This window comes from Candidatus Accumulibacter sp. ACC005, from assembly GCF_907163215.1.
Classification (GTDB): domain Bacteria; phylum Pseudomonadota; class Gammaproteobacteria; order Burkholderiales; family Rhodocyclaceae; genus Accumulibacter; species Accumulibacter regalis.
Window position 1 is genome coordinate 112,150 of record NZ_CAJQUB010000001.1, and the last position, 114,577, is coordinate 226,726.

Genomic DNA, 114,577 nt, shown 5'->3' on the forward strand with positions numbered 1-114,577 from the left:
AGCGCGATCGGCGACAGCGGCTTGAGATTGATCCCCTGGTACGCAAAGGCCCGGTTGGCGTCGGTGCTGATGTCCCGATCGACGGTCACGCCGCGATACAGGTACGACAGGCCGATCGCCCCGGAGCTCGTCGCGATCGCTGCGACATCGGCGGTGTCGAGCAGCACCAGCGCATCACCGACCGCGTGCAGCCCCATCGCCCATTCGCTGCCGAACCGCCCGCGCAGCAGGTTCTGCAGCACATAGCTCGTGCCGCTCACCAGCGTACAAGTCTGCGCCGCGATGATCTCCCAGCGCCCGTCCGCCCCGTACGCGAAGTGGTTCGCGCCGCCGAGCAGGGCGAGTTGTGTCACGCTGTCGAGCGCGCCTTGCGTCAAGGTCACATTAAGCAGGCTGGCGTTGTCGATCATCCGCGGCTCGACCTCGCCGATGCTATTCGTGCAGATCCCCAGCGCCGAGCCCGGTGGCCCGAAGTCCTGCAGAGTCGTCCAGGTGCTGCCGGCATCGGTCGACTGCATCAGCACGCCGCCTCGCCACCCCGCCAGTGTGCCGGTCATCGCCACCAGGAACGACGGGCCGGACTGTGCCGCGCTGATCATCGGCACGTCCATCAGCACATACACCGAGGCGCCAATCGGCGTGACCGTCGTCGTCCCGATGACCGCCGGCGAGGCCCCGACCGCAGTCGGCGTGTAGATCGCCGCGCGGGCGTATTTCGCCTGGCACTCAATCCGCGCGTCGCTGGTGTAATGGATCGCCGTCAGGCGCAGGCTGACGTCACCCTCGGGCGTGACCAGCGTCACCACGTCGCCCGGTTCGAGTGGGTTGTACGTCGGTGGCAGGGTGACGGAAACGTCGTAACGTTCCAGCCAGTACAGGTAGAGCAGCACTTCCGCCTTGCCGGCCGCCTCGGTCGCCGTCAGCACGATCGGCAGATCCACCACCAGGGCGTTGATCGCCGCCGTATTGAGACGTTCTGCGTACTGCGTGCCGGCGTTGTACTCCCGGTCGTAATCCAGATGCTGCACCGTGACCCGGCGCGGAAGCTGCGAATCCATCTCCCGACTGGTCGTGATCTGCACCCCCGGCTCGTCGCCTGCGCCCCGCGCGTCCAGGTCCGCCGCGGGAATCGTGACGACCGGCGCCCCTCCGCGGGCAACAAAGCGGATCACATACCCGTGCTGAACCACGTCGAACGGCCAGGCCGCCTGCAGCGGTTCAAGCGCCGCCCGGATCGCGCCGATGCTGCCCACGCGGTAACCGCGCACCGATTGAGTCAGCGACGCAACATCGATGTCGCTGCTGCTCAGCAGGGCCGATTTCAGACACTCGGCGGAAACGATGGCGCCCAACGACGTATCGGTCGGCGTGATGCCGCTGGTCGCCGAGGTGAACAGAAATGCCCCACCGACTTCGTGGCTGAAGGAGCCCCAGGCCGACCCGTTCCAGCCTTTCTGGAACGAGTCCGGCCGGTGGGTCGGCAGGCCGACGGTTGTCGTGTGCGCCTCCCAGTTCACGCCGTCCGGGCTCGTCGCCCATTGCGAGGTGCCGTGTTCGCAGAGGAAGAATTCAGCGCCGTTCCAGTTCGGATTTCGCCATCCGCCCACCCCGAGACAAGGCGGCAGATTGACCCATGCACTCCAGCTGACACCCGAGTCGGTCGATACGGCCACTTTGCCCGTATTGGTGCTCTGCTCAAATGCCGCCATCAGCAACGACGATGATCCGAAGGCACAGATCCCGTAGATGTGGGAAACGCCAGCCGGGACGGCTTGTTCCGACCAAGTACCCACGCCTGTGGTGGATATGAAGAGCCGCGGCACGGCCCCCACATTCCCTCCGACGATGAATACCGCGCCGTTATGGCACGGTTGCGAATTGGCACAATCGAAGTTCGGAACAATCCAGCCGTAGTTCACGAGCGCGAAATTGACATCCAGAAGGACTGAACGTGTTCCAGCAGCGCTGTTGCCATCCGTTCCTTGTTGACCCTCAATGAATAAAACGCCGCCGTTGCCAGGAACGATCCATTTCAAAGTCCAGCGGCCGAATGACCCACTCCAGCGAACCACCCAGTTCACCTTGTCGCTTGAGGTGGCGACGCCTGCGCCAGAGAACGAAGGTGTCGTCGGCGCGCTGGCGATGTACACCCCCTGGTGATAGAGAATCCGGGACCATGACCGCGCGGGCATGGTGGCGATTTGAGTCCACGACACCATGTCCGGCGATGTCACCATCCTCGCGGTTGAGGTGTTGAGCAAGATCACGCCGTACCAATCAACCCCATCCCACAAGGGCCCCGAGTGCGACGTCAAACTCGGCAGAGAAAAGAAGCTCACGTCGGCAGGCCCGCCGACCACGCCTTGCTCGACCAACTCGACCTTGACCTGCGCACCGGCCAGACTGTTGGCGTAGCGCTCCAAAGCCAGGTCGTAGAACACGAGGTAGGCGAGCCCGCGCCAGGCCGGCGTATTGGCCACACCGAGCGTCGCCTGCATGCGCGCATCCGCCGCCTGGTTGTCGGTGCCGAGGTAGACCTGGAAACCGCTGGCCGCCGCGTTGCTCGCCGCGAGCGTATCGGGGTCCGAAGATCCCGCGTCGTAGATCAGATCCGGTCCGACCCAGATGCGGCGCACGCCGACGATCGGCCCCTGGCACAGGCCGACAGCAAAGGTCGCCGAGTAGGTGTAGGTGCGCGTGGTCGTCTTGCCTCCGCCGCCCTTGCCACCGGACTTCTTGCGGGTGACCGTTTCCTTCAGCCGGTTGTTCTCCAGCCAGAAAACGTTGCCGTTGACCGTCACCGTGCCGTAGACGCGCGGGATGACCGCACCGTAGGTGCTGGTCTGGACTGACAGGTCGTTGAGCCGCGGGCCATTGACGGTCGGCCCTTTGGGCGGATCGAGGTAGCCGCCGAGCGTCATTCCGATTTGCGCACCGTACAGCGCGCCGCTTGGGCTGCCGCCGGCGAGGAAGAAGCCGGCCACCGCCCCGACGAGTCCGCCAACCACCTGCCCGCCGCTGCTCATTCGATCCCCCGGAAGCGATAGACCTGCACGATGCGCGCCGCCCACAGTCTCGACAGCCGGTGCTCGCAGCACTGGCCTACCGATTCGTAGGCGTGGATGAGGGTGTCGCCGGCGGTAATCGCGAGATGCTGCGGGTCGCCCGCAAAGCGCATCAAGAGCAGATCACCGGGAAGCCGGTCGTCGACCATTGCGACGCGCTCCAGACATGGCTGGCTATCGAGCGAGTGCTCCAACTGGCCGCTGGCCGGCGTGCGCCCGTAACCGGAAACGTCGAGATGCCCGACGCCGATCTGGCGTGCGACGTGGATCGCCACTCCGGCACAGTCCAGACCAGAACCGAGCAGCCGCCCCTGGTGGCGAAACGGCGTGCCGAGGCACTGCCGCGCGGCAGCGAGAATGTCGTCGGCCGTCATCAGCCGCCCTGTCCGACCTGTGCATAGGTGCTGCCGGTGGGAATCCACGGAAAGCCGCCGAAGTTCGCCACGTTCGAGACAATGCCGGAGCCGTTCCAGCGGACCTGGCAATCGGCCAGGCGCTTGCGGCAGCCGCGCACCATGCTGTAGGCGTTGCCGGCCACCGGCAGGTAGTAGAACGGCTCGAAGGTGGTGATCACCCCACCCGCGAAACTCTTGATCTCCAGCCCCTTCAGCCCGGCATTCGGCTCACTGGTGAATTGGATCGTGCCCGCGCCGAAGGTGTCGTCTGCTTCCGTTCGCGCAGCCGAAGTGAACACCGACGCACTGGTCACGCTGGTCAAGGTACCGGTTACGGTGTTGGCTGCCAGCGATACGCCACAGCCGGCGTATTCGGTCCCACAGAACAGCTTCGGGCACTGCGCGCCATAGGTCTGCCCGACGCTCTGATTGAGCGCGTCGATCAACGACACGCCGCCGATCTGGAAGCGGTGATCGAGCAGGGTCGCCTTGCCGAAGATGCCAGCGACGACGGGTTCCTGGTCCTCGACCGGCGCTGCCCAGGAGGTTGCGAAGACGTAGCAGCGCGCGCCGTCGAACAGGCCGCTGCCGACGGCCGCGCGCGACAGCCCGGAGGCTCCGGCAATGCCCTCGATGTCGACCGACGCCGGCGAGAAGCCGGCGGTCGCCGACTGGCCGGTGAACTGGTAGCCGGCCGTCGACAGGTAAGTGTGCCCGCTCATCACCAGATCGCGAGGATGGTCGGTCAGATAGATCGGGCTACCCGTGACCGGAACGATGCGCAGGCACTGGGTGCGGTAGCGGTAATCAGCAACGACGGATTTCATGGCTGCAGCAACTCGATGATGTCGATCGCACCGCAATCGCGCATGGACTTGCTCAAGGCGGTAATCTCGATCGAGGAATTGAAGCGACACGGCAGGTCGAACTCACAGCCGCCCTTGATTACCTCGGTGGTGGGCGCCGGGGTGACCGTCACCCGGCCAGTGGCGTAATCGACCGACACGCCGGAACTCAGCGTCACGTCGTTCCTGGAAACGACCACCGTGCCGGAAACCGGCTTGGTCAGCTTGCGGAACGGCAGGCCGATGGCGAGCGGGGCCGCGCCGTTACCGTAGCCCTTGATCAGCTGATACACGCCGCTGCAGATCTTCGGCAGCACCCAGTCGGTGGACGTCGGCGTGCCGATGTGGGCGTTGGTCGAGAAATCGTCGGCGCAGCGCACGCGGAAACCGGCGAACTTCCCATAAGCGCGGTGATAGAGCGCCAGCACCCGGGCGGCCAGGTCGTCCCGGAGCAAGGTGTAGTTGATCGTGAAGCGCCGCGCCGGAAAGCCGTGGATCAGCCGCCGATACTCGGCGCCACCCGCGGTGGTGGTAATCTCCACCGCGTAATCGTCGGCGTAGGAGGCCCCCATGCGCACATCGACCGGTAGGCGCTCGTCAAGAAATTCAGCCATGACGTTCTCTACGCAAAGCGCTGCGCGCGGGCGATGGCGCCAAGCACTTCACGCCCGACCTGGCCACCGGCGCGACGCACTTCGCTCGCGTTGTTGATCCCGTAGATATTGACGGTGACGTTGTTGGCGCTACCGCCGCGCACGCCGAGCTTGCCGTCGGATCCGCGCGCCAGCGGCAGGATCGCCTCCGGCCCGGCCTCGCCCATCACGCCCGCCCCAGCCGCAAAGGCAAAGAGACGCGGGCTGGAGACGATCTGCCCGGAGAAGCGCGAGAGATCCGGCGAGCGGTAGACGCCGCCATCGGCATTCGGCAGCAGGCCGCCAAGCCACTTGAAAGCGCCGCCCAGCAGCCCGTCACCGACACCGCCCTTGGCATTGGGAAACATGGACATCTCCTGTGGGGATCAGAAAGCGGAAAGCGAAGCGAGGCATCGCAGCCCCACCAGGGGCTCAGCGCGCGCCGAGCTGGATGTAGGGCGAGAGCGCGTTGGCTCCCTTGGCCGGGGCGATCGGGTTCTGGATCTTCGACTGGCCGTCCATGCGGAAAGTGGTGCGAAACGCGGTGAGATCCGCGTCGAAGTACAGATGCATCGAGGTCGCGGTCTGCATGCCGCCGGCCTTGGTGATCGTCTGGTAGTACGACAGATCGACCAGCAGCACGTCGCCCTGCGACGAGAAGGTGTTGGCATGCTGCGAGACGAACACCGGGCGACCGAGCAGCGTGCCGTAGGGCGAGCCCTGGATGCCGCCGGCGGACTGGCCGATCGGCAAATAGATCGGGTAGTTGCCCAGGCTGAGCGTGAACAGTGCGGGCAGGACGTCGTTATTGACGATCCACACAGCGTTGGTAAACGAGCCCGGCGGCAGGCGGGCGATCATCTTGGCGAGGTTCTGCGGCACCAGGGTCTGCGTTGGCTGGCCGGATTCCTTGACCACCGTGACGATGGCGCCGCCGTTCATGCAGCCGAGCGGGATGCCGTTGCCGGCGCCGAAGAGGATCGACTCGTTGGCTTTCCAGCGAATCGACACCGCCACCTTCTGCGGCAGGTAGCTGGTCAGGGCGTTGGCGTCGTCGAGCAGTTCGTCGGTGGTCGGGACCAGCGCCATCAGTTTCTTGAGGCGCAGGGTCGCCAGCCCTAGCACCGGCTTGGTGGGGACGCCCGAGGATGCTTCCCCCTGCCAGTAGGCGCGGATGCCGTTGGTGCCTCAGGGCGTCGTCTCGTCCTTCGGAAACGCCATGCTGTTGCCACTGATCTCGACGTTGTCGGTGAGGGGCAGGAGCGAGTCCTCGCCGAGGGAGAGCTTGAAGATCTCCTGCGAGAACTGCGGTGGCACGAGAAACCCGCCGTCCTGGCCGACGGCCTCGTTACCGTAGTTGCTCGGGGCGGCGGCGCCAATGCCGCCCAGCAGCAGGCGGGCGTCGATCGACTGGCCGGGTTTGTCGGCCTGGTACACCGCCTGCATGAATTCGCCGACGGAGCCGAAGCCGCGCCGGGGGTCCGCTTCGCGGTTGTCGGTGACGATCGGGCCGATGACGTGGTCGACACCGATGCGTGCTTCGTCGGCGATCAGGGCAGCTTCGCGATCGATGGCCGCGGAGGCAGCATCGATGCGGGTACGCAGGGCGTCGAAGGCGGTGACTTCGTCGTCGGTCAGATCGCGGTTCTCGGAAGCGGCGTGGTTGGTCAGGCCGCGGGCCTCCTTGACCAGGTTGGTCTTGCGAGCCTGAAGCTCGCGCAGTTGCTTGCTCATGTGGATCTCCAAAAGCAAAAACCCGCACGAGGCGGGTTCGAGGGGCGTAAAAAAACCGCCGGGAGGCGGTTGGGGTGGGGGACGAGCGGCGGGTCGGTTTATAGCGGGGGGCAGAGGGTCAGTGGAGCGTCGTCGGGAAATGTGTCAATAGTGGCCAGGGCCATTGTCGTGGGCGCCGCGCATGAAACGAGCGGCGTAGCAACACCTTCCGGAAGGACTTCCAGTGCGAAATCCTGTCGGTAATTTTTACAGCACCCCAAATATGGGTATCCAAAAATCCTGCCAACAGATTGACTTCATTCCATATTCATTTTCCGGCACGATTCGTGCTCTCCACTGGCTACGGTCGGTTATCTGGCGATTGTCCTTAGCTGCTGCATTCCTTACGCAGGCTGCTGCCAACGAACAACAGGAGGCATTGTATGAAACATCCACTATGTGTTTTCATGATGGCGGGGGCGATGCTTGCCAGTGCTCCGCTGGCGCACGCGACGATCATCACCTACCAGACCGACCTGGATGGCGCGAGTGAGGCCCCCCCAAATGCGTCGCCCGCAACTGGATTTGCGTCGGTCATTACGGACGATGTGGCCAAGACCATGGCGGTGCACGTCACGTTTTCCGGCTTGCTCGGGACGACGACTGCTGCCCACATCCATTGCTGTACGGCAGATCCCGGGACGGTCGGCGTGGCCACAACTGTTCCAAACTTCTTTGGTTTTCCACTGGGAGTTACGTCCGGAGTCTATGACGTGCTTCTCGACATGACCCTGGCTTCTTCGTACAACCCGGCTTTCATCACGGCTCATGGCGGGACGACGGCGGGAGCAGAAGCGGCGTTATTCGCTGGGATGTCCCTTGGTGAGGCGTATGTCAACATACATACAACTTTCCGCTCAGGGGGTGAAATACGCGGCTTCCTCACACAGGTTCCTGAGCCCGCCAGTCTTGCCCTGCTTAGTCTTGGGCTAGCCGGACTCGGATTCAACCGCCGCAAGAGGGCATAGTCGCAACAACCACTCTGCAGACCAAACCCCGCTTCGCCGGGGTTTTTCTTTTGTGGATACGAGTGCTCCGATACCTCCTGACAGATGCTCGTTGATCCAACGCCAGGCGGATGCCGATGGCCAACATGTGCGGCAGATTCCGTGGATATTTCTGAATGGCTTCCACAACCGGCGCCTGTCCGAACTGAAACAGCAGTTCCGCAAAAAAATACGGTCATACGCTCGACCGCACCACGCCACATCAACCAGAGCTTTCCATTATCACAGGATCTCGATTACCCGTTGCGCATAGGCGAGGCGGCTTGCCCGTGGTCTGGCGACGGACTTGGCATCCCGGCGCATCTTCCTGACAACATGGTCGAAGGTGGCCACGCCATCGATCATGCCTTGCGCCTGCGCGGCGTCGCCGCCGAGCACACGACCCTGACCCATTCCCTCGCACACCTGCGCGATCGGCACGCCCCGCCCGCGCGCCACCGCTTTGGTGAAAGTTGCGTAGTAGTCATCCACACGCGACTGCATGAAACCCTGAGCCTCCTCGTCGAGCGGCACATACGGATTGCCCTCGACCTTGTATTTGCCGGCCGAGATCAGCGTCGGCTGGATGCCCTTGGTGACAAACGCCTGCGAGTAATCGAAGTGCGCCTGCCAGACGCCGATCGAGCCGACCTCGCCGCCCGGCGTGACGTAGAACTCCGACGCCGAGCATCCGATCCAGTACGCAGCACTCGCCGCCAGGCTGTTGGCAATCGCCACGACGGGCTTCTGCGCCCGGGCACTGGCGATCTCGTCGGCGAGTTCGGACACGCCATAGACACTGCCGCCCGGACTGTCGATATCGATCAGGATCTGGCTGACCGAGTCGTCCGCCAGCGCCTGGCGCAGAGCAGAGGCAAACTGCTGCGTGCTGACACTCCCCGGCCCGGAGACATCGTCGACCATGTTGCCGCGCTGGGTGACCACGCCGTACAAGGGCAGCACTGCGATCCCGCCGCTGGAAACTGCGGTGGCCGCCTGCCGGCGCGCTTCGCGCATGCTGCGATCTACCGCGATACCCGTGAGCACGTCCTCGCCAGCCGGGATGTCCTGCGACCAGCGCGCAAGCACTGCCGCGACCGCATTCAGCCGTTCGGGCATCAAGGCCCAGGGGGTCGCCAGAAACTCGGCGATCAGCAAGTGGTGGTTCATCGTGTCAGTTCCATCAGCCATTCGTCTATCGGCTCTGCCACTTCCTGCGTCGGCGGTTCATCTTGCTTGCCATCGCCCTCCAGATCCTCGGCCGTCCCTTCCTCGACCATGTTCAACGGCCGCAGCGGCTCATCCAGTCCGTCGAGCGGATTGAGGTTCTCGGCGATGCGCGCCTCGTTGCGGGTCAGCCAGCCGTTCTGGATGCCACTCTGGTAGTACGACGATCGGCTCGCGGCATCGCCGCGCATCAGGTTCGCAAAATCGAATTCGACTTCGAGGTCGTCGCCGTCGAGCAGCAACTCGGATTCGATGCTCGCTTCCCAGCGCTCGGTCCAGGGCGTCATCGTGTGCATCACGAATTCCAGGCTCTGCTGCTCGATGTTCGAGAAGGTTGCGCGATCCAGATCCGCGATCATGTGCGGCGGTACGCGAAACAGCCGCGCGATGTCGGTGATCTGAAACTTCCGGAGTTCGAGAAACTGCGCGTCCCGGTTGGTCACGCCCACCTCGTGGAACTTCATGCCGTTTTCCAGCACCAGCACCTTGCCGCGGTTGGCCCCGGACTGCGCCGCCTGGTAGGACTCCCGAAACACTTTCTTGGCCTCGCTGTCCTTGAACGACCCCGGAAACTCGATCCAGCCACCGGTGGGCTTGGCGTCGTTGGCGAAGAAGCGTGCACCGTAGTCCTGCGCGGCCAGTGCCATGCCCAGACTCTCGCGGGCCAGATCGATCGGGCTCATCCCCATCAGACCGTCCGACGACAGACCACGCAGATGCCAGATCTCGCCGCGCGGCAGTATGGCCTCTACCCCGAGGCGGTCGGTCACCCGATAGCGGTAGTCACCGGACGGCGTCAGTTCCATCCTGATCCGGTCCGGGTGGATCGGCATCAGCTCGACGATCTCGCCGCGGCGGTTGGCCACGATCCGGTTGTAGGCGTTGCCCCTGAGCGCCAGATGACCCTGCAACATCTCGCGCCACTCATACGGGTTCTGATAAGGATTCGGGCGCTTCGCCAGCACACGGTACAGCCAGTGATCCGTCACCCGATCCTTACCGCCATCGCTGCGTTGCCTGTAGAGCACGAACGGCAATGACGCCATCGTCTCGGCCAGGATGCGCACGCTGGCGTACACCGCCGCCAGGCGCATGGCGTTATCCGCCGACACCCGCATGCCGCTGGAGGTGCGCATCGTGACCGGCTCGAACCAGAAGTCACCCCCTGGCGAACGGTCGTCACTCGAGGCCATCCAGCGCGAGAGAAAGCTGAACATCCCCATCAGAGCATCACCAGTTCGTAGTCGGCACCAAGCACCACCTGCGTGCCGGGCGTGATCGCCCGCGACAGTGCCATGATCAGCGCGACGATGCCGTCGATCTTGTTCTCGGGACGTTCCTTGCGCGGATAGATGTTGTCCTTGGCGTCGAGATGCGCGACGACGTTGCTCACCATCCACCCCAGCACCGGGTCCCCGTCGTGGATCAGCCGGCACTGCAGGACCAGCGCTTCGAGCGTCTTCATCGGTTCCGAGAAGTTGAGCACCGTCGGTCTGACTTCGATCATCGGTAGGCCCTCAGCCAGCATCCGGGTCGACAACTGCGTCGCCTGGAAGGGGTCGAACGCCACCGCCTGGATGGCGAAGCGCGAGGCGAAGTCGATCAGGTCGGCCTCGATCCAGGAGAAATCAATCACGTTGCCCGGCGTCACCGTCAACCGTCCGCTGCCCATCCAGCCGGGGTACTGGCTGTTGCCGGTGGCGTGCACCGTGTCCTCGGGCAGGTAGTAGCGACCGAACACCGCAAAGCCGCCGTCAATTTCCAAGTGTGCGAAGACCAGCAGCAAGGCGGCGATGTCGGTCTTGCTCGCCAGATCGAGGCCGATCCAACACGGCTGACCGGCATAGGATTCGATATCGAGCCCTTGGTCGGCGCAGCGATCCCAGGAGCGCATGTCCATCCATGCCGTGTCCGCGTTGACCCACTCGTTCAGGTGCTTGGTCTTGAAGTTGTTGACCGCGCTCGGCATCTGCATGGCCTTGGCCTGCAGCGGCGCCAGCACTTCCGGACGCACCGAGATGCCCCAGTTGGGATTGGCCTTGATCAGAGACTCTTCGAGCGTCCAGTCGTCGCCGTCTTCGAGCCCATAGACGATGCCGAACTGGCTGTCGTCCGCGAGTACGCCGTCGAGCAGGCGGGTGACGAAGGTCCGGATCTCGTAGCAGATCCCCGAGCGGTTGCTGCCGGCGGTGGTGATCACCCACAAGAGCGAGTTGTCGCGCTTGCCGGTGCCGGTCTCGACCACGTCGTAGACGGTGCGCGTCTTGTGCGCGTGCAACTCGTCGATGCAGCCGAGGTGGATGTTCAACCCATCGCGCGTCGAGCCTTCCGCCGACAGTGCCTCGAACTTCGAGCCGCTCGTCAGCACATGAATGTTGTGCGCCCCGACGCCGACCCCGAAGCGAGTCCGGAACCCGGCCGACTGCCGGGCCATCGCCTGCGCATCGCCGAAGACGATGCGCGCCTGGTCGCGGGTGGTGGCCAGCGAATACACCTCGGCGCCGCCTTCACCGTCGGCGGCCAGCATGTACAGGGCGACCGCCGAAGAAAGGGCCGATTTTCCCGAGCCGCGGGGCACTTCAATATAGGCCCGGCGAAAGCGCCGCTTGCCATCAGGTTTCACCCAGCCGAAGACGGTGGTCAGGATGAAAACCTGCCAGGGCTCCAGGTGGATCGGTTGCCCGGCCAGCGGTCCCTTGGCGTGCGGCAATCGCTCCACAAATGCGCACAGGTTGTCGGCGGGCTGGAAACTGCGCCCCTGCTTGTCGGTGAGCTTCGGGTTGAAGCGGTAGGGGCTATCTTTGCCCCGGAACCGTTTCAGGTCGTCGAGCTGGCGCTGGCAGGCCAGGCGCACCCACTTGCACGCGGCAATCTCTCCCCCAACCACGGCTTCGGCATATCGCCTGGCACTGGCGACATAGTTGCGGGTCGCCATCAGCCAGCGATCTCCGACCAGGGATCCGACTCGGTCGTCGATTCCGCCGGCAGCGAGATGCGCGATCGCGCGGCCGGCGTAAAGCCCATCTCGGCCTCGTAGCCCTTCATCTCCAGCGCGAGATCCCGGATCACGTCCATCAATGGCGAGCGCCGCAGGATGTCGCTGGGCGTCTTGATGATCATCCCCGAGACGCCAGCGCGATTGATCTTGGACAGTGCCTCGCGGTACAGACCCGAGCAGTTGGCCCAGCGCTCCAGCACCGCGCCGTCGAGTGCCGACAGCAAACCGGGTGGTGAATTAGCCACGGCGTAGTTCCACGCTTCCTTGGCGCTGTCCGACATGTACTCGGGCGGGGTGCAGAGCGCCGTTGTCGGCTTCGGTTCGCGCACGTTGGTCCGGCACTTCTGCAGCGTCCCCTTGATGTTCTTGACAATCACGGGCAGAGGCTTTCGTCCGGGCATGATTTAAGGGGTCTCGGGAATGGCTGAAAGCCTTGTAAACAGGGGCTTTCAGGGCCAAATCGCATAAAAAAGAGTTTTTCATTTTGCACGCACAAAAAATTGATCACGCGCACGCATATGGCATGTGCATCTGTAGAGATTGAAGGCCCCTAAGGGGTTGTAGGCCGGCGGCCGGCTGTCTCTCGGGCCGTTTTAGCGTTATGGCATCTAGTACAAATGCATTCCAGATTGCTCTCATCATATCTGGCGCCGCCGTCCTTGATCGGCAGGACGTGGTCCACGACCTTGGCGGGAACTAGCAGCCCACGTGCCGCGCACAACTGGCACACCGGGTGCGCACGCAGAAGCGCAGCACGCACCGCACGCCACTTGGCGGACTGGTAAAAGCCGAGTTCCGTGTCGAAGCCACGCCGTGCGCGACCGTAGTCCCGATGCTGGCCGGCACGGTGCGCATCGCAATAGCCGGGGCTGGTCAGCACCGCACCACAACCTGGGTGTCGGCAGGGCGTGGGCGCACGCAGCGGCATTCGCATCTTCCTTTGTGGAAACGCTTGGCTTCGTGATTGAACAGCGCGTTCATGTGCTCGTCATCAACCCCGATCAAGGAGATCGCCATGACCACGAAGATCCAACTCACCGACACCCAGCGCATCGTCCTCGAACACGCCGCCGAGCAACCCGATGGACGCCTGGCTTGGTTCCCCGACAACGTCAAGGGTGGCGCCCGCAAGAAGGTGATCGAGGGCCTGTGCAACAAGGCCTTGATTACCGGCAGCGACGCCGACTGCTTTATCTCGCCGGGTGGCTACGACGCCCTGGGGCGCACGCAGCCGGCGGCGACCACACATCCCGACCCCGACGTCGAGGCGGCCCTGGTGGCCACCGAGGCGCAATGGGTGGCAGAGAAGCACGAGACGACGACGCAGCCCCGCACCCGCGCGAACAGCAAGCAGGCGGCGGTGATCCAGATGCTGCAGCGTCCAGAGGGGGCGACGATCCCGCAGATCTGCGAGGCCACGGGATGGCAAAGCCACACCGTGCGCGGCACGTTTGCCGGCGCGTTCAAGAAGAAGCTCAAGCTCACCATCACTTCCGAGAAACCTCAGGGTGGTGAGCGCATCTACCACATCGGGTAGTCACCGAAGGGGTGATTGGAAACATCCAGCCGCCCCGCAATGATTGAGAACGCGCTTGGCTTCTGCAGCGAACAGCGCGTTCATCTGATTGCCATCCACCCACCGGGAGCCCTCTCATGAACACCAGCACCAGACCATCTGCCGCCGACTTCCATCTCAAGCGACTGCGCCCTTTGGTGGGCGGGACGATCACCAACCTGGCCAGAACGGGCGTCGACGAGTACGGCGACGAATTCTTCGGGCTGGTCATCGCCCTGCCCGACGGCCAGACGCGAACTCTCACCTTCCTCGCTGACGACGAAGGGAACGGTCCTGGCAGCTTCCAGCTTGACGGCCAAGGCTGAGGCGATCACGAGCGGGACGCCCGGGCGATCAATTGATTGTTATTGCGCTTGGCTTCTCAATCAAACAGCGCGTTACTACGGGTGTCGCAGCCAACCACCGCAAGGAGCCCGCCATGACCACCAAGCAAACCATCCAGACCACCGTGACCGACACCAACGGTCGTCTTCAGGGCGCGATGGACATCCAGGTCGAGTTCAGCGATTTCGTGCCGAACATCATCATCCACGACGGAAAGACTTTCTTCGCAACTGGCAAAGAGGGCGTCAACACGAAGACTGGCAGCGCCGTGATCGAAGCGGCAAGCGACGACGACAGGGCACGCATCTGGATTGCACGCGACGCATCGCGCATTTGGGAGGACTGAACGCCACGCAAAATGATTGAGAAAGCGCTTGGCTTGTGTTCCTGGTAGAGCAATCATGTCTTTGTCATCAACGCAAACGCAACCGGGAGAAACACCATGACCACCAACCAAACCATCCGCAAGCACACCAACTTCAACAGCAACGACTACGCCTACCTCGCCGCCAAGGTGGACAGACGACGCGATCATCGAGCGTTGGAACATCGAAGCCAAAAGCGGCAAAGGCCCCTGCTTCTGGACCGGGCCCGCGCGCAGCAAACTGGCCGCAGTGACCGGTCGCAAGTAAACAGCCAAACACAACAGGGAGAGACGCCATGACCACCGCCAACCCGATCCCCGCCACCGAGAACGAAGCCTGGGGCTTCTTTGGCGGCATGAAGGACAACGCCGAACTCGCATGGCCTTTGGCGATCAGCGCAATCTCGGACGCCACCGGCGAGCCTCTCGAATCGGTCAGGGTCTTTCTCGACAGCCGTCACGGGCGACACTTCTCTGATGATGTCCGCAACCAGATGCTGGTTGGCAAGGGCATCGAGCAGGCGATCCAGGGCGCCGTCAACAGTGGATGGGGTGGACGATTAATCTCCAGACCAGCAAACAGTACGGCATCCCGCGGGGCTTGCCCCTCCTGACCGGATTCGTGCTTCACCACGCGATCGCCGAAGAACTTGCCGCCTGATCTAACACGGCATCAAAGTCCAAGCCATCCGACTCACGGGTGGCTTGTGGACGCCCAAAAGGTTCCATTGTGGTCCATTGTGGTCTACCATGGGACCTTCTGAACCAAGGAGTCCGTCATGGCGGTGAACGTCAAACTTTCATCCGCGCTCGTTGATCAAGCCAGACGCTACGCCACCGTACAGCATCGCTCTGTCCCCAAGCAGATCGAGTACTGGTCGCAGATCGGCAAGATTGCGGAGGAGAACCCCGATCTATCGTTTGCCTTGATTCGCGACATCCTGATCGCGGACCAGGAAGAAGCCGTCGGCGAGTATGAGTTCAGTTGATGCGCGTTCTGGTCACGCCCTCGTTCGTCCGAGCCACCAAGAAGCTGCATCTTCCGCAAAAGACAGAACTCGACCAGGCCGTGCGTGCCATCAGTAATGATCCGGCCATCGGCGACGCCAAGGTCGGGGATCTTGTTGGCATCCGGGTCTACAAGTTCCGGCTCTCGAATCAGCTCTGTCTGCTGGCCTACCGTATTCTCGATGCGGAGAGCATCAAGCTCCTGACGTTCGGCCCCCACGAGAACTTCTATCGGGACCTCAAGCGCGTGGAGAATTGAGCGCCGACCGTCCGAAGTGCTCAGCAGCAAGGGCTCGGGGAACGACCGGTAGGGACTCAAACATACTGGAAGCATTCGCTTCAACGACACCACGCCAAATGCCTGACGACGTTTTCCGCTGACATTGTTGGGTGCCAGGAACGGCACTCACGTCAGCGTGGCGACCTCGTTCGCGACGCTGTATGAACGATCATCTGCAGAGTGCGGTCCGAGTGACTTATGCAGCGTTTCGGGACCACCGCTGACTTGGCTGCCGTCTTTGGTCCAAACTGCCAAGACGAGGTCGATCATGGGAACCTACATTTCACTTTTGCGTTTTACGGATCAAGGGATTCGTTCCGTTAAGGACACGACAAAACGCGCCGAGGCAGTCGCCGAAGGCGCAAAGAAGTTCGGTGCCCGCGTAACCCAACTCTACTGGACCATGGGTAGCTACGATCTGGTTTCCGTTGTCGAAGCACCGGATGACGAGTCCGCAACCGCGTTCTGCCTCGCCCTCGGTGCGCAGGGGAATGTTCACACGCAGACTCTGCGAGCTTTTTCCAAGGACGAGATGAACGCCATTCTTGCCAAGATGGCATAGCAGCCTGAGACCTGCGGCGATCAACCAGGGCGCCGTCAACCGGCGCCCGCTGCCTGCGCTCGCCCATTAGCGCCCACCGTTCAGACAGATCCCAACCCCGCAGAGAGCCGTTCGAGACCAGTATCCGGGGATGCTTGAATCATCTGGTTCTCGCCGAGGGTCATCCCGTCAGACTCACGGGTGCCTTTTTCGCCTGAGTAGTCCTGCCAGCGGCGAACAATCACGTCGCAGTATTTCGGATCGAGTTCCATCAGTCGCGCGCACCGGCCTGCCTTTTCCGCGGCGATCAAGGTGGTGCCCGGACCGCCGAAGGCATCCAGTACCAGGTCGCCCGGGCGGCTGGAATTGCGGATCGCGCGCTCGACCAGTTCCACCGGCTTCATCGTTGGATGCAGATCGTTTTTGACCGGCTTCTTGATCTGCCACACGTCGCCCTGGTCACGGTCACCGCACCAGTGGCGTTTGCCGCCCTCGGGCCAGCCGTAGAGCATCGGTTCGTACTGCCGCTGGTAGTCGGCGCGACCCAGGGTGAACGTGTTCTTCGCCCAGATGATGAACGTCGGCCAGTGGCCACCGGCGGCGCGAAACGCAGACTGCAGCACGTCGAGTTCGCTGGACGACATCGCGATGTAGACCGCGCCATCGCACCGTGCCAGTGCCGGGGTGAGGGCGGCGATCAGGAAGTCGTAGAACCCGTCGCCCAGGTTGTCATTCAGGATCGCGCGGTTCTTGCCGCGCAGTTTGCCCTTCGGCGTGTTGGCGTAATTCACGTTGTACGGCGGGTCTTGCCAGAGCATCGACACGCGATCGGTACCGAGCAGTCGCTCGTAGCTCTCGGCAACGGTGGCGTCACCGCAGAGCAAGCGGTGTTTCCCGAGTACCCAGACATCGCCCGTTCGTGATACCGGCGTCTCCGGTAGGTCCGGAACAGCGTCGTCGTCGGTTTCGCCTGCCGTCGTCGTTTCCTCGCCGGCCATGATTTCCAGCAACTGTTCGGCATCGAAGCCGGTCAGCGCGAGATCGAAGTCGTCGAGCTTCAACTCATCGAGTTCGAGGCGGAGAAGATCATCATCCCATTCGGCCCAGGTCGCCGAGCGGTTGGCCAGCAGGCGAAAGGCCTTGATCTGCGTCGGCGTCAGGTCGTCGGCGAGGATCACCGGCACGGTCGCGAGGCCCAGCTTACGGGCCGCCTTCAAACGCAAATGGCCATCCACGAGACGCCCATCGGACTGCGCGATGCAGGGAATCCGAAAGCCGAACTCCTGGATCGCGGCGGCCATCTGATCGACGGCATGATCGTTCTTGCGCGGGTTGCGCGCGTACTCGATCAGCCGGTCAATCGGCCACTGCTCAAAGGTCAGCATCGTCGCTCTCCAGTCGCTCGCCGGCGACCTCGGCAAAGGTCTGGCCGGTCGCTGCGAGCGTTACCGGCACGGCAGGGAAGTTCTGCTGAAAACGCTTGATCGCCACATCCACGTACTCGGGGGCAATCTCAACGGACCGTGAAATGCGGCCAGTACGCTGTGCGGCGAGCATCGTTGTGCCTGAACCGCAGAAGGGTTCGAAGACAATGTCGCCTGCGTCCGAGTAGGCCTCGAGGAGAAACTCTGGTAGCGCGATGGGAAAGACGGCCGGATGGTCGATGCCTTCGCCGATCTTGCCCTTGTGGCGCATCACCCGGATCACCGAGTCGGGGATCCGGTTGTCCTGCGCGGGTTGGCCCGCTGCCGTCCAGCCGCCGACCTCGCCATTCTTACCGCGCATCGCTGTGGAGGACCCGTCTGCGCGCAGGTGCGATTCCTGACCGGCGTGCTTGCACGGCACGATCTTGTTCGGCTTGCGGCTCTGCCGGTTGAAGTGGAAGACGAACTCGAAGCTCGGGGCGAAACGTCCGGCCCAGTCGCCAGGCATCCCCGGTCCCTGGTCCCAGACGTACCACGCGAACCGCCGCCAGCCCTGGGTGCGCATCCACGCCAGCCAGCCGTCCCAGTACGGGATCACTTCGTTGTCGCGGTGGATCAAGCCGAGGTTGACCAGCAACTGGCCATCCTCGGTCATTGGCAGGCCCGTGAATACGCCGCGCATCAGGCCGTCCCAATCGGTGATGCCACCGCTGGTGTAGTCGCGCTGGTTGCCGTAGGGCGGCGAGGTGAAGCAGAGCCGCGCCTGCTCGCCGAGCATCAGGGCGGCGATCGCGGTAGCGTCGGCGGCGTCACCGCAGATCAGGCGGTGCGGCCCCAAGGCCCACACGTCGCCGGGACGCGAGACTGGATTGGCCGGAACCTCGGGCACATCGTCGGCGGCATCGGGCGGGTTGCCATCGCCCGGCTGCTCCGCGTCGGTGTGACTATCAGCCAGCAAGGCGTCGATCTCGTCGGCGTCGAATCCGGTCAACGACAGATCAAAGTCGGCCAGCTTCAGGTCTTCGAGTTCCAGCGTCAGCAGGGCGTCGTCCCAGCCGGCATCCAGCGCCATGCGGTTGTCCGCGATGAGATAGGCACGCTTCTGGGTCGGCGTGAGGTGGGCCAGTTCAATGACCGGCACATCGTCCAGATTCAGCTTGCGCGCCGCGGCGAGCCGGCCGTGACCGGCGACGATGCCGTTGTCGCCATCGACCAGGATCGGATTGGTCCACCCGTACTCGACGATGCTGGCGGCGATCTTGGCCACCTGCTCGACGGTGTGGGTGCGCGGATTCCGGGCGCAAGGAATCAGCGCCTCGACCTTGCGGTACTCGACGTTGAGCATGGTGTTCCGATGTTCCGAAAAAGGGGGGGCGGGGCGATTACGTCGCCGGCCGCAATGCTGCGCATTGGCGAGGCTGATAGCACCCCAAGCGTGTCAGTCCGAGCGTCTGCAGGCGAAGTCGTTGCTCACGGGCTTGACGCCCGGAGCGTTTCAAAAAGCGAAACGGAAAAGGCTATAATTCGCACGTGCGGCTCGTGATCGACCGCGTGTAGGGCCATGCCGGAGCGGTTCGGCTGGTACCCGTTTTGTGCGGCTGATGCAGCTAACGGGGTTCACTTTGATTCTTAAAGGAGCCTTCTATGCCATCCACGCCACTAGTCCGCAATCGAAAAACCGCTTACCTTGCTCAATTGGGCCGCTGCTATTACTGCGGCTTGCCGATGTGGGAAGATGATCTCGCTGCGTTTTGCCGAGCCCACAAGATAAAGCCCACCCAGGCGCAACGCCTTAAGTGCACCGCAGAGCACCTTGAAGCTCGGCAGGACGGCGGTCTGGATACGGCACAAAATATCGTCGCCGCTTGCGTGACCTGCAATCAACGAAGGCACAAACGGAAGCAGGCTCCTGTACCTGACGCCTACCTACATCTGGTGCAGAAACGCGTCCGCGCTGGCCGTTGGCATTGTGCCACCCTGCTGTCGGCGTTCGGGGCGCTACTCGCTGGCCACGACAGCCCGGCTCAGTCTTCGACGTGACCTAGGGTGTTCTCGATCCTGTGCAGGCCTGACTGCAAAAACCCGCCACAGGGGCGGGGCGATGGTGACGTCAATTTGCTTTCTACAGAAAACTATATGGTCTATAATTTCTGTAGAAAGGAGAGCGAGATGCCAGGAACAACTGTTCAAGCAGCGAGCACCGCACAGCCTGCCGCAGTGCTCACCAAGGCGGTGACTCGCGCGGCTGATCACCTGGATATCCAGCGGTCGATACTTGCCAAGGTGCTGGGTGTAAGTGCGGCAACGGTCACCCGACTGTACGCCGGCGCGTATCAACTGGACCAAAAGCGCAAGGAATGGGAGTTGGCCCTGTTGTTCGTCCGCGCCTTCCGATCGCTGGACTCTCTCGTCGGTGAGCAGGGGACCGCTCGTAAATGGCTCGCCAGCAACAACCGAGCGCTCAACGGTCGTCCCGTTGATCTCATCAGCACTACCGAAGGACTCGTTCGTGTCGTCCACTACCTGGACGCCTCTCGCGGTCTCGTCTGAGGCCCGGGCCTGGCGCGGTTCAACCTGGCGTATCGTTGAAGCCCAGCACGTGGCTTCAACGATGAAGATCGTCGACAGCGCCGCCGAGCAGGAAGCCCTGGAGTCGCTGCTCGAAGCCGGCAAGCCGGCATTGCCTGACGCTACGAGCGGGCTCGATTACCTGCTTGCGACGCCGTTTCGATATCCTCCTGCCGGTCTGGGCTCTCGCTTCCGGTCCGCAACCGACTTGGGCGTTTTCTACGGTGCGGCAACGGTCCGGACAGCCTGCGCCGAACTGGGATGCTGGCGCTGGCGGTTTCTTCAGGATGCCGAAGGCCTCGACCGGATCGGACCCGTCGCGCACACAGCCTTCCGTGCGGAGGTGCACACGCCAGCCGTTGATCTCCGCGAGGAGCCCTTCCGCAGAGATGTCGCGTCGTGGACGCAACCCGACGACTACACTGCGACGCAGTCGTTTGCTCGTGTAGCCAGAGATGCCGGTGTGGGTGCCATCGTCTATGGCTCCGTGCGTGATCCTCAGCCGAGCTGGTGTCTTGCCGTTCTGACACCCCTTGCGTTTGCCAGCAAGAGGCCGCATCCCGCCAGACAAAACTGGTGGCTCGCTGTGCATTCGGACGGAGTGATCTGGCGGCGCGACCATGAAGTGATCGCATTTGCGATGCCTTGCCCTGCGGCGAACAAGTAGCCGGTAGCGAGCGTAGCCGGCGGGTTTTTCGTCTGATCATGCCGCCAAGCAGGGAGGAGCCTTCGCTCTCGCACCTTTCCCAACCATAGCCGTCACTGTAGGTCAAAACGGCCCGGGATGCGACACCCCTTTCGAGCCGCAAAAGGCGCAATTGCCCGCAGGCTTTCGCTGCAGCCCGCTGATGTACTCTGAAACTATCCGAACTCCTCACGAGGCCACGGTCCTCGGTTCGTTGAGCCGATCGGCAACGATCTGGATCGCCCCTTGCCACCGGCGTTGCGCTGTCCTGGTGCAGCAGGCGGCACGTATCGAGATGTCCCGCCAGCCGTAGCGCCTGGCCCGCATCCAGACGAGATGGCGTTGCTCGACTTCCAGCCACTGCACCCAGCGCATCGTCTCCAGCATCCGGTCGATGGCATCAGGGTTGGGCGGCAACGGACGGTAGTCACGCTCCTCCTCGGGATACGCTTCCCATGTGTCTCGGGCAAAGGTTGGCCAGACGTTGAAGTAGCCCTGCACCCGAACGCGCGGCAGTCGCCGGCCCGTTTCGGCCGCCTCGGTGAATCGTGCCGCGACGTCTTCGAGGGTCCAGTTAGCCATGACGCCGGCCTCCTGTGCCGTAGAGCCGTTCGCCCAGTCGCCGGACCAACTCCCGTTCGACGAAGTCCAGCCGCTCGTCGGTGTCGGACACCACCAGAATGCGTTGCTCGCGCCAGCCGGTTTCCTTCACCGCTTCGAGATTCGTGACGTCTGGTTGCAACCGCCCCAGCGGGCAGCGATAGCGTTGCGGACGAATCTTCATGACGCCACCTCCTGAGCCACTGCCCATGCCAGCAGGGCGAGCGCATCGGCTTCGTTGTCGTCCTGCGGATCGAGTCCCCGTGCCTTGGCGGCGGTGATCATCGCGTCCTTGCCGGCGTTGCCCTTGCCGGTGGCGTGCTTCTTGATCGTCCCGACCGGCACGCCCTGGTAGGGAATCTCGTGGTGCTCGCACCACGCGGTCAGATGCGCCAGGAAACCGCCGTAAGCGTGCGCCGCATCGACACCGGCGTGACGACGCACCTCTTCGAAGTACACCGCATCGATGCCGTCGACCGACTGCTTGATCTCGGTGAGCCAGCGCTTGAATCGCAGGAAGCGCATCCCGCCTCCCTCGAAGCGTCCAGGTCGGAACGACTCCGAGCCGCTGACGATGGATCCATCCCGACTGCGCAACGCCCAACCGGTCTGCGTACCCAGATCCAGGGCCAACAGACAGGTAGCATTCTCCGGGTCGGTTACCCGCCAGCATGGGGCAGACGCCTCTCTACGTAAGGGCGAGGGAACCTCTGTTCCCTCTCCTACGTAGTAGGAGGGAGAGATTTCTCCATCTGGAAATGCCTCGCAAAGCCAGTAAACACGGGCATTTCCGCCAGATGGAAAGATCGCAGCGTTTCCATCTGCCGGCTTTTCCATCTGCGTGTCAAGTGCTTGATTTCCCGAGAAATCCAGATGGCAAACAATTTCCATCTGAGGCAGATGGAAAACTCCGGGGTCCAGATGGCAAGCTTTTTCCCATCTGCCGTAGCACTCTGCTGGGGGGGTATTCATGTCGTTTCCTCGTCCTGGTACAGCCATACATTCGGGTTCTCGACCGGCAGCAATGCACCGGTCTGTGGGCACTTGTAGTGGGTGGGCAAGATCAAGTGCTCAAGGATGTCGATCTCGCCGCTGTCCGGATCGGGCGGGCCGCTGGACTGCCTAAGCCGCATGTCTTCCACGCAGAGGTAGCCGTACTTGCTGCGACTGGTCATGGCCAGTCCGTAGCGAGACCCCTCCCGGAAGAACTTGATGTAGCCCTGCGTCGAGAGCACCGAAACTCGATCGCGTATCGTCCGCTCGCCGCCAAGTCCGGCCTGGCCCTCAAAGCTCTCGCCAAACTGCTGGGCCGTATAGCAGCGCCCGGCCAAAGCCTCGTCGTAGAGGACCTGCAAGATCGACGTGGTCGTGATCTACAAGATCGATCGACTGACGCGCAGCCTGGCGGACTTCTCCAAGATGGTGGAAGTCTTCGAACGGTACGGCGTTTCGTTCGTCTCTGTGACCCAGCAGTTCAACACCACTACCTCGATGGGCCGGTTGATGCTCAACATTCTCCTGTCCTTCGCGCAATTCGAGCGCGAGGTCACCGGCGAGCGTATCCGTGACAAGATCGCCGCCAGCAAACGCAAGGGGATGTGGATGGGTGGCGTGCCGCCGCTGGGCTACGACGTCGAGAACCGGCGACTGGTCCCCAACACGCAGGAAGCCAAGCTCATCCGGCACATCTTTCAGCGCTTCGTTGAACTCGGTTCCAGCACAGCACTGTTCAACGAGCTGAAGCTCGACGGTGTCACCTCGAAGGCCTGGACCACTCAGGACGGCAAGGTCCGTGAGGGGAAGCCGATCGACAAGGGGATGATCTACAAGTTGCTGCACAGTCGCACCTACCTCGGCGAACTGCGGCACAAGGAGCAGTGGTTTCCGGCCGCGCACCCGCCGATCATCGAACGCGAGTTGTGGGATAGCGTGCACGCGATTCTCGCCACCAATTGCCGGGTGCGCGGCAACGCCACGCGAGCGGTCGTGCCCTTCCTGCTCAAGGGTATCGTGTTCGGCCACGACGGGCGGGCCCTGTCGCCATGGCACACGACGAAGAAGAGTAACGGGCGCCGCTACCGGTATTACATCCCGATGCGCGATACCAAGGAGCAGGCAGGCGCGTCCGGTCTGCCACGCTTGCCGGCAGCGGAACTGGAGTCGGCAGTGCTCGAACAACTGCGAGGAATCCTGCGCGCACCGGATCTGCTCGGCGACGTGCTGTCGCAGGCGAACAAGCTGGATCCCTCCTTGGACGAGGCCAAGGTCACCGTGGCCATGACACGCCTCGATGCGATTTGGGACCAGTTGTTTCCGGCTGAACAGACCCGGATTATCAGGCTCCTTGTCGAGAAGGTGATCGTTTCACCCACTGATCTGGAAGTACGCCTGCGCACCAATGGCCTCGAACGTCTGGTGCTGGATCTGCGCCCGGTGCCCGCCGAACGGCGGCAGGAGGCGCTGGCGTGAACGGGATCCGAATCTGCAGGACCGGGGCGCCCGATGTCGTCGCCGCCAGCGACGGCAGGCTGACCCTGTCAGTGCCGATTCAGATCAAACGCCGCAGCGGCAGAAAACTGGTCACCCTGCCGAATGGTGAAGCCGCGGAGTCCAGGCCCTGGGATGTCGCCGCCACACCGATGCAACTGGCGCTGGCCCGCGGCCATCGCTGGTTGGCAATGCTCGAATCGGGCGAAGCCAAGTCCATCACCGAGCTCGCCGCCCGGGAGAAGATCGACAACAGCTACATGTGCCGAATGCTCAATCTGACCACGCTCGCGCCCGACATCGTGGCGGCCATCCTGGATGAGACGTTGCCTCTTGGCGTCGGCGTGCATGAGCTTGCGATCAGCCCGCCGGTGTTGTGGGCCGAACAGCGCAAGAGGATTGGTGTAGTTGGCGAGGAACTGCCGATGGAGTGATTGGCCGCCGTCGGGTCTATGCTGAATGGTGGTCGCCACCGACTCTGTGCTGCTTGTGGGGCATTGCGCTACGCACGATCGCGGCTTGACTGTGATGGCTGGCCCGTAACCGGCTTGTGGGACACCCCGAAGATGCTATTTGCCAAGAGCGACCGCTAAACGACGGACGCCGATGCTGTGTCAATTGGGGGCCGAATGCGAAGGCGATCACTCTGGCTATGTCGCGTAGAAGCAGTGTCATGGTATCGTTCAAGTTGTGTTTCGGTGTCCCTGCGGCATGCTCCAATGGTGAAGAGCAACTCCATAACGGCAATCGACCGCCCCGGAGGTTGATCATTTCCGATGATAGAGCATGAGGCTTGTTACAAGGCAATCAGAGCGATATGGCTACAGCTAACCAAGTAAAGGCTCTAGTGAGAAGCCACGCAGACGGCGACGACACGCGCTTCTATGCAATCGCGATGCAAGTTGCAGCTCAGGCGGCTCTGAGCGGCCATGGCAAATTTGCCCAGGATCTGCGCGCGCTTGTGGACCTAGTGCGAGAGCATGCCAAGGCAGCCGATCCTGTTCTGCGCAACCTGAAGCCGGTCCCATTGGCTCAGCCGCGAGGGGAACTCGCGGGCCTGCTTACGGTTGACTACCCAAAGACCCGCATTGTCGACATGGCGCTTACCCATGCGCTGCGCACCAAGCTCGACCGGGTCATAACCGAACAGCGCCAGCGTGATCGGATTAGAGAGCACGGCCTCGCACCGATGCGGAAGCTTCTGCTCGTCGGTCCGCCCGGTACCGGCAAGACCATGACCGCGGCGGCGCTCGCTGGCGAACTCGGAATACCCCTCTTCAGTATCCAGCTCGACGGGCTGATTACGAAGTATCTGGGCGAGACCGCTGCAAAGCTACGGCTGGTTTTCGACGCGATCCAGTCCACGCGCGGCGTGTACCTCTTCGACGAGTTCGACGCGCTCGGCGGGGAGCGGGGCAGCAAGAACGACGTCGGCGAGATCCGCCGCGTGCTCAACTCTTTTCTCCAGTTCCTTGAGCAGGACGAGTCCGACAGCCTCGTGCTCGGTGCGACGAACTATGTCGGCTTGCTCGACCGCGCCCTGTTCCGCCGCTTCGATGCCTTGCTTGAATACGCTCATCCAACTGCGGACGTTGCGGCCCGAGTGATGCGTGTGCGTCTCGGGCTTCTCGACACGTCCTCGCTTAACTGGGATGTTGCTGCGAAGGCTGCCGATGGGCTCAGTCATGCCGAGATTACGATGGCCTGCGACCAAGCGGCGAAGGACGCGATCCTCGACCACCGCACCGCAGTTCGCGACTCGGATCTGGCTCTTGCCCTCGAGGAACGAAGCAGCACCCACGCGTAGCCCGTCCAGGAGACCGAAGGGTGGCCGCTTCTCGGAACCGCAAGCACATCATCGTCCCGGGCAAGCCCACGACGGAGCGGTACAAGCCGCACGGGCGGAGGATAGACATCCCGAAGCCTCCGCCTCCACCAAGCCGTGCAACGCACGGAAAGGCGCTCAAGCAGGCGCTCGAATCGGCCGTGATCGAGGCGCATCAGCGCCGCGCTGACGCCAGAATCCAAGTGCATGGCGCCGTGCCTGGGCTCTACATCCAGTTCGAGAGCCAGCCCGGCATCCCCCTACAGCTCTCGTCACTTGAGGATGCGCGACAGGGGATCGAACTCGTGGCGGTCAGCCACGCGCAGACCCAGGAAGCAGAGCCGCGACGTATCGAGCGGGCGACGGTCTTCGTTCCCGAAGGCAAGGTGAAGCACTTCGTTACGCGCTTTGAGAACTACGCAAAGACGACCCCGAAGACGAAAAACGAGCGACGCCACGAGGATATGCTCGACCCGGTGGGTGCGTTGCGGCTCGCCACGTTACGGGGGCTCTGGACGGACGCGACCGAGGTCTACCCGGCCGACCGGGAGACGATTTGGTGGGAGGTCTGGCTGCGCCGGCACGACGGTAGCGAGCTTGCGCGGCTCATGGAGTTCGTGGCCCTCAAGCAACTCGATATCGCAGGACGGCGTCTGCAGTTCGACGATCGCATCGTGACGCTGGTGTGTGCGACGGCCGAGCAGCTCTCGGCTTCCCTGGATGTGTTGAACGATCTTGCGGAGGTGCGTCGAGCCAAGGAGACCGCGACGGTCTTCGCGGACATGGCGCCCGAAGAGCAGGGCGAGTGGGCCAAGGAATTGCTCGCGCGGACGACGACGGCTGTGGCCGCTGCGCCCGCTGTGTGCGTACTCGACACCGGCGTGACCCGCGGCCATCCTCTGCTTGCGGCATCGCTCGCTACATCCGACTGCCACACTTGCGAGCCCTCGTGGGGTGCCCATGATCACCATGGGCACGGAACGGAGATGGCCGGCCTCGCGCTCTATGGCGACCTGACGTCGGTGCTCGGTGGCTCAGCCCCAGTGAAACTCAGCCACGGGCTCGAGTCGGTGAAGATCCTGCCTCCGAATGGTCAGAACCCGCCCGAGCTGTACGGCGCCATCACGGCGGAGGCCACGAGCCGCGTAGAAATTCAGGCGCCTGGGCGACAGCGCTGCTTCTCCTTGGCCGTGACCGCCACAGACGAGCGCGATCGCGGTCAGCCCACGTCGTGGTCAGCTGCCGTCGATGCGTTGGCCGCCGGGCGTGCTCTTGACGCGAGCAGCCAGGGCCTGGTCTACCTCGACGACGAGAGCGACCCCGTCCAACGCCTCTTCGTCGTGAGCGCTGGGAATGTCGATGAAGGTGCGCTGCAGGTCGCGCACCTCGACCGCAGCGACACCGATGCGGTCCACGACCCGGCCCAGGCCTGGAACGTGTTGACGGTGGGCGCTTTCACGGAGAAGTCCATCGTCCAGAATCCGAAGTGGAATGGCTGGCAGCCCGTGGCACCAGCTGGGGAACTCTCGCCGTGGAGCACGACTGGCGTCGTGTTCGCTGACGCGTGGCCCATCAAGCCGGATGTCGTTTTCGAGGGCGGCAATGTCGTGAAAAACGCGAAGGGTGACGTCGACTTTCCTTGCCCCGACCTGTGCTTGCTCTCGACGCACTACCGGCCCGCAGAAAAAGCTTTCGTCCTGAGTTGGGCCACAAGCGCTGCTACAGCGCTGGCTGCGCGCATGGCCGCCATCATCGCGTCCGAGTACCCGACGCTCTGGCCCGTGACCGTGCGTGCACTCGTCGTTCACTCGGCCGAGTGGACGGCGCAGATGCAAACCCACTTGCGAGGGGCTAGCGGAAAGCGCGCACGAGCGCGCCTCGTGCGCCGGTACGGCTTCGGCGTGCCCCACCTCGACCGCGCGTTGCGGAGCGCTGGCAACGCCCTGACGATCATCGCGCAGGACACCATTCGGCCCTTTGTGCCGAAGGAGTCGAATCCCAACGAGCGGCAGATGGGCGACATCCATTTCTTCGAGCTGCCCTGGCCGCGGGAGGTGCTCCAAGGCCTCGGCGAGACGCCGGTGCGGCTGCGCGTGACACTCTCTTACTTCGTCGAGCCGAATCCCGGCCGCCGCGGCTGGAAGAAGCGCCACCGCTACGCGTCGCACGGGTTGCGCTTCGAGGTGAAGGGGCCGACCGAGTCCGTTGATGAGTTTCGCAAGCGCCTCAATCAGCGTGCGCTCGACGAGGACGAGGCGCGGCCCTCGGCGGGAGGCGACTCATCCGAGTGGTACCTCGGCGAGCAGGCGCGCAATCACGGCTCGATCCACTCGGACATCCTGCAGGGCTTCGCCGCCGACATTGCCGAGCGCGGCGTCATCGGTGTCTACCCGGTGAGCGGATGGTGGAAAGACCAACCCAAGCGGGACCGCAGCGAGAAGGGCGCGCGATATGCGCTCATCGTGTCGATCGAGACTCCAGGCGTCGAGACGGACATCTGGACACCGGTGGCCCAGCAGGTCGGCGCAGTCATTGCTGTCGAGTCCCACGGTGTCCTTGGCTAGTACGCGCGGCGTTATTGCTCTGAGTCGCCAACCAGAAAGACTCCCCGATTCTCCACTCTCTGCATCAAGGAAGCTTCCGCTACCTACCAATGCCACGAATCAACCGCTTGGTTGGACCACCTATAAGTCGTTGATTTGTCATGAGCCGATTTGAGGCGCTCGTGGACTTCCCGCCTCCGGCGGAGATCGAGGCGGAGAGAAGAATGCCCTGGAGAGAGTGAAATTGGCCGAATCCGGGCGCGCCGTACGAAGAGCCGAAGTCCACAGGTTTCCGCACGAACCCGCGCAAACACGCGGTAGTACGCAAAAAAAGACCAACCCGATGAGGGGTTGGTCTTCTTGTCTGGTGGGCCCGCAGGGACTTGAACCCTGGACCAAAGGATTATGCTTACCACTACGGCTTTCGCCGCCTCTGGCGAGTTTGTGGTCTGGACTATACCTTCCCGTTACAGGCTGGCCGTCTAGTCTCTACACCTTCCCCGCTGCTGTCTCGGGGCTTGGCTCGGTATTGGCGTCGCCCGCAGGCCCCAGCTTTCACCGAATTTGACCAGTTCTACCCGCCGCCAGCGTGACGCTGCCGACGGGCAACCCATGCGACCAGCCACTCATCAGACGATGTCCGGGCTGGCCTCGCTAAGTCCTCTGCTCTAACCAACTGAGCTACAGGCCCGGGACGGGATTCTACAGATTTCCGCGCACTTCCGCTTCGCTGAGGCAGTTTTCGATGCGCTCGGTGGTCTGGGCGATGTCTTCGTCGAGACCGATCGAGAAGCGGATCAGGCCTTCGCGCAGGCCGGCCGCTTCGCGTTCTGCGGGCGGGATCTCGGACGAGGTGCTGTGGCCGGGGGTGTTGAAGAGGGTCTTGAAGTAGCCGAGGCTGACTGCCAGGTAGCCGACCTTGTCGCGTTGCATCAGGGTCATCAGGCGGTTGGCGGCGGCCAGGTCGCCGGCATCGAGGGTGAGCATGCCGCCCCAGCCGTAGCCGGGGTTCATCAATTGCGTCAGCAGCTGGTGATGCGGATGGCTGGTCAGCCCCGGGTAGTGCACCGCGTGCCCCAGTTCTTCGAGCCGGCGGGCCAGATACAGCGCGTTGGCGCCGTGTTGGCGCAGGCGGATGTGCAGGCTGTGCAGGTTCTTCAGGATGCTCGCCGCGCGTGTGCTGTCGAGCACCGGGCCGAGCAGCATGCTCGGGCCGGCGTTGATGTCGTTCAGCCGGGAAATGAAGTCGCGCGACGCGACGACGCAGCCGGCGACGCAGTCGCTGGTGCCGTTGACGAACTTGGTCAGGCTGTGCACGACGACGTCGGCGCCGTGGCGCAGCGGCGACAGGATCATCGGCGTAAAGGTGTTATCGACGACCAGCTGTGCGCCCTGCGCGTGGGCAATCGCGGCCAGCGCGGGCAGGTCGGCGACTTCGAGCAGCGGGTTGCTGAGCGATTCGCAGTAGAGAACACGGGTCCGTGGCGTCATCGCCGCGCGCACGGCGTCGTGGTTGCAGAGATCGACAAAGCGCGTATTGACGCCGAAGCGCGGCAGCAGGTTCTTGAGCAGCGCGTAGGTGCCGCCATAGATGCTGCGCCCGCAGACGATCTCATCGCCGGCGCCGCACAGGGTCATCAGGGTGGTGCTTATCGCTCCCATTCCGGAGGCCATGACCTGCGCCGATTCGCCGTCTTCCATACGTTCCAGGGCGCTGGCGAGATACTTGTTGGTCGGGTTGAAGTGCCGCGAGTAGAGAAAGCAGCCTTCGATCTCGTGCTCGAACAACTCCTCCATGCGCTCGGGGCTCAGGAAGGTATAGGTCGACGAGTCGGTGATCGACGGGTTGACGTCGCCGAATTCGCCGAAGACGAGGTAGTCCTGGACGCGCGATGCGGGACTGAAGGCCATGTCGATACCCTCCAAGTGGCAATGGGAAGGGCAAACGTAGCACGCCAAGCGGCGATGGAGAAGAGCCATCGCGCCGCGCTCCGCAGGTGCTTTCGGCTGCCGCGATGGCCTGCCGCCGGCCCCCGGGAAAGCACCCCCGAGAGTGGCCGCAATTGCCGTTGAACGATGGGTGTCTCGCGCAGCCGTGGGGGTGACTCCGCATTTGCCCAGCGCGCGGATCTGCCAAAAGCGGCGCGCATGCGAGCCAGCCGACAAAAGCACTTGACCGCAAGCACCTTTTCGCCGTCAATGATCGCCGGGTTGCAATCGCCGGGCATTTTGCCTGTGCTCGCTGCCACGGCCGTATTCGCAGGCCGTGGAGCCTTCTGAACGCGAAGGGAAGAAAGACATGTACAACGATCCACGTTTCCAGATCGCCGTCCTGCCCGGCGACGGTATTGGCCCCGAAGTCGTGCAGTCCTGCCTGCTCGTTCTCGAGGTTCTCCGCGAGCGCCTGGGCGGCATCAGCTTCGACTTTCGTCAGCTTGACGGCGGCGCTGCACATTACGAACAGACCGGCGCCGTCTTTTCCGACGAAACGCTCGCCGAGTGTCGAAAAGCCGACGCCGTGCTCCTCGGCGCCATGGGCCTGCCGCAGGTCTGCTACCCCGATGGAACCGAAGTCTCTGCGCATTTCGACCTGCGCATGGCGATGGATATCTATGCCGGTCTGCGCCCGATCCGCGCCTATCCGCGTTTGCCGCTGGTGTTGGCCGACAAGCGCGCGGTCGAGATCGATCTGGTGGTGGTGCGTGAACAGAGCGAAGGCTTGCTTTCGTCGCACGGTCGCGGAACGCTCGAAGACGACCGCGTGCGGGAATCGATGGTCGTTTCCCGCCAGGGCAGCCGCCGGGTGGCGGAGTTTGCGTTCGAGCTGGCCGGGCGACGGGCCAAGAGCAAGCGGCGGCCGGGCAAGGTGACCTGCGTTGACCAGGCCAACCTGCTGGCGTCGATGGCTCTCTTCCGCAAGGTCGTCAGCGAAGTCGCCGCAGAACATCCCGAGGTCGAGGCCGAATACGCGCACGGCGATGCGATTGCCACGAACCTGGTCAGGGCTCCCTGGGATTTCGACGTCCTGGTCACCGAGAACGCTCTTGGCCGACTTCTTGCCGATTTCTCGGCGGCGCTTGCCGGCAGCCAGAGTCTGGCGCCCAAGGCCGACATCGGCGACCGTTATGCGATCTTTCAGCCTGCGCATGGCAGCGCAGCCGAGCGTACCGGGCAGGGCAGCGCCAACCCGGTTGCCCAGATCCTGGCCGCCGCCCTGATGCTCGACTGGCTCTCCGACCAACATGCCGAGCCGCGCCTGGCGCATGGCGCGCGCATCCTCGAGCGCGCCGTCGACAAGGCGATGTCGGCCATCTGGCCGATCGACTTCGGCGGCGAGGACGGCACGGCGGCGATTACCCGCGCGGTCATCGCCAACATCCGCGGCTGATCGTCGGCGCACCGACCCGCGCGGCGTGCCTTTCCACGCCGCGCCCCGATTCCCTGCCGGGCCGCCTGATAGAATGGCGGCCGTTTACCCGAACAAGGATCATTTCAATGACCTCAGTAGCGAGCAACACCGATGACCTGTTGCTGGAATGTGTCGAACGCCAGACCGGTGAATCCCCGAAATGTGCGGTCATCTGGCTGCACGGTCTCGGCGCCGACGGCCATGACTTCGAGCCGATCGTCGACGAGTTCGACTTCGATCAGCTGCCGGCGCTGCGCTTCGTTTTCCCGCATGCGCCGATGCGCGCGGTGACCATCAATGGCGGCTTCGTGATGCGTGCCTGGTACGATATCGTTTCGCCCGACTTCGCGCCGGGCAGGGAAGAGGCCGAAGGCGTACGCCAGTCGGCGCGACAGGTCGAGGCGCTGATCGCGCGCGAGAACGAGCGCGGCATTCCCGACGCGCGCATCGTCCTCGCCGGTTTCTCGCAGGGCGGGGTGATTGCCCTGCATGCCGGCCTGCGCCACCGGCAGCGGCTGGCCGGTATCCTGGCGTTGTCGTGCTATCTGCCGATGACCGATACGCTGGCCGCCGAGGCTTCGAAAGCGAACCGCGACGTGCCGATCTTCATGGCCCACGGACAGAATGACCCGGTCATCCCCTACGACTTCGGAAAGCGCTCGTCAAAACTGCTGAAAGCCGAGAAGTACGCGGTCGATTGGCACAGCTATGCCGCCGAGCACACGGTGTGCTACGAAGAGCTGCAGGACATCGAAGCCTGGCTGCACAAGGTCCTCGCCGACGTTTGCTGAGCATGCTGCCGCTGCGCTACCTGGCGGGCTACCCCGAGGCCCTGCAAAAGCAGGTGCGCGCGGCGATCGCCGACGATCGGCTGGCCGCCATGCTGCGTGCCAGGTACCCGGGCACGCACGCGGTACGCAGCGATGGTGCCTTGTATGACTACACGCTGGCGCTCAAGAACCGCTTCCTGCGCAACGCCGAGTCGCCCGCCAAGGTGCTTTTCGACAGCCGCCTGCAGCTTACCGCCAACGCCCTCGGAACCAACGGCAAGCTGGCGCGCGTGCAGGGCGGCAAGATCAGGCGCAAGCACGAGATCCGCGTCGCCAGCGTGTTCAAGGAAGCGCCGCCCGAGTTCCTGAAAATGATCGTCGTGCACGAACTGGCGCACCTCAAGGAGCGCGAGCACGACCGCGCTTTCTACCAGCTGTGCAGCCACATGGAGCCGGCGTATCACCAGCTTGAATTCGATTTGCGTCTCTATCTGACGCAGCGTGAGTTGAGCGGCTTGCCAGGCGCATAGCCTGGCAGCGGCGCCTTCGGAGCGAACGCCGCGGGGCCCCTGTCAAACCGCCTCGCCGCTTTCCCCGTGGATGACTAAGGACTAAACTCGTGCCTAATCCATACACACTACAAGGGAAGTGTCATGCGCCGAGTCGTCTTCAATCAGAAAGGTGGTGTGGGGAAATCGACGATTGCCTGCAATCTGGCCGCCGTCGGCGCCGCGCGCGGCCGGCGGACCCTGCTCGTCGATCTCGACGCGCAGGCCAATTCCTCCCGCTATCTGCTCGGCAAGGCGCTGGAAACCCAGGAGAAAACGCTCGCCCATTTCTTCGACGATGTGCTCGGCCTGAAGCTCTTTCCCGACGAGCTGGATTCGTATGTCGTGCATTCGCCGTTTCCCAACCTCGATGTGCTGCCGTCGGACCCGCGGCTGGAGGAACTGCAATTCAAGCTTGAGTCGCGTTACAAGATGTACAAGCTGCGCGAAGCGCTGGAGAAGATGAACGCTTACGACGATATTTTCATCGACACGCCGCCGGCGCTGAATTTCTTTACCCGCTCGGCGCTGATCGCTGCCGACACTTGCCTGATTCCCTTCGATTGCGACGATTTTTCGCGCCGCGCCCTCTACACGCTGATCGATAGCGTGGCCGAGATCAGGAGCGACCACAACCGCGGGCTGCGCGTCGAAGGCATCGTCGTCAACCATTATCAGGCGCGCGCCAACCTGCCGGCGAAACTCGTCGAGGAGTTGCGCGCCGAGGGCCTGCCGATCCTCGACGCGTTTCTCTCGGCGTCGATCAAGATCCGCGAATCGCATCATCAGGCCTTGCCGATGATCCACCTCGATCCGCGCCACAAGCTGAGCGGCGAATTTGGAGCGCTCTACGACCTGCTGTCGGTGCCGGCCTAGCCGACTGGCAGCTTGCGGCCGCTTCAGCGGTCTTCGGCTGCGCCGGCGTCGAGTGCCCCGACCCACTCCTTGATCTGCCGATAGACGCGCGCGTCATTGAGCAGGCGCATGTGCCCGAGCTTGCTCAGACTCGTGCTCAGTACGTCACCGTCGATCGCATGCGCAGTCGCGCTGCCCGGCGTCACCAGGCCGTCGCCGACGAAGCTGCCGAGCAGATGGCCGTCGTCTTCGCCCAGGCGGGCGCCGAGAAAACGGAAGGCGATGTGAGCGTGCGCGGCAGCCTTCCGCGGCGCACCGGGACCGTGCCTGAGGTCCTTGATTCCCTGGCTGCGCGTAGCGGCGATGGTGCCCAGCGGCGCGGTCATCTTCGAGAGGTTCAGCGCCGCGTTGGTCAGCTGCCCGAGGCGCTCGACCGGCGAACCCAGGATCGGTGAGCCCAGGCAGATCAGCATCCGCGTCGCCTGTGGCCAATTCATCGCCTGTTCGGCGGCGTGTTCGCAGGCGGCGAGCGCGAGCAGTCCGCCCATGCTGTGGCCGATGATCAGCAAGTCGCAATCCGGCTGTGGCCACGCGGCCAGCAAGTCCTCGAGCAAGCCTGCCAGCTGCGCGCCATTGGCGGCAATCGGCAGGCCGCTGTTGTAGCGCAGATAGAGCGCGGTGCAGGCGAAGTCGGCGTGCAGCTGCCGGCCGAAATGGATTTCGCCGGCCGGGTCGTCGGCGTTGTCGATTTCCCAGCTGTGTTCGTCGCAGCTCAGCCCGTGGATGAAGAGGCAGAGGCGCTTGCCCGCGTTGGGGAGAGCGGCATGCAGCGAAGCGGCGTCGAGCGCCAACTCGCCGCCGTCGGCGCAAATCGCCATGCGTATGGCGAGCAGATTGTTGCTTGCCGCCAGATAGTCGCCGAAAGCGCCATTGAGTGCGCCGCGCAGCCCGCTGGCCAGGCGTCCCGGCGGCTTGCCGGGAGAAAAGCCCGTCGCCTGCTTCTCGACGACCGCCGCGGCGGCCAGCAAACCGCCGCTGCCGTGGCGGATCGCGCCGTAGACGCCGGCCGTGATGGTGTCGTGCGCGCCCTGTACGAGTCGTGCCGGCCCGGACAGGAGCGGCACCCGGCGCAGCATATCGAAGCAGGTTCCGGCGATGGCGCCGTGCATTTCCTGAACACGCAGCGTCGTTTCCTGCACCACCGTTTTCGCCGCGTGGCTATAGCCGGTGCTCGGCGCGGGGGCGTCGGAATTGTCGTTGTCAGTGGCCATGTTGATTTCTGCTTGCGTGAGGAGAGGGGAGTGGGTCGAAAACCTGCTCTGTTGGCGACGCACATTCGCCGAGCGCGACAGGCAGCGCGCTTCGCCGTGCGCGGTCAGCCGGCATAGCGCGTGCTACCGGCGCCCGACTCTCCGGTAGCGCTGCATCCCTGACGACACTTCCAGCAGGCGAGAGAGTAGCGCGAAATTCAGGTGACGGCGGAAATCCCGTGTTCCACACGGAGTGCAACATGACACCGCCGGACGATCACACCGCCGCCAGCGTCTTCACACTCCAACCGCACCAGTGCCCTCGTCGCCACACCCGCAGCTATCCCTTCCCCACCGTCATTGCGAGGAGGCGCAGCCGACGCGGCAATCCAGTGCCATCGTCTCGCCATTTTTTTCCGCCGCATCGACAACACAAAGCGCGAAACCTCTGGATTTCCACGTCAGACTTGCCCCCTCGCAATGACGCGCTTGGGCCTGCGCAGCCGCTAACACAGCCCCGCCGCAGGGCTTAAACCGCCGTCGACACGACAATCTGCGAGATGACCCGGGCTAAAATACGCCGACAACTTTGCGGGGGCTACTGTGGATCCTGTCCTTGAATCGACCCTGACCTGCCCGGCCTGCGGTCACGCGCGAGTCGAGCAGATGCCCACCGATGCCTGCCTGTGGTTCTATGAGTGTCTTGGCTGCCACACGCTGCTCAGGCCGAAGCGCGGCGATTGCTGCGTCTTCTGCTCCTACGGGACGTTGCCCTGCCCTCCGATTCAGGCTTCCGGCGGCGCGTGCTGTTCGTCAGCCAATTTGTAGGAGCTGAAATACGCGCGCGATCTGCGTCACGGACTAACACCAGGAGAACTGCACGCAAGTATTTCCGGATAGCTCGTTCCTCGCTAAACTCCCCGCGAGCGAAGATGGACTTCAGGTGATCGCTGACTGCGCGCACGGGAACGGCAAAGAGTTTGGCTATCAGCTTTCCTTGGCTTTGTTTACAGGGGGCGGGGCTGTGCAAGATTCCGGCGGCGAGCGGGGAAAAATCGACTTCATCCGCCGACCAGAGAAACTCACACCGCCGGCAAACCCCGGCCAATACTGCCCCTGGGGGCCAAAAAAAACCCGGAGCAGGTCCGGGCTTTGATGTCTTGGTGGAGACAGGCGGGATCGAACCGCCGACCTTCTGATTGCGAACCAGACGCTCTCCCAGCTGAGCTATGCCCCCGAAGCCGCACGGATTCTACGCGGCGTGATTTGAAGCGTCAATCCTGCTTGCCGGCGAGCGCGGGGACGTCGATCCGCCGCGCGGGCGCGGGTCAGGACTGATGGGCCTATTGCGCTTTCTTGGCCGCGGCCGGGACGACTGACACGGCGACCGCTTCGGAATAGACGCCCTCGATCTGGTCACCCTTGCTGATCAGTTTGAGCTGTTCCGGGTCCTTGATCTTCAGCTTCATGGTCTTCCTGGCGCCGCGCAGGGTAATCATCTGCGTCTTGCGGTCGACCGCTTGCACGTCGGCGATGAAGGCGACGTCCTTCTCCACAGCGGCTGCCGGCTTGTCGCCGGGTTTCGCCGCCGCCTGATCGTTGCTGTCGATACGCACGCGAAGGTCCCCGCCGCCTTTCTTGAGGGCCATCACCAGGGTTTGCGTGTAGCGGGCAACGACCTGGTCGCCAACCTTGATCTGGTCGAAATTCTTGACGGCGTCGCTGGCGGTGATGACCATTTTCTCGCCCTGGTCGTCCTTGAGAACGAGCGCGCGGGTCGCCTTGTCGATCGCGTCGACGACCAGCGAAACCTGCGCCTCGACCATGCCGACAAACTCACCCGGGGCGGTCGCGGTCATTGCCGCGGCGGCGGGTGCTTGTTGGGCGGATACGGCGAACGGGAGAAGGGCGAGTGCAGCGGTCGCGACTAAGCGGCGAATGGTACCAATACGCATGGATAGCTCCGAAACTTGAAGAGGTTTGATTGTTGCCGTGACGCTTGCTGGCAAGGGACAAGCTTGCGCATCGTCAAGCTGTTCCTTATCCGGTCCTGGCGCGTGTGGCCGGAACGAAAGCCGCCCGTGAAAAAGTGGCCCGCACGTGTCGCCAGTCCAGTCCTATTCGTCCTTGCCCGCCACGCGTGCCTTGAAGGTCGCGCCGGCGGTGAACTTCGGGACGATGGTCTCCGGGATCTGGATCTTCGCGCCGGTTTTCGGGTTCTTTCCCTCGCGCGCAGCGCGCGGGCTGGCCTTGAAAGAGCCAAAACCAACCAGCGTCACTGCTTCACTGCGGGCAACCGTTTCAACGATCGTATCGATCACGGCGTCGAGTGCTTTCGCAGAGGCGACTTTGGAGAGTTCGGTGCGGTCAGCAATGGCGTCGATCATTTCGGACTTGTTCATATTATCTCCTTTGGTGGTTACGAGCCTTCATTCAGGCGCATTCTTGCATTTCGGCGACCGTCTGGAAAGAGGCGCCAAAGGCTGCAATTCTGGCATGGATTCAGGTCCTGCCAAGAAAATTTTTGCCGTTGGCGGCTGTGCGACGCCATGCCGGGCAGGCGATCGCCCGGCGGATCAGGGCAAGCGGCGCAAGGCGGCACGGCGGAGCGCCAGCCAGCTGGCGTCGGCGTGGCGGCTCATTGGGCGAGCGAATCCGCTTGCCCGCGGCGCGCCAGCAGCGGCTTCAGGAAACGGCCGCTGTGGCTCTCCGCGACTTCCGCGATCTGCTCGGGGGGGCCGGCGGCAAGAACGCGGCCGCCGCCGGCGCCACCTTCCGGGCCAAGGTCGACCAGCCAGTCGGCCGTCTTGATGACATCGAGATTGTGTTCGATGACCAGCACCGTATTGCCGTGATCGACCAGCCGGTGCAGGACGGTGAGCAGCATTTCGATGTCCTGGAAATGCAGCCCGGTGGTCGGTTCGTCGAGAATGTAGAGTGTTCTGCCGGTGTCGCGCTTCGAAAGTTCGAGCGCCAGCTTGACGCGTTGTGCTTCGCCGCCGGAGAGGGTCGTCGCCGACTGGCCGAGGGTGATGTAGCTCAGGCCGACGTCGACCAGTGTCTGCAGCTTGCGGGCAATGACCGGCACGGCGTCGAAAAACTCACGCGCCACCTCGACGGTCATTTGCAGAATCTGGTGGATGTTGCGGCCCTTGTACTGGATCTCGAGGGTTTCACGGTTGTAGCGTTTGCCGTGACAGACGTCGCAGGCAACGTAGATGTCGGGCAGGAAGTGCATTTCGACCTTGATCACGCCGTCGCCCTGGCAGGCTTCGCAGCGCCCGCCCTTGACGTTGAAGGAGAAGCGGCCCGGCCCGTAGCCGCGCGCGCGGGCCTCGGGGATTCCCGAGAACAGTTCTCGGATCGGTGTCAGCAAGCCGGTGTAGGTCGCTGGATTGGAGCGCGGCGTGCGGCCGATCGGGCTCTGATCGACGTTGATAACCTTGTCGAAATGATCGAGGCCGACGATGGCCTCGTACTCGGCGGGTTCAGCGCTCGATCCGTAGAGGTGTCTGGCCGCTGCAGCGTACAGGGTGTCGTTGATCAGCGTCGATTTGCCCGAGCCGGAAACGCCGGTGATGCAGGTCAGCAGGCCGACCGGCAGGTCGACACTGACGTTGCGCAGGTTGTTGCCGCGCGCTCCGACGATCTGCAGCAGCCGCTGCGCATCGGGCTGGCGGCGCTTGTCGCGCGTGCCGATCCGCCGCCGGCCGGCGAGGTAGTCGCCGGTCATTGACGCCGGGTTGCCGATGATCGCCGCCGGTGGTCCTTCGGCGACGATGAAGCCGCCATGCACGCCAGCACCGGGGCCGATGTCGACGACGTAGTCGGCGCTGCGGATCGCCTCCTCGTCGTGTTCGACGACGATCACCGTATTGCCGATGTCGCGCAGCTGCTGCAGCGTCTTCAGCAGCCGCTCGTTGTCGCGCTGGTGCAGGCCGATCGACGGTTCGTCGAGGACGTAGAGTACGCCGGTCAGCCCCGAGCCGATCTGCGAGGCCAGGCGGATGCGCTGCGCTTCGCCGCCGGACAGCGTCTCCGCCGAACGGTCGAGCGAAAGATAGTCGAGGCCGACGTTGATCAGGAACTGCAGGCGGCTGACGATTTCCTTGAGCACCTTCTCGGCGATCTGCGCCTTGTTGCCGGGCAGCTGCAGCGAGATGAAGTAGTCGCGCGCTTCGGCAAGTGGCAGGCGGCTGAGCTCGTGCAGGGTGCGCGCGCTGGCGAGGGTGCCGACGCGCACGTTGCGCGCTTCTTCGCGCAGGCGGCTGCCGTAGCACGAGGGGCAGGTCTGATTGCTGATCAGTCGCGCCAGCTCCTCGCGAACGGCCTGCGAGTCGGTTTCCTTGTAGCGTCGCTCAAGGTTGACGACGATGCCCTCGAACGTATGCTGGCGCATGCTCAGCCGGCCGCGTTCGTTGACGTAGGTGAACGGCAATTGCTCGCGCCCGGAACCGTAGAGGATGATTTGCCGGATGCGCTCGGGCAAGTCGCTGAACGGCGCTTCGACGTCGAAGCCATAGTGCGCGGCGAGCGAAGACAGCATCTGGAAGTAGAAGGGGTTGCGCCGGTCCCAGGCACGGATCGCTCCGGCGGCGAGCGACAGTTCGGGATGGCCGACGATGCGTTTGGGGTCGAAGAACTGGATGACGCCGAGGCCGTCGCACTTCTGGCAGGCGCCCATCGGGCTGTTGAAGGAAAAGATGCGCGGTTCGAGTTCCGGCAGCGAGTACGAGCACACCGGGCAGGCAAAGCGGGCGGAAAAGAAATGCTCGCGCGCGCTGTCCATTTCGTAGGCGATGGCGCGGCCGTCGGCGTGGCGCAACGCGGTCTCGAAGGATTCGGCCAGGCGCTGGCGCATGTCGGCGCGCACTTTCAGCCGGTCGATGACCACGTCGACGCTGTGCTTGCGCGTCTTGGCCAGCTTGGGCAGCGCGTCGATCTCGTAGATCTGGCCGTCTACGCGCAGGCGGGCAAAACCCTGCGCGCGCAGCTCGGCAAAGAGCTCGAGTTGCTCCCCCTTGCGGTCGGCGACCACCGGTGCCAGGATCATCAGCCGGCTGTCCTCGCTCAGGGCAAGAACGTGATCGACCATCTGCGCCACCGTCTGCGCTTCGAGCGCCAGCTGGTGCTCGGCACAGTAGGGCGTGCCGGCGCGGGCGAAGAGCAGGCGCAGGTAGTCGTGGATTTCGGTGACCGTTCCAACCGTCGAGCGCGGGTTGTGGCTGGTCGCTTTCTGCTCGATCGAAATTGCCGGCGACAGGCCCTCGATGAGGTCGACGTCGGGCTTCTCGATGCGCTGCAGGAACTGCCGCGCGTAGGCCGACAGGGACTCGACGTAGCGACGCTGCCCTTCGGCATATAGCGTATCGAAAGCCAGCGATGACTTGCCCGAACCCGAAAGCCCGGTAATCACGATCAGGCGATTGCGCGGCAGGTCGAGATTGACGTTCTTCAGGTTGTGCGTGCGCGCACCGCGAATCCGGATCTCTTTGATCTCGTCCATTGCTTGCGGGCCCGAGGGGCGTTGGCAAACCTGCTAATATACGCAATTCCGCAGTCCGGCACCAAAATCCCATGTCCGCCCCCACTAGCGACCGAATGAGCAGCCAGGAAAAGCGCGCCGGCATCAGCCTGGCGGCTGTGTTTGCCTTGCGCATGCTCGGCTTGTTCCTGATCCTCCCGGTCTTCGCCATTTACGCGCAGGACCTGCCATCCGGCCACGATGTGGCGCTGGTCGGCATGGCGCTGGGTGCCTACGGACTGACGCAGTCCTTCCTGCAGATCGCCTACGGCGCGGCCTCCGATCGCTTCGGGCGCAAGCCGGTGATCGTCTTCGGGCTGCTGCTGTTTGCCCTCGGCAGCTTCGTCGCCGCTTCCGCCGGCGACATCTACGGCGTCATCGCCGGGCGCGTGCTGCAAGGCGCGGGTGCCATTTCGGCGGCGGTGACCGCGCTTGCCGCCGACCTCACCCGCGAACAGCATCTGACCAAGGTGATGGCCATGATCGGCTCGTCGATCGGCATGGTCTTTGCCGTCTCGATGGTCGCCGCGCCGCTGCTTTTCGTGAGCATCGGTATGCCTGGCATCTTTTCCCTGACCGGTGGCCTGGCCCTGCTGGCCATTTTCGTCGTCCTCCGAGTGGTCCCGGCGGCACCGGCAGTGCCGCGCCAGCCGACCTGGCCGAGCTTCGTCGAAGTGCTCGGCAATCGGCAGTTGCTGCGCCTGAATTTCGGTGTCTTCGCCTTGCACCTGATGCTCACCGCGATGTGGGTGCTGCTGCCTGCGCAGCTGATCGCCACCGGCGGCCTGCCGGTGGCCGAACACTGGAAGCTATACCTGCCGGCGCTTCTGGTGTCCTTCGTGATCATGGTGCCGGCGATCATTGCCGCCGAAAAATATGGCCGCATGAAGCTGGTCTTCAATGCTGCGGTGGTCGTGCTGCTCGTCGTTCAGATCGGTTTCGCCCTGTTTGCGACGAGTCTCTACGGTCTCGCCCTGTGGTTGACGCTGTTCTTCGTGGCCTTCAACATCCTCGAAGCGACGCAACCGTCGCTGATCTCGCGTATTGCGCCGCCGCACGCCAAAGGCGCCGCGCTCGGCGTCTACAACACCACCCAGGCGCTGGGCCTGTTTGTCGGCGGCGTGCTCGGCGGGGCGCTGGCCAAGCACCTCGGCCCGGGCGCTGTCTGGGCCTGTGGCGGCTTGCTCACCGTGATCTGGCTGTCGCTATCGACGACCATGGCCATGCCGGCGCTGCGTCGTCGGCAGGCAACGGCCTAAGCCCCTATAATCGCGCTTTCTTCTTCTCGCACACCATCCAGGGAGGCAACATGGCTTCGGTCAATAAAGTGATTCTCGTCGGCAATCTGGGTGCCGATCCGGAAACCCGTTACCTGCCGAGCGGCGACGCCGTCTGCAACATTCGCATTGCCACTAGCGACCGCGTGCGCGACAAGGCGTCCGGCGAATACAAGGAAAATACCGAATGGCACCGCGTCGTCTTCTTCGGCAAGGTGGCTGAAATCGCCGGCCAGTACCTGAAGAAGGGGCGTTCGGTGTACGTCGAAGGCCGTATCCGGACCAGCAAATGGCAGGACAAGGAAGGTAACGAGCGCTACACCACCGAGATCGTCGCCAACGAAATGCAGATGCTCGGTAGCCGCGAAGGCATGGGTTCGCCCTCGTCGTCGGCTGGCGACAGCGAATACGGCGGCAGCATGCCATCGTCGGCCGCCGACGCCGGCAGCGCACGCGCGGCGGCGCCGGCCAAGAAGAAGCCCAGCTTCGAAGACATGGACGACGATATCCCGTTCTAGGCCGCTGCGCGCCGCAGCCCGGCGCTTGGGCCCACTCGCCCGCATCGCCGCAGCCGGCGGGAGGGCGTTCCTTGTGCGGTCGGCAGCGCCTTGCTGTCGACCTTTTCGGCCAATCCTGATGCGTTTCCCGAAGTGAGGGCGCCGCGAGGACTTCCCGTTCTTGCTGCCTTGCAATTAATAGACGTGTAGTCTAATATTGTTCTCGTGGGCTCGCCATCGCTCGCGCCGCTTGGGGTTGCGCGGGTCGAATTCGTGATGAGGCTTGTCTGCGCAGGGCGGCGTGCCATCGCGCAGTTTTTCCATATCAATTATTAGGCAAGCGGTCTAATTCAACCAAAGGAGCAGGCATATGTTCAAGGGTATTCTGATCGAGAAGGACGAGGCGGGTTATCGGGCGGCAGTGCGCGACATCGATGACGCCCAGTTGCCGGAGGGCGACGTGACCGTTCGTGTGAGTCATTCGACGCTCAACTACAAGGACGCTCTCGCGATTACCGGCAAGGGTCCGGTCGTGCGCAAGTTCCCGATGGTTCCCGGCGTCGACCTGGTCGGCACTGTCGAGGCGAGCAGCCACTCGGCGTACAAGCCTGGCGACTCTGTCGTCCTCAACGGCTGGGGCGTCGGCGAGGTGCACTGGGGCGGCCTGGCGCAGAAAGCCCGCCTCAATGGTGAATGGCTGGTCCCGCTACCGGCGCAATTCACCCCGCAGCAGGCGATGGCCATCGGCACTGCCGGTTACACGGCGATGCTCTGCGTCCTCGCTCTCGAACGCCACGGCGTGACGCCGGACAAGGGCGAAATTCTCGTCACCGGCGCTGCCGGCGGCGTCGGCAGCGTCGCGGTTTCCGTGTTGTCAAAACTCGGCTACACGGTGGTCGGCGTCAGCGGTCGACCGGAGGAGAGCGATTACGTCAAGAGCCTGGGCGCCAGCGAGGTTCTCGATCGTTCGCTGTTCTCGTCCGCGGGAAAGCCGCTGGGCAGGGAACGCTGGGCAGGTGCGGTCGATGTCGTCGGCAGCCATACCCTGGCCAACGTCTGCGCGACGACCAGCTACCGTGGCGTGGTGACCGCCTGTGGCCTGGCCGGCGGAATGGATTTCCCGTCCAGCGTTGCACCCTTCATCCTGCGCGGCGTGACGCTGGCCGGTGTCGATAGCGTGATGTGTCCGCGTCCCGATCGCCTGGTCGCCTGGCAGCGCCTGGGCCAGGATCTGGACCTTGCCAAGCTTGGTCTGATCACCAACGAGATCGGCCTCGGCGAAGCCATTGCCGTCGCCAGCCAGCTGCTCGAAGGCAAGGTGCGGGGTCGTGTGGTGGTCGATGTAAATCGCTAGCAGCAGAGCAGTAAAAAAGGGATCCCGCGCAGACAGGGATCCGGCAAACATCCCAGTGTGAGGAGACGAGACAATGCGCAAGAAGAAGATGATTGGTTTGGGTGTGGCGGCGACGATCGCGTGCGGGTCGGCGCAGGCTGCCGACTTCAAGTGTCAGGACGATGTAAAACCAAGGCAGTACAGTAGCGAAGAGCAAAAGCTGGTCGATCAGTTCTGGAAGGAGTCGCTGATCTATCTCGACGAGTACCTCAAGGTGCTGCAGACACCGAGCGGCCAGTGCCCGGATTCTGCCGAGGCGACTATCCAGACCTATCAATCGGCGACCGGCAAACAGCAGAACCGCTGCATCATGCGCTATCGCGACATGGAGCTGCTGGCCAAGCATCTCAAGGCAGTCGTCGCCGAGCCGGAGAAGGCGAAAGCCTGCTTCGATCCGCAAAAAGACTATCCGGCCTTCGCGCTGTACACGCCCAGTGCCAAGGTGCAGCAGTTGTCGCCGACGGCACAATGGCTCAAGCGTCCGCTGCTCACCGACTACTACACAAAAATGGGCGGGGACATCGGCAAGGCGGGACTGGAACTCAACGAGAACTTCGTCGCGGTCACCTCGCGTACCGACACCAGGCCGCACTGGAAGCGGGATGTCAGCATCAACGGCTTGCCGACGCTGTGGTCTTCAGTGGGCTGGATACCGTTCTACGCGGAGAATCCGGCTGCCGGAAGCGACCGTTTCCGCGGCGGCTATCTCTATGCCGAAGTGATGGGTCCGTGGGGCAACCTGCGCATCAAGGAGATCGACGGCGAGAAGGTTGGCGCCGAGATCGGCATGACCGTGCAGCTGTTCAACACCTCGTACCCGTACCATTATCACCATCCGCAGGAAATCTACATGACCCTGACCAAGCCGCAGTGCATCGACCAGAACAGGTACATGGTCATGCACTGGGACAGCGACCAATTCACGCAGGAGCGCAAGGAAAAGGGCTGGCAGGTGGCGATCGACGGCTCGCAGGGTAAATGGCAAAAATGGTTCGCCAACCAGGACCCGGACAAGGAGTGGCTGACCTACTTCGAACGTAACGCGATCCATGCCTTTTACGCCATCGACGGCTGCAATCAGACCATCGAGAACTCGGGTCTGGTGACCGTATGGGCGCGCTCGACGGCGCAGGACAACGAGCAGAGCACTCGCCTGTGCCGGCCGGCCGTCGGCGAGAACGGGCCAAAGGGGATGCTGCCCGGTGAGCAGGCGATCTGCGACCTGCACGACTGGAAGCCCTGAGCCATCGCCCTGCGGGCTGGTGAAGCTGTCTCCGCCAGCCCGCAGGGCGCGCCCGACGCTCTTGTGGCGTGCTTGACGAAGTCGCCCTTGCCGGGGAGCAGCTGCCCGACGCCGACCGGGATCGTCGGGCCGGGCATCTTGCCTGCCCCGTCGCCTTGACCCACGCCGAGCGTCTCAGGCAAGCTTGCTGCGCGCGGGCGATCGTTCCCGGGCAGAGAGCAGCAGAGGGGTGAAAGGGATGAGCACTGCCGCAGCCGGCAATCGAGCCGATTTCCTGATCGTCGGCGCCGGTATCGCCGGCGCTTCGGTCGCCTACTGGCTCGCTCGCCACGCCCGGGTAATCGTCCTCGAACGCGAGGAGCAGCCCGGCTATCACGCGACCGGTCGCTCGGCCGCGCTCTTCGCCGAGAGTTACGGGACGCCGCAGGTACGGGCTCTGACGCAGGCCAGCCGGGCGTTCTTCGACTCGCCTCCGAAGCGATTCAGCGACCATCCGCTGCTCTCGTCGCGTGGTGCCCTGATCGTCGCCACGCGCGGCCAGGAAGAGCTCTTGCGCGCGCGATGGAAAACGCTTTCTGCCCGCGGTGATACGCTGCGCCTGCTTTCCTCCGCGGAGGTCTGCGCCATGGTGCCGGCTCTGCGCCCGGAACAGGTGATCGGCGCCATCTTCGACCCCGGCGCCGCCGACATCGACGTTCATGCCCTGCATCAGGGCTACCTGCGTGGCGTTTGCCAGGGGGCTGGCGCCGTCGTTTGCGGCGCCGAAGTCAGCGCCGCGCAGCGTCGGGACGACCTCTGGTGGCTCGCTGCCGGCGGCCAGACCTATGCCGCGCCGGTGCTGGTCAACGCGGCCGGTGCGTGGGTGGACCAGGTCGCCTCACTGGCTGGCGTGGCGCCGATCGGACTCGAGCCCAGGCGGCGATCGGCGTTTCTCTTCGCGCCGCCGGAAGACCTCGACACGGCCTGTTGGCCGCTGACCATTGGTATCGCGGAAGACTGGTATTTCAAGCCGGACGCCGGCCTCTTGCTCGGCTCGCCGGCGAATGCCGACCCGGTTCCACCGCACGACGTTCAAGCCGAAGAGCTGGACGCCGCCACCGGCATCCACCGCATCGAACGTGTGACGACGTTGAGCATTCGTCGCCCCAGTCACCGCTGGGCCGGCTTGCGATCCTTCGTCGCCGATGGCGATCTGGTCGGCGGCTTCGATCCGCTCAGCCCGGGATTCTTCTGGCTCGCCGCCCAGGGCGGCTACGGCATTCAGACGTCGCCGGCGATGGGCGAGAGTTGTGCGGCCCTGCTCCGTGGCGAGCCGATTCCGGCGCATCTCGCCGATTTCGGCTTTTCTGCCGCAACGCTCGGCCCGCAGCGGCTGGCGCGCCGCTGAGCCAGCAGCTCCTGTCAGGCCGCCTGGCGGTATTTCTTCCAGGCGCTCCAGCTGAAGACCAGCAGGCCGAGCCAGATCAAGCCGAAACTCACCAATCGCTCACTCTGCATCGGCTCGCCGAAGATCCAGACCGCGGTGAAGAACTGCAGCGTCGGATTGATATACATCAGCATCCCGACGCTGGCCAGGTCGAGGCGCTGCGTGGCGGCGGCGAAGGCCATCAGCGGCAGCGCCGTGAGCGCACCGGCGCAAGCCAGCAGCAGGGCCGTGGTCAGGTCGTGGCCAGTGAATACGGCATGGCCGTTGTCTGCCTGCCACAGCGCATACAGCGCGCAGACGGGCAGCATGGCCAGGGTTTCCAGCCACAGCCCGGAGATCGAGTCTACCGGCAGTTTCTTGCGCACCAGGCCGTAGGTGCCGAAAGTGCCGGCGAGAACCAGCGACACCCAGGGCAGGCTGCCAAGAGCGACGATCTCGTTGGCCATGGCGATCAGCGCCAGGGCCACCGAAATCCACTCCAGCCGGTTCAGTCGTTCCTTGAGTACCAGCAGCGCGAGGAGGACGCTCACCAGCGGGGTCAGGAAATAGCCCAGGCTCGAGGCGACGACCCGCTGGTTGGCGACGGCCCACAGGAAGACCAGCCAGTTGGTGCCGATGAGCAGCGCGGCAATGGCCAGCATCGCCAGGTGGCGCCAGGTTCTGAAAACCGTCGCCACCTTGCCCCACTGTCCGCGCAGCGTCAGTAGCGCGCCGACGAAGAGAAAGGCCCAGGCGGCGCGGTTGCTGAGCACGTCCATTGGCGAGACGTGCGACAGCTGGCGGAAGAAGAGCGGAAAGAAGCCCCACATGCCGTAGGCCAGCAGGCCGAAGCCGATGCCCGCCACCTGGCGGTCAGCGCTCACTGCTTCAAGGTTCCGGGCGCAGGACGTCGAGCGTCGCCGAGCGGTAGTCGCGTCGATAGAGGACGATCAGGATGCTCAGCGAAAGGACGCCGAGGACCACCGGGCTGAGCAGCCAGCCGGATGCCGCCAGTCCGAAGTAGTAGGCACGGATGCCGCGATTGAAGTCGTCGCCGGCCAGGTTGTGGGCGCCGGCCACGCGGCGCGCGTAGCGTTCGACCTGTGCGTCGTCGCGCTGTCCCAATGGCGCTGCGCCGATCAGGATCGACAGCAGGTTGAACTGGCGCAGCGCCCAGGTGAACTTGAAGTAGCCATAGACGAAACTGGCCAGCACCAGCATCAGCTTGATTTCCAGCAGTTCGCGGCTGCCCGCTCCGCCAAGCGTCAGGTCGGCGGAGAACTTCAGCAATTGGTCGGCTGCGCCCATCGCCGCGACCAGGCCGGCGATGATGTAGATGGTGGTGTTGGCGTAGAAGGAGACGCTGCCCATCAGGTTGCCGATCAGCGCCGCGTCGCTCATGCGCAATTCGCGTTCGAGCATGCAGTACGCCCACTCCTGCCGGTAGCTGTGCAGGTGTCCGATCAGGCCCTTGCAGCACCAGCGACTATGCTCGGAAAACCAGGTATAGCCGCCCCAGCAAGCGAGGAAGGCTGAGAGGGCCAGCCAGTCGACCGTCGATAAGCTCTCAAGTGCGCGCATCGGGTCATCTTGCCACAGAATGCTGCGCGCACAAGCCGCGGCAGCGCCCTAGGCCGGGCGGGCGGAGGCCGCTGTCGTGCTGAGCCTGCCGAGCAGCCAGTAGCTGAGCAGGAAGGCGCCGATATGGTAGGCGGTGTTGAACAGCACCCCGAACTGGACGTAGATCAGCACCGTCAGCGCCAGGTAGGCGAGCAGGCAGCCGACCAGCAGCAAGCGCCGCCAGAGCGCGCGCATGGCTGGCCTGAACAGGCGCAGCCAGCCGCCGGCAACCGCCAGCGCAGCCATGGCGAGGACTTGCAGCAAGGGATCCAGGCCGCGCACATGGACCCCCTGGAGAAGATTATTGACGATGTCGGCGTGCAATTCGACGCCGTGGCGAAACTCCCCGCCAGCGCCGCGGCGAACCTGGAAGTGGTCCCGGCCGGCACGGCCGTCGCCAATCAGGACAATTTTCCCGGCCAGCTCGCCGGGCGCGAGTGTCGCCGCCGGCGCACTGATCTGCTCGTAGTCGTAACGACGCGGCGGCTGACGCCAGGTGCCGATCGGCGCCAGGCGGATCAGAACCTCCGCGACCCGGTCGCCGCTGGCCAGCAGCGGGCACTCGTTGCGCGCCTGTCCCGAGTCTTCGACGCTCGTCCGGACCGGTTTCAGTGGCCCGCGCCAGATCGTCCTGCCGGCGGCGCTGACCAACGTCAGTTCGCGCAGCTGCTCGTCTACGGCCAGCGTCGTGCCGCCGACCGCCAGCGCGCCCAGGGCTCCGATCCTGGCGCTGATGCGTTCGACCGGTGTTGGCCCGGAATTCGCCGCAGCGGCGAACTTGACCACGGCGAGCGGCGCGATCGACGCGTAGCCGAGTCGGCCGCCGACGCACAGCAGGCCCCAGGCGCTGACCGCCCTGGCCAGCCCGGGAATCGCCGCCGGTTCCTGGTCGAGCAGCTGATTGACGCCGACGATCACCTGGCTGCCCCGCTGTCGGGCGCGTGCGATGGCCGCGAGCAGCTCGCCGTCGGCCGGATTCGCTTTCTCGAAATAGACGTCGAAGACGATCACCTGCGCGCCCGCGTCGACCAGCCGGTCGATCACGCGCGCGTGCTCACGGCGCCAGTCGGGTCCGAACTTGCCGAGCCGCGCTTCGGACTTCTCGTCAAAACTGACGATCACGATGCGTTCGCTGACCGGCACGCTGGCGACCATGTCGCCGAGGGCCATGGTGTAGCTTTCAATGCGCGTATCGATTCCCAGCAGGTCGAACAGTTGTACCCAGGCAAAGCACAGCATCGACACGGCAATGCCGGCGGCGCTGTAGTGCCGCCATCTGCGCAGGCGTTCGGCATTCATCAGTTGCACGAACTGATTGAGCAGGGACGGCCGGCGCTCGATGCTGCGGATCAGCGCGTCGAGGTCGAACTGAAAGCGCTTGTCGTCGAGCGCGTGCGCCTGGCGACGCGCCAGCGGCGCGATCGCCGCCGGCAGCTCCCTGGCGTCGGGCATGGTCGCGCCGCCGACGAGCACCGGGATCAGGCGCTTGCCCTGTTTGAGCGCCGCCGCGAGTTCGTGACAAACGAAATCGTCGGCTTGGTCGAGGCGCCGGCCACTGGCGTTGCTCGCCTTCAGCCAGCCGGGGCCGATCAGTGCGATGACCACGTCGCAGGCGTCGATCTCGCGGTCGAGCACGGTGATGAAATCGTCGCCGGCGTCGATCTGGCCGATGTCCATGAACACCTGTTCGGCACCGAAGTGCGCGCTCAGGTGATCGTAGAGCCGTCCGGCGTAGGCGATGCTGTCTTCGCGGCGATAGCTGATGAAAATCCGCGACGCGTTCTCGGCCACTGACGCTGCGCCCGCCTTCAGTCGTTCGCCGGTGGACGACGGCAAGGCCTTCCCAGCGCCTGCTGCGGCCGCTCAGGGTGCCGGCGCATCACTGCACGCGGTCGCCATGGGTCGGCGGCGGCCGGTCGCTGTCGTGAGCATCGCCCGAGCGGCCGCTCATGACGCCGACGCCGATGGCAAATATTCCCGCCGCCAGCGCCGCCGTCCCGAGGTTGGCGGTGTTGGGCACCAGCTTGTCGAGGTCGCTGATGCGGCTGCGAATCTGTTCGACTTCGCCGATACCCGCCCGCCCGACTTCGAGCAGGTTCGGGCCGACGAGGGCCGCCGCCTGCCCGACCCCCAGCGAAGCTCTGGGCCATTGGCCGGCGTTCGAAGTCAGCGCGACGCGGTCTTCGGCGACGACGACCCTGACGCGCGCCTCGGGGTCCACCCGTACCAGGTACTCGGTGCCTTCCGAGGCGGCCGTCGCGTACTCGGTCTTGACCTTGAACAGGCCCCGGGCCTTGACCAGGACCTCGCCGATGAAAACGAAGATCGAACCCAGGCGGACGTGCGTGTTCGGCTGCACGTAAACCCTCGCGCCCTCGGCAAAGGTGAGCACGACGGTCGAAAGCGCGTCGGTCCGGATCTCGTCACCTGTCTCCAGCGCCATATTATGTTTTGGCTGCGCGCGGGCGCCCTTGCGAACGATGTCAACCCCGGCAATCGTCCCGCCGTCGACCAGTTGCCCGCCCTGCACGACGCCGAGCGTGATCGACGCACAGCCGCTGACGGCGAAGCAGAGAACGAGAAGGAAAACGATGAATGCGCCGCCATTGGCGAGCGGCTGCCGCAATGCCTGCCAGCCGGATGTCGTGTTTCTCTGTGTGCTTGACGCCATGAGAACGCCCTCCATTCCGCGGTTCAGCCCTCGGGCTGCACGAGGGGTCTCGCGCAGCTCGCACCAATCCAGGCCGGGTTGAGTGGGTTCGACCTCCCTGCCTGCCACAAAGTGCGACAGGCAGCCGGGGGGTCGGGGAACGACAGCCCGAGTATATTCACCGCGGACGGTAATCACAAACGCCGGCAAATGTCGGCAGGCCGGGAGAGGGGGCCAAAACCGAGTCGCGAAAGAGCCGTCGCGCAACGCCACTCGCGCGACAGGCCCTCCCGGTGGACGGTCGTAGCTGCCGGCTATAATCGCGGCTTACTTGCCAGGGAATCCCGATTCATGTCCGATCTGCTCGCCCATCTCAATCCGCCGCAGCTCGCCGCGGTCACCCTGCCGGCGCAGCACGCGCTGATCCTCGCCGGAGCAGGCAGCGGCAAGACGCGGGTGTTGACCACCCGCATCGCCTGGCTGATCTCGACCGGACAGGTGGGTGCACAGGGCGTTCTGGCGGTGACCTTCACCAACAAGGCGGCGAAGGAAATGCAGGCGCGCCTGGCGGCGTTGCTGCCGATCAACACCCGCGGCATGTGGATCGGCACCTTTCACGGTCTGTGCAACCGTTTCCTGCGCGCTCACCACCGCGAGGCCGGCTTGTCCGCGCAGTTCCAGATTCTCGATTCCGCAGACCAGCTGGCGGCGATCAAGCGCCTGCTCAAGAACCTCAACATCGACGACGAGAAGTATCCGCCGCGCGAGCTGATGCACTTCATCAACGCGCACAAGGAGCAGGGGATTCGCGCCGCACAGGCCGAAGCCTACGATGCCTATACCAGCCGCCGCGTCGAACTGTATGCCGAGTACGAAGGGCAATGCCAGCGCGAGGGTGTGGTCGATTTTGCCGAGCTGCTGCTGCGTTCCTACGAGCTTCTGCAGCGCAACGAACCCCTTCGCCAGCATTATCAGGCGCGCTTCCGGCACATCCTGGTCGATGAATTCCAGGACACCAACCGCCTGCAGTACGCCTGGCTGAAGCTGCTCGCCGGACGCGGCAGCGGCAAGCCGGACACTCCCGGAGGCGGCGCCTGCCTGTTCGCGGTCGGTGACGACGACCAGTCGATCTACGCTTTCCGCGGGGCCGAGATCGGCAACATGCACGACCTGCAGCGTGAGTTCGAGCTGCCGGAGGTGATCCGCCTCGAGCAGAACTACCGTTCGCACGGCAATATCCTCGACGCCGCCAACGCGCTGATCAAGCAGAACCGCGGTCGCCTTGGCAAGAACCTGTGGACCGAAGCCGGCGCCGGCGAGCCGATTCGCGTTTTCGAGGGCTATTCGGATATCGCCGAAGCACGTTTCATCGTCGAGGAGATTGGCGAGCTCGTCCGCAACGGTGTTTCGCGCCAGCAGATCGCGCTCCTCTATCGTTCGAATGCGCAGTCGCGGGTACTCGAGCACCAGCTGTTCACCGAGGGTCTGCCTTACCGCGTTCATGGCGGCCTGCGCTTTTTCGATCGCCAGGAGATCAAGCACGCGCTCGCCTATCTTCGCCTGCTGGCCAATCCCGACGACGATACGGCTTTCGCGCGGGTGGTCAATTTCCCGACGCGCGGGATCGGCGGTCGCAGCATCGAGGCGCTGCAGGAAGCTGCCCGACAGACCAACTCCAGCCTGTACAACGCCGCCGCCAGTCTCGCCGGCAAGCCGGGCAGCGCGGTGGCCCGGTTCATCGCCCTGATCGAGAGCCTGCGCGCCGAGACGAAGGATCTGCCCCTGCCGGAAGTGATCGACCGGCTCATCGAGCGCAGCGGCCTGCGCCAGCACTATCTGGCCGAGAAGGAAGGCCAGGATCGGCTCGAGAACCTCGACGAACTGATCAACGCGGCGGCCGGTTTTGTGCACGACGATGGCGGGCCTGCTGTCGACGGCGAGGAAGCGGTTCCGGATGGAGGTCCGCTGGCATCTTTTCTCGCGCACGCCTCGCTCGAAGCGGGCGAGCACCAGGCCGGCGAGGGGCAGGACGCCATCCAGTTGATGACCGTGCACGCGGCCAAGGGCCTCGAATTCGACATCGTCTTCATTACCGGCCTCGAGCAGGGCCTCTTTCCACACGAGAACGCGGCGCAGGAGCGCGAAGGCCTCGAGGAGGAGCGCCGGCTGATGTACGTGGCCGTGACGCGCGCACGCAAGCGCCTCTACCTGACCCATGCGCAGACGCGCATGCTGCACGGGCAAACGCGCTACTGCCTGCCTTCGAGCTTCCTTGAAGAGCTGCCGGTGGAATTGCTGCGCAGAATCAACCGCGCTGTCGCCAGCGCGCCGGCCGCGGCGCCACGCCCTGCCGCTGGCGCCGGCTGGCCGAAGCCGGCTGCGACCAACGGTCTGCGCATTGGTCAGAATGTGCGCCATACGCGCTTTGGCCTGGGGGTCATCGTGTCCACCGAAGGGGCCGGGCCGGAGGCCCGCGTACAGGTCAATTTCGGCTCCGGCGGCATGAAGTGGCTGGCACTGGAGTACGCCAAACTGACGCCCGCCTGAGTTGCAGCCGGTTGTCCACAGTTTGCGCGTTGGCGCTGCCCGCTTCGGCCTTCGTTTCGCAGTTGCGCACCGATTGTGTGGACAAGCCTGTGGACTGCCTGTTGCCGCAGCGGGCAAGTGGCAGCCTGGACGGCGTTTTTTTGCGCTTGCTCAAAAAGTGGGCGCAGCACTAGACTGTCAGACCTAACCACGGAGGGATTTCGCCATGCCTTTTGCCATTCGCATTCATCGGACCGGTGGACCGGAAGAGATGTGCTGGGAAGAAGTAGCGGTTGGCGAACCGGCTGCCGGCGAGGCGCGGGTACGGCACGAAGCAGTCGGACTCAACTTCATCGACACCTACCATCGCAGCGGACTCTATCCGCTGCCGCTGCCCAGCGGACTCGGTCTGGAAGGGGCGGGAGTCGTCGAAGCGGTCGGCGATGGCGTCACTGAATTGCGCGCCGGCGATCGCGTCGCCTACGCCGGTGGTCCGGTCGGCGCCTACAGTCAGCTGCGTTGCCTGCCCGCCGACCGCTTGCTGAAATTGCCCGAGGCGATCGGTTTTCGCACCGCCGCGGCAATGATGCTGCAAGGCCTGACCAGCGCCTATCTGCTGCGCCGCACCTATCGCGTGCAGGCCGGAGACAGCGTCCTGATCCACGCCGCTGCCGGCGGCGTCGGACTGATCGCCTGCCAGTGGGCCAAGGCGCTCGGAGCGACGGTCATCGGCACCGTTTCCAACCAGGCCAAGGCGGCGCTGGCGAAGGCCCACGGCTGCGACCACGTGATCGACTACGCGCGCGAGGAGTTTGCACCCCGGGTGCGCGAGATCACCGGTGGCGAAGGCGTGGCGGTGGTCTATGACGGCGTTGGCAAGGATACTTTCGCCGCTTCGCTGGACAGCCTGAAAACGCGCGGAATGATGGTTTGCCTGGGCAACGCGTCTGGACCGGTGCCGCCCCTGGATCCGTTGCTGCTGTCGCAGAAGGGATCGCTGTTCCTGACCCGGCCGACGCTGATGCACTACATCGCCAGGCGCGCCGAGTTGGCCGAGCTGGGCGCCGAGTTGTTCGACCTGGTCGCTGCGGGCAAGGTCAAGATCGAGGTCAACCAGAGCTATCCGCTCGCCGAAGTGGCCCAGGCACATCGTGACCTGGCGGCGCGCAAGCATACCGGGTCGACCATTCTCCTGCCGTGATGGAGCGCTTGCGCGCCAGGCTGGTTGCGGTTCGTTACCTCCTTGCCACGGCCTGGCCGATCGTCCTGATCACGGCGATCGGCCTGATCGTGGCCTATCAGTTCGTCGAGCCCGAGCCGCCGCGCAAGATGACCATCAGCACCGGCAGCGAGGCAGGCGCCTACTATGCCTACGCGCAGCGCTACGCGCCGCTGCTGGCAGAAAAGGGGATCACCCTCGAGGTCATGACCTCGGCGGGTTCGCTCGAGAACCTGCAGCGACTGGAGAGCGGCGAAGCCGACATTGCCTTCGTTCAGGGCGGCATCGTGCCACCCGCCGACGACCCCGAATCGACGCGCCTGCGTTCCCTGGGCAGCGTTTCCTACGAACCGGTGTGGGTCTTCTACGGCGGCGCCGAACCGATCGACAAGCTCTACCAGCTCGCCGGGCAGCGCGTTGCCATCGGCGAGGAGGGCAGCGGTATCCGTGGCCTGGCCCTGCAGTTGCTTGCCGCCAACGACATTCCCGCGCAGAGCCGGAATCTGCTGCCGATGGCCAGCCTGGCTGCCGCCGAGGCGCTGCAGCAGGGCCAGATCGACGCCACCTTTGTCGTTGCCGCACAGGAGGCGCCGGTGGTGCAGGTGCTCCTGCGTTCGTCGGGGCTGAGCGTGGTCAGCTTCAGCCAGGCCGACGCCTATCTGCGCCTTTTCCCCTTCCTGTCGAAAATCGTCCTGCCGCAGGGGGTCGTCGATCTGGTGCGCGACGTGCCGCCGCAGGATACGGTGCTGCTGGCGACGACGGCCAACGTCGTCGTTCGCGACGATCTGCATCCGGCGCTGGCCAACCTGCTGTTGCAGGCGATGACCGAAGTCAATGGCAAGGGCGGCTTCTTCCAGCACGCCGGCGAGTTCCCGGCCTACAAGGACCACAGCCTGGTGCTCTCCGACGACGCCCGCCGCTATTACGAGTCCGGGCCGCCGTTCCTGCAGCGCTACCTGCCGTTCTGGCTGGCGGTACTCGTCGAGCGCCTGTTCGTGATGGCCCTGCCGCTGATCATGCTGTCCTTGCCGCTGCTGAAGCTGGCGCCGGCGATCTACAATTGGCGCGTGCGCTCGAAGGTCTTTCGTTGCTACGGCGACCTGAAATTCCTGGAAAACGACCTGCGTCACCACTACGACCCGCTTCGCCACCAGGACTACGTGGCTCGCCTCGACCGTATCGAGGAAGACGCCAGTACGCGCAGCATACCGCTGGCTTTTACCGACCTGCTGTACACTTTGCGCGAGCACATCAACCTGGTTCGTGAGAAGCTTCACCGACTCGAAACGACCGACGACAAGGAAAAAGAAGAATGAAATCGTTCCTGATAGCCAATCCAAAGGGTGGTTCCGGGAAATCGACGCTGGCCATCAATCTCGCCGGCCACCTCGCGCGCAGCGGACATCAGGTGATGCTCGGTGATGTCGATCGTCAGCAGTCGTCGCGGGAATGGCTGCGCATGCGCCCGCGCGCGCTGCCGGAGATTCGCAGTTGGGACATCGAGCCGGGGAAGACCGCCCGGCCACCGAAGGGCACGACGCACGTCGTCCTCGATACCCCGGCGGCCTTGCACGGAAAAGCGCTCGAGAACGTCATCAGGCACGTCAATCGGGTGCTCGTTCCGGTGCAGCCGTCGCTCTTCGACATGCTCGCCACCCGTCACTTTCTCGAGGCGCTGCTGGCCGAGAAGGTGGTGCGCAAGGAGCAGACCTTCGTCGCCGTGGTCGGCATGCGGGTCGACCCGCGCACGCGAGCGGCCGCCGAGCTCGAGCGCTTCCTGGAGAAGTTCGAGCTGCCGGTGCTGACCCACCTGCGCAATACGCAGCTCTACGTGCAGACGGCGCTGCACGGGATGACGATGTTCGATCTTGCCGCGTCGCGTACGACGAAGGACATCGAGCAGTGGCAGCCGATCATCGACTGGGTCAACCAGGACTAGCGCGGCGCTGCATTCCTGATACGACTCTTGGCGACTGCTGAAAGCAGCGCGAAATTCCGGTGGTGGCTGAAATTCGCAGGGTCCATGCCGGGGCGGTCCTCGTCGCCACCCCCCGCGCCTCCTCGCAATGACGAGCGGGCCGGCGTGCGGCCGCCTTCCCGGGTGGCCGCCTTCGCGTGGCGATCGACACGATCGTCAGCTTGGTCGCGTTCAGCGTGCCACGTCGGCGTAAAATGGCGCGATGCCTGAAACCCCGTTCGTCCATCTTCGTCTGCACAGCGAGTATTCGGTTACCGACGGCATCGTCCGTCTCGGTGATGCGCTGGCCCGTGCGGCCAGTGACGGCATGCCGGCCCTGGCGCTCACCGACCTGGCGAACGTCTTCGGTCTGGTCAAGTTCTACTCTTCGGCGCGTGGCAAGGGGATCAAGCCGCTGCTCGGCAGCGACGTCTTCATCGCCAACGAAGCCGATCCCGACCGTCCGTATCGACTGCTGTTGCTGGTGCGTTCGGGGCAGGGCTACCGGCAACTGTGCGAGTTGCTGTCGCGCGCCTACCTGGCGCCGCGCGTGCGCGGACGCGCCGAGGTCAGCCGCCGCATGCTGCACGAGGTGGGCGTCGATGGTCTGATCGCGCTCTCGGGCGCCGCTGCCGGCGATATTGGCGAAGCGCTGCTGCAGGGAAAGGTCGATCAGGCGACGCTTTGCGCACGCCGCTGGGAGCAGCTTTTCCCGGGTGCTTTCTATCTCGAAGTGCAGCGCTACGGCCAGCCGCAACAGGAGTTTCTGCTCACCGCAAGCGCCGATCTCGCGGCCGAACTCGAGTTGCCGCTGGTCGCCACGCATCCGATCCAGTTTCTCGAACGCGACGACTTCAAGGCGCACGAGGCGCGCGTCTGCATTGCCGAGGGCTACATGCTCGGCGACGTGCGCCGCCCGAAGCTGTACACCGAAGAGCAGTATTTCAAGTCCACCGCCGAGATGGTCGCGCTCTTCGCCGACCTTCCCGAAGCGCTCGAGAACGCGGTGGAGATCGCCAAGCGCTGCAATCTGCAGATCACGCTCGGCAAGAGCTACCTGCCGGACTTTCCGACTCCGGAGGGCGTGACGCTGGCTGATTTCCTGCGCCAGGAAGCCGTCGCCGGCCTCGAGGTCCGCTTGCAGCAGCTCTTCCCCGACGCCGCCGAGCGCGCCGCGCAGCGGCCGGCCTACGACGCGCGCCTGCAGCTGGAGACCGACACCATCGTCGCGATGGGATTCCCCGGCTACTTCCTGATCGTTGCCGATTTCATCAACTGGGCGCGGCACAACGGTTGCCCGGTGGGACCCGGGCGGGGTTCGGGCGCCGGTTCGGTCGTCGCCTACGCACTGGCAATCACCGACCTCGACCCGCTGCGCTACGCCTTGCTCTTCGAGCGCTTCCTCAACCCCGAGCGGGTGTCGATGCCCGACTTCGACATCGACTTCTGCCAGGACAATCGCTGGCGGGTGATCGAATACGTGCGCGAGAAGTACGGCGCGGCGGCGGTTTCGCAGATCGTCACTTTTGGAACCATGTCTTCGAAGGCGGTCATCCGCGACGTCGGGCGCGTGCTCGATTTGCCGTACACCTTCTGCGACCAGCTTTCCAAGCTGATCCCGGTGGAGACCAACAAGCCGCTGTCGCTGGCCAAGTCGCTGCTCGCCGAACCGCAACTGCAGGCGCGCATCGACGAGGAAGAGGAGGTCAAGGACCTCTTCGACCTCGCCGCCCGTCTCGAAGACCTGACGCGCAACGTCGGCATGCACGCCGGCGGCGTGCTCATCGCCCCCGGCAAGCTGACCGACTTCTGCCCGATCTATTCGGCCGACGGTGGCGGCTCGGTGGTTTCGCAGTACGACAAGGACGACGTCGAGAAAATCGGCCTGGTGAAGTTCGACTTCCTCGGCCTGCGCAACCTGACGATCATCGAACTGGCGCTCAAATACGTCGAGCAGCTGAGCGGCGAGCGCCCCGATCTGGCGACGCTGGCCTTCGACGATCCCGGTACCTACCAGATTCTCAAGGACGGCAATACCACCGCCATCTTCCAGGTGGAATCGGAGGGCATGAAGAAGCTGGTGCGCAAGCTGGCGCCCGACCGTTTCGAGGACATCATCGCCGTCCTCGCGCTGTACCGGCCGGGTCCGCTGGGCTCGGGAATGGTCGACGACTTCATCCTGCGCAAGAAGGGCCAGCAGAAGATCGATTACTTCATCGACGACCTGAAGGCCTGCCTCGAACCGACTTACGGGGTCATCGTCTATCAGGAACAGGTGATGCAGATCGCGCAGATCATCGGCGGCTATACGCTCGGTTCCGCTGATCTCTTGCGCCGTGCGATGGGCAAGAAGAAGGCCGAGGAGATGGCCAAGCATCGCGGCATGATGCGCGATGGCGCGAAGCTCAAGGGCTATGACGAAAAGCTGGTCATGCAGCTTTTCGATCTGATGGAAAAATTCGCCGAGTACGGCTTCAACAAGTCGCACACCGCCGCCTACGCGGTGATCACCTACCATACGGCCTGGCTGAAGGCGCACCATTGCGCGGCCTTCATGGCGGCGACCCTGTCGTCGGACATGGACAACACCGACTCGGTGAAGATCGTCCACGACGACGCGCTCAGTAACGGCCTGCAGATTCTTGGCCCGGACATCAATGCCTCGCAGTATCGCTTCACGCCGGTCGATCGCACCCGTGTTCGCTACGGACTGGGCGCGGTCAAGGGGACTGGCGAGCAGGCGGTGAATACGATTCTCGACGCCCGCGCAGCAGGGGGTGCGTTCAAGGATCTCTTCGATTTCTGTCGCCGTTCGGACAAGCGCATGGTCAACCGGCGCACCATCGAGGCGCTGATTCGTGCCGGTGCCTTCGACGCACTCGACGACCATCGTGCGCGCCTGTTGGCGTCGGTCGGCATCGCCATCGAAGCCGCCGAGCAGGCCGAGCGCAACGCCATGCAGGTGAGCCTGTTCGACGTCCTCGACGGCGGTGACGACGCGCACGGTGGAGCGCATGGCGCGCGTTACGTCGAAGTGCCGCGGTGGAGCGAAAGGCAGCGCCTCAACGAGGAAAAGATCGCCCTCGGCTTCTATTTTTCCGGTCACCCTTTTCACGAGCTGCAGGCCGAGGTGTCGCGCTTTGCGCGCAAGCCGCTGGCCGCGCTGGAGGCGCGCAAGGAGCCGCAGTTCCTCGCCGGGCTGGTGGTCGGCGTGCGCAGCAAGTTCACTGCGCGCGGCAAGATGGTCTTCATCCAGCTCGACGACGGCACCAGTTCGCTCGAAGTGTCGGTGTTCAGCAAGCTGCTCGACGCCGAACGCGCCAAGATCAGGGAGGACGAGGTACTGATCGTCGAAGGCAAGGTGCAGCGTGACGATTTTGCCGGCGAAGGCCGCTTGAAGGTCGTCGCCGAGCGCCTGTTGACGCTTGCCGAGGCGCGCGGCCGTTTTGCCCGCCATCTTCGCCTGTCGCTCAACGGCCACGCCAGTGGCGCCAACGCCAGCGCCGCGGCGCAACGCCTGCGCAGCCTGCTGGCGCCGTATACGCCGGGCAACTGCCCGGTGCGGCTGGCCTACCACAACGGCGAGGCGACCTGCGAACTGGCGTTTGGTGACGCCAATCGGGTGCGTCTCGAGGACGATCTGCTGGCCGCGTTGCGCGAGTGGCTGAGCAGCGAAAACGTCAGTGTCGACTACCCCTGATCGACGTCATGAGTCATCTTTTCAACAGGAGCTGTCGATGATCAGAAACAGGCTGCTGCGCGCCCTTGGATCACCCTTCGGGCCGCTAGTCCTTGCTGTGCTTTTGCTTGGCTGTACCGACAAACTCAGCCTCGACAACTACAACCAGCTCAAGGTTGGTCAGTCGGACGACGAGGTCAAGCTGATCCTCGGCGATCCGGCACGCTGCGATGAAATGATCGGCGTGCGCAGCTGTGTCTGGGGAGGCGATGAGCGCGGTATCAAGGTCGCCTTCATGGGCGGCCAGGTCGCCCTTCTTTCAGCCCACAACCTGAAGTGAGTACGGACATGAAATCCCCCCTGCTGATCGACCAGGCGCTGCTCGACAGCGTCAGTGGCGAAGCCAGCCGCAGTCCGCGCCAGCGCAAGAACCGCAACTTTCACGCCGACGATGCGGCGCCCGCGCATCGCCTGCTCAACGCCATCGAGCCCGGCTCGTACCTGATGCCGCACCGTCATCTCGACGCCAACAAGGACGAAACGATGATCGTCCTGCGTGGGCGGCTGGGCGTCGTTTTCTTCGACGAGCTTAGCCAGGTGCAGCAGACCGCAGTCCTGGCGCCAATGGGCCCGATCTGCGGCGTCGACATCCCGCACGGTGTTTATCACACCGTTCTGGCGCTCGACCCCGGCACGGTGATGCTCGAAGCCAAGGGCGGTCCCTACCTGCCGCTGACGGAGGCCGAGCGTGCGCCATGGGCGCCGGCCGAGGGGGCGCCGCAAGCCGCGGCCTACGCGCTGTCGTTGCGCGAGCGTTTCGCGTAGCGAGCGACCCGCGGCGCCTGCCGGCCGCTTGCGCTTGGCCTTGACCGCTTTCTGCTCGTCGCCTGGATGGGTGTTGGAATGCTAGAACCGACACCGGCGTACCGCCGTGCTGCGCCCTGGTTGCTGGCAGCGCTGTTGGCGCTGTTCGTGCTCTGGCTGGCGCTGCCGCGGCTGCTGGGCATGGCGGCGGAGCGCTGGCTGACCATTCCGGGGCTGCAGGCGCTGCACGTCGACGTCGATCAGGTGGGCGCCGAAGACGCGCGCCTGCGCGAAGTGCGCGCCGTTTATCAAAGTCCCGGCGGCGACCGTTTGCGGATCGTCTTGCGCGACATCGCGGTCGGCTATTCGCTGCCGCGGGCGCAGGTCGAGCGCCTGGACATTGGCAGCGCCGAGCTGGAGATTTCGCCCGGGGAGGCGACGCTGCCGGCGTCCCCCTGGCCACGAATCGAGTGGCCGGTCCTGCCATGGAGCGAGGTTCGGGTTGGCGACCTGCGCCTTGTCCTGGTCCGCTCACCGCGTGCGCAACTCGACGTCCATGGCAGCTTCCTCTTGCGCCAAAGCGAGAGGCAGCTGCAGGCGGAATTCCGTCCCGACGGCGACCTGTTGCGGCTGACGGCGCGTTCCCCCGCGCCGCAAACTGCGGGCGATGCGCCTGAATTTCATGTGCAGTGGTTGCCTGCCGTCGGGCCGGGGGCGGACGCGCGGCTGCGCATCGGTCGTCAACCCGACGAGCAGCCGGCAAGGCTCGTCGCCCAGGTGCCGCTGCCACTGCTCGTTGAGCTGGCGCGCAGCCTGGGCGTAGCGCTGCCGGCGGCTACGGCAAGCGGCACGCTGAGCCTGCAGGCCGAAGTGCAATTCGGCGCGGCGTCGGGAAGCGTCGCTGTGCTCAGTGGCGAAGCAGAAGTCAGCGCTGGCGGAATCGAGCTTGCCGACGCGGCTGCCCCGCTCGCGCTTGCCCTCGCCGGCAAAGCGCGCTTCGCCTGGCAAGCGTCGGCGGCAGAGCTCGTCTTGCAGCCGGGTTTGCGCTGGCAGGCGACGCTCGCTGGCGAACTGCCGCTGCAGGCGAGCGGTCGGCTCGAGAAGTCGTTTGCGCTGCGCGTGGACGATGGCCGGGTGGTCAACGCGGGCGAGTTTCCGTTCGCGCTGGATTCGCCGCCATGGGGACGCTGGCAAGGCACGCTGCACCGGCTCAGCCTGGGTGGAGGCGATGGCTTGGGCGACTGGCGTGTCGCCGACGGGCAACTGCGTATCAAGGGGCGGGTGAAAGACTGGCACGGGGAAGCCATCCGGGCACGCGACATGCGGGTGGCGGGCGACGTCGCGCTGCATTGGGCGCGCTCCGCCGAAGTCAGCGGCGAGCTCGCCTTGCAGCTTGATCTTGGGCGTTTGTCATGGTCGGGCGATGCGCCGCTGAGCGTTCAGCCTGCTAGGTGGAAAGTGAGCGCCACGGCAGCGGCAAAGGCGGGCGGCGATTTCTGGAACAGCCTGGTGATCAGTGGTGAAGCCAGCAGCGCGCAAATCAAAGTCAAGCCTGACTCGGGACACGCGCTGACACTCGCCAGCAGCCACCTGCAGCTGCTGCGCCTGCGCTTCGCGGGGCAAGAAAACGGCGCCGGTAGAGGTGGTGGGGCAGGCGCCGAGCAGGCGCGGGGGCTTGCCGCCGCCGAGGGCGAACTGCGCATCGCCGCCGACGGCGTTCGTTTCGCTGGTGGCCCGGCGCCCGACCTGCGCGCTCGTCTGAGGCTCAAGGGCGGCGCTTTGCGCGGCGATGGCTCCCTGCTCCTGCAGGGGAAGGAAGTCCTCGCCTTTGCCGGGTCGCACCGGCTCGCGCGGGGCTGTGGCGAAGCGACGCTGAACGCGGCCCAAAGCCTGCCGGCGCTGGGAAGGCTGCTGCAGCCGCGTCCCGCCGCCTTGCAGGCCCTGGACCTTCAGGCCGGCGAAGTGGATGCCAGGTTCACCCTGGACTGGTGCGCGCCGTCGCGCTCGCCGCCGCGCCTCGACGCCAGGGGGGTGCTGGCGGTTCGTGCCGCCGATCTGGGCTGGGACCAGGCGCGCGCGCACGCCGTGCAGGCCAGGCTGCAGCTCGACGGCGTGCATCCCTTGCGCGGCCGCCTCAAGTTTTCTGCGCAGGACGGCGAGTTGGCGAGCGGAACGCCAGTGGCCGATGTGAACGTCGATCTGGCGCTGGCGGAAAAGGCGCTGAGCGTGCACGCTCTGCGCGCCAGACTGCTCGGCGGCAGCGTGCTCAGCGAGCCGCTCAATCTGCCCTGGCCGCCAGCGGGAGAAACCCTGCCGCTGCAGATCCGCCACGTCGATCTGGGCCAGTTGCTCGCCCTGTTCAAGGTTCACGGTCTGTCGGGAAGCGGCCAGATCGACGGCCTGCTGCCTCTCGGTTATGACGACGGCGGCGTCGAAATCGACAATGGCCAGCTGAGCAGCCCTGGCGTCGGCATCGTCCGGTACGCGCCAACGCTGGAGCTTCCCGGAAACCCCGGCCTGCTCGCCTTGCGCAACTTCCATTTCGAGAAACTAGCCATGCGCCTGTGGTACGCCTCCGATGGCGCCTACCGCACGCAGGCAACCCTGAACGGCAGCAACCCCGATTTCTACGACGGCTATCCCGTACGTCTGGGGCTCGACATCAACGGGAAGCTGCCGGGGCTGTTCCGGTCGGCGGTCTTTTCCGGGGATTTCAGTCGTCACATTCTGGAACAGTTGCAATCGGGAAAACTGGAATAGTTTTGTTAAGCTTGCCGCATCCATTGTTGCGGAGCTCCACCCATGTTCAGGCCCCCTCGCTTGCTTGCCACTGCCGCTCTGGTCTTCCTGGTCGCCGCGTGTTCACCGACCGTGCGCGTCGAGGCACCGGAGAAACCCATAGAAATCAACATGACGGTGAATATCAGGCACGAGATTCTGGTCAAGGTCGAGAAGGATGTTCAGCAATTGTTTGACGAGAATAAGGGCCTGTTTTGAACGACGCCCAAGTTGACCAAGGAAACGCCATGAAGACTTTGATCAAAGCATGTTTGCTCAGCCTGTTGCTGATGACGCACGCCACCTTCGCCGCCGATCTCTCGACGGCAAAGCAGCAGGGCTGGGTCGGCGAGCAGAACAACGGTTATCTCGGCCTGGTCCGCAGTGACGCCCCGGCCGACGTCAAGGCGCTGCTGGCCGACGTGAATGCGCAGCGAAAAGCCGAGTTCACGCAGATTGCCAGGAAGAACGGCATCGCCGAGGCAGAAGCGGCGCGCATCTTTGCGCGCGAGGCCGAGACGCGGACGGTGCCGGGCAACTACATCCAGAACCCGGCCGGCGGCTGGGTGAAGAAGTAGCTTGCTCGCCGCGCTCGCCCGTCATCACGGCGACGAGCGTGGCGACCTGGCAGTGGCGACGCCTTGCCGGATCGCGGATCAGCCCTCTTTCGGCTTGCTGGCCAGGCGATCGGGTACGGTCAGGTTCCAGTGGATGGCTGCCGCGCGCAGCACGAAGATGAGGACGATGGCCGCCGCGGCGCCGAGCGATCGATACGCGGGGGCGAATTCCAGTAGCGCCACGTAGAGCGCGCAGCCGAAGCTGATCGGTATGGCGTAGATCTCGCGGCGCATGAGGAGCGTTTGTCGCCCGGCCAGTACGTCCCGAATCAGGCCGCCACCGATCGCCGTAATGATTCCCAGGATGACCGGGGCCAGCGGTCGGCCGAAGTCCAGCGCCCAGACCTTGTCGGTCGCCGCGATGGCAAACAGGGAGGCGCCCAGGCCATCGATGTAGAGCATCAGGCTATAGATCTCCTTGCGCGTAAAGAGAGAGTTGGCAGCGAAGGCGGCGAGACTTGCGGCGAGCGCGACCCAGAGGTAGGCCAGGTCGGCGGCCCAGAAAACCGGCACGTCGAGGATGATGTCCCGGATCGTGCCACCGCCGATGGCGGTGATGATTCCCAGGACGGTCGCGCCGAAGAAATCGACGCCGCGCGGGGCGACGGCAAGCACCGCAGTGACCGCAAAGGCGGCCGTGCCTGCCATCCCGACCCAGTAAGTGAGCGTATTCAATGCCGATGTGCCTCCCGACGCGGGTGAGTGTTTGGCCGCCAGCGGCACTCGTGCTCGCTCAGTGCCCGCGGTCGCCGTTTGCCGGGCGGCCCATTCTGCGGTGTCTGGCGATTACGATCCGCTGTTCGACAGCGACATTATCGGTGTTTGCGAGCTTCGCGAACGCCAGGCCGCGCCGCGAGGCTGCCAGCCTTGCGGCGGATCTCTCGTACAATCGAGATCGCGTCCGCTGGCGTCGATGTTGCACTCGAAGCGGCAGGCGCCGCATCACGCAGCAGCGGCTGCACCCAACAATCGACGAGGTACGCAGGATTGCCGACGATGGAAACAATGGCCAAGCCACCCCGCAGGCGCCGCTGGGCAGCCTATGTCGCGCTGGCATTTGCGCTGCTGATCGTCGCCGGGGTAAGCGTCGCGACCTGGCTACTGCTCGACGATAATCGCCTGCGTGTGGCGCTCGAAGACGGCGTCAGCGCCCTGAGCGATCGCCCCTTCCACATCGACGGCGATTTCGCGATCAGTCTCGGCCGCATCACCACCGTCCGTGGCTCGGACATTCGCTGGCTGAATCCGGCTTGGAGCAAGCAAGCAAACATGCTGTCGGCCAGGAGTCTGTCGCTTTCCATCGACCTCTGGAGCCTGGTTCGTGGCCCGATCGTGATCAGCGATGCCCAGGCGGACGACGCCACGCTGTTCTTCGAGTGGAGCAGGGAAGGGCAGTTCAACTGGACGATGGGAAACGAGGCCGAAAAGAAGCCCGGCGAGCGGTCAGGTCCGCTGCGCCTGGTTCTCGGTCAAAGCGAGCTGCGCAATGTCCGGATTCGTGTCAGCCACCCCGGCCTGACTGACGAGCTGGTCATCGACCTGCTGCGCGCGAGTCAGCAACAGGACGCGGAAAACATGCTGCTGATCAGCACCGACGGGGTGATCGGCGAGCGCCCGATCAAGGCGCAGGGGCGCGTCGGTCCTTTCCATGAGCTGATCGCCGGCGGCGCCATCGACTACAATTTCGACCTGCAGGCGCCCAATGCCAACCTCAAGGCAAGTGGGGGCCACTTCGACCGCCTGTCGGATGCGCGAGCGCCGCGTCTGGATGTCGAGCTGCTCGCCGCCGACGCTGCAGAAATCCTGAACACCCTGAAGCTTCCCGAACTGACCGCCGGCAAGGTCCAGCTGCAGGCCCGCATCGCGCCCGGCGACGATCGTCTCGCGGGCACGCTGCAGGGCAACTTCGGCGCCTTCAAGGTGGACGGCAAGCTGACGACGAAGAATCTCTCTTCGCTTGACGAGCTCTCCCTGCTGTTGCACGCCGAAGGCCCTGGTGTGGCCGCGATCGGCAGCCTGCTGGGGGTTGACCATCTGCCCGACGAACCCTTCTCCGTGCAGGTCGATGCCGGCCGCAGCGGGCGCGAGCTGCAAGTCCGGCAGCTGTCGTATGCCAGCGACGCTCTGCGCCTCAAGGCATCAGGCGTGGCGCCCCGCTGGCCGGAACTCGGCGGGCTCGACTTCGACATTGACGCCAGGGTGGCCGACCTGCATCGCTTCGCCAGGCTCCTATCGTTGCCGTCGCTGCCGGCCCTGCCGCTGAGCATCAAGGGCAGCGTCAAGGGCAGGAATACTGGCCGCGGCGATGAATTGCGCGGAGACTTCGCCCTCGGCAATATTGCCGGCGAGGTATCCGGCAAGCTGAGCGAGAAGAAGGACCTCGCGGGTTCCACGTTCAGCTATCGTGCCAGCACCGCGGACCTGCGCGAACTGGCGCGCGCGCACGGGTTTGGCCTGGCGGCGGAAGGCCCGGTTTCAGCGCGTATGGACGGGGAGTTCGCGCTGCTATCCGAACGGCTGCGGGTGACCCGCCTGGCGGTCGAGGTCGCCGACAATCAGTTGTCCGCGAGCGGGGATATCGATTTCAGGGCCGCCGACACGCTCTTCGAATTCGAGCCACAACTACGCGGCGCAGACCTCCGTGGCCTGGCGCGCCTGTTCCTGGTCCAGGAGCAGGCTGCCAATTTCCCTGCGCAAGCGTATGCGCTGGGAGGCAAGCTCAAGCTGCAAGGCTCCCGGCTGCAGTTCACCAGCAAGGATGCGCGAGCGGGGAGCAGCGTTTTCGACTTCGACGGTGCGCTCGGGTTTTCCGGCAAGGTGCCCACCGTGGACGCCAGGATCTCCGCCAGGGGAACGAATCTTGCCGAGTTGCTCAAGCCGCCGCTTCTCGCGGGCGTCCCGGCAGCGGCTTTTTCGCTGAGCACCCGCTTGAACATGTCCGATCAGGGAATGGCGCTGAATGAGCTGCAGTTTTCGCTGGCCGACAGCCGCTTGAGCGGGCGGCTGTCGACGGGCTGGCCTGGCGCGCCGGAACGGATCGGCTTCGATGTGACCGCCGCGGGCAGCAATCTGCGCGCCTCCGTGCCGGAAATCCCTGGCTACCGTGCGCCGCCGGTCGCGTTTCGCGTCGAAGCCAAGGGCACGGCCGACCCGGCGAACGTCGATATCGAACGACTCGACGGCCAACTTGCGGACAGTCGCATCGCCCTCGCCGGCAAGCTGGTCTTCAAGCCGGCCTTTTCGGCCGATGCCGTCCGCTTGTCGGTAAAGGGCCCGAAGTTGTCGCAACTGGGCAGCCTGACGGCGTGGCCGCTGGTCGATCTGCCGTTCGCCGTCAGCGGCACCCTGACCGGCAGCAAGGACGGCGTGCGCATGGACGATTTTCAGGCCACGCTCGGCGATAGTGACCTCAAGGGAAGCATGCGCATCAGTACGACGGGCCGGCCACGCGTCGACGTCGACGTGCGCTCGGACTATCTCGACCTGCAGCTACTGCTGGATCCTTCGGATGCGTCGACGAAGGCGGCCAGCGAGGTCGATGCGGCGAGTGCGGCGAGTGCGACGAGTGCGACGAGTGCGGCCAAAAAAAGGGCGAAGCAGGACGACAGGAGCGGCAAGCTGTTCTCGGACAAACCGCTGCCTCTGGAAGTGCTGCGTACCTTTGACGGAAAGCTGCTGGCGTCGCTGGCCAGGGTGGAAGGCAGGCACCAGCAGCTGAGCGACGTCAAGGCCGACGCCCGTCTGCAAGACGGCGTGCTGGTGGTGAAACAACTGCAGGGCCAGGGGCGACAGGGCAAGGTGGCGGCCAACTTTACGGTCGATGTCCGCGGCAAGCAGCCAGCCGTCAAGGGACAGCTCAAGGCGACCGACGTGATCTTTTTTGTCCGCGGGATGGCCAGGGACGACGAAGCCAGGCTTCCGCATCACACCCTCGAGAGTCATTTTTCTGCCAGCGGGAACAGCTTCAGCACCCTGGCAGCCGGGCTCGACGGCTATTTCTGGCTGCGCAGTTCGCCGGGGCAGTTTCGCTCGCTGGATCTGGACGTGCTGTTCGGCGATTTTGCTTTCCAGTTGTTCAGTGCGCTCAATCCCTTTGCCCGGAAGAAGCCGTACTCGACGCTGAAATGCGGCGGGGTTTACCTCCAGGCCAGCAAGGGACGCGTCGAGACCGCGCCGGCAGTGGTTCTGCAGACCGGCGAGCTTTCAGTGATCTCAAAAGGGACCATCGACCTGCGCTCGGAGAAAATAGCCTTCTTCTTCAAGGTCGTCCCGCTGCAAGGAGTCGGCCTGAGCGCCGGGCACCTGATCAACCCCTTCATCAAGCTGGGCGGCACCCTGCACGATCCGGCGCTGAATCTGGACGTTGAAAACGCTGCGATAGAAGGAGGCGTCGCCGTCGCCACGTTTGGCGTGTCAATTCTCGCGGGCAGTCTCTGGGATCGCTGGATCGGCTCTTCAGGCGCCTGTGAGCGAGTCGCCGACGAGGCGCGCAAGCTGCGCCGTTCTCGAAACCCGAACCAGGAGCCGGGGTTCTGACCGACCACAAGGGTGTGGGGTGCATTGTTCGCGTCGGTGGGCCGCCAGAACGAAAGTCGCCCGACAGGTACCAATGAACTTTGCGCTGATCGCAAGGAGGTGTGTGCACATGAAAGTTTCCAGGTCTTGGCCATTGCGCGTGCTGCTGGCTGTGCTCTTGCTGTTCGTCGTCCCGGTGGGCGTGGCTCTCAGCCGGCATTTGAGCGACGACAGCCGACCGGGCGACTGGCGCAACGCGCGCCACGACAGCAGCGGACAGGCGCCCGATCCGCGGCACACTCCGGAAGCGCTGATCCAGGTCTATGCAGCGCGCGCCTTCGGCTGGCGCGGCATCTTCGGGGTGCACACCTGGATCGCCACCAAGGACAGCGACGCCGATCGTTACACGCGGCTGGAAGTGGTTGGCTGGGGCGTAAGCCGCGGGATGGATGCAGTGCGCATACATTACGGAGAAGCGGACGGCTACTGGTACGGCAGCGAGCCGACATTGATTCGCCAGCTTCGTGGCGGCGCCGAGGTCGACGCGCTGATCAAACGCCTGCACGAAGCGGCCCGGGCCTATCCGCACAGTCACGAATACCGGCTGTGGCCGGGTCCGAACAGCAATACCTTTACCGCTTACCTGGGGCGGGCCGTACCCGAACTCCACCTTGACCTGCCGCCGACCGCCATCGGCAAGGATTATCTGCCGCAGGGCGGTGTCTTTGCCAGCGCACCGAGCGGCGGCGGCGTGCAGTTTTCCCTGGCCGGCCTGCTCGGCGCGACGATCGCCGCCGAAGAGGGGATTGAGCTGAATCTGCTTGGCCTGTCGCTGGGTATCGACCTCTCGCCGCCGGCAATCAAGCTGCCCGGGGTGGGCCGCGTGGGGATGTCGGACGTTGATTGACGGCGCGCCAAGCGACCGGGATCGGCCCGGCGACGGTGTCGGTCATGGCCGCTGCCGGCCAGCCAAATGTTCACGGAAGCGGATCAACTGACCGATGGCCAAGCGTTCCTTCGACGTATTGCTGAGTATCCTTGCTGCGCTGGTCCTGGTGCTTCCGGTCGTCGTCATCGCCCTGCTCGTTCGCCTGACTTCGCCCGGTCCGGCGCTGTACTGGTCTGATCGGGTGGGCAAGGGAAACCGCGTCTTCCGGATGCCCAAGTTCCGCAGCATGCGCGTTGACACACCGGCCGTGGCGACGCACCTGCTGCAGAATCCCGACACCTACCTGACCCCGATCGGCTCGTTCCTGCGCCGGAGCAGTCTTGACGAGCTGCCTCAGCTCTGGAACATCCTGAATGGCGAGATGAGCTTCGTCGGTCCGCGTCCGGCGTTGTTCAATCAGGACGACCTGATTGCCTTGCGCACGAAGTACGCCGTGCACGAGATCCTGCCCGGGCTGACCGGCTGGGCGCAGGTCAATGGGCGGGATGAACTGCCGATTCCGGAAAAGGTGAGGCTCGATGCCGAATATCTTCGTCGCCAGTCGCTAGTGTTTGATCTGTATATCTTGTGGCTGACCGTGGTGAAGGTTGTGCGGCGGGATGGGGTGGCGCACTGATGGGGGCTGACGTCCGGTCGGCGGTCACAAGGCGATGGACTGGCCACGAGAAGGCAGGTTCTTCGGTGGACAAGGCTGGGTCGCCTAATGGTAAAATCCGACGGCTCGCAAAACGAGGATTACTTTTCCCATCACTATGCCATCCAGCTTGAAGCCATTGCTGAGGCGTCTCCGGGGGACTCCTGCGTTGTTGCAGTTGAGCACGAAGACGTTTCGAAATTGCGCTCGATAACCGGCCTTTGTCCCACCTGAAGTGCTCCCCAAATCCCGCGATTGAAATCCTTGCCGACCTGATGCCAGGGCTCTGGCATACGCTAGAGCGTCTCGACGGGCGAAGTCGCCCGCGCCAGAGCATGCTGAAGGTGCGCCGAGCACTCAAGGTGCGGGTCGCCGGATCCCAATGGCATGGTGACGGGAATTCTGGACGAGCCGATGCTCGCGCATCGCGGCGCGGGGAGTTGTTGCTGGCGTGTCGAGAGAGCGGTCGCTGGCTATGGAGAGCTTGCCATGGCCTGTGCGAAGCTGCGGGTACGAATGCTGTGAAATAAGTCGGCGGTGTCGCCGGCGACCTTCAACACCCATGCCCCGGCATGGCGTACCACCTTGCCCGGCAGATGAAACAGACGCCAGCGGACGGTGGCGACTTTGTGGCGCTGCCAGTCGGTGTCCAGGGCGGCATGCTTGAACAGGACGAACAGGTTATGGGCGATGACGCCGATGCGGAAGAATGCGGCGTTGGCGGCAAACTGTCCGCAGGGCATGCGCTCCATGCCGAAGCCGATCTTCAGTTCCTTGATCCCGTTCTCGGACGTCTCGCCGCGCTGGCGATACCAGATCAAGGTGTCTTCGGTCGATTCAACCCGATTGCTGACAATGACGTGGTATTTCGGTGCGTCGTCGAACAACTCGGCCTGCCGTCGATACTTGACGACGATCAGGCGGAACGCTTTCCTGGTCTCGTTCATGCTGTGCAGCGTCTCGGCAACGGCACAGTCAGTGTAGGTTTTCCAGGCGGCTTCGGGGATTCCGGCAATGGCCTGTTGCGTCGGCCCATCCAGCCGTCCGCCGATGGCGAAGGTCTTGCCGGTGTCTTCGCAGTAATTGATGATGTCGGCCTGATAGCCGGCCGAGTCCAGGCGGACATGGGCAATCCGATGCCCTTTGGGCAGGCGTGCTTCGCACGCCTGGATGAATTCGAAGTTCTGTGTTGCCGGGGCGATATTGCCTTCCCGAAACTCGTCGAAGATCACGATACCGGCTTCAGCCAGATGGCCGATCATCGGCATGTAGCCTTGCTCTCCCTTGTAGGTAAACTGCGCTGCTTCCTTTTCGGCGACGATCTGCGAGGCGTCGCCATCCAGCGTGTGGGCGGTGAGGCCGCTCTGTCGCAGCCGCGTCGCCACGATCCGTCGGTTGATGCGATCCAGCCCGGCAAGTCCCTCGCCGGCACCGGTGCGACGCAGCCAGTCGCCTGCTGCGTCGGTGCTGGGCAGCGCATCCTGCTTGAGGAGATGGCCCAGAGCGGTGTCGTTCTTCAGCGTACGCAGGTCTTCCAATGACCGCCCACCGCCGGTCAGCATCAGCACCAACGGCGTCACATACGCACTGGCTTCATAGCCGCGCCGACTTCCGGGCTTGGGCATCTCCGTACTCAGCCAGCGATTCAATCCCACGCCGCGCACAAATTCGCCGAACACCACCAGCCCAGCATTTGCCGTCAGCAGTTCTTCCGTCGCTTCAACCTTGAACGGAAGCACCGTTTGTGCCAGAGTCCCCATCGCCCCGCCTCCTTTGCTCTCCAAATAGGTGACTGTCTCAATAACATCACTCTACCCAAGATCAAGGCTTGGCGGGGCCTTCCCGCTATCTATTCAGATTGAATCGCGGAACCTGGGTGCTCTTTCGATCGCCTCCCCCGGTTGGCGTCAGCTTCACTCTGGTCGCGCTTGTGAGAGGAATAAATGCGTAACTACCCCACGATTACCGGCCGCAAGATCCGCATGGCCCTTGTCGGTTGCGGACGCATCGCGGCCAACCATTTCGGCGCCATGGAGCAGCACGCCGAGCACGTCGAAGTGGTCGATGTTTGTGACGTTGACCGCAACGCGCTCGACAAGGCCGTCCAGCGTACCGGCGCCAAAGGGCATGACAGCCTGACCGAAATGCTTAAGTCGACGACCTCAGACATCGTCGTCCTGTCGACGCCGAGTGGGTTGCATCCCGAGGAGACGATCGAAATCGCGCTGTCAGGGCGTCACGTCATGACCGAGAAGCCGATGGCAACGCGCTGGCACGACGGTCTGCGCATGGTCAAGGCTTGCGACGACAATGGTGTGCGCCTCTTCGTCGTCAAGCAGAACCGGCGCAACGCGACGCTGCAATTGCTCAAGCGTGCGGTCGAGCAGAAGCGCTTTGGCCGCATCTATATGGTCAACATCAATGTGTTCTGGACGCGGCCGCAGGAGTATTACGACAGTGCCAGGTGGCGCGGCACCTGGGAGTTCGACGGCGGGGCCTTCATGAACCAGGCCAGCCACTACGTGGACCTGCTCGACTGGTTGATCGGCCCCATCGAAAGCATGCAGGCCTATACCTCGACGCTGGAGCGCAACATCGAAGTCGAAGACAGCGGCGTGCTCGGCGTTCGCTGGCGTTCCGGCGCACTGGGTTCGATGAACGTTACCATGCTGACCTACCCGAAGAACCTGGAAGGCAGCATCACGATTCTCGGCGAGAAAGGCACCGTACGTGTGGGGGGTGTCGCGGTCAACGAGATTCAGCACTGGGAATTCGCCGAGAAGCTGCCGGAAGACGAGCAGATTGCCTCGGCCAACTACGCTACCACCTCGGTCTACGGTTTCGGGCATCCGCTCTACTACGACAATGTAATCAAGGTGATGCGCGGCGAGGCCGAGCCGGAAACGGATGGCCGAGAAGGCCTGAAGTCACTCGAGGTGCTCATCGCCGCGTATCTTTCGGCACGAGACGGCAAGCGCGTCGCCTTGCCGCTGGATTACTGACATGGCAGTCACCATTCACCCCTCCGCGATCGTGGACGAGGGCGCCCTCATCGGCGATGGCAGCCGTGTCTGGCATTTTGCCCATATCTGCGCCGGTGCGCGCATCGGCAAGGGCTGCTCTTTCGGCCAAAACGTGTTCGTCGGCAACGACGTTACCATCGCCAACAACGTCAAGGTACAGAACAACGTCTCCATCTACGATGGTGTGCATCTTGAGGACGATGTCTTCTGTGGTCCGAGCATGGTTTTCACCAACGTCTACAACCCGCGCTCGGCGGTCACTCGCAAGAATGAGTACCGGGCAACCAAGGTGAAGAAGGGTGCGACCCTGGGTGCCAATTGCACCATCGTCTGTGGTGTCACCGTTGGTGAGTTTGCCTTCATCGCCGCCGGCGCGGTAATCAATCGCGACGTCAAGCCGTATGCCCTGATGGCGGGTGTGCCAGCCCGACAGGTCGGCTGGATGAGCGAGCATGGCGAACGGCTTGACCTGCCGCTCGAGGGCGACACTTCTATCCAGTGCCCGAACACCGGCACGACCTACAAGCTGACCGGGACGACACTGGCGGTCGAATGAAGGTTGCAGTCATCGGCGGCGGGATCAACGGCGTCATGACCGCGTGGGCCTTTGCCAGGCATGGCGATTCCGTTGATCTGTACGAGAAAGGCCATTTGATGTCCGCCACCAGCCGCGCCTCTACCAAGATGCTGCACGGCGGCTTGCGTTACCTTGAACATGGCCATTTGGCGCTGGTGCGCGAAGCACTTCAGGAACGCTCGTGGTGGATCAGGCAGGCGCCGCACCTGGTTCGGCCACTGGAGTTGCTTATCCCGATTTATCGGAACGGTGAACGAGCAAAGTGGCTGGTCGGTGCAGGCATCAGGCTCTACGACCTGCTGGCAACGGGATCCGGGTTCCCGCGTAGTCGCTGGTACGCTGCCGCCGACGTGGCCGAGAGCTTTCCGGGCTTGCAGCGCAACCACTTGCTGGGCGCCTACGGATACTGGGATGCCCAGATGGACGACTACCAGCTCGGCCTCTGGGCAGCCGAGAAGGCCAGGGAGTCAGGTGCAAGACTTCACGAGCAGAGCCCCGTACTCAGGCTTGATCCGACGACTGGAGAGGTATCCACGGCCGGAGCCGGTGCATGTTACGATCGCATCATCAATGTGGCCGGACCCTGGGCGGAGGAACTCCTCATCAGGTCAGGCGTGACCAGCGCCTACCGGCTTGACCTGATCCGCGGCAGTCACATTGTCGTCTCCGGCAGGCTCGAGCAGGGTTGCGTTTTGCAGGTGCCCGGCGAAAAGCGCATCCTGTTCGTTCTTCCGCACGGGGAAGAGACCTTGCTCGGCACGACCGAAGTCCGCCAGGAGAGCACCGAAAAGTGTGCGCCAAGCGATGACGAGATCGAATACCTGGTTGGCAACTACAACCGCTGTTTTCGGGAAAAAATAGCGTGTTCGGATATAATCGGGAGCTTTGCCGGCATCCGGCCGATTGTTGCCAGCAAGACGGATTTTTCGGCAGCCAGCCGGGAAGCGGTCATTGAGCGTCACGATAAGCTCATCAACGTCTTTGGCGGCAAGTGGACCACCTCGCGAGCACTGGCCGAAGCAGTCATCACGAAGTCGCAGCATTGAAAGTAGCCATGACAATCCAGTTCATCGACCTGAAGGCCCAGTATCAGGCACTCAAGAGTTCCATCGACGCGCGCATCCAGCAGGTACTCGACCACGGCCAGTACATCATGGGTCCGGAGGTCGCGGAACTCGAAGCGAAGCTCGCCGAGTACACGGGTGCCAGGCACTGCATCACCGTTGCCTCCGGTACGGAGGCGCTCCTCATTGCCCTGATGGCCCTCGATGTCAAGCCGGGTGACGAGATCATCACCACCCCATTCACATTCGTCGCCACCGCCGAAGTCATCGCCTTGCTCGGGGCCACCCCGGTTTTCGTCGATATTGAACCGGATACCTGCAACGTCGACGCCAGCAAGATCGAAGCTGCGATTACCCCCAGGACCCGCGCCATCATGCCCGTCAGCCTCTACGGCCAGCCGGCGGATATGGACGAAATCAACACCATCGCCGCCAGGCACGGCCTGACGGTCATCGAAGATGCCGCGCAGAGTTTTGGGGCCGAATACAAGGGCGAGCAGAGCTGCAACTTGTCGACTATCGGCTGCACCAGCTTCTTCCCGAGCAAGCCGCTGGGCTGCTATGGCGATGGTGGGGCAATCTTCACCAGCGACGATCATCTGGCCAGGGCGATGCGCGAGATTCGTGTCCACGGCCAGGAAAGGCGCTACGTTCATACCCGCATCGGCGTTGGTGGCCGGATGGACACTCTCCAATGCGCCGTGGTTCTCGGCAAGCTGGAGCGTTTCGAGTGGGAGGTCGAACAGCGCCTGAGGATTGGAACCCGCTACAACGAACTGTTTGCCGGCAAGGTGTCGACCGTCACCCAGCGCCCGGACCGCACCAGTGTCTTTGCGCAATACACGGTCTTTGTCGAGAATCGCGAACAGGTTCAGGATAAGCTCAAAGCCATAGGCGTGCCCACTGCGGTGCATTACCCAATCCCGCTGCATCGCCAGTCGGCCTATGCGGCACTGGGCAGAATCAGCGGGAAGGTCTCGTCGTCGGAGGTCATGGCTGGCCGGGTCATGAGCCTGCCGATGAGTGCAGATCTCTCCAGGCAGGAGCAGGAGCACATCGTCCAGCTGGTGATCGAGGCGCTGGGCAGGTGATCAAGATCGTCACCATCGTTGGCGCGCGGCCCCAGTTCATCAAGGCGGCCGCCGTTTCCCGGGTTATCCGCAACGATTTCACCGACCGCGTTTCTGAGGTGCCGCTCCGTACCGGCCAGCTTTCGTCGGCATCCGTCCGGAGGCCTGCAACATCGACACGGCCCTCATCGAGGTGGCGCTCACCCCGCGCAGCGGCGCCGTCATGTCGGCCTACCTCTACGGGCCGCCGGACGACATGGACGACATGGACGACATGGACGACATGGACGACATGGACGACATGGACGACATCGCAGCGAAGCATGGGCTGCCGGTGATTGAGGATGCCTGCCAGAGCTTCGGCGCCGTCTACTTGGGCCGCAAGCGCTGCAAGCTCTTGACCGTCGGCTGCTACGGCGACTGCCACGCGCGCAATCCGCGTCCAAGGACAAGAAAGGCGCTCCTACCGCATCGGCGTCGGCGGCCGCACGGACACTCTACACAATGCGTGATCGTCCTCGCCAAGCTCCACCGCTTCGACTGGGAGGTAGAATGCGGCAAGGGCCTAGGCGCGGGCTACGCGCAATACACGGTATTCGTCGAGAACCGCGAGAAGATGCTTGAGGTGTTCAAGAACGCGGGCGTCCCGACTGCCGTGCATTGTCCCGCGTCCCTCCATCGGCAGCCGGCCAACAAAACGGAGGGCCCAGGCCTTGCCCACACGGCGCGGGCGGCAGCTCGCGTGGTGAGCCTGCCGGTGGGCGCAGATCTGGCGACAACGGGCCAGCGTAGAGTAGTCGTAGTCCCTAAAGAGGGTATTGCATGACTTTATTGAGCAATTTCATCTCGCATCGCCGCCTGCTCCTACGCTCGATCAAGGTCGAGATACATGCGCATCATGCCGGCACCATACTCGGATTATCTTGGATCGTGGTTGGTCCCTTCCTGCTCCTTGCGCTCTATTCCCTGATCTATGCCGTGATCTTCAAGGTGAAAATGCCTGGTTTGTCGCAATCCGAGTACATCCTCAACGTCTTCTCGGGTCTGGTGCTGTTCCTTGCCTTTGCGCAGGCGATGGGTGCTACGACCTCCGCACTCAGCCGTGATCGCAAGTTGTTGTTCAGCAACTACCCGCCGGAATTTATTCCGGCCAAGGCGGCTATTGCCGCCTACCTGATCGTGCTACCGGGCTCGGCCTTCGTCATTGCTGGCGACGTCCTGCTGTCCACACCGAGTTGGCACCTGCTGCTTTTGCCCGTGGTAGCATTGCTTCAGTTGTGCTTCTCGGTCGGCCTCGGCTGTCTGTTGTCGCTGCTTGGAATCGTGATGCGCGATATCACCTTTTTGATCCAGTACATCGTCATTGCTTTGATGATCGTCACACCGATCGCCTATACGCCCGATTCAGTGCCGGCGCGCGTCAAGCCACTGCTCTATCTGAACCCGATTTACTATCATGTGTCGGCCAACCAGCATCTGATACTGCTCAACGAGCTGCCGCCCATGATTGAGATCGTGCTCGGTACCAGCATTTCGATCACCATGCTTCTGGTTGGCATCTGGGTGTTCCGGCGAGCACGCGTCGCGATGATGGATTTGCTGTGAGTCGTGCACTTGATACGGACGCACCGGCAAGCACCCTGCACCGCGTTGGGCACGATGTTGTGCCGGAAGGTAAGACGGCGCCGGTGATCTGTATAGAGGGTGTCAGCAAGCTGTATCCTGTTTTCGACAACGCTTGGCAGGGCGTGCGCTACCTTGCCCGTGCCGTGTGCCATGGCCGTGCCGATCCGCGTGACATCGCCGGATCAGTGCCGGCACTTCAGGATATCAACTTGTCCATGGTGCGCGGCGAGCGTGTCGGCATCATCGGCCGCAACGGCGCTGGCAAGTCGACCCTACTCAAACTGCTCGCCGGCACCTTCCCGCCAACCACCGGCACGCTTCATGTCGACGGCGAGATCTACTCATTGCTGCCTGGCTCAGTGAGCCTCTCGCAGGAATTGTCGACGCTCGAGAATGCGCGCCAGCACCTGTCGATGCTGTCGCTTTCGCCAAACGAGCTCGACAGGGTCATCACCGAGATTCGCGATTTCACCGAACTTGGCGACTACTTCACACAGCCGGCCAAGAATCTGTCGCTCGGCATGCGGGTGCGGGCCGAGTTCGCCATCGCCACCGCTCACATGGCGGACATCGTCATCATTGACGAGGTACTCGGCGCCGGCGACATCTACTGGGAGGAGAAAATCGCGCGCCGCATGGAACATCTGTGCTCGTGCGGCACCACACTGCTGCTGGTGTCGCACTCGCTGTCGCAGGTCACGCGGTATTGCGAGCGCGCCATCTGGATCGAGCGCGGCAGGACGGTGCTCGACGGCAACGCGATCGAAGTGAGCAAGCGCTATGAGGGTTTCCTCGAACGGCTCAGTTGGCACACCGACGACCTCGACGACAAAACCGTGTCGATCAGCGAGTCGGCCGCCGATCTCGGCGATGAGCAGTTGCCGGACAGCGGCCAGGTCGTGACGCGCTGGCCGGGCCGTGGCGACGTCAAGGTGAGCGGCGTTTGGATCAACGGCGCTGCGGAGACTCGTCTCTCGGTGACCCACGGCCAGCCGCTGGTCTTTCGCCTGACGCTACGCGCAGAACGTGGGGGTGATTTCCGGCTGCGCTACCTGTTTACGTTCTGGGACACCCTTGGCCGTCGGGTTGCCGTGCTCGAAAACGACGTCGATGCCGTGCATATCGAGCCAAGCGTGAGCCATGAAGTTGGGGTGACATGCCCTCAACTCGTTTTGGTGAGCGGCAGCTATCATATCACGCTGACCATCACTGACACCGACAAGGCACTCGGGACGGTTGCCGAAGGCGCCATTCGCCTGGATGCGCTGTACAAATCCTTCCACCTTGACGTAATCGATCGCGCTCCCGTCAGTATGCCAGGACAGCGACCGGGTTACCGCATCCCCACCATCCTGGAAATCTCTGATCATGTTTGAACGGTTTCGCCAGCACATGGAGCGCGAGATTCTCGAGAACGCGAGATGTCGCCACCTCTGCGCCACCATTGGCGCCCACCTCAACCGCCTTGCCTACCGCATGGTCTGCCTGTCGCGGGCGTGCGTGCGCTTCATGAATCACCATGTCACGCACGCCGAGTCAGACTGGTTTGCCAATGGGTTGCCTGCGCTGCATGCTCGAATCGACGATATCCTCGAACGCCAACGCAAGGAGTACGGCAGCTACTACTACTTCTACGGTCATCCCTACCAAGCACTTGGCATTCTAGGCGTGTACGGTGAGCGCTCGACCGAAGAGCGCTTCGATGCCTATGCACTGCGCGAACTGATCGGACCCGATGACCGCATCCTCGACATTGGATGCAACTGCGGCTTCATGGCGCTTTACACCTCGTTCCGTACCGGCTGCCAAGCGGAGGGCATCGACATCAACCCCTACATGATCGAGATTGGCCAGCAATGCGCCAATTACCTGCGTATAGCGGACCGGGTCAAGCTGGTGCCGACGCGTATTCAGGAGTTCTCTGCGCCGGGCCGGTTTACCGCGGTGTTGTCATTCGCCACCCATTGGACCGACGACGAGAATTACCGCGTACCGTTACGCGAGCACTTCGAACGCTGCGCCGGCTATCTTGCGCCTGACGGCAAGCTGATCTTCGAGACGCACGCCAATGATGTCGGTAACGCGGCCTTCTATGAGGCCATCGACACTTTTGCCGATCTGTTCTCTCTTGAATTGAAACGCGACACCGACCGGGGAACCCGGCATTTGTACGTGTTTCGCCGTGTCGCTCCAGAAAGTAGCCAATGACAACCCTCGACCCCACCTCACGAACCTGCATTTCCTGCAGCAGCAGAGACCTCCTCACCCTCGACACCTACAAGCGTTTCTGGCATTGCTGCAAGGCCTGCGGCACAGCCATCAGTGAAGAAAGGGCAACTTACCCGCTGTCGATGCTGCCATATGCCGACCTGAAGAAAAGCCCAGTACTCGACGAAGAAAAGATGTACGACTATTTCGTCGAACAGGTGCACATTGACTGGTCGGAGCAAGAAGGCCAGGACTTCATCCGCGATTATCTCGAGCCATCCGGTGTCGAGGTGGCCGGCAAGAATCTACTCGACATTTCGGGCGGCAACGGCCACTTCATCCGACAGATCGAAAAGCTCGGCGCGCACATAACGCTCACGGAAATCAACAAGAAAACCATCCAGTATGCTCGCGCCACGCATGGCTTCAAGGTGTTTGAGTACAACCTGAACGAGCACGACCTCGCTTCGCTGACGCAGGACAAGTACGACATCGTCTTTGCGCGCGCATGCATCATGTTCGCGCACGACCTGGGCAAGTTCGTCGACGAAATGAGCGCCGTGCTGAGCCCCGGTGGCCAGGTGATGATTAACCATTCGGTGATGCCGACTCTCGGCGTCCTGTTGCGCACCCAGCTTGACGAGTTCAGTTATTTTGTGCTGCGCCAACCGGAAAGCATTATCGATGCCTTCGTAAAGCGCGGCTTTACGCTACAGCACCGCGCCGACGAAACCGACCCTGGCCTATACGTTTACGACCACGATCTGCTGCCGCACTGGCGCTGGGTGTACCGTCTATACGAATGGCGCGCCATCAGGGCGATGGCGGGCAATCGCCACTTCGCCTGGCCGGCGCGCGACCGCCGCCGATCGACCCTGGTGTTCCGGCACGATGTCTGAGGCCTGGCACTGATGTTCGACTGGTTTCGCCAGTACGGCAAAAGCATCCTGTTCCTCAGTTCGGCTCCGATCGACGAGGTGTGGACGCGCTCGACCGCACTCGCCTGCCGTCGCAGCGGCAAGCGTGTACAGGTAATCATGTGCGGCAATGCGACCGAAGGCGGCGACCATGCCGTTAGTCTTTACCGCGCGGCCGGCATCGCAGCGAGCCAAGGCGTGTCGTTCGTCGATGCCGCCGCGGAACGCTGCGCTATCGCGGTAACCGCCTCGAGCGGTCTCGACCGCGGCATCTTTCCGACGAGGGGGCGCTTGTTCGTACATATGCCGCATTCGATCGCCAGCTTGCACATGATATACCCGCCCGGGTCCTTCGATGGCTACGACGTGCTGCTGGCCGCCGGGCCCCAGCACGATCGCGAGTTCCTGGCGCTGGCAAAGGCGCGCGGCCTGACCGGCCGGCGAGTGTTGGCCGCCGGTTATGGGAAACTCGATGTGCTGGTCGAAATGGCCAAGCAGGGCAAGCCAGCGCAGAATGCGCGGCCGAAGGTTCTGATCGCCCCGAGTTGGGGGCCGGACAATCTCCTTGATCGCTGTGGTCCGGCACTGGCCGAGCAGCTTGCCGCCCAGGACTTTGATGTTGTGGTGCGACCGCACCCACTTTTTTTCCTTGAACATGCGCCGGTGCTGGACGGGTTGCGAACCTTGGCTGGGCGCACGCCGTGGGTCACGCTCGAGTCGCCCTTGGATGGCGACAAGGCGATCTTCGACGCCGACGTGCTGGTCGGTGACTATTCCGGCACCAGCTTCGAGTTCGCGGCATTACGGCGCCGTCCGGTGGTCTCGGTCGACGTCGGTCTGAAAATCGCCAATCCTGATTGGGCTAGAGTTGGCCTTGATCCGGTTGAGTTGGCGCTGCGCGCAGAACTGGGCCCTGTGGTGGCGCCCGATGCCGCCACCGTGGTCGCGGCTGTACGGGACATGCTTGCGTCGCCGCGTGCAATCAATGGCGACACCCTGGCGCGCTTCCTTCACGGCAGGGTGGGCGACTGCGGCGTACGCGCCGCCGGGCTGCTCGATCGACTACTGCGGGAATCCTGACACATGGCCCGTGCCGTCATCCTCGCAGCCGGTTTCGGAAGCCGCCTGATGCCCCTGACAGGTGACCGCCCCAAGGGCATGGTGGCGCTGGCCGGCATGCCGCTGCTGGCGCGCCAGATCGAGGTGCTGCGCGCCGGCGGCGCGTCCGACATCAATCTGGTCGGCGGCTATCACATGGAATGCCTCGCGCCACTCGGCTGCCCCGTGATCGCCAATCCAGCTTATGACACGACCAATATGGTCGAATCGCTGATGTGCGCGCGCGCACTGTTCGATGGCCGCGACGACCTGCTGATGTGCTACGGCGACATCGTTTTCGAGCCGCGTGTGCTGCTGGCCGTGTTGCAGGGCACGGGTGACGTGATCGTCGCTGCCGACCGGCAGTGGCGCACGCTGTGGAGCGCCCGTATGGAAGATTACGCCTCGGACGTCGAGACCTTCCGGCTACGCGACGACGGCGCGCTTGCTGAAATCGGCAAGCGTCCGCGCAGCCTCGACGAGGTGCAAGCGCAGTACATCGGCTTGGTGTGCTTCCCTGCTTTGCAGCATGCGCGCCTGCTGGCATTCTACGATGGGCTGGATCGCAATGCGCAATACGACGGTCAGCCGTTTGCGAAGATGTACATGACCAGCTTCATTCAGCAGCTGATCGATGCCGGCTGGAACGTGCGGCCGGCGCTGATCGACAACGGGTGGCTCGAGGTCGACACCCTGGACGACCTGCGCCGCTATCACGCCATGGCAAGGCAGGGTACGCTCGACGCGATTTGCCATCTTGCGCCGGCGCCCGATCCGAGCGCGTTGATTGGGGAGCTGGTTCCCGCCGATGCGCGAGCCAACGCAGGCGAATGCGATGTCGCGGAACTGGCGAGCCGGGCGCGTGCGTGGACCACGCTTGCGCCGGCAGACCAGCAACTCCTGGATCGCCTGGCGCGCAAGATCGAGATTACCGGCACTCTCAAACGCAGCTACACGCTTTCGGACATGAAACCAGCGGCAAGTAGCGAGAACGCCACGCCCGCACAAGCCAGTGCACTGCTTGCGGCCTATTTGATCGGCTATGACCTCGACGGCGACGCACGCCACCTCAACACCGTGTTGAAGGCTCTGGACGGTGGTCTGCACACCCCGCGGCCGGCTCTGTCGCTGGCACTGGACCACGCATGCGCGACACGCCTGAGGGAATGGGAATGATGTCGATGGCCGTGACCGAAATCAATCTGACGGTAATCGGCGATCGTGCCTGCAGCACGACGCGTACGTATTTGACATACTTGCGCGCCGCCGGCCTCCGGCCACGCCGCCTCTGGCTGGTGGATTTCGTCAGGCCGACGCCCACTTTGTTGCGGCTGCGCGCCCTGATCGGCGAGCGCCTGGCTGAACTCTGGCGGCGCAGCAGGGCGCCGCATGCACAGGCCACAGATGCGGATTACCGCGCCCTGTGCCTGCAGTTGCAACGGGAGGCCGGGTTCGATCCGATTGATCATTTCGGGCACTGGCAGTCGCAGGAACTTGCAAGCAAGGTCGAGCAGTTCAGCGCTTCCGATTTTCACGATCCGGTTCTGCAGCGGCGCTTGCTGAACATGACAGACACGGCTTTTTTGTACACCAACGGCGGCATCGTGCCTGCCAGCCTTCTCGACAAGCCGGGGGTGCGAGTGTTGCACATCCATCCGGGTATCGTGCCCGATATTCGCGGTTCGGACTGCCTGCTTTGGTCGGCACAGGTGCGCCGTCGCATCGGCGTGAGCTGCTTTTACATGAGTCCTGGTATCGACGAAGGCCCGTTGATCGGCCAGCACGAAACCGATCTCCCGCACCTGCCGACGATGGCCGAGTTACTCCCCGCCGGTCGCGAGCCGGAGTTGTATCGCGCCCTACTGTTCGCGGTCGATCCGCACTTCCGGGCACGCCTGCTGGTTGAGGTGCTACAGCAGCATCCGGGCACGGACCTGCGCAGCTTGCCTTTCGTCACCCAACCGCCGGCTCGACGTCCAGCCTACCTATGGATGCATCCGCGCCTGCGCACACGTGTCATGAAGGACGCCTTCCTGTGAAGCCACAACTGATCATCCTCGGTGCCGGAGCTCCACGCGAGGAGGGTCGGCCGTTCGGCCTACAGAAGGTGACGCTGCGCGGCCGTGTGCTCGACTGGCAGCTCGATGCCTTTTCGGCGCTCGCACCCGAGGTCTGCTTTGTCGGAGGCTATGACATCCACGCGGTGATGCAGCAGTTCCCGCGCCTTACCTATCACTTCAACGCCGACTGGCAGGAAACTGGCCCGGTCGCTTCGCTGGCGTTGGCGCTCGAATCGCTCGACGATCTGGCTGAAGGACGGCGCGACCTGTACATCGCCTATGCGGACATCCTGCTGCGCCCGGCCCTGGTGCGCGCCCTGTTCGACAGCAACGCAGACGCCTGCGCGGTCGCTGTCGACGATCTGCGCCGCGACCCCGCACTCGCTGGCCACCCAACGGAGACACTGACCCTGGACGGGTGCGACTACGAATTTGTCGGCCTGGCACGTGTGCCTGCGTCCTTTGTGCCGGCCTTCCGCAAAGCTGTGCTGCAAGGTGCCGCCGCTTTGCGTTGCGCCCACCTGTCGCGTCTGCTTGCTGAGGGGGCTGTCCCGCTGCGAGGAGTTGCCGCGCAAGACCTTTGGGCCCATGCCGAACACGGCCGCTCGGTAGCGCATTTCGTGTTGGGCAGCAAGGCGGCTACGCTGGCGCGGCTGCAACATCGACTGGAGCGCTCGCGCATCCTGCCGCTGGCCTATTTCACGCGCCAGCAATGGCAGACCGAACGCGGTGAGGTGCTGGAACGGCTGACGCGGGAGCTTCCGCAGCAGCGCGCTCTGATCGTGCGTTCCAGCGCCACGGACGAGGATGGTTTTCAACGCGCCAACGCAGGGCGCTATCACTCCGAACTCGACGTTGGTCCCGCCGTGGCGACGCTCGGCCCGGCCATCGATCGGGTGTTTGCCTCTTATGATGGCCATGACGAGTCCGATGAGGTTTTGGTGCAGCCGCAGCTCGACGGTGTCAAGGCGAGCGGTGTGATCTTCACGCGAACCCTTGAGACCGGCGCGCCGTGGCGCGTGATCCACTATAGCCACGGGAGCGATACAACGGAGATCACCGCTGGTGCCAGCCGCGGCGGCGTCAAACTGGTGGTGTCGCGATTCGCCGATGCCCAAGCGCTGGCGCGCCTACCCGCGCTCGGCCGCCGGCTAATCGAGGCGGTCGACGAGATTGAGCAACGGGTCTGCCACGACGCACTTGACATCGAGTTTGCCCTCGACGCCAACGACCAGCTTGTCACCCTGCAGGTACGGCCGCTGTTTGTCAGCGATGCCCATCAGGACCGAGACCGCGACGCCGAAGTGGCTGACTGTCTGCGCGGCCTGACCAGAGTGCTGAACGATCTGGCTCCGCCCCCGGCTGGCCAGGTTGGACGGGAGACTGTGTGGAGTGTCATGGCCGACTGGAATCCGGCAGAAATCGTCGGCGTTACGCCCGGCCCCTTGGCGCTCGATCTTTACCGCTACCTGGTCACCGACGGAGTCTGGGCCGAGCAGCGGTATCAGGCCGGCTACCGCGATCTGCGCGGCTGGCCGTTGATGCGAAGCTTCTGCGGGCAGCCCTTTGTCGACGTGCGCGCCAGCTTGAATTCCTTCCTGCCGGCCGGGCTGCCGGAGGCGCTCGCGGCACGCCTCGTCGATCATGCCATCGACCGGTTGCGGTCCGACCGCGCACTGCACGACAAGATCGAGTTCGAGCTGCTGCCGACCTGCTTTGATTTTGGCTTTGCCGACTGGCATGCGCATTACACTCAAAACGGCATAACCGACGTCTCCGAAATGATCCAACTACAGGACGGCTTACGCTGCATCACCCGCGGCATTCTTGCCCAAGCCGAGGATCAACTGATCGCAGCGCGCGCGCTCGAGGCGCGCTGCGTCGATCTCGAACGCGTTACCTTGCCCTTCCCGGACTGGCTGCGCCGCACCCTGGTGGTCTGCTCGCGAGAAGGAACGCTCGTCTTCGCGCACTTGGCGCGTGCCGGCTTTGTCGCCGCCGCGCTGCTGCGTTCGGCGGTGCGCGCCGGGCTGTTGACCGAAGAGCGCCGCGCCGCGCTGATGGAGAGCCTGCCCGGCCTCGGCCTAATGCTGACCGATGCCGCGGCAGCGGTGCGCGAAGGCCGTATGACACGTACCAGCTTCATCGGCCGCTTCGGTCACCTGCGCCCGGGCACGTACGACATCAACACCCCTGCCTACCGCGACCGGCCCGAGGCTTACCTCGACCCGATCATCGCCACGGCGCATCCCCGGGCCGCCACTCTCTTCGAGTGGACCGGCTACGAACGCACCGCCCTCGACTCGGCACTTGCCGTTCTCAAACTGGGCGTCGACGCGGAAGGCTTGCTGCGTTTTGTGCGTGTCGCCGTGGAAGGGCGCGAATACTCCAAGTTTGTCTTCACGCGCCTGCTCTCGGTGGCACTCGACAATTTCGCTGCGCAGGGCCGCGCTGCCGGTATTTCCGCCGACCGCCTTACCTGTATGCCGCTCGACTTCTGGCTGACGCAATCGGTGCTCGCTTGGGGTGAGGAAGGCGCGCGCGCCGAACTGGCCGAGCGCACGGAGCGACGCCATCGTGGGCATGCCCTCACCGGCCGCATCCTACTGCCACCAGTACTGGCACATGCAGACGAAGTGTACGCCTTCGCCGTACCGCAAAGCGAACCGAACTTCATCACCCAGCGCCGCGCGCGCGCGCCACTGCGCGTCATAGCTCCGGGCGCGGCGGTCAGCCGGGAGGCTGTGGCGGGCTGTGTTGTCGCCATCAGCAATGCCGATCCCGGCTTCGACTTCCTGTTCGCGCTCGACATTCGCGGCTTGGTGACGGCCTTTGGCGGGCCGAATTCGCACATGGCGATCCGCGCCTCGGAATTCGCGATACCCGCTGTGATTGGTATCGGGGAACAGGCATTCACGCAATTGCGCGACGGTGCGATCATCGAACTTGACGGCCAACAGCGCCTTTGGCGCCAGGAGAACTGGAAATGCGTGCCGTGATCAGCCAACGCGTCGACATCCTGGACGGGCGCAACGAGCGTCGCGACGCGCTAGACCAGGCTTGGGGAACGACCCTCGAACGCCTCGTTGGTCGATCGGTGGAACTGCTGCCCATGACAAACCGCCCGGCGGCCACGGCGGCGGTGCTCGCGCAATGGCAGCCGCAGTGTATCGTGCTGAGCGGCGGCAACGATCTCGGTACGGCGCCCGAGCGCGACCAGACCGAGGCGCAATTGATAGATCACGCCGCGAACAACGGCTTGCCTCTGCTGGCGGTTTGCCGCGGCATGCAGATGCTGCAACACCATCTCGGCGGTACGCTTGTGCCCATCTCGGGCCATGTGGCCTGCTACCACACCGTAGAAGGCGCGCCCGGACAGAATCTGCCCTCCTTGAACGTCAACAGTTATCACAACTGGGGTATCCGCCGCGATGCCCTGACCGCTGAACTTCAGGCGCTCTACCTGCATGCCGACGGTACCGTCGAGGCGGCGCATCACACGCGTCTGCCTTGGCTGGCTGTGATGTGGCATCCCGAACGCAGCGCACTTGGTGAGCCAGCAGCGGCCGAATGGATTGGCCGCTGGATGCGCGAGGTGCTCGCATGATGCATCTTCATGGCAGGCAACCTCCTACTCGGCCCGTCAGTGCATCGGCAGCGCGTCCGGTTATCAGCCTCAATCATGTTACCAAGCGCTACGAGCTCTACGACAATTCCGTTCAGGAGGTCAGAAATTACCTCGGCATGGGCGCCAAGGGCGTGCGCCAGAAGGTGGCGCTCGATGCCATCAACCTGACAATCGCTCATGGCGAGCGCGTCGGTGTGGTTGGCCACAACGGTTCGGGCAAGACCACCTTGCTGCGCATCATCTGCGGTACCACCCGGCCAAGCGAAGGCACGATCAAGATCGACGGCACGGTTCAGGCGCTGATGCAGACCGGTTTCGGCTTTAGCGATGAGCTGAACGGTCTTGATAATATCCACAACGCCCTTGTCTATAACGACCTGCCGGACGATGCGCTTGCCCAAGCTGAAGCCGACATCATCGACTTCGTCGAACTCGGCGAGTTCCTTCGCCATCCAATCAAGACCTACTCGTTGGGCATGCGCGCACGGCTCGAGTTTGCCACGGCGACAGCGATTCGTCCGAGCGTGCTGGCGATTGACGAGGTGCTCAGTGCCGGCGACGGCTATTTCGTGCACAAGTGCGCCGAACGCATGCGCAAGCTGGTCAGCGGTACGACCTTGCTGCTGGTATCGCACGCCCTCGACCAGATCCGCGAATACTGCGAACGGACGCTATGGCTGGACGGCGGCCACCTGCGCGAGGATGGCCCGACCGAACAGGTGCTCGACCACTATCGCGATTACATGCTGGCACTTGCGGCGAAACTCGATACACCGCCAACGGTTCAATCACTGGAGACTGGGGCTGCGGCCGCAACACGGAGCACGAAAGAGATTTTCCTTGAACGTGCCCACGCCCTGATTGAGCCGACCGATCTTCATGGCCATGCAATCATCCAGTTCGAATTTGGCGACCAGGAGCGGCGTCTCAAGGTTATGGAAAGCGGAGATGCGCTTGAACTGCGCCTGACGTTGTGCCTCGCACGGCCACTGAAGCCGGTGGTGCTCGGTTTCAGCAGCGAGGGTTCGTTGTTGTTCGAACTCGACGGTGGAGCGGCGCTGCCGGCAGGCAAGCATCACCTGCGCCTGCACCAACCGCGTCTTGGCATCGGCGTAGGCACCTACGTCCTGATGGCTGCGCTGCGCGAGCCCGACTATCCCGACGGCGCTGTGCATACGCTCGGCGCCGACCTGCTCAATCTGCAGATGGCGCCGACCAACTGGAGCGAGCCGCCGATGGTGCACATGGATGGCGAATGGACTTCCGGGGCAGCGCGCACCCCTCTGCAAAGCAAACTGACGGCCTGGGTGTAAGAACGTATATGTGTGGATTTGTCGCTAGTCTGGGTCCGGGCGACCCTCTGCCACTGACAGTACTGAACCGTATGCGCGATCGGCTCGCTCATCGCGGTCCGGATGGCGCTGACAGTTGGACCGGTACACACGAACGCGGCAGTATCTCCATGGGCTTCCGGCGCCTGGCGATTCTGGACACGCGACATGTCGCGGACCAACCGATGCGCTCAAACGATGGCCGCAAAATGCTGGTCTTCAATGGCGAGATCTACAATTTCATCGAACTGCGCGCGGAGCTGGAAGCCGTAGGCCGCCAGTTCCGCACGCGCGGCGACTCCGAAGTATTGCTGCAGGCCTACGAACAGTGGGGCGAGTCGATGATAGAACGCCTCAACGGCATGTTCGCCTTCGTGTTGTGGGACCAGGATCGAGGCCGGGCTCTCGTCGCGCGTGACCGCTTTGGCGAGAAGCCACTTTTCATGTGTCGCCTGCCTGGAGGTCAGCTGGCTTTCGCCTCGGAAATCAAGGCGTTGCTGGCGCACCCCGAGGCCGACTCCTCTTACAACCTTGATATGTTCAGCAAGGTGCTGTTCGGCAGGTTGATCTTCAGCACCGAGGAGACCCTGTTCAAGGGGGTGCGCCAGGTACGCGCCGGCCACTGCATGTTGGTGGACGCCGACGGCAGCATCGTGTTCGACAAGCGCCACTGGACGCCGGCCTACGATCGTTCCCTCGGCCGCCTGTCTAAGCGCGAACAGATAACTGAATTCCGCAGCCTGCTCGAGCGCTCGGTAGCGCAGCGTATGCGAAGTGACGTGCCGGTTACGGCCTGCCTGTCGGGCGGCCTCGACTCGTCCTCGCTGGTGGCGCTGCTGGCCAACCAGAAGGAAGCCGGTAGTCGCATCGAGGCAGCCATGTCCGTACGCTTCCCCAACGACCTGACTATCGACGAAGGTAGCTATATAGACTTGATGCTGCACAAGACCGGGCTGGTCGGCCACAGCGTGAATCCGACCCCTGAGCAGCTGACACGCGACGTGCGTCGCCTGCACTGGCACCACGAGACCATCATTCCTGGGCCCTCGATGTATCTTGAATGGGCGTTGATGCGCGACGCGCGCGCCAGGGGCTATAAGGTCATCATCGATGGTCAGGGCGCTGACGAGGTGCTGGCCGGCTACCAATGCCACCTGCAGGCGTGGCAGGTCGAACTGGCCCACCAGGGCAAACTCGGCCATTGGTACGCACAGTTCGTCGGCTACCAGCGCGACCGGCGCTTGCGCCACGCCGCCAGCCGCTACGCCAATCCTGAGCGGCGTTTCGTACTGCGGGACAGCCTGCCGGCCGAGGAGTTCAGTGTCCACATGCATTCGTATGTAGCGGACTGGGAGCGCAACTACGGGGGCGACGGCCTGCCCGCGCCCGGCGACGTTGGGGTGCTGCGCTTCGAACTCGCGCTCAACCTGATGCGTACCTCCTTGCCGTCCAACCTGTATAGCGGCGACCGCAATTCGATGGCGCACGGCATCGAATGCCGATACCCCTTTCTCGATTACGCACTGGTCGACTTCGCAACGCATTTGCCCGACTGGGCCTACCTGCACAACGCATGGGGCAAGAACATCCTGCGCAGAGCCCTGCGCGACATGCTGCCGCGTGAAGTGCGCTGGCGAGCCGACAAGGTTGGCTTCGCCGCTCCGCAGGACGAATGGGTGCGCAATTCAAGCCTCAAGGATTGGGTGAGTGAACGTGTCACCGATACACGCCTGGCCGCGATTCCCGGTCACAATGGCCAGCAGTTGATGGATATGTGGGAAGCACACCAGCGTGGTGAGGCCGATAATTCTTCCTGGCTATGGTGTTGGGCCAGCGCGGCGGAGTTGATCGACATGCAGGCATCAAGAGAGTGGACCACACATGACGAATGAAACCGACCAGAGATCCAGGCGGTTCGGAGAGGACCGCACAGCCTGGATTATTTCCTACACTCCAGTTTGCAAGGAGCCGCGTGTGATCCGCCAAGCTATGGCATTACGTGATTCTGGGTGGCGTGTGGTGGTGTTTGGTCTGAATGGGCCAGTCGCATGCCCAGACTGGTGGCATCATGTTTCGTTGCCAGAGAGTTTGGTGCGTGAGCAACCCACTGTGCGTCCCGTGCCCCAAGCGCATATACCGCAGATAGTAATCGTAAGAAAAATACAAACTTTGGTGCGGCTTGTTTTAAGAAAAATACAAACATTGCTGCGACTCACCAGCCGAGCACCAGCACTAATTGAAGAAAGAATGTCAATATTAGTGCGACGCGCTGGCCAAGTACTCGCCTCCGCCAAGGTGCCAAGTTTGCTGCGCCAATACGGTGCACGTATTCACGGACGTTTTGTCGAAGGCTTTGAATGCAAGCGCATCGTCATTCGCAACTATGCAAAAAAGGCAACACACAGGCATCCCGATCAGAAGCCGTCGCTTGTGCTTTGCCACGACTACTTCACTGCAGACATCGGCTGGCAGGTGGCGCGCAGCTTTCGTGCGCGCATGGTGATCGACTGCCACGAATACGCGCCGGGCCAGTACATGCAGGATCCTCTTTGGGTGAGGTGGCATCGGCCACGCGTGATTGCGCTGCAGCAGTACTTTTTGAGCCGCGCCGATGCAGTCACCACGGTATGCGAAGGCATTGCCGGACTGCTTAACGCCGAAAACAAGCTCAAGCGACCGGTGCGCGTGGTGCGCTCAGTGCCATTCTTCGTCGAGCAGCCATTCCGTCCTGCGGGGAACCCCCTGACGGTGATGTACCATGGTGAAATCTACGCATCACGCGGACTGCATTTCGCTGTGCGCTCGCTGCCGCTGTGGAGGCCCGAGTTTCGCCTGGTATTGCGCGGCTACAGCGATCCGTCGTACGTCGAAGAACTGCAGCATCTCGCGAATGAGCTTGGCGTTGCCGATCGGTTTTCGATCGAGCCACCGGTCGCCTTCCATGAAATCGTACCCGCCGCCAACCGTGCCGACATCGGCTATTTCGTGCATCAGGACATCAGTCCGCAAAGACGCTTCGCGCTGCCCAACAAGTTTTTCGAATATATCATGGCCGGCTTGGCACTATGCATATCCGACTTGCCCGAAATGGCGCGGCTCGTTCGGCAGTACGACCTCGGAGCGCTAGTGACAGGTTGTGATGAGAAAGCCATCGCCGACGCAATCAACAGCTTTGATCGTGAGAACATTGACGCCTACAAGAAACGCTCGATTGAGGCGGCGCGCCAACTGAACTGGGAAGCCGAGAGCCGTCACATGTTGTCGCTCTACGAGGAGTTGTTCCGATGATCGTCATCGTTGACTATGGGGTCGGCAATCTGTTGTCGGTGCGAAACATGCTGCGCAAGGCAGGTGCCGAAGCGGTGGTTTCGGGCGATGCGGGACAGGTTCTCGCCGCCGACAAGCTGCTTTTGCCAGGGGTTGGCCATTTCGATTACGGCATGAAAATGCTTAATGCCTCGGGCCTGCGCGAGCCACTCGACCGCTTCGCGTTCGAAATGCGCCGCCCGGTGCTCGGCATTTGCCTAGGCGCACAAATCCTCGGCCGAGGTAGCGAGGAGGGCGAGGCGCCCGGCCTCGGCTGGATCGACATGTTCTGCAAGCGCTTGCCGGCCACGCCCGGGTTGCGAGTGCCTCATATGGGTTGGAACCGGATCAACCAGCGCAAGCCATCGCCACTGCTCGATAACATGGGCGATGATGCACGTTTCTATTTCGTTCATTCCTTTTGCATGCACTGCGCCGACCCAGCCGACGTTCTTGCTACCGCTGAGCACGGCGTCGAATTCACTTGTGCGGTACAGCGCGGCAACATCGCAGGCACGCAGTTCCATCCGGAAAAATCGCTGCGCCACGGTCTCGCCCAGATGCGCGCTTTTGTGGAGCACAACATCGGATGAACAAGACCCGCGTGATTCCCGTACTGCTGTTGCGCAATAAGGGACTGGTCAAAACCGTCAAGTTCAAGGACCCCAAGTACGTCGGCGACCCGATCAACTCGGTGCGTATCTTCAACGAGAAAGAAGTTGACGAACTAGTGTTCCTCGACATAACTGCCACGCCCGAGGGGCGCGAGCCGAACTTTGACATGCTGCAGGACATCGCCGGTGAAGCGTTCATGCCGATGGCCTACGGTGGCGGTCTAACCTCCATCGAACAGGTGCGGCGAGTCTTCTCCCTCGGCTTCGAGAAAGTCGTTCTCAACACCGCGGGCTATACCAACCCCAGCCTGATATCCGAAGCTGTTTCGATTTACGGCGCGCAGAGCGTTGTCGGCTGCGTCGATGTTCGCCGCACGCTGCTCGGCCGCTACGAACTGTACATCCACTCCGGCGCCAAGCGTTGCCCCGGCAGCCTGGGTCGGCATCTGGCGGAGTTGGAAAGACTCGGCGTAGGCGAGATACTTGTCAATTCAATCGATCGCGATGGTACACAAGCAGGCTATGACCTGAAACTGCTGCGCGAAGTCAGTCACGCAGTGAGTGTGCCTGTCATCGCCTGCGGTGGTGCCAGCAGTATTGACGACTTTGTCGCGGCTGTGCATGAAGGCGGCGTCTCGGCGGTCGCGGCCGGAAGTCTGTTCGTCTTCATGGGCCCGCATCGTGCCGTTCTGATCAACTACCCCGACCGCAAGTTGCTGACGCAAAAACTCCCCTGAAACCGAGATCGAAATGACACAAAAAGCAATCCTCGCGCCCATTGATGGCTCGCCAATCACTGAAGCCGCCTTTGTTTCCAAGAGTCGCCCCTACCAGATATGCACTCGCTGCATCATGGATACCACCGATCCCGACATTGCATTCGACGATCAGGGGGTCTGCAACCACTGTCATTACTTCGACAACAACGTCCGCCCCGCTTGGCCGAGCCCCGAGAAAGGCAAGTTCCTCCTCGCTGAGATGATTGCCCACGTGAAGAGTTATGGCGAGGGGAAGCGGTACGATTGCATCATCGGGCTATCCGGCGGCATAGATAGTTCGTTCATCGCAGTCAAAGCGGTTGAATGGGGCTTGCGGCCTTTGGTAGTGCATGTCGATGCCGGCTGGAATTCTGAGCTGGCGGTGATGAATATCGAGCAGATATGCAGTCGCCTAGGCCTCGATCTGGTAACCCATGTGGTTGATTGGGAGGAAATGCAGGATATGCAGTTGGCTTTCCTACGTTCCAATTTGGCTAACCAGGACGTACCACAGGATCACGCATTTTTCGCTGCGCTGTATGGCTACGCCATTCAGGCAGGCATAAAGTACGTCATTAGCGGCAGCAACTATGCCACCGAGAGCATCCTGCCTCAGAGTTGGGGCTACGACGCAATGGATGCGACGCACGTTAAGGCAATTCACCGGCGCTTCGGACGACGCAAGCGCGGAAATTTCCCACTCGTCAGCTTCTGGAATCTGTATTTCCGCTACCCGATGATTCTGAAGATGGAGGTGCTGCGGCCTCTCAACTACATCCCCTATAACAAGGAAGAGGCGATCCGCATCCTCGAGCGCGACTATGGCTGGCGATACTATGGCGGTAAGCATTATGAATCGCGCTGGACGCGCTGGTTTCAGGCTTACTACCTGCCGCACAAGTTTGGCTATGACAAGAGGAAAGCCCACCTCGCGAGCCTGGTCGTTTCGGGGCAAATGTCCCGAGACGAAGCGCTCGCACAGTTGCGCAATCCGCTCTACGACGAAAAATTGCTGACTGAGGACAAAGAGTTCATCGCCAAGAAGCTTGGCATCTCGGTTCAGGAGTTGGATGATCTGATTTCCTCGCCACTGCAACACTATTCGGAATTCCCAAATCACCAGCGCAAGCTGAAGCTGGCTTTTGCCGGCTACAACAAGCTTCGCAACTGGTATGCGGAGTGCAGGAGCATGCGCCCGCAAAGTCTGGTGCAACGTTTGATCGGATACGGGCGCCGGGCGCTGTATCTAACGTACAACCGGATCAAGAGCATCTTCAGGCCCTGATCGGTCTGCATGAACGTTCACCTTTATCCATCAAACTTCACCAATGAATCGCGCATCCTGCGAATCGTTGAGTCTCTTCGCGCTCATCAAGTCTTTGACGAGATACTAATCGTTGCCGTTGGCCGTGCTGATCTTCTTGAAGATGAGGTAGTGGCACCGGGAGTTCGCCTAGTTCGACTGGATCCCACCTTCGGACGCTCTCTGAAGAGTTGGTGTGGCCGTGTGATTAAGAGGCTCGGGTGGTATGTCGCGGTGCTGAGGCTACTGCGAAGATTGCGATGTGAATGCATCAATTGTCACAGTCTGTCGGTGTTACCCATCGGCGTTCTGGTGCGTCACTGGTCTGGCTGTCGTCTAGTGTACGACACCCATGAGCTGGAGACGGAGACAGTTTCCAGTCGTGGCCTTCGCCGCCTGCTGGCGAGGTTTTCCGAACGACTCCTAATTGGCCAGTGCGACGCAGTGTCGGTAGTAAACCATTCGATCGCCGAGTGGTATCGTGCGCGGTATCACCTGTCCGCCGTATGGATTGTACGTAACAAGCCACGCACGGCAACCGGGGAGGTGCGGCCTACCGGACTGTTGCAGCGGGCGATAGGCCTGAAGAACAGGCCAGAATGCCTGTTATATCTCTACCAAGGATTTCTCACCACCGGCAGGGGCGTGCGCATGCTCTTGGAAGTGTTCGCACAAATGGGAGAGCCTCGTCACTTGGTGTTGATGGGGTATGGTGATTTGGAGCCGCTGGTTCGACAAGCCGCCGCCACTTACTCGAATATTCATTTCTTGCCGGCAGTCCCGCCACACCGAGTGATGGAGTACACCGTCGACGCGGATGTCGGTCTTGCGTTGATCGAGAACGTCTGCCTGAACTATTTTTATTGCTTGCCAAACAAGATTTTCGAGTACGCGATGTGCGGCGTCCCAAGTCTGGTGAGCGACTTCCCGGAGATGGCGAAATTTGTGGACGAGTCGGGCTTTGGTTGGAAAGTGTTGCCTGATTCGGCTTCGCTAAAGGCGCGTATCTCAGCGCTGGGGCAGCAGGAGATTACAGGGAAAAAGAAGCATATCCGCTCCAGCAAAGTCCGTTACGGCTGGGAGGCCGAAGAGGCGCAGTTGCTAGACATGTATGCTCACCTTGGCCTGCGGTCCGCTTCGGCTGCCAAAGCTGGGGAGTTTTCTTGAAATTTCTCTTCCTTGCGTGAGTTTTCTACTCTGATCAGAGATCAGCATTGCAAGGAAATCGTTTACAAATTATGCGCAATATGACCGAACCGCGAATATGCACCCGTTGCATAATGGATACCACCGCATCCGATATCGATTTTGATGATCAGGGCGCATGCAGCTACTGTACGGATTTTCTCGCGAGATTGAAGAGGACCGGGCTGGCGGCGACCGTGGATCAGAGGAATGCCTTCCTGGAGCGAGTTCGACACGATGGCAAGGGGCGGGATTACGATTGCATCGTGGGTTTAAGTGGGGGGGTAGACAGTTCCTATGCGCTCCTCCTTGCCGTCAGGCACGGGCTGAGACCGCTTGCGGTACACCTCGACAATGGCTGGAACTCCGAGTTGGCCGTACACAACATCTCAAATCTTGTCAGTTCGCTGAAGGTGGACCTGTTTACTCATGTGATCGACTGGAATGAGAACAAGGATCTCCAGTTGTCCTTCTTCAAGGCGAACGTCATTGACATCGAGATGCTGATGGATAATGCCATGATGGCCCTGAATTACCGGCTGGCTCGCCAGTATAATGTGAAATGGATACTGGCCGGGACCAATCGTTCCACCGAGGGCATGCACATGCCGTCGAACTGGAACTGGCTGAAATACGACGCCAGAAACATTAAGGCCATCCACAGGAGGTTTGGTTCCGTCCCGATCCGGACCCACCCGCTGATATCTGTAGCAGGTTTCATCTGGAATCGCTATGTGCTCGGTATTCTCTGGACCTCGTTCTTGGACTATTTCGACTATCGCAAGGATGAGGCATTGGCGATACTGGATAAGGAGGTAGGGTATCGCCCCTATCCCTATAAGCACTACGAGTCGGTTTTCACGCGTTTTTATCAAGGGCACATCCTCCCCCGAAAATTTGGGGTGGACAAGCGCAAGTTGCATTTTTCGACATTGGTCGTAACGGGGCAAATGACTCGCGATCACGCCCTCGAATTGATGTCGCAATCCACGTATCCCGACCCTGATCAAGAGTCGAGTGACTACTCATTCGTGCTAAAGAAGCTCAGGTTTTCGAACGATGATTTCAAGAGCTATATGGCTGCGCCTTCAGTGCCGCACAATGCCTATGCAAGCGAAAAGCTACTGTGGGACACTTTGTACGGCGTCCATAAGAAGATAATGGCGATCTCGAACTCTTAAGCACTGCCAATTTGGCGCGGCATACATCCCCCAAGAACTTCGCTTCGATATCATCCAGCCGGAGGGCCTCCGCGTCGCCATGGAGAATTTTTGTCACCGACCCCGAAAATTCATCGGGTTTAGAACGCCTCACAAGGTGTTCATGAAGTTAATTATCTTGCTTGAATCCGCCATGGGCAAGATTTCCTTGCGCTTTGGTTTACTATTTGCCGCCACTGCATTCGTATTTCTCATTACAAAATCATCACATGTTTTTGCTGACCCCCCGGGCGAAAAATATGATTTTCAGAACGACCCAATTGGAAGGGCTTTCTTTGGAAAAGTAAAGCCTCTTGCCCAAAATGTAATCGAACGCTATAGGAAGAGCCGCCTATACTCTACCGACATGTTCCCCTTGGGTGAAGGAGATTACTATTCTTTTAGGGAGAGGTTAATTGATTTAATGGTTGTATCAATGAACGGTTCCAAGCAGAAAGGAAGGGATTGGATCATATCAGACGCATCAAAAAAAAGAAGTGCGCTCATTGGCAAGTTCTCCACAATGTCAATTGGTAAAGTGGAGATAGCTTCGCACCAAATATATCTGCATAAATTGACGGTAAAAGAAACCGGAGACGAAATACCGATTGGTATCTGTTACCCGAAAAGCGTGACGTTTCCCGCCCCAGCTATTATTGTTTTCAGCGGACATACTGCTGAAGGTGGGCTAAGGGAGCTGTTTGTTGATCCTGGCTCTTACCAGAAAGCAATGGCATTAAGATTATGTAAATCCGGTTTTGTTGCTCTGGCTGTCGAGAAGATTGATTCTGGGTATGCGACTATTCATTTTCAAATACAAGGCCAAAGATGGCAGCGTGAAGACGAACCTGGTGGCGGGGCGGACGATGAACTAGAGGTTGGACTTACTCTGCTCGGGGTTGGTGACTACCTAATACCTGCACGTCAGCAGATGGCAAACCTAGCTGCTTTAGAATTTCTTGCAAATGATCCAAAAGTTGATCACAAAAGGATAGGCGCTGCCGGGGTTTCTCTGGGTGGATGGCTGGCGCTGCATACGGCATTGCTAAGCCCGAGAATAAAAGCGGTCTCAAATTTTGGGGGAATGTGGTCTTATTTGGAATACTATGCTGATAGGGCTAACTCCAGCCTCGCCGATTTTGAGGGAATTAACGACCTGTCGCAACTTTTCCCGGGTATGTGGAAATACGGTGATCAGAACCGTTTCGTACTTGCTGCAGCTCCAATCGTGATGCAGATTGGTTACGGAGAATCGGATTACCCCTACGTGAATTTTAAGGAATACTTTTACCCCGTAATCAGAAAGCAATATAACATCCTTGGTGTAGGAGACAATTTGCACGAAGTTGTCCATGATGGAGGGCATGTTTTTCCGCCGAATTTGGTAATTAAATTCTTCAAAGAAACCTTGCAATAGGCAGCGGCGTCGGCGCGATATAGTGGCATGTTCCCCTGGTTCGGGACTGAGTGGCGGTAGAGGAGATCTCGAATGGCATAGAATATAGGGCCGGAGGCGGGCGAGGCGACCGCAGCGCTTCCGCGCCCGGATCTCATTGGGGATGAGTCAGGGCCTCGGCACTCGGGTGTCATAGTCGGATGAGGCCCGTGATCTTCACCCGGAAGTCGTCATTCCAGGCGGCTGCCTTGCGTTTCAGGCGCAAGCTGGTTTTTTTCTGGTCGGTCGTATCCAGCCGTATCAGATTGAGAACAATCTTCTTTAGGAGGGAAAGAGTTTGTGAGGCGTTATCTGGGTTTAGGTCGTTTCGTGTGGAACGGGCAAGAATGGGGCGAAGGGCGAGGCGGGCAAATGAGTGAGCTTTCCAGCGATGAGGTAGGCCATGGCGATGAAGTTTTCGACGCGGCGATAGCCACGTGCCCTTGCGCGCGCCTCCTGGAGCGCTCGATTCATCGCTTCGACCCGGCCATTGTGCTTGCCGGGGTGAAAACCGTTGAGGACGCCAGGAAGATGCTTGCTAATCGTCCGGCCGAGGCGCTTGAAGGGTTCGAGTCGGCAGCGGCTGGCCCAACTGAGCCAGCGCTTGAGCAGGGGGTTGGCCTCGTCAGGTGTCGTGGCGGTGGCGTAGATGGAGCGCAGCGCCTGCTTGATCCGCCAGGCCCGTGCGGTCTTGAGGTTCGAGCGCTGCAACCAGTACATGGTGTCGGTTTGCTTGACGGTCCAGTCGGCGGGTTTCTTGTGCAGGCCCCAGCGGGCGCCTTTGAGTTCGGGCGCGGTCTTGACCTCGGCGCGGCGCACCTCGTCCAGCGCCGTGCTGCTCAGAGCAACGACGTGAAAGCGGTCAAAGCAGACCTCGGCTGCTGGAAAGTGCTCGGCGGCGCCGGCCTGAAACGAGCCGCTCATGTCCATGCTGACATGGGTGATCGCGGTGGGCTGGCCACCATGCGCCCTGAGGTCGCTGGCGAACTTCCCGAGCGTGACCTTGTCCCGGCCCGGCGTCGCAAACAGCAGACGCTGTGCGTCGAGGTCATAAAAAACAGAGAGGTACGTCTGACCGCGCTTGCTCGCGGTCTCATCGACGCCGATCGCGCGAACCCTGGCATGACTTTCCCGGGCGCGCGCCCGGCCCACATGATGATTGATCACGCGCCACAGTCGGCGACTGCGCACACGCAGCAGTCGGCCGGCCGCCAGGACCGACATGGTCGGCGCCAGCATCAGCGTCAACGCCTCGAACAGCAGGGTGAAGCCACTGCCTTCACGCGCCCAGGGTACGGCGATCTGCGTCACCTTGCCGCAACCGGCACAGGGCACTCGCGGCACCTCGGCATGCAGGTGGGCCTCGTACTGGAAAAAATCCAGATGGCGCCAAGAGCGCGCCAAGCGGTCGTGGAGCGGCTGCGCCGCTGCACCGCAAGCTGGGCAAGCGTGAATGGCGGCGCCAAATCCGACCTGGAAATCGATCCGCCCGTTCTCTGGCTTGAAGATGACTTCATCGACCTGCCAAGGAGCAACGAGACCCAGAGCCTGGGTGAACAGCGTTTCAATCATGAGGAAGCAGCCGCGAGAGGAAAGGCCGCCATTGTCCTCCATGCCGAGGGCGGCAGACTGCCTTCCTCGGCCCAGAGGGAGCGTAAGCGAGGGGGTGGCGATGTAAAGGGTTCGGTTGCGCCCGGACTCCGTCCGCCCTTGACATCGCCGCCCCCTCAAAACGCGAACCCCACCGCCGGTTCCACACGAAACGACATAGAGCCCGTTATCTTTACGTACGGTGCTGGCATCCTCGCCAAAGCTGACGTCGAGGACCCAGTGAAGTCGATTCTCGACGGCCCAATGGCCTCGCACGGCGACGGCGAGTTGTTCGGCGGTCAACTCGCGAGAGCTGATGTAATAGCGCCGCTCAAAGTTCGACTCTTGATTGCCGATTTTGCGCAGGGAGTCGACCGGACCGATCGTCTGTGTGCTTTCGGGAACGCTGCAACCCCCCCCGCGTTGCCGCGGTGTGCGTGGGGTTGCGGGGGGTTTGCAGCGCTGCCGAAAGCACACGTTTAACCTTCACGCCAAGCGTGCCTTGGAGCGCCTGGCAGCGTGTTACGCAGTAACGCAACGCAACGTGAGGTCATTGAAGACCTGATTCGTGGGGCGGAGCGCGCCGCTTTAGACCGCGCGGCGCGGGTGCGCAATGGAGAGACGGGCTACTACGAAAAGCGCCTTCGATTGGCCAAAGAATCCGTTACGCGGTAACGGCCAACGGTTGCCTTTTTGGGCCAACAACTTGACCACAATACGAGCCGCAGAGTCAAACCTTTCAACCCCGCGTCGCTACGCTCCGACTGTCCAGATTCACGTGGAATGGCTGTCCAGTTTGCCGTGGAATCAGTGTCCAGATTGCGTGGAATACACAGTTAAGTCACCGGTTCATATATGGAGCAGCGATTTTGGAGATGATCACCATGAAAGAGCCGGGAAGAATACGGCGGTTGTTTTATCGCAACGGCGTATCCCTGTCGGAGATTTCAGGCAAGGCGGCGTACGGCCGGAATACCGTCAAGCGGTGGCTAACGTACTCTGGGAGGAGAAGGTGATGAGGGCGCTCTACGTGCACCACGCCGCGCCGTTCGGCGGCGCATCGAGAAGCCTGCTCGAGTTGATCCAAAGTTTTCCCGCGGGTGCCGTGCAGCCCCGGGTGCTGACGCGGAGGGGGCAGTTCCAGGAAATCCTGGCAGCCGCGGGCGTGGAGGTGCGGGGCTGCGACGGTGTGTCGCAGTTCGACAATACGCGCTATGGCCATTATCGGGGCTGGCGTTCGCTTGTTCTTTTGCGGGAGCTGGCCTACCTTCCCTCGACCCTGTGCTGCCTGCTGGCCGCAAAGCGGAAATGGGGCGAGTTCGATCTGGTGCATGTCAACGATGTCACGCTGCTGCCCGCGATTTGGCTGGCGCGGCGCATTTTCGGCTGCCCGGTGATCGTGCATGTCCGCTCCGTGCAGCAGCCGCTACGGGGCTGGCGCGGACGGCTGGTTTCTTGGGTGTTGCGAAACAATGCCGCACGCCTGATCGCCATCGACGAAACGGTCAAGGCTAGCCTCGATCCACCTTTGAACGCGGTGGTGATCCACAACGGTCTTCGCGTTGCCGTGGGCGCACCGTCGAATGGCGCGCCGAGGGATTCAACGTTCACGGTCGGCATGGTGGGCGGGCTGTCTCGTGCTAAGGGTTGCCTGGAGTTAGTCGAAGCGGCCGCCCTGTGCAGGGCACAGGGGGCCGATATTCGCTTTGTTTTCGTCGGGCAGAGCATGCGGCGCCATTCGCCCCTGAGAGATTTCGTATTGCGGCAGCTCGGACTGTCGCAGGAGATCGAGCAGGAGCTCAAAGCACAGGTCGAAGCCCTGTCGCTCACGGATGCCGTCGAGTTCTGGCCGTTCACAACCAACCTCGACGAGGTATACCGTCAATTCGACGTGGTTTGCTTTCCGAGTCATTTCGATGCCCCGGGGCGTCCGATATTCGAGGCAGCGTTCTACGGCGTGCCGAGCATCGCGGCAGTCACGAAGCCTATGAGCGATACCATCGTCGATGGCGTCACGGGCTTGGCCGTGCGTCCTCGCGAACCGTACCAACTGGCGGAAGCGATCCTGGCGCTCTACGCCAACCCGGGTAAACGGGTGGAACTGGGTCGTAATGCCGCGCAACTGGCGCGCACGCATTTTGACGCGGAGATCAATGCCAAACAGGTCCTCGACGAATACAGGAAGGCGGTCGTATCCGCCGTGGGAGGAAGGCTTTGATCACCCTTTCCGTCGTCAGCCATGGTCATGGCTCCATGGTCGATGACCTGATGCGCGACCTGGCCCGCTGCTCGGAGGTGACGCGAGTGGTTCTGACGATCAACGTGCCGGAACAGGGGCCCGCGGTTCCGGCTTCGCTGTCCGACCGTACCGTCGTGCTGCGCAACGCGAAACCGAAGGGCTTTGGCGCCAACCACAATGCCGCATTTGCCCACTGCGAAACGTCGCATTACTGCGTTCTGAACCCGGACGTGCGTTTTTCAGACAACCCTTTTCCGGCGCTTCTCGCGTGCTTAAAGGACGGGGCCGCCATGTGCGCTCCGGCGGTAACGAACCCGACAGGAGAGATCGAAGACAGTGCCCGGTATTTTCCCGGCTTTGTTGGTCTCCTTGCAAAGTCTCTGGGCGTGGCGGATGGGCGCTATTGGTATGCAAAGGGTGACCCCCCTTTCCATCCGGAGTGGGTGGCAGGGATGTTCATGCTCTTTTCTTCGGCGGACTATGCGGCGCTCGGCGGCTTCGACGAGAAGTACTTTCTCTATTACGAGGATGTCGATCTGTGCGTTCGCCTGTGGCGCTCGGGACGGAAGATCTTGCTCTGCCCGCAGGCCACCGCGGTGCATGCGGCGCAACGTGCCAGCCACCGCCAGTTCCGGCATCTGGCCTGGCACCAGGCTAGCATGGTGCGCTACTTCGTTCGGCATTGGGGGCGGTTGCCGGCAACAGAGGGGCAACGATGAGTGTAGTGGTTGACGTGGTCTAATTTCCGTGGACACCTCGATAGGTGGATGATCCACCTATCGAGGAAGGATTGATGAGCCAAGAAGGCAAGACCTTTCGCGACACACAACACTGAAGGCGCGGCTTTGAAGATACTGGTAACCGGCGCGAGCGGATTCGTTGGCCAGGCACTATGCCGGCAGCTCGTCCAGGAGGGGCAACACGAAGTCGTCGCCGCGGTGAGGTCCCCGGCATCGGTGGTTACCGGTGGCACGCGGTGTGTCGTCGGCGACATCGGTTCTCACACTGCTTGGGAGAAAGCGACCGAAGGCGCCGACGCGGTAGTCCACTTGGCAGGGCGGGCCCATATCATGCACGACACGGCATGTGATCGCCTAGCTGCCTATCGTGCGATCAACACTGAAGGTACGCTCGCTCTCGCACGCCGGGCGCTTGCCTCCGGTGTGAAGCGCCTCTTGTTTGTCAGCAGCATCAAGGTCTGCGGCGAAGGACAGCTGAAAAGCAGCACTGACCCTTATAACGAAGCGTCGCCAGCCAGTCCATCCGACGCCTATGCCATTTCCAAGTGGGAGGGAGAGTTAGGCTTGTGGGCTGCGGCCAAAGATACCGGGCTTGAGGTCGTGGTGCTTCGCCCCCCGCTGATTTACGGACCTGGCGTTCGGGCCAATTTCCTGCGCCTGATGACTTTGGTGGATCGGGGCTGGCCGCTGCCCTTCGGCGGTGTTCGCAATCACCGGGACTTGCTCTATCTCGGAAATTTAGTCGATGCAATCCTTACCGCCGTGGTGCATCCGGCTGCCAAGAACAAGACGTTTCTGCTTTCCGACAATCAGTGCGTGACCACACCAGAACTGGTTCGGCGGATTGCTAGCGCCCTTGAACGACCAGCACGACTGTGGTCCGTTTCCGAAAAGTGCTTGCGCCTTGCTGGCAGGGTGATCGGTAAAGGAGCAACCGTCGACCGCGTGCTCGGCTCAATGCGGGTTGACAGCCGCCTGATTCACCGGGACCTAGGTTGGTCGCCGCCTTTCTCCATGCAGGAGGGCTTGCGGGAGACCGCCAAGTGGTATCGGCGCACGTACAGCCGATAAGCCTTACGCTATCATGGCAGATTTTCATCTGAGAGTCGCACTGTCCGTGGAAGCAGTTTGCGCGCGATATTGCCTGCGTACGCGCGAGCGGTAGGCTTTGCGTTGAGCCGATGGGCGGCCGGCAACCAGGAGGCAAGTTGATTCACAGATTTCTTCGCGAGCGGATTCCCAACTATTTGGTCGTTATGACGCGTCCCATCAAACAGATGTTGATGCTGGTCACGGATGCCGTATTGTTGGTTTTTGCCGTCTGGGCGGCGTACTCCGTGCGCCTCGGAGAGTGGTATCTGCCCAACTGGTCGCAAATGCTGTTGATGGCAGTTGCACCGGTGCTGGCCGTGCCGATCTTCCTGCGCTTGGGCCTCTATCGCTCGGTGATTCGCTATCTCGGCGAGCAGGCGTTGTGGTCGGTGCTCAAAGGCATGTCACTCGCCGCCCTGTTGTGGGCCGTTCTGGCCTTCATGACTCAAATGACCGGCCTGGAAGGTGTCCCCCGGGCGGTGCCTTTTCTTTACTGGCTGATCGGCTTCGCGCTGGTGGCCGGTTCGCGTTTCGGCGCGCGCTGGCTTCTCTGGTTTCCGGTCCGCAGTCGATTTTCCGGCAAGCAGGTGTTGATTTACGGTGCCGGGGACGCTGGAAGACAGCTGGCCGAGTCGCTACGGCGCGGACGTGAGCTCTTCCCGGCAGGCTTTCTCGACGATGACCCGAACCTTCACGGCAAGGATGTCGGCGGCTTGCGCGTCTATCCACCGGAGCATCTGCCGACGCTCCTCGAGCGCTTCGATATCCATGACGTCATCGTAACCTTGCCGTCGGCCTCGAGCGCTCGCCGGCGCGAGGTGGTGGCTTTTCTCAAACAGTACCCGGTACGCGTGCGCATCCTGCCGGCGCTGACCGACATTGCCAACGGCAGGCACCTGGTGAACATGGTTCGCGAGGTGGACGTCGGCGACCTCCTCGGTCGCGACTCGGTGGCGGCTGACCCGACGCTGCTCGGGTGCTGCATCACCGGCAAGGCGGTGCTGGTCACCGGCGCCGGCGGATCGATCGGTTCGGAGCTGTGCCGGCAGATCGCCGCGTTGCAGCCCGGCAGCCTGGTCCTGCTCGACGCGAGCGAGCACGCGCTGTACCAGATCCACCGCTTGCTGCAATCGGTCCTCGGCTGCGAACTGGTGCCCTGTCTCGGCTCGGTCGGTGACGCCGGCCTGGTGTCGCGTCTCCTGGCCGAGCACCGGATCGCCACCGTCTACCACGCCGCCGCGTACAAGCACGTGCCGATGGTCGAGGCCAACGTCCTGGAAGGTGCGCGCAACAACGTCCTCGGCACCCTGACCCTGGCCAATGCCGCGTTCGACGCGGGCGTCGAAACCTTCGTCCTGATTTCCACCGACAAGGCGGTGCGCCCGACCAACATCATGGGAGCAAGCAAGCGTTGGGCAGAGCTTGTCGTCCAGGGCTGTGCCCGTCAAGCTGCCGCTCGCGCTACCGGCCAGCGATTCTGCGCCGTACGCTTCGGCAACGTCCTCGGTTCGTCCGGGTCGGTCATCCCGCTGTTCAAGGAGCAGATCGCGCAAGGCGGTCCGGTAACGGTGACCGACGCGGAAGTGACCCGTTACTTCATGTCCATCCACGAAGCGGTGCAACTGGTGATCCAAACCGGGAGTCTCGCCAGCGGCGGCGAAATTTTCCTGCTCGACATGGGCGAGCCGGTACGCATCCTCGACCTGGCGCGCAACATGATCCGCCTCGCGGGTTATACCGTTTGCGACGAGGCCAACCCCCAGGGCGACATCGAAATCGCGATCGTCGGTCTGCGCCCCGGTGAGAAGCTCTACGAAGAGCTGCTGATTTCCAGCACTAACGCGGTCAACACCGCCCATCCCAAGATCATGAAAGCCAATGAACCGTCTCTGGATGCGGACTCCCTGAGCGAGCAGCTTCAACAGTTGCGCAAGGCGCTTGTTGATTGCGACGAACCGACCGTGCGCCGACTGCTGATGACGCTCGCCGCTGACCAGGGTTGCAGCAAGCACAGCGAGCCCGTGGCGGTGACCTGAACGCCGGCCAGGCACACGCACCTGGCCGATGCCTGCGCTGCCCGAGGGTCGTCGCAAATCTCCTTTCCAGCCCTTTCCCGCCTGGCCGGGGCACCCTTTGATAGAATGCCGCTTTGCCCCGCCGGCCACCCGCCCAATGACCCGCCAGATCCTCGTTACCTCCGCCCTGCCGTATGCCAATGGCGCCATTCACCTCGGTCATCTGGTCGAGTACATCCAGACCGACATCTGGGTGCGCTTCCAGAAGATGCGCGGCCATGAGTGCTGGTATGTCTGTGCCGACGACACGCATGGCACGCCGATCATGTTGCGCGCCGAGGCCGAGGGGATCACGCCGGAGGCGCTGATCGAACGCGTCCATGGCGAACACACGCGCGACTTCGCGGGCTTTCACGTCGGTTTCGACAACTACTACACGACGCACTCGGAAGAGACCCGCTCCTGCGCCAACGAACTTTATGCACGGCTGCGCGCCGCCGACCTGATCGAAACGCGGGTCATCGAGCAGTATTACGACCCGCTCAAGCAGATGTTCCTGCCCGATCGCTACATCAAGGGCGAATGCCCGAAGTGCGGCACGCCAGACCAGTATGGCGACAACTGCGAGAACTGCGGCGCCGCGTACACGGCGAACGAGCTGAAGAACCCCTATTCGGCCGTCTCCGGCGCCAAGCCCGAACTGAGACAGTCGGAGCACTATTTCTTCAAGCTCTCCGATCGCCGCTGCCAGGGCTTTCTGCGCCGCTGGACGCAGGGCGAGGGGCGGCTGCAGAACGAGGCGGCCAACAAGCTGCAGGAGTGGCTGGGCGACGTCGGCGAGAACAAGCTCACCGACTGGGACATCTCGCGCGAAGCGCCGTACTTCGGCTTCGAGATCCCCGACGCGCCGGGCAAGTATTTCTACGTCTGGCTCGACGCGCCGATCGGCTACATGGGTGCGTTCAAGAATCTCTGCGCTCGCCAGGGCCTCGACTTCGACGCCTACTGGGGGCCGGAATCGACCGCCGAGCTCTATCACTTCATCGGCAAGGACATCCTCTACTTCCATGCCCTGTTCTGGCCGGCCGAGCTGCAGCACGCCGGTTACCGGACGCCGACCAAGGTCTTCGCGCACGGTTTCCTGACCGTCGATGGGGCCAAGATGTCGAAGTCGCGCGGCACCTTCATCACCGCCGAGAGCTACCTGGCGCAGGGTCTCGACCCCGAGTGGCTGCGCTACTACTACGCCGCCAAGCTGTCGAGCTCGATGGAGGATATCGACCTCAACCTCGACGACTTCATCGCCCGCGTCAATGCCGACCTGGTCGGCAAGTTCGTCAACATCGCCAGCCGTGCCGCGGGCTTCATCGTCAAGCGCTTCGCCGGTCAGCTCTGCCCCTGCGACGAATCGCTGCCGGCGATCGAGGCCATTCGCGCCCGCCGCGGCGTGATCGCCGATCACTACGAGGCGCGCGAGTTCAGCAAGGCGATCCGCGAGATCATGGCCCTCACCGACGTCGCCAATCAGTACGTCGACAGTGTCAAGCCGTGGGAGCTGGCGCGCCAGGAAGGCCGCGAAAACGAGCTGCAGGCCGCATGCACCAACGCCCTGAACCTCTTTCGTCTGCTCGCCATTCTGCTCAAGCCGGTGCTGCCGGCGCTCGCTGTCAAGGTCGAGGCCTTTCTCAACGTCGCCCCCCTGGTCTGGGACGACGGCGACAGCGTGCTCGCCGCCGGCCACGCGATCAACGCCTACCGGCACCTGCTGACCCGGGTCGAGAAGAAACAGGTCGATGCGCTGGTCGAAGCCAACCGCGACTCGCTCATCGCCGCGCCGCCGCCGGCGCCGCAAAGGCACGCCGAGCAGCAGGAGAAGGCGGCTGCGCTGGCCGTCGCGCAAGCCGCCGTCGCTCCCGACGCAGGAGCGCACCTCAGTATCGACCAGTTCCTCAACGTCGACCTGCGTATTGCGCGCATCGTCGAGGCGACGCAGGTGGAAGGCGCCGACAAACTCGTTCGCCTCGTTCTCGACATCGGCCCGCTCGGTACGCGGCAGGTCTTCGCCGGCATCAAGGCCGCTTACCAGCCGGCGGATCTGGTCGGCCGAATGACGGTGATGGTTGCCAACCTGGCGCCACGCAAGATGAAGTTCGGCCTCTCCGAAGGCATGGTCCTTGCGGCGTCCGACGCCGATGGCCAGACCCCCGGCATCTTCCTGCTTTCGCCCGATGCGGGTGCGCAAGCCGGCATGCGCGTCAAGTAGGCGGCGATGTTCAGCCGCAAACGCCCCCCCGTCACGCTGCGCGTCGTCCTTTTTGCGTTGCTCGACGCCGCCGGCATCGTCGTCTTCTCGAGCGGCGCGATGTGGCTGGCCAGAGGCCAGACGCTGTTCATCCCCAACTTCCCGACCAGCACCCCGGCGGCGCTGATCACCGTCGTCGCCGGCGTCGCGCTGATGCTCTGGGCGACGGGTCAGATGCTGAACGAGTTCGCGCGCGCCGCGGCCGGCAGAGAAGGCAAGCCCTGACGCGACGCTTCTGGCGCACGCGCCTGCCGGCTGCCCAAGTGGCACGAGGCAGTGGCACGACGCGGCGGCACCGCCACCCGCCTGCACGCGCGGTCCCGACTTTACGGAGCAGCAAATGAGTTCGCCTTCGCGCAGCGCCGATTTTCGTCGCGGCGTCTTCGACATCCTTCCGGTTCTCGCCGCGGCAGTTCCGATCGGCCTGTTGTGGGGAACGCTCGCCGCCGGCAAAGGCTTCACGCCCTTCGAGGCCTGGCTGACCAGTGCCACGGTTTTCGCCGGTGCCGCACAGTTCGTCGCCGTCGATATGTGGCGCGATCCGGTGCCGCTCCTGCTGATCGTGGTCACCACTTTCATCGTCAATGTCCGCCATTTGCTGATGGGCGCCTCGCTGCAGCGGCACCTCGGCGCTTTTTCCGGCCCTGGCGGGCTGCTGGCGATGTTCCTGATGACCGACGAAAGCTGGGCGTTCGCCGAGCGCAAGGTGCTCGCCGAGCCCCTGCGGCCGGCCTACTACTTCGGCGTTGCGCTGCCGATGTGGCTGGTGTGGAGCTCCGCCTCGCTGGCCGGCGCCATCGCCGGGCGTTCGCTCGGTGACCCGGCGGTCTATGGATTCGATTTTGCCTTCTCGGCCATGTTCATCGCCATTCTCGCCGGCTTCTGGAGAGGCCCGCGCACCGGCGCCGTCCTGGCGATGAGCGCGCTTGCCGCAGCCCTTGCCAAGCTCGTCATTCCGGGCGCCTGGTACATCGTCATCGGTGGCAGCGCAGGCGTCCTGGTCGCCGCGCTGCTGCACGGCGAGGACGATGGGCAGGATCCGGGCGAAAAACCCGCCGCATACGCGGACGCGGCATGAGCGACGATCTGCTCACCGTCGCGACCATCGTCGCCATGGCTGCTGCCACCTACCTCACGCGCATCGGCGGCCTCTACCTGATGCGCGGCGTGAGTGTCAAAGGCCGGCTCAAGGCGGCTCTCGACGCGCTGCCACCGGCAGTCCTGATGGCCGTCATCGCGCCGACCGTGCTCGCTACCGGTCCGGCCGAAACCATTGCCGCGCTGATTACCGTCGGCGCTGCCTTTCTCCGCCTGCCGATGATTGCGGTCGTGGCCATCGGTGTCGCCGCCGTGGTCGCGCTCCGAGCGCTTTTCTGATCGCCCGCCGGTCGTCTGCGCTTACGCTTCGTTGCGCCGCATTGCCGCCGCCAGATCGGTCGAGCCAAGCTTCTCGAGCGCGTCGATCACCTGCAGCCGGTCTTCTTCGGAGCGGTTCTGGCTCAGCTTGTACTTGCCCTGGATTTCGCTCACCGTCACTTCGACGCCGACGATGGCGTCAAGCATCGACGCCTTGTAGTCGGGCCGCCACGGTTTGGCGAAGGCTGACTCGTATCGCGCGGTCAGCGCATCGACGAGCGATTTGAGTTTTTCGCGGTCGGTGAACACGCGGCATCGACCGTAGATGTGCACCGCCTGGTAGTTCCAGGTCGGAACGCCCGGCGACCGATACCACGACGGCGAGACATAGTCGTGCGGCCCCTGCAGGCTGATCAGCACCTGTTGACCGCCTATTTCCCCGTGCTGCGGGTTCTGCCTTGCCAGGTGCCCGATGCAGCTTGTCCTGTCCGCGCTGAGGAGAAAGGGCATGTGCGTGGAAAACGGTCGCCCCGCGACAGAGGAAATCAGCTGCCCAAAAGCGTTCGCTTCGATGAATGCGAACATCTCGTCCCGGTCGCTGACTGCGAAGTGCCTTGGTATGTACATGGGTCTTCCCGGTCTGAAAGTTGCCTCGAACGGCCGCCCCAAGGAGCGGCTACAGATACGACCACTTGTCGAAAAGCGCGGCCTGCCCATGGTAGCCACCACGCCCATCGACGAGGTTCCAGACGACCGCGTCCTCGATCAGGAACCTCCTTCCCGACGACGAAATGCGCACCCCGGAATAATCGTCGATGTAACCGTGACTGCTCACTCGCGCCAGCAGCCGCGCACGCTCGTCGCGGTTCACGGGCTCGGCGGACAGGCGCGACGGCAGGGCGGTGAACTGCTCCCAGGTCATTTCGAAGAGGTCAAGAGCGGTCTGGTTCGCATAGTTGAACACCGGATCCTCCTCGACGCCGTGGGAAACCAGCGCAAACGAAGCGCCGAAAAGAGCCCTTGCCGGCGACGCCGTCGGCGCCAGGCCGGGAATCCGCTTGCCGGTGAGACGCTCGTAGCTGCCCAGCAGCAGGTCGGCGTGCGCGCGACAGGCGTCTTCGGAGAACAGGAAACCGTGGCCTTCCGTCATTCTGCGTACGCCTTGCTCAACAAAGGGGATACACCATACCACCCTGCGCTCAGGCGCGCAGCGCCTTCGGCCTTGCCGGGTGGTCAGCAGTGCCAACGCGCTGCCTGACTGTCGACGAACTTTACACTCGCCGGTGGGTGCGGCCATTGGTCCCTGCCAAGGCATTGATTTGTTGAGAACGGGACGCATTAGCACGAATATTGCTTCCCTCTGCGAGCCGTCGTCGGCGCGCGCAGTCCCGTTGGTTCAATGACCCCTATCAGCAGGAGAGAAGCCATGAGAATATCAAGAATAGTGTTGGGCGCGGCGCTGGCGTGCGCCGCAGCGGGCGTGCACGCCGTACCCGTCGTTTTGTCGGCGGCAGGACCCAACGCGGCGGCGATCCAGGCCACGGTGGACGCTTTTCGTGCCTCGCTCGGCGCACTGAATCCCAATGTCGTCGGCTCCTTCGGTAGCGGGCGGCGCGAAATCAACTGGGATGGCGTGCCCAACGCCTTTTCCGCGCCGAACAACCTGCCGGGCAACTTCTTCAACGCCAACAGCCCGCGCGGGGTCGAGCTGTCGACGCCGGGCACAGGCTTGCAGGTCAGCGCAAACGCCGGCGTGGCGCCGGTCGAGTTTGGCAACATCGACGCGAACTACCCGGATATCTTTGCACCCTTCAGCGCACAAAGGCTATTCACCGCGCTCGGCAGCAACATCACCGACGTCCGTTTCTTCACCCCCGGCTCGGCGAACGCCTCGCTGACCAACGGCTTCGGCGTGGTTTTCTCGGATGTCGATCTGGCCGGCACCACCGCCATCGAGTTCTTCGACGCCACCGACCAGTCGCTCGGGAATTTCTTCGTTCCCCAGGCGCTGGGCAACGAGACATTCTCTTTCCTCGGCGTTCGCTTCAGCGAGGGCAGCGTCATTTCGCGAGCGCGCATCACCAGCGGCAACCAGGTGCTCGCGCCGGGCAACACGCTAACCGATCTGGTGGTGATGGACGACTTCATCTACGGCGAACCGATTCCCGAGCCGTCGACGCTCTTGCTGCTGATGCTGGCGATGGCGGCGGCGCTTGATGTCCGCGGCCGGCGTTCGCTGAGCTAAGGTCTCGCGGCTACAGTCCGGCGAGCGCCGCCACCCAGGCTTCGGCGGTCGGCCGCAGCAGTTCCAGAATCGGCATCGGATAGACGCCGACGGCCAGAATCAGCAGCGCGGGCATCAGCAGAACGGCTTTCTCCCGCGCCAGCAGGTCTTCCCCGGCTGCAATATCCACGTTGCGCAGCGGCCCGAGGAAGGCGCGCCGGAACGGCGCCAGGAAAGCTGCGGCTGCGAGCACCGTTCCGAACAGCGCCGCCAGGCCGGCGCCGGTATGGCTGTGCAGGGCGGCGACGATGATCAGCAGTTCGCCGGGGAAGCCGCTGGTTCCCGGCAGACCGATTCCGGCCAGGCCGAAGAGCAGGAAGAAGCCGGAGAGCAGCGGCATGCTGCGCATCACGCCGCCCAGCTGCGCGATGTCGGTCGAGCCGCTGCGGCGTTGCAGGAAGGCCAGGACCAGAAAGCCGCCGCCGGCGGCGACGCTGAAATTGAGCAATTGCAGGAGCGCGCCCTGCAGCGCCGACGCCGAAAAAGTCGCCAGCGCGAGGACCACCAGTCCGACGTGCGACAGGCTCGCATAGGCCAGTACGCCACGCAGATTGCTCTGCGCCATGGCCGCCACGCCGCCGTAGAGGATGGCCAACGTTCCACACCCGGCGAGCAGCCAGTGCAGATCGCGCGCGGCGATCGGCGCCAATGGAATGGCCAGGCGGATCAGGCCGTAGGCGCCGAGCTTCAGGCCGACGATCAGCGCCGTCACCGCTGCCGGCGCGCCCATGGCCAGCGCCGGCAGCCAGGTGTGCAGCGGCACCAGCGGCACCTTGGCGGCAAAGCCGACGAAGAGGAGCAGGAAGACTGCGTACTGCGCGGCAACGGGCAGGGGCGTTGCCAGCAGCGTCGGCAGATCGAACATCAGGGCGCCGGCGATCGCGGCATGGCCGAAGCTCAGCGCCAGCAGGCCGAAGAGCAGCGGCACGCCGCTGGCCAGCATGACCAGGAAATAGCGCACGGCGGCGGCCTGCCGGCCGCTGCCAACGCCCCACAGGCTGGTCAGGAAGTACAGCGGCAAGAGCGTGAACTCCCAGCAGAAGAAGAACAGGATCGTGTCCAGCGCGCAGAAGACGCCGAGCGTCGCCGCCTCGAGCAGGAGCAGAAAGGCGAAGTACAGGCCGGGGGAAAGCGCTGCATCCGCGGCCCGAATGCGCCAGCCGGCGAGCACCGCGCCGCAGAAAAGCAGCGCCGTCGCGGGCAGGAAAAAGAGCGAAATTCCATCGACGCCGACCAGGTAGCCGACGTTCAGCCCGACGATCCAGTTCGCCGAATCGACCAGCTGGAAGTCGCTCGTCTGGCCATCGAAAGCCGCGACGACGAGCAGCGACGCGAGCAGCGTCAGCAGCGCAGCAGACAGCGCGATCCACTGTGCCCACGGCGCACGCCGGAGCAGCGCCGTCGCCAGCGCGCCGCCGAGCGGCAGCGCCAGCAGCGCGCTCAGGAGGGGAAAGGAAGCCAGCTCAGTCATGGGTGAAATAGGCGGCGAGCGCCTGCGTCGCGGAATCGGTCAGTTGCAGCCAGGGCTCGGGATAGAAGCCGGCGACCAGCAGAACGAGCAGCGCGGTGCCGCCGACCGCGTACTCCATGAAGCGGGGGCGCGCGATTCTGCTCGCCGGCAGATCCTTCGGCCGCGCTGCCAGAAACGCCCGCTGGAATGCCCAGAGCAGGAAGCCGGCGGCGGCGACGTTGCCCAGTGCCGTGGCGATCGTCGGCAGCGCGCCGAAGGTCTCGATCGACGCTTCCAGGACCAGGTGCACGGCGTCGAAGCCCGGCGTCCCCGGCATGCCGAGCAGCGCCAGGCCGCCGATCAGGAAGGCAATGGCGATGAAGGGAACGCGGTCGAAGAGGCCGCCGAGACTATCGAGCCGGGTGGTCCCGGCACGGCGGTAGACGTAGCCGATCATCAACAGCATGACGGTGATCGCCAGCCCGAAGTTGACCGCCAGCAGCAGCGCGCCCTGCACACCGGCCGGGTGCAGGGTGAATAGGCCGATGACGATCAGGCTGGTGTGGCTGACGACGGCGAAGGCCATCAGCCGGCGTAGATTCGCCTGCCGGAAAGCGAGCACCGCGGCGTAGAAGACGCCGACCATGGCGAAGGCGACGACGTACGGTTGCCAGACGAGCACCGCCTCGGCGGTCAGGGGCAGCAGAAAGCGGGCCATGCCGTAGATGCCGACTTTGACGCCGAGCAGGAGCACCGGGCCGACGGCGATCAGTCCGTAGCCGGCCGAATTGGGCAACCAGCCGTGCAGAGGAAAGAGCGGCGTGCGGATGGCCAGGCCGTAG

General features: G+C 63.2%; 102 protein-coding genes, 1 tRNA gene and 5 pseudogenes (2 of these 108 running past the window's edge). 71 read left to right on the top strand and 37 right to left on the bottom strand.

The features are described from left to right. The 6 genes and pseudogenes from QZ613_RS00545 to QZ613_RS21015 all read right to left on the bottom strand — a co-directional run. A protein-coding gene (locus QZ613_RS00545) for a phage tail protein (protein ID WP_043567546.1) crosses the window boundary here: on the bottom strand, positions 1 to 3,026 show its 5' portion. It extends 319 nt beyond the left edge of the window; the window shows 3,026 of its 3,345 coding nt (coding positions 1-3,026); its start codon is at positions 3,024 to 3,026; the stop codon falls past the left edge of the window. Continuing rightward, positions 3,023 to 3,439, bottom strand: coding sequence for an NlpC/P60 family protein (locus tag QZ613_RS00550; RefSeq protein ID WP_043567544.1), 417 nt, complete (start codon positions 3,437 to 3,439; stop codon positions 3,023 to 3,025). Before QZ613_RS00550 ends, QZ613_RS00545 begins: the two co-directional genes overlap by 4 nt. Continuing rightward, the gene (locus tag QZ613_RS00555) at positions 3,439 to 4,287 is read right to left on the bottom strand and encodes a DUF2163 domain-containing protein (protein WP_043567543.1); all 849 of its coding nucleotides are present in this window, start codon (positions 4,285 to 4,287) and stop codon (positions 3,439 to 3,441) included. Before QZ613_RS00555 ends, QZ613_RS00550 begins: the two co-directional genes overlap by 1 nt. After that, positions 4,284 to 4,919: a DUF2460 domain-containing protein gene (locus QZ613_RS00560; RefSeq protein WP_043567542.1), complete on the bottom strand. Its 636-nt coding sequence runs from the start codon at positions 4,917 to 4,919 to the stop codon at positions 4,284 to 4,286. The genes QZ613_RS00555 and QZ613_RS00560 overlap by 4 nt, the downstream gene beginning before the upstream one ends. Before the next feature lie 8 nt (positions 4,920 to 4,927). After that, positions 4,928 to 5,305: a phage tail tape measure protein gene (locus QZ613_RS00565; protein WP_043567541.1), complete on the bottom strand. Its 378-nt coding sequence runs from the start codon at positions 5,303 to 5,305 to the stop codon at positions 4,928 to 4,930. Positions 5,306 to 5,369: 64 nt separating this feature from the next. Continuing rightward, positions 5,370 to 6,671, bottom strand: a pseudogene (locus QZ613_RS21015) (phage major capsid protein). Between the two features lie 422 nt (positions 6,672 to 7,093). On the opposite strand from QZ613_RS21015, the gene QZ613_RS00580 reads away from it, so the two are divergent. Next, on the top strand, positions 7,094 to 7,678 hold the full coding sequence (locus tag QZ613_RS00580) for a CHRD domain-containing protein (RefSeq protein ID WP_043567539.1): 585 nt from the start codon (positions 7,094 to 7,096) through the stop codon (positions 7,676 to 7,678). Between the two features lie 261 nt (positions 7,679 to 7,939). Here QZ613_RS00580 and QZ613_RS00585 read toward each other — a convergent pair whose 3' ends face one another. The 5 genes from QZ613_RS00585 to QZ613_RS21020 all read right to left on the bottom strand — a co-directional run bounded on the left by QZ613_RS00585 (position 7,940) and on the right by QZ613_RS21020 (position 12,855). Continuing rightward, complete coding sequence (locus QZ613_RS00585; protein ID WP_043567537.1) at positions 7,940 to 8,866, bottom strand: S49 family peptidase; 927 nt, start codon at positions 8,864 to 8,866, stop codon at positions 7,940 to 7,942. After that, positions 8,863 to 10,146, bottom strand: coding sequence for a phage portal protein (locus QZ613_RS00590; RefSeq protein WP_043567536.1), 1,284 nt, complete (start codon positions 10,144 to 10,146; stop codon positions 8,863 to 8,865). The genes QZ613_RS00585 and QZ613_RS00590 overlap by 4 nt, the downstream gene beginning before the upstream one ends. Further along, complete coding sequence (locus tag QZ613_RS00595) at positions 10,146 to 11,858, bottom strand: terminase TerL endonuclease subunit (RefSeq protein WP_043567535.1); 1,713 nt, start codon at positions 11,856 to 11,858, stop codon at positions 10,146 to 10,148. The genes QZ613_RS00590 and QZ613_RS00595 overlap by 1 nt, the downstream gene beginning before the upstream one ends. Beyond that, complete coding sequence (locus QZ613_RS00600) at positions 11,858 to 12,298, bottom strand: phage terminase small subunit P27 family (RefSeq protein ID WP_043567534.1); 441 nt, start codon at positions 12,296 to 12,298, stop codon at positions 11,858 to 11,860. Before QZ613_RS00600 ends, QZ613_RS00595 begins: the two co-directional genes overlap by 1 nt. Before the next feature lie 173 nt (positions 12,299 to 12,471). Further along, positions 12,472 to 12,855: an HNH endonuclease gene (locus QZ613_RS21020; RefSeq protein WP_366144407.1), complete on the bottom strand. Its 384-nt coding sequence runs from the start codon at positions 12,853 to 12,855 to the stop codon at positions 12,472 to 12,474. 81 nt (positions 12,856 to 12,936) lie between these two features. On the opposite strand from QZ613_RS21020, the gene QZ613_RS00605 reads away from it, so the two are divergent. From QZ613_RS00605 to QZ613_RS00640, 8 genes and pseudogenes are all read left to right on the top strand, one after another. After that, positions 12,937 to 13,458, top strand: a complete 522-nt coding sequence (locus tag QZ613_RS00605; protein WP_043567639.1) for a DUF3489 domain-containing protein — start codon at positions 12,937 to 12,939, stop codon at positions 13,456 to 13,458. Between the two features lie 116 nt (positions 13,459 to 13,574). Beyond that, positions 13,575 to 13,802, top strand: coding sequence for a hypothetical protein (locus QZ613_RS00610; protein WP_043567530.1), 228 nt, complete (start codon positions 13,575 to 13,577; stop codon positions 13,800 to 13,802). A 113-nt stretch (positions 13,803 to 13,915) separates the two neighbouring features. Next, positions 13,916 to 14,167: a hypothetical protein gene (locus QZ613_RS00615; RefSeq protein WP_043567527.1), complete on the top strand. Its 252-nt coding sequence runs from the start codon at positions 13,916 to 13,918 to the stop codon at positions 14,165 to 14,167. A 96-nt stretch (positions 14,168 to 14,263) separates the two neighbouring features. Continuing rightward, complete coding sequence (locus tag QZ613_RS00620; protein WP_043567524.1) at positions 14,264 to 14,485, top strand: hypothetical protein; 222 nt, start codon at positions 14,264 to 14,266, stop codon at positions 14,483 to 14,485. After that, a pseudogene (locus QZ613_RS00625) lies at positions 14,482 to 14,846 on the top strand (hypothetical protein). The gene QZ613_RS00620 and the pseudogene QZ613_RS00625 overlap by 4 nt, the downstream one beginning before the upstream one ends. A 118-nt stretch (positions 14,847 to 14,964) precedes the next feature. Next, a complete protein-coding gene (locus tag QZ613_RS00630) occupies positions 14,965 to 15,174 on the top strand; it encodes a hypothetical protein (RefSeq protein ID WP_043567522.1) in 210 nt (69 codons plus the stop codon). After that, positions 15,174 to 15,452: a type II toxin-antitoxin system RelE/ParE family toxin gene (locus QZ613_RS00635; protein ID WP_043567521.1), complete on the top strand. Its 279-nt coding sequence runs from the start codon at positions 15,174 to 15,176 to the stop codon at positions 15,450 to 15,452. The genes QZ613_RS00630 and QZ613_RS00635 overlap by 1 nt, the downstream gene beginning before the upstream one ends. A gap of 289 nt (positions 15,453 to 15,741) precedes the next feature. Further along, complete coding sequence (locus QZ613_RS00640) at positions 15,742 to 16,035, top strand: GYD domain-containing protein (RefSeq protein ID WP_043567520.1); 294 nt, start codon at positions 15,742 to 15,744, stop codon at positions 16,033 to 16,035. An 80-nt stretch (positions 16,036 to 16,115) separates the two neighbouring features. Here the strand turns inward: QZ613_RS00640 and QZ613_RS00645 are convergent, their stop codons facing one another. The 3 genes from QZ613_RS00645 to QZ613_RS00655 form a co-directional block, all read right to left on the bottom strand. After that, positions 16,116 to 17,399, bottom strand: a complete 1,284-nt coding sequence (locus tag QZ613_RS00645; RefSeq protein ID WP_043567519.1) for a DNA modification methylase — start codon at positions 17,397 to 17,399, stop codon at positions 16,116 to 16,118. Then, on the bottom strand, positions 17,386 to 18,783 hold the full coding sequence (locus QZ613_RS00650; RefSeq protein ID WP_043567518.1) for a site-specific DNA-methyltransferase: 1,398 nt from the start codon (positions 18,781 to 18,783) through the stop codon (positions 17,386 to 17,388). Before QZ613_RS00650 ends, QZ613_RS00645 begins: the two co-directional genes overlap by 14 nt. Positions 18,784 to 19,097: 314 nt before the next feature. Then, the gene (locus tag QZ613_RS00655) at positions 19,098 to 19,331 is read right to left on the bottom strand and encodes a hypothetical protein (RefSeq protein ID WP_291863844.1); all 234 of its coding nucleotides are present in this window, start codon (positions 19,329 to 19,331) and stop codon (positions 19,098 to 19,100) included. Between QZ613_RS00655 and QZ613_RS00660 the strand changes: the two genes are divergently transcribed. The 3 genes from QZ613_RS00660 to QZ613_RS00670 all read left to right on the top strand — a co-directional run bounded on the left by QZ613_RS00660 (position 19,275) and on the right by QZ613_RS00670 (position 20,673). Further along, a complete protein-coding gene (locus QZ613_RS00660) occupies positions 19,275 to 19,478 on the top strand; it encodes a hypothetical protein (RefSeq protein ID WP_291863842.1) in 204 nt (67 codons plus the stop codon). The genes QZ613_RS00655 and QZ613_RS00660 overlap by 57 nt on opposite strands. 129 nt (positions 19,479 to 19,607) lie before the next feature. Then, positions 19,608 to 19,988, top strand: a complete 381-nt coding sequence (locus QZ613_RS00665; protein ID WP_043567638.1) for an antitoxin Xre-like helix-turn-helix domain-containing protein — start codon at positions 19,608 to 19,610, stop codon at positions 19,986 to 19,988. A 61-nt stretch (positions 19,989 to 20,049) separates the two neighbouring features. After that, positions 20,050 to 20,673, top strand: coding sequence for an RES family NAD+ phosphorylase (locus tag QZ613_RS00670; RefSeq protein WP_291863833.1), 624 nt, complete (start codon positions 20,050 to 20,052; stop codon positions 20,671 to 20,673). Positions 20,674 to 20,880: 207 nt separating this feature from the next. Here QZ613_RS00670 and QZ613_RS00675 read toward each other — a convergent pair whose 3' ends face one another. From QZ613_RS00675 to QZ613_RS00690, 4 genes are all read right to left on the bottom strand, one after another. Beyond that, entirely contained in the window at positions 20,881 to 21,273 is a 393-nt protein-coding gene (locus QZ613_RS00675) for a DUF6362 family protein (RefSeq protein WP_043567517.1), read from the bottom strand. Next, the gene (locus QZ613_RS00680; protein ID WP_043567516.1) at positions 21,266 to 21,475 is read right to left on the bottom strand and encodes a hypothetical protein; all 210 of its coding nucleotides are present in this window, start codon (positions 21,473 to 21,475) and stop codon (positions 21,266 to 21,268) included. Before QZ613_RS00680 ends, QZ613_RS00675 begins: the two co-directional genes overlap by 8 nt. Continuing rightward, a complete protein-coding gene (locus tag QZ613_RS00685) occupies positions 21,472 to 21,927 on the bottom strand; it encodes a hypothetical protein (protein ID WP_043567633.1) in 456 nt (151 codons plus the stop codon). The genes QZ613_RS00680 and QZ613_RS00685 overlap by 4 nt, the downstream gene beginning before the upstream one ends. Before the next feature lie 332 nt (positions 21,928 to 22,259). After that, positions 22,260 to 22,646 (bottom strand): hypothetical protein, encoded by a 387-nt coding sequence (locus tag QZ613_RS00690; protein ID WP_043567514.1) that lies wholly within the window; start codon positions 22,644 to 22,646, stop codon positions 22,260 to 22,262. Between QZ613_RS00690 and QZ613_RS00695 the strand changes: the two are divergent. From QZ613_RS00695 to QZ613_RS00710, 4 genes and pseudogenes are all read left to right on the top strand, one after another. Beyond that, positions 22,645 to 23,760, top strand: a pseudogene (locus QZ613_RS00695) (recombinase family protein); the annotation flags it as partial. The gene QZ613_RS00690 and the pseudogene QZ613_RS00695 overlap by 2 nt on opposite strands. After that, positions 23,757 to 24,212, top strand: coding sequence for a hypothetical protein (locus QZ613_RS00700; protein ID WP_043567510.1), 456 nt, complete (start codon positions 23,757 to 23,759; stop codon positions 24,210 to 24,212). The pseudogene QZ613_RS00695 and the gene QZ613_RS00700, both read left to right, overlap by 4 nt. A 383-nt stretch (positions 24,213 to 24,595) precedes the next feature. Beyond that, a complete protein-coding gene (locus QZ613_RS00705; protein WP_043567508.1) occupies positions 24,596 to 25,585 on the top strand; it encodes an ATP-binding protein in 990 nt (329 codons plus the stop codon). A 20-nt stretch (positions 25,586 to 25,605) separates the two neighbouring features. After that, positions 25,606 to 28,167 carry a S8 family peptidase gene (locus QZ613_RS00710; RefSeq protein ID WP_043567507.1) on the top strand — a complete coding sequence of 854 codons (2,562 nt, stop codon included), beginning with the start codon at positions 25,606 to 25,608 and terminating at the stop codon, positions 28,165 to 28,167. Positions 28,168 to 28,848: 681 nt separating this feature from the next. On the opposite strand, the gene QZ613_RS00715 is transcribed toward QZ613_RS00710, so the two are convergent. Then, positions 28,849 to 30,057, bottom strand: a complete 1,209-nt coding sequence (locus QZ613_RS00715; protein WP_043567506.1) for an aminotransferase class I/II-fold pyridoxal phosphate-dependent enzyme — start codon at positions 30,055 to 30,057, stop codon at positions 28,849 to 28,851. A 388-nt stretch (positions 30,058 to 30,445) separates the two neighbouring features. Between QZ613_RS00715 and QZ613_RS00720 the strand changes: the two genes are divergently transcribed. The 4 genes from QZ613_RS00720 (at position 30,446) to QZ613_RS00735 (ending at position 33,749) form a co-directional block, all read left to right on the top strand. Beyond that, positions 30,446 to 31,534, top strand: a complete 1,089-nt coding sequence (locus QZ613_RS00720) for an isocitrate/isopropylmalate family dehydrogenase (protein ID WP_043567503.1) — start codon at positions 30,446 to 30,448, stop codon at positions 31,532 to 31,534. Between the two features lie 107 nt (positions 31,535 to 31,641). After that, complete coding sequence (locus tag QZ613_RS00725; RefSeq protein WP_291868268.1) at positions 31,642 to 32,346, top strand: alpha/beta hydrolase fold domain-containing protein; 705 nt, start codon at positions 31,642 to 31,644, stop codon at positions 32,344 to 32,346. A gap of 2 nt (positions 32,347 to 32,348) precedes the next feature. Next, on the top strand, positions 32,349 to 32,855 hold the full coding sequence (locus QZ613_RS00730) for a YgjP-like metallopeptidase domain-containing protein (RefSeq protein WP_043567501.1): 507 nt from the start codon (positions 32,349 to 32,351) through the stop codon (positions 32,853 to 32,855). A gap of 123 nt (positions 32,856 to 32,978) precedes the next feature. Beyond that, positions 32,979 to 33,749, top strand: a complete 771-nt coding sequence (locus tag QZ613_RS00735) for a ParA family protein (RefSeq protein WP_043567500.1) — start codon at positions 32,979 to 32,981, stop codon at positions 33,747 to 33,749. 23 nt (positions 33,750 to 33,772) lie between these two features. On the opposite strand, the gene QZ613_RS00740 is transcribed toward QZ613_RS00735, so the two are convergent. Next, positions 33,773 to 34,999, bottom strand: a complete 1,227-nt coding sequence (locus QZ613_RS00740) for an alpha/beta hydrolase (RefSeq protein WP_291981223.1) — start codon at positions 34,997 to 34,999, stop codon at positions 33,773 to 33,775. 582 nt (positions 35,000 to 35,581) lie between these two features. On the opposite strand from QZ613_RS00740, the gene QZ613_RS00745 reads away from it, so the two are divergent. Continuing rightward, entirely contained in the window at positions 35,582 to 35,806 is a 225-nt protein-coding gene (locus tag QZ613_RS00745) for a GDCCVxC domain-containing (seleno)protein (protein WP_291981225.1), read from the top strand. Between the two features lie 333 nt (positions 35,807 to 36,139). Here the strand turns inward: QZ613_RS00745 and QZ613_RS00750 are convergent. The 4 genes from QZ613_RS00750 to uvrA form a co-directional block, all read right to left on the bottom strand. After that, positions 36,140 to 36,215 (bottom strand) — tRNA-Ala (locus tag QZ613_RS00750). 106 nt (positions 36,216 to 36,321) lie between these two features. Continuing rightward, a complete protein-coding gene (locus tag QZ613_RS00755) occupies positions 36,322 to 36,837 on the bottom strand; it encodes a hypothetical protein (RefSeq protein WP_291863812.1) in 516 nt (171 codons plus the stop codon). 258 nt (positions 36,838 to 37,095) lie between these two features. After that, positions 37,096 to 37,380 (bottom strand): HU family DNA-binding protein, encoded by a 285-nt coding sequence (locus tag QZ613_RS00760; protein WP_043567497.1) that lies wholly within the window; start codon positions 37,378 to 37,380, stop codon positions 37,096 to 37,098. 236 nt (positions 37,381 to 37,616) lie between these two features. Continuing rightward, entirely contained in the window at positions 37,617 to 40,475 is a 2,859-nt protein-coding gene (gene uvrA / locus QZ613_RS00765; RefSeq protein WP_043567628.1) for an excinuclease ABC subunit UvrA, read from the bottom strand. An 80-nt stretch (positions 40,476 to 40,555) separates the two neighbouring features. Here uvrA and QZ613_RS00770 point away from each other — a divergent pair, with 80 nt between their 5' ends. The 5 genes from QZ613_RS00770 (at position 40,556) to QZ613_RS00790 (ending at position 46,299) form a co-directional block, all read left to right on the top strand. After that, on the top strand, positions 40,556 to 41,761 hold the full coding sequence (locus QZ613_RS00770) for an MFS transporter (protein WP_291863809.1): 1,206 nt from the start codon (positions 40,556 to 40,558) through the stop codon (positions 41,759 to 41,761). Between the two features lie 50 nt (positions 41,762 to 41,811). Then, the gene (gene ssb, locus QZ613_RS00775; RefSeq protein ID WP_043567494.1) at positions 41,812 to 42,297 is read left to right on the top strand and encodes a single-stranded DNA-binding protein; all 486 of its coding nucleotides are present in this window, start codon (positions 41,812 to 41,814) and stop codon (positions 42,295 to 42,297) included. Positions 42,298 to 42,646: 349 nt separating this feature from the next. Continuing rightward, positions 42,647 to 43,630 carry an MDR family oxidoreductase gene (locus tag QZ613_RS00780; RefSeq protein WP_043567492.1) on the top strand — a complete coding sequence of 328 codons (984 nt, stop codon included), beginning with the start codon at positions 42,647 to 42,649 and terminating at the stop codon, positions 43,628 to 43,630. A gap of 73 nt (positions 43,631 to 43,703) precedes the next feature. After that, positions 43,704 to 44,912: a dimethylsulfonioproprionate lyase DddY gene (dddY, locus tag QZ613_RS00785; RefSeq protein WP_043567490.1), complete on the top strand. Its 1,209-nt coding sequence runs from the start codon at positions 43,704 to 43,706 to the stop codon at positions 44,910 to 44,912. Between the two features lie 238 nt (positions 44,913 to 45,150). Next, complete coding sequence (locus QZ613_RS00790) at positions 45,151 to 46,299, top strand: FAD-binding oxidoreductase (RefSeq protein WP_043567488.1); 1,149 nt, start codon at positions 45,151 to 45,153, stop codon at positions 46,297 to 46,299. A 14-nt stretch (positions 46,300 to 46,313) separates the two neighbouring features. On the opposite strand, the gene rarD is transcribed toward QZ613_RS00790, so the two are convergent. The 4 genes from rarD to QZ613_RS00810 are packed head-to-tail and all read right to left on the bottom strand — an operon-like array spanning position 46,314 to position 50,608. Continuing rightward, positions 46,314 to 47,201, bottom strand: coding sequence for an EamA family transporter RarD (gene rarD, locus QZ613_RS00795; protein WP_043567487.1), 888 nt, complete (start codon positions 47,199 to 47,201; stop codon positions 46,314 to 46,316). A 4-nt stretch (positions 47,202 to 47,205) separates the two neighbouring features. Then, a complete protein-coding gene (locus tag QZ613_RS00800) occupies positions 47,206 to 47,898 on the bottom strand; it encodes a DUF599 domain-containing protein (protein ID WP_043567486.1) in 693 nt (230 codons plus the stop codon). A gap of 48 nt (positions 47,899 to 47,946) precedes the next feature. Further along, positions 47,947 to 49,773, bottom strand: coding sequence for a CHASE2 domain-containing protein (locus tag QZ613_RS00805; protein WP_291863803.1), 1,827 nt, complete (start codon positions 49,771 to 49,773; stop codon positions 47,947 to 47,949). A 43-nt stretch (positions 49,774 to 49,816) separates the two neighbouring features. Then, a complete protein-coding gene (locus tag QZ613_RS00810) occupies positions 49,817 to 50,608 on the bottom strand; it encodes a FecR domain-containing protein (protein ID WP_291863801.1) in 792 nt (263 codons plus the stop codon). Between the two features lie 330 nt (positions 50,609 to 50,938). Between QZ613_RS00810 and QZ613_RS00815 the strand changes: the two genes are divergently transcribed. From QZ613_RS00815 to QZ613_RS00860, 10 genes are all read left to right on the top strand, one after another. Beyond that, the gene (locus tag QZ613_RS00815) at positions 50,939 to 53,134 is read left to right on the top strand and encodes a UvrD-helicase domain-containing protein (RefSeq protein ID WP_043567481.1); all 2,196 of its coding nucleotides are present in this window, start codon (positions 50,939 to 50,941) and stop codon (positions 53,132 to 53,134) included. Between the two features lie 205 nt (positions 53,135 to 53,339). Next, positions 53,340 to 54,314: a quinone oxidoreductase gene (locus QZ613_RS00820; protein WP_043567478.1), complete on the top strand. Its 975-nt coding sequence runs from the start codon at positions 53,340 to 53,342 to the stop codon at positions 54,312 to 54,314. Then, positions 54,314 to 55,648, top strand: a complete 1,335-nt coding sequence (locus QZ613_RS00825) for a TAXI family TRAP transporter solute-binding subunit (protein ID WP_043567477.1) — start codon at positions 54,314 to 54,316, stop codon at positions 55,646 to 55,648. Before QZ613_RS00820 ends, QZ613_RS00825 begins: the two co-directional genes overlap by 1 nt. Next, positions 55,645 to 56,271 (top strand): ParA family protein, encoded by a 627-nt coding sequence (locus tag QZ613_RS00830; protein WP_043567476.1) that lies wholly within the window; start codon positions 55,645 to 55,647, stop codon positions 56,269 to 56,271. The genes QZ613_RS00825 and QZ613_RS00830 overlap by 4 nt, the downstream gene beginning before the upstream one ends. A 241-nt stretch (positions 56,272 to 56,512) precedes the next feature. Next, a complete protein-coding gene (gene dnaE, locus QZ613_RS00835) occupies positions 56,513 to 59,989 on the top strand; it encodes a DNA polymerase III subunit alpha (RefSeq protein ID WP_043567474.1) in 3,477 nt (1,158 codons plus the stop codon). Between the two features lie 37 nt (positions 59,990 to 60,026). Next, positions 60,027 to 60,308 (top strand): hypothetical protein, encoded by a 282-nt coding sequence (locus QZ613_RS00840; RefSeq protein WP_043567472.1) that lies wholly within the window; start codon positions 60,027 to 60,029, stop codon positions 60,306 to 60,308. A gap of 8 nt (positions 60,309 to 60,316) precedes the next feature. Then, positions 60,317 to 60,793: a WbuC family cupin fold metalloprotein gene (locus QZ613_RS00845; protein ID WP_043567470.1), complete on the top strand. Its 477-nt coding sequence runs from the start codon at positions 60,317 to 60,319 to the stop codon at positions 60,791 to 60,793. A gap of 78 nt (positions 60,794 to 60,871) precedes the next feature. After that, positions 60,872 to 63,532, top strand: a complete 2,661-nt coding sequence (locus QZ613_RS00850; protein ID WP_291981227.1) for a YdbH domain-containing protein — start codon at positions 60,872 to 60,874, stop codon at positions 63,530 to 63,532. 42 nt (positions 63,533 to 63,574) lie between these two features. Then, entirely contained in the window at positions 63,575 to 63,769 is a 195-nt protein-coding gene (locus tag QZ613_RS00855; protein ID WP_043567467.1) for a YnbE family lipoprotein, read from the top strand. Between the two features lie 29 nt (positions 63,770 to 63,798). Then, positions 63,799 to 64,128: a YdbL family protein gene (locus tag QZ613_RS00860; protein WP_043567465.1), complete on the top strand. Its 330-nt coding sequence runs from the start codon at positions 63,799 to 63,801 to the stop codon at positions 64,126 to 64,128. Between the two features lie 78 nt (positions 64,129 to 64,206). On the opposite strand, the gene QZ613_RS00865 is transcribed toward QZ613_RS00860, so the two are convergent. Beyond that, positions 64,207 to 64,842 (bottom strand): TRIC cation channel family protein, encoded by a 636-nt coding sequence (locus QZ613_RS00865; RefSeq protein ID WP_291863015.1) that lies wholly within the window; start codon positions 64,840 to 64,842, stop codon positions 64,207 to 64,209. A gap of 321 nt (positions 64,843 to 65,163) precedes the next feature. Between QZ613_RS00865 and QZ613_RS00870 the strand changes: the two genes are divergently transcribed. The 3 genes from QZ613_RS00870 (at position 65,164) to QZ613_RS00880 (ending at position 70,247) form a co-directional block, all read left to right on the top strand. Then, positions 65,164 to 68,703, top strand: coding sequence for an AsmA family protein (locus QZ613_RS00870; RefSeq protein WP_291981229.1), 3,540 nt, complete (start codon positions 65,164 to 65,166; stop codon positions 68,701 to 68,703). Positions 68,704 to 68,812: 109 nt separating this feature from the next. Continuing rightward, positions 68,813 to 69,589 (top strand): DUF3750 domain-containing protein, encoded by a 777-nt coding sequence (locus tag QZ613_RS00875; protein WP_043567460.1) that lies wholly within the window; start codon positions 68,813 to 68,815, stop codon positions 69,587 to 69,589. A 94-nt stretch (positions 69,590 to 69,683) separates the two neighbouring features. Beyond that, on the top strand, positions 69,684 to 70,247 hold the full coding sequence (locus QZ613_RS00880) for a sugar transferase (protein ID WP_043567458.1): 564 nt from the start codon (positions 69,684 to 69,686) through the stop codon (positions 70,245 to 70,247). A gap of 491 nt (positions 70,248 to 70,738) precedes the next feature. Here QZ613_RS00880 and QZ613_RS00885 read toward each other — a convergent pair whose 3' ends face one another. Beyond that, the gene (locus QZ613_RS00885; protein ID WP_043567456.1) at positions 70,739 to 72,025 is read right to left on the bottom strand and encodes an IS1380 family transposase; all 1,287 of its coding nucleotides are present in this window, start codon (positions 72,023 to 72,025) and stop codon (positions 70,739 to 70,741) included. A gap of 183 nt (positions 72,026 to 72,208) precedes the next feature. On the opposite strand from QZ613_RS00885, the gene QZ613_RS00890 reads away from it, so the two are divergent. The 23 genes from QZ613_RS00890 (at position 72,209) to QZ613_RS01005 (ending at position 98,649) form a co-directional block, all read left to right on the top strand. Continuing rightward, entirely contained in the window at positions 72,209 to 73,267 is a 1,059-nt protein-coding gene (locus QZ613_RS00890; RefSeq protein WP_043567454.1) for a Gfo/Idh/MocA family oxidoreductase, read from the top strand. A 1-nt stretch (position 73,268) separates the two neighbouring features. Beyond that, a complete protein-coding gene (locus QZ613_RS00895) occupies positions 73,269 to 73,844 on the top strand; it encodes an acyltransferase (protein WP_043567452.1) in 576 nt (191 codons plus the stop codon). After that, positions 73,841 to 74,911: an FAD-dependent oxidoreductase gene (locus tag QZ613_RS00900; protein ID WP_043567450.1), complete on the top strand. Its 1,071-nt coding sequence runs from the start codon at positions 73,841 to 73,843 to the stop codon at positions 74,909 to 74,911. Before QZ613_RS00895 ends, QZ613_RS00900 begins: the two co-directional genes overlap by 4 nt. A gap of 14 nt (positions 74,912 to 74,925) precedes the next feature. Beyond that, entirely contained in the window at positions 74,926 to 76,020 is a 1,095-nt protein-coding gene (locus QZ613_RS00905; RefSeq protein ID WP_043567624.1) for a DegT/DnrJ/EryC1/StrS family aminotransferase, read from the top strand. 166 nt (positions 76,021 to 76,186) lie between these two features. Further along, on the top strand, positions 76,187 to 76,825 hold the full coding sequence (locus tag QZ613_RS00915; protein WP_291981346.1) for a DegT/DnrJ/EryC1/StrS family aminotransferase: 639 nt from the start codon (positions 76,187 to 76,189) through the stop codon (positions 76,823 to 76,825). Beyond that, a complete protein-coding gene (locus tag QZ613_RS00920) occupies positions 76,822 to 77,604 on the top strand; it encodes an ABC transporter permease (protein WP_291865844.1) in 783 nt (260 codons plus the stop codon). The genes QZ613_RS00915 and QZ613_RS00920 overlap by 4 nt, the downstream gene beginning before the upstream one ends. Beyond that, on the top strand, positions 77,601 to 79,001 hold the full coding sequence (locus QZ613_RS00925) for an ATP-binding cassette domain-containing protein (protein ID WP_291865841.1): 1,401 nt from the start codon (positions 77,601 to 77,603) through the stop codon (positions 78,999 to 79,001). Before QZ613_RS00920 ends, QZ613_RS00925 begins: the two co-directional genes overlap by 4 nt. After that, positions 78,994 to 79,833 carry a class I SAM-dependent methyltransferase gene (locus QZ613_RS00930; protein WP_043567448.1) on the top strand — a complete coding sequence of 280 codons (840 nt, stop codon included), beginning with the start codon at positions 78,994 to 78,996 and terminating at the stop codon, positions 79,831 to 79,833. Before QZ613_RS00925 ends, QZ613_RS00930 begins: the two co-directional genes overlap by 8 nt. Continuing rightward, positions 79,830 to 80,732 carry a class I SAM-dependent methyltransferase gene (locus tag QZ613_RS00935; protein ID WP_043567447.1) on the top strand — a complete coding sequence of 301 codons (903 nt, stop codon included), beginning with the start codon at positions 79,830 to 79,832 and terminating at the stop codon, positions 80,730 to 80,732. Before QZ613_RS00930 ends, QZ613_RS00935 begins: the two co-directional genes overlap by 4 nt. 12 nt (positions 80,733 to 80,744) lie before the next feature. Beyond that, complete coding sequence (locus QZ613_RS00940; RefSeq protein ID WP_043567446.1) at positions 80,745 to 81,830, top strand: CDP-glycerol glycerophosphotransferase family protein; 1,086 nt, start codon at positions 80,745 to 80,747, stop codon at positions 81,828 to 81,830. Positions 81,831 to 81,833: 3 nt separating this feature from the next. Beyond that, positions 81,834 to 83,024, top strand: coding sequence for a phosphocholine cytidylyltransferase family protein (locus QZ613_RS00945; RefSeq protein ID WP_291865835.1), 1,191 nt, complete (start codon positions 81,834 to 81,836; stop codon positions 83,022 to 83,024). A gap of 5 nt (positions 83,025 to 83,029) precedes the next feature. Beyond that, complete coding sequence (locus QZ613_RS00950; RefSeq protein WP_291981230.1) at positions 83,030 to 83,887, top strand: formyltransferase family protein; 858 nt, start codon at positions 83,030 to 83,032, stop codon at positions 83,885 to 83,887. A gap of 68 nt (positions 83,888 to 83,955) precedes the next feature. Further along, positions 83,956 to 86,907 (top strand): PEP-utilizing enzyme, encoded by a 2,952-nt coding sequence (locus tag QZ613_RS00955; RefSeq protein ID WP_291981232.1) that lies wholly within the window; start codon positions 83,956 to 83,958, stop codon positions 86,905 to 86,907. Next, entirely contained in the window at positions 86,895 to 87,515 is a 621-nt protein-coding gene (locus QZ613_RS00960; protein ID WP_043567441.1) for a gamma-glutamyl-gamma-aminobutyrate hydrolase family protein, read from the top strand. The genes QZ613_RS00955 and QZ613_RS00960 overlap by 13 nt, the downstream gene beginning before the upstream one ends. Then, positions 87,512 to 88,849 (top strand): ATP-binding cassette domain-containing protein, encoded by a 1,338-nt coding sequence (locus tag QZ613_RS00965; protein WP_291865830.1) that lies wholly within the window; start codon positions 87,512 to 87,514, stop codon positions 88,847 to 88,849. The genes QZ613_RS00960 and QZ613_RS00965 overlap by 4 nt, the downstream gene beginning before the upstream one ends. A gap of 8 nt (positions 88,850 to 88,857) precedes the next feature. Then, complete coding sequence (gene asnB, locus QZ613_RS00970) at positions 88,858 to 90,759, top strand: asparagine synthase (glutamine-hydrolyzing) (RefSeq protein ID WP_043567439.1); 1,902 nt, start codon at positions 88,858 to 88,860, stop codon at positions 90,757 to 90,759. Continuing rightward, positions 90,749 to 92,155, top strand: coding sequence for a glycosyltransferase (locus tag QZ613_RS00975; RefSeq protein ID WP_324593559.1), 1,407 nt, complete (start codon positions 90,749 to 90,751; stop codon positions 92,153 to 92,155). Before asnB ends, QZ613_RS00975 begins: the two co-directional genes overlap by 11 nt. After that, entirely contained in the window at positions 92,152 to 92,766 is a 615-nt protein-coding gene (gene hisH, locus QZ613_RS00980) for an imidazole glycerol phosphate synthase subunit HisH (protein WP_043567437.1), read from the top strand. The genes QZ613_RS00975 and hisH overlap by 4 nt, the downstream gene beginning before the upstream one ends. Beyond that, complete coding sequence (locus tag QZ613_RS00985; RefSeq protein ID WP_043567435.1) at positions 92,763 to 93,524, top strand: AglZ/HisF2 family acetamidino modification protein; 762 nt, start codon at positions 92,763 to 92,765, stop codon at positions 93,522 to 93,524. The genes hisH and QZ613_RS00985 overlap by 4 nt, the downstream gene beginning before the upstream one ends. 13 nt (positions 93,525 to 93,537) lie before the next feature. Beyond that, on the top strand, positions 93,538 to 94,830 hold the full coding sequence (locus QZ613_RS00990; protein ID WP_291865825.1) for an N-acetyl sugar amidotransferase: 1,293 nt from the start codon (positions 93,538 to 93,540) through the stop codon (positions 94,828 to 94,830). A gap of 9 nt (positions 94,831 to 94,839) precedes the next feature. Further along, entirely contained in the window at positions 94,840 to 96,015 is a 1,176-nt protein-coding gene (locus QZ613_RS00995) for a glycosyltransferase (protein WP_291865823.1), read from the top strand. Between the two features lie 80 nt (positions 96,016 to 96,095). Next, on the top strand, positions 96,096 to 97,214 hold the full coding sequence (locus QZ613_RS01000) for an N-acetyl sugar amidotransferase (RefSeq protein WP_043567431.1): 1,119 nt from the start codon (positions 96,096 to 96,098) through the stop codon (positions 97,212 to 97,214). A 142-nt stretch (positions 97,215 to 97,356) separates the two neighbouring features. Continuing rightward, the gene (locus QZ613_RS01005; protein ID WP_291865821.1) at positions 97,357 to 98,649 is read left to right on the top strand and encodes an acetylxylan esterase; all 1,293 of its coding nucleotides are present in this window, start codon (positions 97,357 to 97,359) and stop codon (positions 98,647 to 98,649) included. Positions 98,650 to 98,818: 169 nt separating this feature from the next. On the opposite strand, the pseudogene QZ613_RS01010 reads toward QZ613_RS01005, so the two are convergent. The 3 genes and pseudogenes from QZ613_RS01010 to QZ613_RS01020 all read right to left on the bottom strand — a co-directional run. Next, positions 98,819 to 98,980: pseudogene (locus QZ613_RS01010) on the bottom strand (ISAs1 family transposase); the annotation flags it as partial. Positions 98,981 to 98,985: 5 nt separating this feature from the next. After that, positions 98,986 to 100,239 (bottom strand): ISL3 family transposase, encoded by a 1,254-nt coding sequence (locus QZ613_RS01015; protein ID WP_291981348.1) that lies wholly within the window; start codon positions 100,237 to 100,239, stop codon positions 98,986 to 98,988. A 204-nt stretch (positions 100,240 to 100,443) separates the two neighbouring features. Then, positions 100,444 to 100,644, bottom strand: a pseudogene (locus QZ613_RS01020) (ISAs1 family transposase); the annotation flags it as partial. Between the two features lie 628 nt (positions 100,645 to 101,272). Between QZ613_RS01020 and QZ613_RS01025 the strand changes: the two are divergent. The 8 genes from QZ613_RS01025 to QZ613_RS01060 all read left to right on the top strand — a co-directional run bounded on the left by QZ613_RS01025 (position 101,273) and on the right by QZ613_RS01060 (position 110,022). Next, positions 101,273 to 102,475 (top strand): glycosyltransferase family 4 protein, encoded by a 1,203-nt coding sequence (locus QZ613_RS01025; RefSeq protein WP_043565315.1) that lies wholly within the window; start codon positions 101,273 to 101,275, stop codon positions 102,473 to 102,475. Further along, positions 102,472 to 103,215, top strand: a complete 744-nt coding sequence (locus tag QZ613_RS01030) for a glycosyltransferase family 2 protein (protein ID WP_291863448.1) — start codon at positions 102,472 to 102,474, stop codon at positions 103,213 to 103,215. The genes QZ613_RS01025 and QZ613_RS01030 overlap by 4 nt, the downstream gene beginning before the upstream one ends. Positions 103,216 to 103,341: 126 nt before the next feature. Beyond that, positions 103,342 to 104,307, top strand: a complete 966-nt coding sequence (locus QZ613_RS01035) for an SDR family oxidoreductase (RefSeq protein ID WP_043565313.1) — start codon at positions 103,342 to 103,344, stop codon at positions 104,305 to 104,307. Between the two features lie 212 nt (positions 104,308 to 104,519). Then, positions 104,520 to 106,364: a nucleoside-diphosphate sugar epimerase/dehydratase gene (locus tag QZ613_RS01040; RefSeq protein ID WP_291863445.1), complete on the top strand. Its 1,845-nt coding sequence runs from the start codon at positions 104,520 to 104,522 to the stop codon at positions 106,362 to 106,364. Positions 106,365 to 106,500: 136 nt separating this feature from the next. Then, positions 106,501 to 108,606 carry a methionine--tRNA ligase gene (gene metG, locus QZ613_RS01045; RefSeq protein ID WP_043565311.1) on the top strand — a complete coding sequence of 702 codons (2,106 nt, stop codon included), beginning with the start codon at positions 106,501 to 106,503 and terminating at the stop codon, positions 108,604 to 108,606. A 6-nt stretch (positions 108,607 to 108,612) separates the two neighbouring features. Then, positions 108,613 to 108,870: a hypothetical protein gene (locus tag QZ613_RS01050; RefSeq protein WP_043565310.1), complete on the top strand. Its 258-nt coding sequence runs from the start codon at positions 108,613 to 108,615 to the stop codon at positions 108,868 to 108,870. 115 nt (positions 108,871 to 108,985) lie between these two features. Beyond that, on the top strand, positions 108,986 to 109,723 hold the full coding sequence (locus tag QZ613_RS01055) for an AzlC family ABC transporter permease (RefSeq protein WP_043565309.1): 738 nt from the start codon (positions 108,986 to 108,988) through the stop codon (positions 109,721 to 109,723). Beyond that, entirely contained in the window at positions 109,720 to 110,022 is a 303-nt protein-coding gene (locus QZ613_RS01060; protein WP_043565308.1) for an AzlD domain-containing protein, read from the top strand. Before QZ613_RS01055 ends, QZ613_RS01060 begins: the two co-directional genes overlap by 4 nt. 21 nt (positions 110,023 to 110,043) lie before the next feature. On the opposite strand, the gene QZ613_RS01065 is transcribed toward QZ613_RS01060, so the two are convergent. Next, a complete protein-coding gene (locus tag QZ613_RS01065; protein WP_043565307.1) occupies positions 110,044 to 110,628 on the bottom strand; it encodes an FMN-binding negative transcriptional regulator in 585 nt (194 codons plus the stop codon). A gap of 49 nt (positions 110,629 to 110,677) precedes the next feature. After that, complete coding sequence (locus QZ613_RS01070) at positions 110,678 to 111,151, bottom strand: MEKHLA domain-containing protein (RefSeq protein WP_043565306.1); 474 nt, start codon at positions 111,149 to 111,151, stop codon at positions 110,678 to 110,680. A 276-nt stretch (positions 111,152 to 111,427) separates the two neighbouring features. On the opposite strand from QZ613_RS01070, the gene QZ613_RS01075 reads away from it, so the two are divergent. After that, a complete protein-coding gene (locus QZ613_RS01075) occupies positions 111,428 to 112,246 on the top strand; it encodes a PEP-CTERM sorting domain-containing protein (RefSeq protein ID WP_043565305.1) in 819 nt (272 codons plus the stop codon). Positions 112,247 to 112,256: 10 nt separating this feature from the next. Here the strand turns inward: QZ613_RS01075 and QZ613_RS01080 are convergent, their stop codons facing one another. Next, the gene (locus tag QZ613_RS01080; RefSeq protein WP_043565303.1) at positions 112,257 to 113,756 is read right to left on the bottom strand and encodes an NADH-quinone oxidoreductase subunit M; all 1,500 of its coding nucleotides are present in this window, start codon (positions 113,754 to 113,756) and stop codon (positions 112,257 to 112,259) included. Next, positions 113,749 to 114,577, bottom strand: partial view of an NADH-quinone oxidoreductase subunit M gene (locus QZ613_RS01085; RefSeq protein ID WP_043565302.1) — the 3' portion only. Its footprint extends 680 nt past the window's final position; the window shows 829 of its 1,509 coding nt (coding positions 681-1,509); the start codon falls outside the window, past its right edge — the gene reads right to left on this strand; it ends in the stop codon at positions 113,749 to 113,751. Before QZ613_RS01085 ends, QZ613_RS01080 begins: the two co-directional genes overlap by 8 nt.

Excerpts from the sequence above, each read along its gene's own strand:
- QZ613_RS00550 (WP_043567544.1), bottom strand. The coding sequence starts at position 3,439 with ATGACGGCCGACGACATTCTCGCTGCCGCGCGGCAGTGCCTCGGCACG.
- QZ613_RS00555 (WP_043567543.1), bottom strand. The coding sequence starts at position 4,287 with ATGAAATCCGTCGTTGCTGATTACCGCTACCGCACCCAGTGCCTGCGC.
- QZ613_RS00560 (WP_043567542.1), bottom strand. The coding sequence starts at position 4,919 with ATGGCTGAATTTCTTGACGAGCGCCTACCGGTCGATGTGCGCATGGGG.
- QZ613_RS00565 (WP_043567541.1), bottom strand. The coding sequence starts at position 5,305 with ATGTTTCCCAATGCCAAGGGCGGTGTCGGTGACGGGCTGCTGGGCGGC.
- QZ613_RS00580 (WP_043567539.1), top strand. The coding sequence starts at position 7,094 with ATGAAACATCCACTATGTGTTTTCATGATGGCGGGGGCGATGCTTGCC.
- QZ613_RS00585 (WP_043567537.1), bottom strand. The coding sequence starts at position 8,866 with ATGAACCACCACTTGCTGATCGCCGAGTTTCTGGCGACCCCCTGGGCC.
- QZ613_RS00590 (WP_043567536.1), bottom strand. The coding sequence starts at position 10,146 with ATGGGGATGTTCAGCTTTCTCTCGCGCTGGATGGCCTCGAGTGACGAC.
- QZ613_RS00595 (WP_043567535.1), bottom strand. The coding sequence starts at position 11,858 with ATGGCGACCCGCAACTATGTCGCCAGTGCCAGGCGATATGCCGAAGCC.
- QZ613_RS21020 (WP_366144407.1), bottom strand. The coding sequence starts at position 12,855 with ATGCGAATGCCGCTGCGTGCGCCCACGCCCTGCCGACACCCAGGTTGT.
- QZ613_RS00605 (WP_043567639.1), top strand. The coding sequence starts at position 12,937 with ATGACCACGAAGATCCAACTCACCGACACCCAGCGCATCGTCCTCGAA.
- QZ613_RS00610 (WP_043567530.1), top strand. The coding sequence starts at position 13,575 with ATGAACACCAGCACCAGACCATCTGCCGCCGACTTCCATCTCAAGCGA.
- QZ613_RS00615 (WP_043567527.1), top strand. The coding sequence starts at position 13,916 with ATGACCACCAAGCAAACCATCCAGACCACCGTGACCGACACCAACGGT.
- QZ613_RS00620 (WP_043567524.1), top strand. The coding sequence starts at position 14,264 with ATGACCACCAACCAAACCATCCGCAAGCACACCAACTTCAACAGCAAC.
- QZ613_RS00630 (WP_043567522.1), top strand. The coding sequence starts at position 14,965 with ATGGCGGTGAACGTCAAACTTTCATCCGCGCTCGTTGATCAAGCCAGA.
- QZ613_RS00635 (WP_043567521.1), top strand. The coding sequence starts at position 15,174 with ATGCGCGTTCTGGTCACGCCCTCGTTCGTCCGAGCCACCAAGAAGCTG.
- QZ613_RS00640 (WP_043567520.1), top strand. The coding sequence starts at position 15,742 with ATGGGAACCTACATTTCACTTTTGCGTTTTACGGATCAAGGGATTCGT.
- QZ613_RS00645 (WP_043567519.1), bottom strand. The coding sequence starts at position 17,399 with ATGCTGACCTTTGAGCAGTGGCCGATTGACCGGCTGATCGAGTACGCG.
- QZ613_RS00650 (WP_043567518.1), bottom strand. The coding sequence starts at position 18,783 with ATGCTCAACGTCGAGTACCGCAAGGTCGAGGCGCTGATTCCTTGCGCC.
- QZ613_RS00665 (WP_043567638.1), top strand. The coding sequence starts at position 19,608 with ATGCCAGGAACAACTGTTCAAGCAGCGAGCACCGCACAGCCTGCCGCA.
- QZ613_RS00670 (WP_291863833.1), top strand. The coding sequence starts at position 20,050 with ATGAAGATCGTCGACAGCGCCGCCGAGCAGGAAGCCCTGGAGTCGCTG.
- QZ613_RS00675 (WP_043567517.1), bottom strand. The coding sequence starts at position 21,273 with ATGGCTAACTGGACCCTCGAAGACGTCGCGGCACGATTCACCGAGGCG.
- QZ613_RS00680 (WP_043567516.1), bottom strand. The coding sequence starts at position 21,475 with ATGAAGATTCGTCCGCAACGCTATCGCTGCCCGCTGGGGCGGTTGCAA.
- QZ613_RS00705 (WP_043567508.1), top strand. The coding sequence starts at position 24,596 with ATGGCTACAGCTAACCAAGTAAAGGCTCTAGTGAGAAGCCACGCAGAC.
- QZ613_RS00715 (WP_043567506.1), bottom strand. The coding sequence starts at position 30,057 with ATGGCCTTCAGTCCCGCATCGCGCGTCCAGGACTACCTCGTCTTCGGC.
- QZ613_RS00720 (WP_043567503.1), top strand. The coding sequence starts at position 30,446 with ATGTACAACGATCCACGTTTCCAGATCGCCGTCCTGCCCGGCGACGGT.
- QZ613_RS00725 (WP_291868268.1), top strand. The coding sequence starts at position 31,642 with ATGACCTCAGTAGCGAGCAACACCGATGACCTGTTGCTGGAATGTGTC.
- QZ613_RS00730 (WP_043567501.1), top strand. The coding sequence starts at position 32,349 with ATGCTGCCGCTGCGCTACCTGGCGGGCTACCCCGAGGCCCTGCAAAAG.
- QZ613_RS00735 (WP_043567500.1), top strand. The coding sequence starts at position 32,979 with ATGCGCCGAGTCGTCTTCAATCAGAAAGGTGGTGTGGGGAAATCGACG.
- QZ613_RS00740 (WP_291981223.1), bottom strand. The coding sequence starts at position 34,999 with ATGGCCACTGACAACGACAATTCCGACGCCCCCGCGCCGAGCACCGGC.
- QZ613_RS00755 (WP_291863812.1), bottom strand. The coding sequence starts at position 36,837 with ATGACCGCGACCGCCCCGGGTGAGTTTGTCGGCATGGTCGAGGCGCAG.
- QZ613_RS00760 (WP_043567497.1), bottom strand. The coding sequence starts at position 37,380 with ATGAACAAGTCCGAAATGATCGACGCCATTGCTGACCGCACCGAACTC.
- QZ613_RS00770 (WP_291863809.1), top strand. The coding sequence starts at position 40,556 with ATGTCCGCCCCCACTAGCGACCGAATGAGCAGCCAGGAAAAGCGCGCC.
- ssb (WP_043567494.1), top strand. The coding sequence starts at position 41,812 with ATGGCTTCGGTCAATAAAGTGATTCTCGTCGGCAATCTGGGTGCCGAT.
- QZ613_RS00780 (WP_043567492.1), top strand. The coding sequence starts at position 42,647 with ATGTTCAAGGGTATTCTGATCGAGAAGGACGAGGCGGGTTATCGGGCG.
- dddY (WP_043567490.1), top strand. The coding sequence starts at position 43,704 with ATGCGCAAGAAGAAGATGATTGGTTTGGGTGTGGCGGCGACGATCGCG.
- QZ613_RS00790 (WP_043567488.1), top strand. The coding sequence starts at position 45,151 with ATGAGCACTGCCGCAGCCGGCAATCGAGCCGATTTCCTGATCGTCGGC.
- QZ613_RS00800 (WP_043567486.1), bottom strand. The coding sequence starts at position 47,898 with ATGCGCGCACTTGAGAGCTTATCGACGGTCGACTGGCTGGCCCTCTCA.
- QZ613_RS00810 (WP_291863801.1), bottom strand. The coding sequence starts at position 50,608 with ATGGCGTCAAGCACACAGAGAAACACGACATCCGGCTGGCAGGCATTG.
- QZ613_RS00815 (WP_043567481.1), top strand. The coding sequence starts at position 50,939 with ATGTCCGATCTGCTCGCCCATCTCAATCCGCCGCAGCTCGCCGCGGTC.
- QZ613_RS00820 (WP_043567478.1), top strand. The coding sequence starts at position 53,340 with ATGCCTTTTGCCATTCGCATTCATCGGACCGGTGGACCGGAAGAGATG.
- QZ613_RS00825 (WP_043567477.1), top strand. The coding sequence starts at position 54,314 with ATGGAGCGCTTGCGCGCCAGGCTGGTTGCGGTTCGTTACCTCCTTGCC.
- QZ613_RS00830 (WP_043567476.1), top strand. The coding sequence starts at position 55,645 with ATGAAATCGTTCCTGATAGCCAATCCAAAGGGTGGTTCCGGGAAATCG.
- dnaE (WP_043567474.1), top strand. The coding sequence starts at position 56,513 with ATGCCTGAAACCCCGTTCGTCCATCTTCGTCTGCACAGCGAGTATTCG.
- QZ613_RS00840 (WP_043567472.1), top strand. The coding sequence starts at position 60,027 with ATGATCAGAAACAGGCTGCTGCGCGCCCTTGGATCACCCTTCGGGCCG.
- QZ613_RS00845 (WP_043567470.1), top strand. The coding sequence starts at position 60,317 with ATGAAATCCCCCCTGCTGATCGACCAGGCGCTGCTCGACAGCGTCAGT.
- QZ613_RS00850 (WP_291981227.1), top strand. The coding sequence starts at position 60,872 with ATGCTAGAACCGACACCGGCGTACCGCCGTGCTGCGCCCTGGTTGCTG.
- QZ613_RS00855 (WP_043567467.1), top strand. The coding sequence starts at position 63,575 with ATGTTCAGGCCCCCTCGCTTGCTTGCCACTGCCGCTCTGGTCTTCCTG.
- QZ613_RS00860 (WP_043567465.1), top strand. The coding sequence starts at position 63,799 with ATGAAGACTTTGATCAAAGCATGTTTGCTCAGCCTGTTGCTGATGACG.
- QZ613_RS00870 (WP_291981229.1), top strand. The coding sequence starts at position 65,164 with ATGGAAACAATGGCCAAGCCACCCCGCAGGCGCCGCTGGGCAGCCTAT.
- QZ613_RS00875 (WP_043567460.1), top strand. The coding sequence starts at position 68,813 with ATGAAAGTTTCCAGGTCTTGGCCATTGCGCGTGCTGCTGGCTGTGCTC.
- QZ613_RS00880 (WP_043567458.1), top strand. The coding sequence starts at position 69,684 with ATGGCCAAGCGTTCCTTCGACGTATTGCTGAGTATCCTTGCTGCGCTG.
- QZ613_RS00885 (WP_043567456.1), bottom strand. The coding sequence starts at position 72,025 with ATGGGGACTCTGGCACAAACGGTGCTTCCGTTCAAGGTTGAAGCGACG.
- QZ613_RS00890 (WP_043567454.1), top strand. The coding sequence starts at position 72,209 with ATGCGTAACTACCCCACGATTACCGGCCGCAAGATCCGCATGGCCCTT.
- QZ613_RS00895 (WP_043567452.1), top strand. The coding sequence starts at position 73,269 with ATGGCAGTCACCATTCACCCCTCCGCGATCGTGGACGAGGGCGCCCTC.
- QZ613_RS00900 (WP_043567450.1), top strand. The coding sequence starts at position 73,841 with ATGAAGGTTGCAGTCATCGGCGGCGGGATCAACGGCGTCATGACCGCG.
- QZ613_RS00920 (WP_291865844.1), top strand. The coding sequence starts at position 76,822 with ATGACTTTATTGAGCAATTTCATCTCGCATCGCCGCCTGCTCCTACGC.
- QZ613_RS00930 (WP_043567448.1), top strand. The coding sequence starts at position 78,994 with ATGTTTGAACGGTTTCGCCAGCACATGGAGCGCGAGATTCTCGAGAAC.
- QZ613_RS00935 (WP_043567447.1), top strand. The coding sequence starts at position 79,830 with ATGACAACCCTCGACCCCACCTCACGAACCTGCATTTCCTGCAGCAGC.
- QZ613_RS00940 (WP_043567446.1), top strand. The coding sequence starts at position 80,745 with ATGTTCGACTGGTTTCGCCAGTACGGCAAAAGCATCCTGTTCCTCAGT.
- QZ613_RS00945 (WP_291865835.1), top strand. The coding sequence starts at position 81,834 with ATGGCCCGTGCCGTCATCCTCGCAGCCGGTTTCGGAAGCCGCCTGATG.
- QZ613_RS00950 (WP_291981230.1), top strand. The coding sequence starts at position 83,030 with ATGGCCGTGACCGAAATCAATCTGACGGTAATCGGCGATCGTGCCTGC.
- QZ613_RS00960 (WP_043567441.1), top strand. The coding sequence starts at position 86,895 with ATGCGTGCCGTGATCAGCCAACGCGTCGACATCCTGGACGGGCGCAAC.
- QZ613_RS00965 (WP_291865830.1), top strand. The coding sequence starts at position 87,512 with ATGATGCATCTTCATGGCAGGCAACCTCCTACTCGGCCCGTCAGTGCA.
- asnB (WP_043567439.1), top strand. The coding sequence starts at position 88,858 with ATGTGTGGATTTGTCGCTAGTCTGGGTCCGGGCGACCCTCTGCCACTG.
- QZ613_RS00975 (WP_324593559.1), top strand. The coding sequence starts at position 90,749 with ATGACGAATGAAACCGACCAGAGATCCAGGCGGTTCGGAGAGGACCGC.
- hisH (WP_043567437.1), top strand. The coding sequence starts at position 92,152 with ATGATCGTCATCGTTGACTATGGGGTCGGCAATCTGTTGTCGGTGCGA.
- QZ613_RS00985 (WP_043567435.1), top strand. The coding sequence starts at position 92,763 with ATGAACAAGACCCGCGTGATTCCCGTACTGCTGTTGCGCAATAAGGGA.
- QZ613_RS00990 (WP_291865825.1), top strand. The coding sequence starts at position 93,538 with ATGACACAAAAAGCAATCCTCGCGCCCATTGATGGCTCGCCAATCACT.
- QZ613_RS00995 (WP_291865823.1), top strand. The coding sequence starts at position 94,840 with ATGAACGTTCACCTTTATCCATCAAACTTCACCAATGAATCGCGCATC.
- QZ613_RS01000 (WP_043567431.1), top strand. The coding sequence starts at position 96,096 with ATGACCGAACCGCGAATATGCACCCGTTGCATAATGGATACCACCGCA.
- QZ613_RS01005 (WP_291865821.1), top strand. The coding sequence starts at position 97,357 with ATGAAGTTAATTATCTTGCTTGAATCCGCCATGGGCAAGATTTCCTTG.
- QZ613_RS01015 (WP_291981348.1), bottom strand. The coding sequence starts at position 100,239 with ATGATTGAAACGCTGTTCACCCAGGCTCTGGGTCTCGTTGCTCCTTGG.
- QZ613_RS01025 (WP_043565315.1), top strand. The coding sequence starts at position 101,273 with ATGAGGGCGCTCTACGTGCACCACGCCGCGCCGTTCGGCGGCGCATCG.
- QZ613_RS01040 (WP_291863445.1), top strand. The coding sequence starts at position 104,520 with ATGCTGGTCACGGATGCCGTATTGTTGGTTTTTGCCGTCTGGGCGGCG.
- metG (WP_043565311.1), top strand. The coding sequence starts at position 106,501 with ATGACCCGCCAGATCCTCGTTACCTCCGCCCTGCCGTATGCCAATGGC.
- QZ613_RS01050 (WP_043565310.1), top strand. The coding sequence starts at position 108,613 with ATGTTCAGCCGCAAACGCCCCCCCGTCACGCTGCGCGTCGTCCTTTTT.
- QZ613_RS01055 (WP_043565309.1), top strand. The coding sequence starts at position 108,986 with ATGAGTTCGCCTTCGCGCAGCGCCGATTTTCGTCGCGGCGTCTTCGAC.
- QZ613_RS01060 (WP_043565308.1), top strand. The coding sequence starts at position 109,720 with ATGAGCGACGATCTGCTCACCGTCGCGACCATCGTCGCCATGGCTGCT.
- QZ613_RS01065 (WP_043565307.1), bottom strand. The coding sequence starts at position 110,628 with ATGTACATACCAAGGCACTTCGCAGTCAGCGACCGGGACGAGATGTTC.
- QZ613_RS01070 (WP_043565306.1), bottom strand. The coding sequence starts at position 111,151 with ATGACGGAAGGCCACGGTTTCCTGTTCTCCGAAGACGCCTGTCGCGCG.
- QZ613_RS01075 (WP_043565305.1), top strand. The coding sequence starts at position 111,428 with ATGAGAATATCAAGAATAGTGTTGGGCGCGGCGCTGGCGTGCGCCGCA.
- QZ613_RS01080 (WP_043565303.1), bottom strand. The coding sequence starts at position 113,756 with ATGACTGAGCTGGCTTCCTTTCCCCTCCTGAGCGCGCTGCTGGCGCTG.